106 protein-coding genes, 1 tRNA gene and 1 pseudogene (1 of these 108 cut by a window edge) are annotated in these 115,343 nt (G+C 55.4%); 49 read left to right on the forward strand and 59 right to left on the reverse strand.

The window, feature by feature from the left end:
• Nucleotides 1-148, reverse strand: partial view of an aminotransferase class V-fold PLP-dependent enzyme gene (locus AC2FFH_RS02540; RefSeq protein WP_496769128.1) — the start only. Its footprint begins 1,268 nt before the window's first position; only the first 148 of its 1,416 coding nucleotides appear in the window; it begins with the start codon at nucleotides 146-148; the stop codon falls past the left edge of the window.
• A gap of 103 nt (nucleotides 149-251) precedes the next feature.
• Here AC2FFH_RS02540 and AC2FFH_RS02545 point away from each other — a divergent pair, with 103 nt between their 5' ends.
• Nucleotides 252-713, forward strand: a complete 462-nt coding sequence (locus tag AC2FFH_RS02545; RefSeq protein ID WP_108859492.1) for an Lrp/AsnC family transcriptional regulator — start codon at nucleotides 252-254, stop codon at nucleotides 711-713.
• 394 nt (nucleotides 714-1,107) lie between these two features.
• On the opposite strand, the gene AC2FFH_RS02550 is transcribed toward AC2FFH_RS02545, so the two are convergent.
• Nucleotides 1,108-1,668, reverse strand: coding sequence for a hypothetical protein (locus AC2FFH_RS02550; RefSeq protein ID WP_496843658.1), 561 nt, complete (start codon nucleotides 1,666-1,668; stop codon nucleotides 1,108-1,110).
• Nucleotides 1,669-1,672: 4 nt separating this feature from the next.
• Complete coding sequence (locus tag AC2FFH_RS02555) at nucleotides 1,673-2,776, reverse strand: tyrosine-type recombinase/integrase (RefSeq protein WP_496843660.1); 1,104 nt, start codon at nucleotides 2,774-2,776, stop codon at nucleotides 1,673-1,675.
• Between the two features lie 211 nt (nucleotides 2,777-2,987).
• On the opposite strand from AC2FFH_RS02555, the gene AC2FFH_RS02560 reads away from it, so the two are divergent.
• The 7 genes from AC2FFH_RS02560 (at nucleotide 2,988) to AC2FFH_RS02590 (ending at nucleotide 11,732) form a co-directional block, all read left to right on the forward strand.
• Entirely contained in the window at nucleotides 2,988-3,239 is a 252-nt protein-coding gene (locus AC2FFH_RS02560; protein ID WP_496689516.1) for a helix-turn-helix domain-containing protein, read from the forward strand.
• Between the two features lie 198 nt (nucleotides 3,240-3,437).
• A complete protein-coding gene (locus AC2FFH_RS02565) occupies nucleotides 3,438-5,831 on the forward strand; it encodes a VapE domain-containing protein (RefSeq protein WP_496843662.1) in 2,394 nt (797 codons plus the stop codon).
• A 1,218-nt stretch (nucleotides 5,832-7,049) separates the two neighbouring features.
• Nucleotides 7,050-7,487, forward strand: coding sequence for a P27 family phage terminase small subunit (locus AC2FFH_RS02570; RefSeq protein WP_496843664.1), 438 nt, complete (start codon nucleotides 7,050-7,052; stop codon nucleotides 7,485-7,487).
• A gap of 211 nt (nucleotides 7,488-7,698) precedes the next feature.
• A complete protein-coding gene (locus AC2FFH_RS02575) occupies nucleotides 7,699-8,076 on the forward strand; it encodes a hypothetical protein (protein WP_496843666.1) in 378 nt (125 codons plus the stop codon).
• Between the two features lie 27 nt (nucleotides 8,077-8,103).
• The gene (locus AC2FFH_RS02580) at nucleotides 8,104-8,616 is read left to right on the forward strand and encodes a hypothetical protein (protein ID WP_496843668.1); all 513 of its coding nucleotides are present in this window, start codon (nucleotides 8,104-8,106) and stop codon (nucleotides 8,614-8,616) included.
• 8 nt (nucleotides 8,617-8,624) lie between these two features.
• The gene (locus AC2FFH_RS02585; protein ID WP_496843670.1) at nucleotides 8,625-8,840 is read left to right on the forward strand and encodes a hypothetical protein; all 216 of its coding nucleotides are present in this window, start codon (nucleotides 8,625-8,627) and stop codon (nucleotides 8,838-8,840) included.
• A gap of 1,026 nt (nucleotides 8,841-9,866) precedes the next feature.
• Nucleotides 9,867-11,732 carry an AMP-binding protein gene (locus AC2FFH_RS02590; protein ID WP_496843671.1) on the forward strand — a complete coding sequence of 622 codons (1,866 nt, stop codon included), beginning with the start codon at nucleotides 9,867-9,869 and terminating at the stop codon, nucleotides 11,730-11,732.
• Nucleotides 11,733-12,137: 405 nt separating this feature from the next.
• Here AC2FFH_RS02590 and AC2FFH_RS02595 read toward each other — a convergent pair whose 3' ends face one another.
• Nucleotides 12,138-12,773, reverse strand: a complete 636-nt coding sequence (locus tag AC2FFH_RS02595; protein ID WP_496765320.1) for a DUF2306 domain-containing protein — start codon at nucleotides 12,771-12,773, stop codon at nucleotides 12,138-12,140.
• Between the two features lie 269 nt (nucleotides 12,774-13,042).
• The gene (locus AC2FFH_RS02600; RefSeq protein ID WP_496765323.1) at nucleotides 13,043-13,969 is read right to left on the reverse strand and encodes a hypothetical protein; all 927 of its coding nucleotides are present in this window, start codon (nucleotides 13,967-13,969) and stop codon (nucleotides 13,043-13,045) included.
• A gap of 937 nt (nucleotides 13,970-14,906) precedes the next feature.
• Here AC2FFH_RS02600 and AC2FFH_RS02605 point away from each other — a divergent pair.
• Nucleotides 14,907-16,028, forward strand: a complete 1,122-nt coding sequence (locus AC2FFH_RS02605; RefSeq protein WP_496843674.1) for a restriction endonuclease — start codon at nucleotides 14,907-14,909, stop codon at nucleotides 16,026-16,028.
• Between the two features lie 256 nt (nucleotides 16,029-16,284).
• Nucleotides 16,285-18,216 carry an ATP-dependent helicase gene (locus AC2FFH_RS02610; RefSeq protein WP_496843676.1) on the forward strand — a complete coding sequence of 644 codons (1,932 nt, stop codon included), beginning with the start codon at nucleotides 16,285-16,287 and terminating at the stop codon, nucleotides 18,214-18,216.
• A gap of 214 nt (nucleotides 18,217-18,430) precedes the next feature.
• On the opposite strand, the gene AC2FFH_RS02615 is transcribed toward AC2FFH_RS02610, so the two are convergent.
• The 11 genes from AC2FFH_RS02615 to AC2FFH_RS02665 all read right to left on the reverse strand — a co-directional run bounded on the left by AC2FFH_RS02615 (nucleotide 18,431) and on the right by AC2FFH_RS02665 (nucleotide 28,621).
• Nucleotides 18,431-18,616 carry a hypothetical protein gene (locus AC2FFH_RS02615; protein WP_496843678.1) on the reverse strand — a complete coding sequence of 62 codons (186 nt, stop codon included), beginning with the start codon at nucleotides 18,614-18,616 and terminating at the stop codon, nucleotides 18,431-18,433.
• A 278-nt stretch (nucleotides 18,617-18,894) separates the two neighbouring features.
• The gene (rpsD, locus tag AC2FFH_RS02620; protein WP_058275494.1) at nucleotides 18,895-19,515 is read right to left on the reverse strand and encodes a 30S ribosomal protein S4; all 621 of its coding nucleotides are present in this window, start codon (nucleotides 19,513-19,515) and stop codon (nucleotides 18,895-18,897) included.
• Between the two features lie 200 nt (nucleotides 19,516-19,715).
• A complete protein-coding gene (locus AC2FFH_RS02625; protein ID WP_496769130.1) occupies nucleotides 19,716-20,216 on the reverse strand; it encodes a hypothetical protein in 501 nt (166 codons plus the stop codon).
• Nucleotides 20,217-20,629: 413 nt separating this feature from the next.
• Nucleotides 20,630-21,373 carry a hypothetical protein gene (locus AC2FFH_RS02630; RefSeq protein WP_496843680.1) on the reverse strand — a complete coding sequence of 248 codons (744 nt, stop codon included), beginning with the start codon at nucleotides 21,371-21,373 and terminating at the stop codon, nucleotides 20,630-20,632.
• 370 nt (nucleotides 21,374-21,743) lie between these two features.
• The gene (locus AC2FFH_RS02635) at nucleotides 21,744-22,361 is read right to left on the reverse strand and encodes a 3'-5' exonuclease (RefSeq protein ID WP_496769156.1); all 618 of its coding nucleotides are present in this window, start codon (nucleotides 22,359-22,361) and stop codon (nucleotides 21,744-21,746) included.
• A gap of 508 nt (nucleotides 22,362-22,869) precedes the next feature.
• Complete coding sequence (locus AC2FFH_RS02640) at nucleotides 22,870-23,523, reverse strand: DUF3299 domain-containing protein (RefSeq protein ID WP_496843682.1); 654 nt, start codon at nucleotides 23,521-23,523, stop codon at nucleotides 22,870-22,872.
• An 18-nt stretch (nucleotides 23,524-23,541) separates the two neighbouring features.
• Complete coding sequence (locus AC2FFH_RS02645; protein WP_496739440.1) at nucleotides 23,542-24,867, reverse strand: ABC transporter permease; 1,326 nt, start codon at nucleotides 24,865-24,867, stop codon at nucleotides 23,542-23,544.
• 77 nt (nucleotides 24,868-24,944) lie between these two features.
• Nucleotides 24,945-25,631 carry an ABC transporter ATP-binding protein gene (locus AC2FFH_RS02650; protein ID WP_496736462.1) on the reverse strand — a complete coding sequence of 229 codons (687 nt, stop codon included), beginning with the start codon at nucleotides 25,629-25,631 and terminating at the stop codon, nucleotides 24,945-24,947.
• Between the two features lie 29 nt (nucleotides 25,632-25,660).
• Nucleotides 25,661-26,770 (reverse strand): HlyD family secretion protein, encoded by a 1,110-nt coding sequence (locus tag AC2FFH_RS02655; RefSeq protein ID WP_496843684.1) that lies wholly within the window; start codon nucleotides 26,768-26,770, stop codon nucleotides 25,661-25,663.
• An 83-nt stretch (nucleotides 26,771-26,853) separates the two neighbouring features.
• On the reverse strand, nucleotides 26,854-28,308 hold the full coding sequence (gene gntH, locus AC2FFH_RS02660) for a guanitoxin biosynthesis MBL fold metallo-hydrolase GntH (protein ID WP_496724566.1): 1,455 nt from the start codon (nucleotides 28,306-28,308) through the stop codon (nucleotides 26,854-26,856).
• Between the two features lie 4 nt (nucleotides 28,309-28,312).
• Nucleotides 28,313-28,621, reverse strand: coding sequence for a hypothetical protein (locus AC2FFH_RS02665; RefSeq protein ID WP_496769140.1), 309 nt, complete (start codon nucleotides 28,619-28,621; stop codon nucleotides 28,313-28,315).
• A 108-nt stretch (nucleotides 28,622-28,729) separates the two neighbouring features.
• On the opposite strand from AC2FFH_RS02665, the gene AC2FFH_RS02670 reads away from it, so the two are divergent.
• From AC2FFH_RS02670 to AC2FFH_RS02695, 6 genes are all read left to right on the forward strand, one after another.
• Nucleotides 28,730-30,091 carry a tetratricopeptide repeat protein gene (locus AC2FFH_RS02670; RefSeq protein ID WP_496843687.1) on the forward strand — a complete coding sequence of 454 codons (1,362 nt, stop codon included), beginning with the start codon at nucleotides 28,730-28,732 and terminating at the stop codon, nucleotides 30,089-30,091.
• Nucleotides 30,092-30,511: 420 nt separating this feature from the next.
• Complete coding sequence (locus tag AC2FFH_RS02675) at nucleotides 30,512-30,769, forward strand: YjhX family toxin (RefSeq protein ID WP_496769145.1); 258 nt, start codon at nucleotides 30,512-30,514, stop codon at nucleotides 30,767-30,769.
• A 10-nt stretch (nucleotides 30,770-30,779) separates the two neighbouring features.
• Nucleotides 30,780-31,301, forward strand: a complete 522-nt coding sequence (locus tag AC2FFH_RS02680) for a GNAT family N-acetyltransferase (RefSeq protein ID WP_496769147.1) — start codon at nucleotides 30,780-30,782, stop codon at nucleotides 31,299-31,301.
• Nucleotides 31,302-31,564: 263 nt separating this feature from the next.
• A complete protein-coding gene (locus AC2FFH_RS02685) occupies nucleotides 31,565-32,455 on the forward strand; it encodes a DMT family transporter (protein ID WP_496843689.1) in 891 nt (296 codons plus the stop codon).
• Nucleotides 32,456-32,498: 43 nt separating this feature from the next.
• Nucleotides 32,499-32,831 (forward strand): protein tyrosine phosphatase family protein, encoded by a 333-nt coding sequence (locus tag AC2FFH_RS02690; protein WP_496723918.1) that lies wholly within the window; start codon nucleotides 32,499-32,501, stop codon nucleotides 32,829-32,831.
• Between the two features lie 44 nt (nucleotides 32,832-32,875).
• Nucleotides 32,876-33,526 carry a glutathione S-transferase family protein gene (locus tag AC2FFH_RS02695; RefSeq protein ID WP_496778698.1) on the forward strand — a complete coding sequence of 217 codons (651 nt, stop codon included), beginning with the start codon at nucleotides 32,876-32,878 and terminating at the stop codon, nucleotides 33,524-33,526.
• Nucleotides 33,527-33,557: 31 nt separating this feature from the next.
• Here AC2FFH_RS02695 and AC2FFH_RS02700 read toward each other — a convergent pair whose 3' ends face one another.
• A complete protein-coding gene (locus AC2FFH_RS02700) occupies nucleotides 33,558-34,148 on the reverse strand; it encodes a TetR/AcrR family transcriptional regulator (protein ID WP_496723914.1) in 591 nt (196 codons plus the stop codon).
• 138 nt (nucleotides 34,149-34,286) lie between these two features.
• On the opposite strand from AC2FFH_RS02700, the gene AC2FFH_RS02705 reads away from it, so the two are divergent.
• Nucleotides 34,287-34,622 carry a TrmO family methyltransferase domain-containing protein gene (locus AC2FFH_RS02705; RefSeq protein WP_496843780.1) on the forward strand — a complete coding sequence of 112 codons (336 nt, stop codon included), beginning with the start codon at nucleotides 34,287-34,289 and terminating at the stop codon, nucleotides 34,620-34,622.
• A gap of 11 nt (nucleotides 34,623-34,633) precedes the next feature.
• On the opposite strand, the gene AC2FFH_RS02710 is transcribed toward AC2FFH_RS02705, so the two are convergent.
• The gene (locus AC2FFH_RS02710) at nucleotides 34,634-36,916 is read right to left on the reverse strand and encodes an adenosylcobalamin-dependent ribonucleoside-diphosphate reductase (RefSeq protein WP_496843691.1); all 2,283 of its coding nucleotides are present in this window, start codon (nucleotides 36,914-36,916) and stop codon (nucleotides 34,634-34,636) included.
• A gap of 128 nt (nucleotides 36,917-37,044) precedes the next feature.
• Here AC2FFH_RS02710 and AC2FFH_RS02715 point away from each other — a divergent pair, with 128 nt between their 5' ends.
• Entirely contained in the window at nucleotides 37,045-37,476 is a 432-nt protein-coding gene (locus AC2FFH_RS02715; protein WP_282118950.1) for a DUF1489 family protein, read from the forward strand.
• On the opposite strand, the gene hisG is transcribed toward AC2FFH_RS02715, so the two are convergent.
• The 3 genes from hisG to hisS are packed head-to-tail and all read right to left on the reverse strand — an operon-like array spanning nucleotide 37,477 to nucleotide 40,742.
• Nucleotides 37,477-38,166: an ATP phosphoribosyltransferase gene (gene hisG / locus AC2FFH_RS02720; protein ID WP_058275488.1), complete on the reverse strand. Its 690-nt coding sequence runs from the start codon at nucleotides 38,164-38,166 to the stop codon at nucleotides 37,477-37,479.
• Nucleotides 38,163-39,251, reverse strand: a complete 1,089-nt coding sequence (locus AC2FFH_RS02725; RefSeq protein WP_496770418.1) for an ATP phosphoribosyltransferase regulatory subunit — start codon at nucleotides 39,249-39,251, stop codon at nucleotides 38,163-38,165. Before AC2FFH_RS02725 ends, hisG begins: the two co-directional genes overlap by 4 nt.
• Nucleotides 39,252-39,254: 3 nt before the next feature.
• A complete protein-coding gene (gene hisS, locus AC2FFH_RS02730; protein WP_496843693.1) occupies nucleotides 39,255-40,742 on the reverse strand; it encodes a histidine--tRNA ligase in 1,488 nt (495 codons plus the stop codon).
• A 131-nt stretch (nucleotides 40,743-40,873) separates the two neighbouring features.
• Between hisS and AC2FFH_RS02735 the strand changes: the two genes are divergently transcribed.
• Entirely contained in the window at nucleotides 40,874-41,068 is a 195-nt protein-coding gene (locus AC2FFH_RS02735; RefSeq protein ID WP_058275721.1) for a SlyX family protein, read from the forward strand.
• A gap of 4 nt (nucleotides 41,069-41,072) precedes the next feature.
• On the opposite strand, the gene AC2FFH_RS02740 is transcribed toward AC2FFH_RS02735, so the two are convergent.
• The 3 genes from AC2FFH_RS02740 to dnaE all read right to left on the reverse strand — a co-directional run bounded on the left by AC2FFH_RS02740 (nucleotide 41,073) and on the right by dnaE (nucleotide 45,251).
• Nucleotides 41,073-41,447 carry a hypothetical protein gene (locus AC2FFH_RS02740; protein WP_496770424.1) on the reverse strand — a complete coding sequence of 125 codons (375 nt, stop codon included), beginning with the start codon at nucleotides 41,445-41,447 and terminating at the stop codon, nucleotides 41,073-41,075.
• On the reverse strand, nucleotides 41,447-41,665 hold the full coding sequence (locus AC2FFH_RS02745) for a YMGG-like glycine zipper-containing protein (protein ID WP_496770417.1): 219 nt from the start codon (nucleotides 41,663-41,665) through the stop codon (nucleotides 41,447-41,449). Before AC2FFH_RS02745 ends, AC2FFH_RS02740 begins: the two co-directional genes overlap by 1 nt.
• An 85-nt stretch (nucleotides 41,666-41,750) precedes the next feature.
• Nucleotides 41,751-45,251, reverse strand: coding sequence for a DNA polymerase III subunit alpha (gene dnaE, locus AC2FFH_RS02750; protein ID WP_496843694.1), 3,501 nt, complete (start codon nucleotides 45,249-45,251; stop codon nucleotides 41,751-41,753).
• Here dnaE and AC2FFH_RS02755 point away from each other — a divergent pair.
• The 10 genes from AC2FFH_RS02755 to AC2FFH_RS02800 all read left to right on the forward strand — a co-directional run bounded on the left by AC2FFH_RS02755 (nucleotide 45,250) and on the right by AC2FFH_RS02800 (nucleotide 56,494).
• Nucleotides 45,250-45,393, forward strand: coding sequence for a hypothetical protein (locus AC2FFH_RS02755; RefSeq protein ID WP_496843695.1), 144 nt, complete (start codon nucleotides 45,250-45,252; stop codon nucleotides 45,391-45,393). The genes dnaE and AC2FFH_RS02755 overlap by 2 nt on opposite strands.
• A 202-nt stretch (nucleotides 45,394-45,595) precedes the next feature.
• Nucleotides 45,596-46,957 (forward strand): xanthine dehydrogenase small subunit, encoded by a 1,362-nt coding sequence (xdhA, locus tag AC2FFH_RS02760; RefSeq protein WP_496843696.1) that lies wholly within the window; start codon nucleotides 45,596-45,598, stop codon nucleotides 46,955-46,957.
• Nucleotides 46,954-49,356 carry a xanthine dehydrogenase molybdopterin binding subunit gene (xdhB, locus tag AC2FFH_RS02765; RefSeq protein WP_496843697.1) on the forward strand — a complete coding sequence of 801 codons (2,403 nt, stop codon included), beginning with the start codon at nucleotides 46,954-46,956 and terminating at the stop codon, nucleotides 49,354-49,356. The genes xdhA and xdhB overlap by 4 nt, the downstream gene beginning before the upstream one ends.
• Entirely contained in the window at nucleotides 49,356-50,291 is a 936-nt protein-coding gene (xdhC, locus tag AC2FFH_RS02770) for a xanthine dehydrogenase accessory protein XdhC (protein ID WP_496770370.1), read from the forward strand. Before xdhB ends, xdhC begins: the two co-directional genes overlap by 1 nt.
• Nucleotides 50,288-51,805 (forward strand): ABC transporter ATP-binding protein, encoded by a 1,518-nt coding sequence (locus AC2FFH_RS02775; RefSeq protein ID WP_496770368.1) that lies wholly within the window; start codon nucleotides 50,288-50,290, stop codon nucleotides 51,803-51,805. The genes xdhC and AC2FFH_RS02775 overlap by 4 nt, the downstream gene beginning before the upstream one ends.
• A gap of 39 nt (nucleotides 51,806-51,844) precedes the next feature.
• Nucleotides 51,845-52,927, forward strand: a complete 1,083-nt coding sequence (locus AC2FFH_RS02780; protein WP_496725549.1) for an ABC transporter permease — start codon at nucleotides 51,845-51,847, stop codon at nucleotides 52,925-52,927.
• A 3-nt stretch (nucleotides 52,928-52,930) separates the two neighbouring features.
• On the forward strand, nucleotides 52,931-53,851 hold the full coding sequence (locus AC2FFH_RS02785; protein ID WP_496725548.1) for an ABC transporter permease: 921 nt from the start codon (nucleotides 52,931-52,933) through the stop codon (nucleotides 53,849-53,851).
• Between the two features lie 35 nt (nucleotides 53,852-53,886).
• Complete coding sequence (locus AC2FFH_RS02790; protein WP_496725547.1) at nucleotides 53,887-54,960, forward strand: BMP family ABC transporter substrate-binding protein; 1,074 nt, start codon at nucleotides 53,887-53,889, stop codon at nucleotides 54,958-54,960.
• A 166-nt stretch (nucleotides 54,961-55,126) separates the two neighbouring features.
• A complete protein-coding gene (locus AC2FFH_RS02795; RefSeq protein WP_496843698.1) occupies nucleotides 55,127-55,312 on the forward strand; it encodes a hypothetical protein in 186 nt (61 codons plus the stop codon).
• 21 nt (nucleotides 55,313-55,333) lie between these two features.
• Nucleotides 55,334-56,494, forward strand: coding sequence for an MFS transporter (locus AC2FFH_RS02800; protein ID WP_496843699.1), 1,161 nt, complete (start codon nucleotides 55,334-55,336; stop codon nucleotides 56,492-56,494).
• Between the two features lie 42 nt (nucleotides 56,495-56,536).
• Here AC2FFH_RS02800 and AC2FFH_RS02805 read toward each other — a convergent pair whose 3' ends face one another.
• Nucleotides 56,537-57,769, reverse strand: a complete 1,233-nt coding sequence (locus AC2FFH_RS02805; protein ID WP_496843700.1) for an HlyD family secretion protein — start codon at nucleotides 57,767-57,769, stop codon at nucleotides 56,537-56,539.
• A 3-nt stretch (nucleotides 57,770-57,772) separates the two neighbouring features.
• Nucleotides 57,773-58,177 carry a hypothetical protein gene (locus tag AC2FFH_RS02810; protein WP_496720942.1) on the reverse strand — a complete coding sequence of 135 codons (405 nt, stop codon included), beginning with the start codon at nucleotides 58,175-58,177 and terminating at the stop codon, nucleotides 57,773-57,775.
• Between the two features lie 180 nt (nucleotides 58,178-58,357).
• On the opposite strand from AC2FFH_RS02810, the gene AC2FFH_RS02815 reads away from it, so the two are divergent.
• The 3 genes from AC2FFH_RS02815 to AC2FFH_RS02825 all read left to right on the forward strand — a co-directional run bounded on the left by AC2FFH_RS02815 (nucleotide 58,358) and on the right by AC2FFH_RS02825 (nucleotide 60,479).
• Nucleotides 58,358-59,425, forward strand: a complete 1,068-nt coding sequence (locus tag AC2FFH_RS02815; protein WP_496843701.1) for an NAD(P)/FAD-dependent oxidoreductase — start codon at nucleotides 58,358-58,360, stop codon at nucleotides 59,423-59,425.
• A complete protein-coding gene (locus AC2FFH_RS02820) occupies nucleotides 59,422-60,075 on the forward strand; it encodes a DUF938 domain-containing protein (protein WP_496770360.1) in 654 nt (217 codons plus the stop codon). The genes AC2FFH_RS02815 and AC2FFH_RS02820 overlap by 4 nt, the downstream gene beginning before the upstream one ends.
• Before the next feature lie 68 nt (nucleotides 60,076-60,143).
• Nucleotides 60,144-60,479, forward strand: coding sequence for a carboxymuconolactone decarboxylase family protein (locus tag AC2FFH_RS02825; RefSeq protein ID WP_496770358.1), 336 nt, complete (start codon nucleotides 60,144-60,146; stop codon nucleotides 60,477-60,479).
• A gap of 39 nt (nucleotides 60,480-60,518) precedes the next feature.
• On the opposite strand, the gene AC2FFH_RS02830 is transcribed toward AC2FFH_RS02825, so the two are convergent.
• From AC2FFH_RS02830 to AC2FFH_RS02850, 5 genes are all read right to left on the reverse strand, one after another.
• Nucleotides 60,519-63,026: a GcvT family protein gene (locus AC2FFH_RS02830; RefSeq protein WP_496770356.1), complete on the reverse strand. Its 2,508-nt coding sequence runs from the start codon at nucleotides 63,024-63,026 to the stop codon at nucleotides 60,519-60,521.
• 137 nt (nucleotides 63,027-63,163) lie between these two features.
• On the reverse strand, nucleotides 63,164-64,411 hold the full coding sequence (locus tag AC2FFH_RS02835; protein WP_496843702.1) for a hypothetical protein: 1,248 nt from the start codon (nucleotides 64,409-64,411) through the stop codon (nucleotides 63,164-63,166).
• 100 nt (nucleotides 64,412-64,511) lie between these two features.
• Nucleotides 64,512-65,918 (reverse strand): FAD-binding oxidoreductase, encoded by a 1,407-nt coding sequence (locus tag AC2FFH_RS02840; protein WP_496843703.1) that lies wholly within the window; start codon nucleotides 65,916-65,918, stop codon nucleotides 64,512-64,514.
• Nucleotides 65,919-65,942: 24 nt separating this feature from the next.
• Nucleotides 65,943-67,736 carry a gamma-glutamyltransferase gene (gene ggt / locus AC2FFH_RS02845; protein ID WP_496843704.1) on the reverse strand — a complete coding sequence of 598 codons (1,794 nt, stop codon included), beginning with the start codon at nucleotides 67,734-67,736 and terminating at the stop codon, nucleotides 65,943-65,945.
• Nucleotides 67,737-67,803: 67 nt separating this feature from the next.
• Entirely contained in the window at nucleotides 67,804-68,790 is a 987-nt protein-coding gene (locus AC2FFH_RS02850) for a 2-hydroxyacid dehydrogenase (protein WP_496725538.1), read from the reverse strand.
• 138 nt (nucleotides 68,791-68,928) lie between these two features.
• Between AC2FFH_RS02850 and AC2FFH_RS02855 the strand changes: the two genes are divergently transcribed.
• Entirely contained in the window at nucleotides 68,929-69,450 is a 522-nt protein-coding gene (locus AC2FFH_RS02855; protein WP_496725537.1) for an SH3 domain-containing protein, read from the forward strand.
• Between the two features lies 1 nt (nucleotide 69,451).
• Here the strand turns inward: AC2FFH_RS02855 and AC2FFH_RS02860 are convergent, their stop codons facing one another.
• On the reverse strand, nucleotides 69,452-70,369 hold the full coding sequence (locus tag AC2FFH_RS02860) for a haloalkane dehalogenase (protein ID WP_496843705.1): 918 nt from the start codon (nucleotides 70,367-70,369) through the stop codon (nucleotides 69,452-69,454).
• Between the two features lie 303 nt (nucleotides 70,370-70,672).
• On the opposite strand from AC2FFH_RS02860, the gene AC2FFH_RS02865 reads away from it, so the two are divergent.
• Both AC2FFH_RS02865 and AC2FFH_RS02870 read left to right on the forward strand, forming a co-directional pair.
• A tRNA-Gln gene (locus AC2FFH_RS02865) sits at nucleotides 70,673-70,747 on the forward strand.
• 212 nt (nucleotides 70,748-70,959) lie between these two features.
• On the forward strand, nucleotides 70,960-71,313 hold the full coding sequence (locus AC2FFH_RS02870) for a hypothetical protein (RefSeq protein ID WP_496768710.1): 354 nt from the start codon (nucleotides 70,960-70,962) through the stop codon (nucleotides 71,311-71,313).
• Between the two features lie 16 nt (nucleotides 71,314-71,329).
• Here AC2FFH_RS02870 and AC2FFH_RS02875 read toward each other — a convergent pair whose 3' ends face one another.
• From AC2FFH_RS02875 to AC2FFH_RS02905, 7 genes are all read right to left on the reverse strand, one after another.
• Nucleotides 71,330-72,841: a mannitol dehydrogenase family protein gene (locus AC2FFH_RS02875; RefSeq protein ID WP_496843706.1), complete on the reverse strand. Its 1,512-nt coding sequence runs from the start codon at nucleotides 72,839-72,841 to the stop codon at nucleotides 71,330-71,332.
• Nucleotides 72,841-73,614 carry an L-iditol 2-dehydrogenase gene (locus tag AC2FFH_RS02880; protein WP_496843707.1) on the reverse strand — a complete coding sequence of 258 codons (774 nt, stop codon included), beginning with the start codon at nucleotides 73,612-73,614 and terminating at the stop codon, nucleotides 72,841-72,843. The genes AC2FFH_RS02875 and AC2FFH_RS02880 overlap by 1 nt, the downstream gene beginning before the upstream one ends.
• Entirely contained in the window at nucleotides 73,611-74,615 is a 1,005-nt protein-coding gene (locus tag AC2FFH_RS02885; protein ID WP_496738273.1) for an ABC transporter ATP-binding protein, read from the reverse strand. Before AC2FFH_RS02885 ends, AC2FFH_RS02880 begins: the two co-directional genes overlap by 4 nt.
• A gap of 12 nt (nucleotides 74,616-74,627) precedes the next feature.
• The gene (locus tag AC2FFH_RS02890; RefSeq protein WP_109310934.1) at nucleotides 74,628-75,458 is read right to left on the reverse strand and encodes a carbohydrate ABC transporter permease; all 831 of its coding nucleotides are present in this window, start codon (nucleotides 75,456-75,458) and stop codon (nucleotides 74,628-74,630) included.
• 11 nt (nucleotides 75,459-75,469) lie between these two features.
• Nucleotides 75,470-76,336, reverse strand: coding sequence for a carbohydrate ABC transporter permease (locus tag AC2FFH_RS02895; protein WP_108859810.1), 867 nt, complete (start codon nucleotides 76,334-76,336; stop codon nucleotides 75,470-75,472).
• Between the two features lie 107 nt (nucleotides 76,337-76,443).
• Entirely contained in the window at nucleotides 76,444-77,745 is a 1,302-nt protein-coding gene (locus AC2FFH_RS02900; RefSeq protein WP_058284088.1) for an ABC transporter substrate-binding protein, read from the reverse strand.
• A gap of 94 nt (nucleotides 77,746-77,839) precedes the next feature.
• The gene (locus AC2FFH_RS02905) at nucleotides 77,840-78,865 is read right to left on the reverse strand and encodes a LacI family DNA-binding transcriptional regulator (protein ID WP_496768716.1); all 1,026 of its coding nucleotides are present in this window, start codon (nucleotides 78,863-78,865) and stop codon (nucleotides 77,840-77,842) included.
• 120 nt (nucleotides 78,866-78,985) lie between these two features.
• On the opposite strand from AC2FFH_RS02905, the gene xylB reads away from it, so the two are divergent.
• The 11 genes and pseudogenes from xylB (at nucleotide 78,986) to AC2FFH_RS02960 (ending at nucleotide 90,810) form a co-directional block, all read left to right on the forward strand.
• Nucleotides 78,986-80,422: a xylulokinase gene (gene xylB / locus AC2FFH_RS02910; RefSeq protein WP_496843708.1), complete on the forward strand. Its 1,437-nt coding sequence runs from the start codon at nucleotides 78,986-78,988 to the stop codon at nucleotides 80,420-80,422.
• Nucleotides 80,423-80,485: 63 nt separating this feature from the next.
• A pseudogene (locus AC2FFH_RS02915) lies at nucleotides 80,486-80,614 on the forward strand (IS5/IS1182 family transposase); the annotation flags it as partial.
• A gap of 704 nt (nucleotides 80,615-81,318) precedes the next feature.
• Nucleotides 81,319-81,885 (forward strand): hemerythrin domain-containing protein, encoded by a 567-nt coding sequence (locus tag AC2FFH_RS02920; protein ID WP_496768719.1) that lies wholly within the window; start codon nucleotides 81,319-81,321, stop codon nucleotides 81,883-81,885.
• Nucleotides 81,886-81,893: 8 nt separating this feature from the next.
• Nucleotides 81,894-82,955: a glutathione S-transferase C-terminal domain-containing protein gene (locus AC2FFH_RS02925; protein ID WP_496768721.1), complete on the forward strand. Its 1,062-nt coding sequence runs from the start codon at nucleotides 81,894-81,896 to the stop codon at nucleotides 82,953-82,955.
• Between the two features lie 66 nt (nucleotides 82,956-83,021).
• On the forward strand, nucleotides 83,022-84,098 hold the full coding sequence (locus AC2FFH_RS02930; RefSeq protein ID WP_496768723.1) for a PLP-dependent cysteine synthase family protein: 1,077 nt from the start codon (nucleotides 83,022-83,024) through the stop codon (nucleotides 84,096-84,098).
• Nucleotides 84,099-84,126: 28 nt separating this feature from the next.
• Entirely contained in the window at nucleotides 84,127-84,261 is a 135-nt protein-coding gene (locus tag AC2FFH_RS02935; protein WP_496843709.1) for a hypothetical protein, read from the forward strand.
• 141 nt (nucleotides 84,262-84,402) lie between these two features.
• Complete coding sequence (locus AC2FFH_RS02940; RefSeq protein ID WP_496843710.1) at nucleotides 84,403-85,842, forward strand: alanine/glycine:cation symporter family protein; 1,440 nt, start codon at nucleotides 84,403-84,405, stop codon at nucleotides 85,840-85,842.
• Entirely contained in the window at nucleotides 85,820-86,779 is a 960-nt protein-coding gene (locus AC2FFH_RS02945) for a glutaminase (RefSeq protein WP_496843711.1), read from the forward strand. The genes AC2FFH_RS02940 and AC2FFH_RS02945 overlap by 23 nt, the downstream gene beginning before the upstream one ends.
• Nucleotides 86,780-87,034: 255 nt before the next feature.
• A complete protein-coding gene (locus AC2FFH_RS02950; RefSeq protein ID WP_496843712.1) occupies nucleotides 87,035-88,702 on the forward strand; it encodes a sulfatase-like hydrolase/transferase in 1,668 nt (555 codons plus the stop codon).
• Between the two features lie 62 nt (nucleotides 88,703-88,764).
• Nucleotides 88,765-90,009, forward strand: coding sequence for a DUF3179 domain-containing (seleno)protein (locus AC2FFH_RS02955; protein ID WP_496843713.1), 1,245 nt, complete (start codon nucleotides 88,765-88,767; stop codon nucleotides 90,007-90,009).
• A 105-nt stretch (nucleotides 90,010-90,114) separates the two neighbouring features.
• The gene (locus AC2FFH_RS02960) at nucleotides 90,115-90,810 is read left to right on the forward strand and encodes an outer membrane protein (protein WP_496843714.1); all 696 of its coding nucleotides are present in this window, start codon (nucleotides 90,115-90,117) and stop codon (nucleotides 90,808-90,810) included.
• Between the two features lie 42 nt (nucleotides 90,811-90,852).
• Here AC2FFH_RS02960 and AC2FFH_RS02965 read toward each other — a convergent pair whose 3' ends face one another.
• From AC2FFH_RS02965 to AC2FFH_RS03025, 13 genes are all read right to left on the reverse strand, one after another.
• Nucleotides 90,853-91,575: an MbnP family protein gene (locus tag AC2FFH_RS02965; protein ID WP_496843715.1), complete on the reverse strand. Its 723-nt coding sequence runs from the start codon at nucleotides 91,573-91,575 to the stop codon at nucleotides 90,853-90,855.
• Nucleotides 91,575-92,696 (reverse strand): cytochrome-c peroxidase, encoded by a 1,122-nt coding sequence (locus tag AC2FFH_RS02970; RefSeq protein ID WP_496843716.1) that lies wholly within the window; start codon nucleotides 92,694-92,696, stop codon nucleotides 91,575-91,577. The genes AC2FFH_RS02965 and AC2FFH_RS02970 overlap by 1 nt, the downstream gene beginning before the upstream one ends.
• Before the next feature lie 15 nt (nucleotides 92,697-92,711).
• Nucleotides 92,712-94,010 carry a hypothetical protein gene (locus AC2FFH_RS02975; protein ID WP_496725521.1) on the reverse strand — a complete coding sequence of 433 codons (1,299 nt, stop codon included), beginning with the start codon at nucleotides 94,008-94,010 and terminating at the stop codon, nucleotides 92,712-92,714.
• A gap of 162 nt (nucleotides 94,011-94,172) precedes the next feature.
• Nucleotides 94,173-94,730 carry a sulfopyruvate decarboxylase subunit beta gene (gene comE, locus AC2FFH_RS02980; protein ID WP_496735313.1) on the reverse strand — a complete coding sequence of 186 codons (558 nt, stop codon included), beginning with the start codon at nucleotides 94,728-94,730 and terminating at the stop codon, nucleotides 94,173-94,175.
• Nucleotides 94,727-95,233 (reverse strand): sulfopyruvate decarboxylase subunit alpha, encoded by a 507-nt coding sequence (locus AC2FFH_RS02985; protein WP_496768738.1) that lies wholly within the window; start codon nucleotides 95,231-95,233, stop codon nucleotides 94,727-94,729. The genes comE and AC2FFH_RS02985 overlap by 4 nt, the downstream gene beginning before the upstream one ends.
• 48 nt (nucleotides 95,234-95,281) lie before the next feature.
• Entirely contained in the window at nucleotides 95,282-95,692 is a 411-nt protein-coding gene (locus tag AC2FFH_RS02990; protein ID WP_496725519.1) for a universal stress protein, read from the reverse strand.
• A 23-nt stretch (nucleotides 95,693-95,715) separates the two neighbouring features.
• Nucleotides 95,716-96,696: an alcohol dehydrogenase catalytic domain-containing protein gene (locus AC2FFH_RS02995; protein ID WP_496768740.1), complete on the reverse strand. Its 981-nt coding sequence runs from the start codon at nucleotides 96,694-96,696 to the stop codon at nucleotides 95,716-95,718.
• Nucleotides 96,693-97,454, reverse strand: coding sequence for an SDR family NAD(P)-dependent oxidoreductase (locus AC2FFH_RS03000; protein ID WP_496735308.1), 762 nt, complete (start codon nucleotides 97,452-97,454; stop codon nucleotides 96,693-96,695). Before AC2FFH_RS03000 ends, AC2FFH_RS02995 begins: the two co-directional genes overlap by 4 nt.
• Entirely contained in the window at nucleotides 97,447-98,754 is a 1,308-nt protein-coding gene (gene hisD / locus AC2FFH_RS03005; protein WP_496768742.1) for a histidinol dehydrogenase, read from the reverse strand. Before hisD ends, AC2FFH_RS03000 begins: the two co-directional genes overlap by 8 nt.
• A 12-nt stretch (nucleotides 98,755-98,766) precedes the next feature.
• Complete coding sequence (locus tag AC2FFH_RS03010) at nucleotides 98,767-100,095, reverse strand: TRAP transporter large permease (RefSeq protein ID WP_496725515.1); 1,329 nt, start codon at nucleotides 100,093-100,095, stop codon at nucleotides 98,767-98,769.
• 11 nt (nucleotides 100,096-100,106) lie between these two features.
• Nucleotides 100,107-100,619: a TRAP transporter small permease gene (locus AC2FFH_RS03015; protein ID WP_496725514.1), complete on the reverse strand. Its 513-nt coding sequence runs from the start codon at nucleotides 100,617-100,619 to the stop codon at nucleotides 100,107-100,109.
• 110 nt (nucleotides 100,620-100,729) lie between these two features.
• Nucleotides 100,730-101,875: a TRAP transporter substrate-binding protein gene (locus AC2FFH_RS03020; RefSeq protein ID WP_496768743.1), complete on the reverse strand. Its 1,146-nt coding sequence runs from the start codon at nucleotides 101,873-101,875 to the stop codon at nucleotides 100,730-100,732.
• A gap of 24 nt (nucleotides 101,876-101,899) precedes the next feature.
• The gene (locus AC2FFH_RS03025; protein ID WP_113789729.1) at nucleotides 101,900-102,085 is read right to left on the reverse strand and encodes a hypothetical protein; all 186 of its coding nucleotides are present in this window, start codon (nucleotides 102,083-102,085) and stop codon (nucleotides 101,900-101,902) included.
• A gap of 139 nt (nucleotides 102,086-102,224) precedes the next feature.
• Between AC2FFH_RS03025 and AC2FFH_RS03030 the strand changes: the two genes are divergently transcribed.
• A complete protein-coding gene (locus AC2FFH_RS03030; protein ID WP_496843717.1) occupies nucleotides 102,225-103,250 on the forward strand; it encodes a LacI family DNA-binding transcriptional regulator in 1,026 nt (341 codons plus the stop codon).
• Here the strand turns inward: AC2FFH_RS03030 and AC2FFH_RS03035 are convergent.
• Both AC2FFH_RS03035 and AC2FFH_RS03040 read right to left on the reverse strand, forming a co-directional pair.
• Nucleotides 103,247-104,218 (reverse strand): LysR family transcriptional regulator, encoded by a 972-nt coding sequence (locus tag AC2FFH_RS03035; RefSeq protein WP_496707022.1) that lies wholly within the window; start codon nucleotides 104,216-104,218, stop codon nucleotides 103,247-103,249. The genes AC2FFH_RS03030 and AC2FFH_RS03035 overlap by 4 nt on opposite strands.
• 77 nt (nucleotides 104,219-104,295) lie before the next feature.
• On the reverse strand, nucleotides 104,296-106,731 hold the full coding sequence (locus AC2FFH_RS03040; protein ID WP_496843718.1) for a GcvT family protein: 2,436 nt from the start codon (nucleotides 106,729-106,731) through the stop codon (nucleotides 104,296-104,298).
• 185 nt (nucleotides 106,732-106,916) lie between these two features.
• Here AC2FFH_RS03040 and AC2FFH_RS03045 point away from each other — a divergent pair, with 185 nt between their 5' ends.
• Together AC2FFH_RS03045 and AC2FFH_RS03050 are read left to right on the forward strand one after the other, a co-directional pair.
• Nucleotides 106,917-108,437, forward strand: a complete 1,521-nt coding sequence (locus AC2FFH_RS03045; RefSeq protein ID WP_496843719.1) for a trimethylamine methyltransferase family protein — start codon at nucleotides 106,917-106,919, stop codon at nucleotides 108,435-108,437.
• Nucleotides 108,438-108,508: 71 nt separating this feature from the next.
• Entirely contained in the window at nucleotides 108,509-109,477 is a 969-nt protein-coding gene (locus AC2FFH_RS03050) for an agmatinase (RefSeq protein WP_496768752.1), read from the forward strand.
• Here AC2FFH_RS03050 and AC2FFH_RS03055 read toward each other — a convergent pair.
• The 5 genes from AC2FFH_RS03055 to AC2FFH_RS03075 form a co-directional block, all read right to left on the reverse strand.
• Nucleotides 109,474-110,448 carry an arginase family protein gene (locus tag AC2FFH_RS03055; protein ID WP_496768754.1) on the reverse strand — a complete coding sequence of 325 codons (975 nt, stop codon included), beginning with the start codon at nucleotides 110,446-110,448 and terminating at the stop codon, nucleotides 109,474-109,476. The two genes, AC2FFH_RS03050 and AC2FFH_RS03055, sit on opposite strands and share 4 nt — an antisense overlap.
• 54 nt (nucleotides 110,449-110,502) lie before the next feature.
• A complete protein-coding gene (locus AC2FFH_RS03060; protein ID WP_058275411.1) occupies nucleotides 110,503-112,092 on the reverse strand; it encodes an ABC transporter permease in 1,590 nt (529 codons plus the stop codon).
• Entirely contained in the window at nucleotides 112,085-113,122 is a 1,038-nt protein-coding gene (locus tag AC2FFH_RS03065) for a quaternary amine ABC transporter ATP-binding protein (RefSeq protein ID WP_058275713.1), read from the reverse strand. Before AC2FFH_RS03065 ends, AC2FFH_RS03060 begins: the two co-directional genes overlap by 8 nt.
• A gap of 78 nt (nucleotides 113,123-113,200) precedes the next feature.
• Nucleotides 113,201-114,151, reverse strand: coding sequence for an ABC transporter substrate-binding protein (locus AC2FFH_RS03070; protein ID WP_058279528.1), 951 nt, complete (start codon nucleotides 114,149-114,151; stop codon nucleotides 113,201-113,203).
• Nucleotides 114,152-114,407: 256 nt separating this feature from the next.
• The gene (locus AC2FFH_RS03075; RefSeq protein WP_496768756.1) at nucleotides 114,408-115,280 is read right to left on the reverse strand and encodes a LysR family transcriptional regulator; all 873 of its coding nucleotides are present in this window, start codon (nucleotides 115,278-115,280) and stop codon (nucleotides 114,408-114,410) included.
• Nucleotides 115,281-115,343: the final 63 nt, after the last annotated feature.

Consider the following 115,343-nt stretch of genomic DNA (forward strand, 5'->3'; position numbering starts at 1 on the left):
CACGACCGGAAGCGACGTAGTCCGCGTAAACCAGCGGAACGTCCCCATTCAGACCGGGGATCAGAACATTCTCTCCGATCAGCCCTTCGCGCAGGGTTGAATTGCGAGTGGTGGATTGGAGGTCTGCGCGAAATTTGGACAAGGTCATGATTGGTTCTCCGTATTGCACTACCAAATATGATTGAATGAGGATACAGAAACTTCACCTTTCTTTTGGTAGATTTCTAAAATTTCGTGTCATATGCTTCGATATGGCCGAAAAACTAGATCAAATTGACAAGCGTATCCTTCGCGAACTTCAAACAGACGCAACACTGTCGCAGCGTGAGTTGGCAGACCGAGTCGGGTTGTCGCAAAATGCCTGTTGGCGGCGGCTGAAGGCGTTGAACGAAAATGGCGTCATTACCGGTTCGACCGCTCGGATCGCCCGCGAGAAATTGGGACTGAGCCTTGTGGTCTTTGTTATGCTGCGCACCCGGCACCATTCGGCGGAATGGCTGCAAGCCTTTCGAAGCCATGTCCTGACCATCCCCGAGGTGGTGGATTTTCACCGCATTGGTGGCGACTATGACTATCAGTTGAAAGTCGTCACACAAGATATGACGTCATATGACAAGGTGTATCAGCGATTGATCGACAAGGTCGAACTGGACAGTGTGACCTCGTACTTTGCGATGGAGGCCATCGCCGAAAGCAGGCCGCTGCCAATTTGACTCAGCGCCTTCGGCGGGCTTGATCAGTGATTTGGCTGCAAGGCTGTTCGTAGGTTGTTACGCGTTCAATTCGAAATGCAGCTTGTGCAAGCCGAGCGTGAATTCCAGCATCCCACCCAATGCGGGCGTTCTGCTGAGGCACTTCGGTTGATACTTTTTGAAAACCCGAGACGCAAATTTTGGACATGCCGTCAAACCCAATACGCGTCGTCACATGACCAAACAAAAAAGGGCCGCGCAAACTGCGCGGCCCTGGAATTCTGGGTGTCGGCGAAAATTAGTTCTTCGCGAAAGGCCCTGCCTTCAAATGCCATTGATTTCATTAGATAAAGTGTAACGACATAGCCTATAAATCCCTAAAATACCGCAAACCCGCTTACAGCCGCTTACTGTTTTATCTGCGCCCTCTGCGCTCTGCCAGTTTTTTTGCAGCTTGAGCTTCCGCCTCTTTTTTCAAGAACTCATCCTTGCGTTTTTCAATCTCGGCCCAAGCGAAATCCTTAAACGTGTACGGCCAATTGTCTTCCAGGAATTGCCCGCCGTGCTTGATCAGCAACCCCTTGGACACAAGTTGAGTGCCAGCCGGGATATAAACCCAACACTGGATTGATGGAGAGCCAGCTCTGATTGCTTCGCAGACCATATACAATTCTTGATCGGAAAGCTGGTCCAAGTGTTCCAGCGCCTTTGCTTCCCATTCTGCCCTGTCTTTGTTCTTTTTCCGCTGTTGCCTTGCTTCAGAGATATGTTTCCAACCTGCATCAATCAGAGAAGCCAAGAAGAGAAACCCTGTTACTACCCCGAAGATGAAAACCAGCGGCCTGACCCACGCACCAATGTCACTAAGCTTAAGGACACCAACCTTGTCAGCAGCATAGATAGCAACGCAGGCCGCGAATAACCCGCCTGTGATCCGGGCGGGCATTTCTAATGCTTTTAACCAACCTGAATCCATCAAATTACTCTTCCATAATAATGCGCATCGCGTCGATTGCGGCGTTGTCGTCTGCCCAAGCAAGATACACTTTTGCGGTAATGTCGCTGCTCTCGTGCCCGGCCAGTTTTGATACTTGGTTCAAAGGCATACCGCGCTCCAGCATGAATGTTATAGCGCCGTGACGCAACCCGTGAGCTGTTCCCCGAATGCCCAAATCTCGGAATGTCCTACTGATTGGTTTCGTCGCTGTGCTCGAATACATTGGGCGTCCTTTGGGGTCCGGAAACACAAGGTAGTGGTTCGAAGCTGCGCGGCGGCGTTCTAACATTTCCAATACCACTTTGGGCAATGGCAGAGTTCGGTTGCCGGCTGACGTCTTGGGCGTCTCCACGACCTGTATCCGGTTCTCCTTGCTGTCGGTTCGGGCAGTGATTCGCCAAATCCGAATGGTTCCCCGGTCCCAGTCGATGTCCTCCCAGTGCAGCCCCAAAGCCTCGGATAGACGCATCCCCGAGTAGGTCAGGATCAGGACAAGATCAGCACTGTATTCGTCGCCACCCTCGCGCAGAAGTTTTTCGGCGTTCAGGGCTTGTTCGCGGGTCACTACTCTTGGGGGTGATTTCCGCTGCTTTATAGGCTTCACTCCCTCCCACGGTCGGTTGTCGATTAGGTTCCACGAATATGCATCCCGCATCGCCCGTTTCAGAACCTTCATCGCGTTGCCAATCGTGGAAGTCGCCAGCCCCCGTTCGGACAGCTTTATTTGAACGTCGCTGAAATCGAACGCGGTGATCTCGCCCAAAGGTTTGTCTCCGATGATCTCGGACAGGTCTAGGCTGATCCGTTCTTTGCTGTACTTGGTCGAATAGGCTTGTCCCAGCGTATTGCGCGGGAGCCAGGTGTTCAGGATGTAGTCGGAAAAGGTCAGATTGCGGTTGGCCGCCACCGTCTGATTCGATGCCTCAGCTTCGCGCAACGTCGCCAGTTTTTGGGCTCCACGCTTTCCGTCCGGTCCAGTGTACCGCTCATATTGGACCTTCGATTGTCCGGTGACGTCCTTCGCCCGCCAAGCGGCCAAGTAATAGACCCCATCCCGCCGCGTCTCTTTCCGTATCGTGTAAGCCATTAATTCTGCGTCCGTTTCTCTACTGTTACATTGTAGATAATAAGAACTAATCTGCGCAAGGTTCTACACGAAAATAATACCTACTGTTAGGTTGTATTTAATGTACTTATTTTACAGTGTGTTACGTCTATTTTTCATTCGACTTAGGCGACTGTAGCCACTAGGCTTTATAAGCGACTATCAATAATCGTAAGCAAAATGTGAGGTAATAATGGGAAATCACAACCACACCGAAGGGATCGAAACCCTGTGCGTTTCGTTGGTCCAATTCGGCAAAGCCTTGGGCATATCGAAAGATGGTGCGAAGGCGATGTTCGATCAGGGGTTTGTACGCGGAATGCGCATTGGGCGGCGCGTCATTATCCCCAAAACTGAGATCACGCGGTTGCTGAAGGAGATCAATGAAAGGGAAGTGCGCGACGTTGCCGAATTTGGAGGGCAACAGATGACGAAGGCCGGGTGACGGTTGATTTTCGACAGTGTGAAACTGGAAGGATAGCACTGCCGAAAGCCAATCCCCGACAAAAAACGACCCGCCAGCCGGAAGAAGCCAACGGGTCGAGAACACTGAAACCCCACCGTCGCGTGGGCCGCTAAACCAGCGGACGGGAAGGATTGGGTAAGAATACCTGTCCTTTCTGGAAAAAGGAAGGGAACAGGTATGGCTGACAAAAAACAATCGCCCAAAGTGACGCCGATTTCAGGAAACAACGAATACAAGCCGCAAGAGTTGCAAACCTTTCTGGAAACCTTTTCGCCTGAGTTCCCGGTTTACACTGCGCGGATAAGGGATGCGGGTGGGCCTCCGTTATGCCAATGGCACAATACCGCGACAACTCTACACCGTAACTTGCGGCCTGTTAACGAAGCCGGGGCCAATGACGCCACGAAGCAATGGAACATCTACCTGTCGGCTGCCCGGTTAAGAAGCAGCGTCACATCGAAAGCCAAGAAAGAAGATGTTGAGGCTGTTACCCACCTCTGGGTCGATCTGGACCCGGAAAAGACCGACGATTGGGGAAAGGCGCGGCACGAGTTGTTGTTGTCGCTTACGGAAAACCTGCCGGACGGGGTGCCGAAGCCCACTCATATCGTTGACAGCGGGAACGGGTTTTGGGCGTTCTGGCGGTTGGCGGAGGAAATTGAAATTCCACCGTATGGTGAGGAAGGACACGAAGAAACGATTGCCGACATTGAGGCGGCGAACAATTGGCTGGCTAAACGCGACTGGGCCGGGAAAGCAGGGGATAGCTGCTTTAACATTGAGCGGATTTTCCGTGCGCCGGGAACTGTAAACTGGCCCACAAAGACAAAGCTGAAGGCGGGGTATAAGCCGCGACAGGCAATGTACCTCGAAAAGCGGTCTGACCCGTCTTTGGATTACTCTATGGAGGATTTTGGGCGGCTGACGGTTGAACGATCTAGGCCCAAAAAATCCAATATCAGTTATGATGACGCGGACACGGACCCTGTTACGCTGGATGAGATCGAAGAACGGACCAATGCGGATGTTCGGGGATTGGTTCAGGGTGGTCCGAATGAGAATAGTGCGGATCGGTCGAAATACGTGTGGGCTGTCGCTTGCCGGTTGGCGGATAACGGATTCACCGAAGCCCAAATGCGGTATGTCTTACTGAATGAGGATTGGTGGCCTTCGAACCACATCTACGAACAGAACTACCCGCTCAATTATGTGAACCGGAACATCGACCGCGCCAAAACGCAGGTTTACGCCGACAACCAGAAATGGAAGAAAGACAAAATTGGGGCGAAAGACCCGAAATCGACCCACAATGTTGCTAAGGCTTTGGGTTTGGAGGGTCTTATTCCGCGTTTCGACACTTTTACGCGAAACCTGACACTTGCGGGTTTGGATCGGATTTGCGGCACTGAGAATTTCGACACCGAACAAGAACAGGTCTTAGTTGGGCTATTGGGCGCGAAATACCAGTTGGAAATCTCCCAAACGAAGCTGCGGACCACAATCTCATACCTGGCCAATAAAAACCGATACGACAGCCTGAAAGAGTTAATCGAAGGGTTGCCGGAATGGGATAGGGTCGAACGGGCTGACCGGATATTTATCGACTATGCCCACGCGGAAGACATCCCGTTAAACGCTGCGATTGGTCGAAACTTCCTGTTCGCTGCGATGGACCGCGTTTACAATCCGGGGGGAGAAGTCCAGTTCATTACGATACTGGAAGGCCCCCAAGACAGCGGGAAATCAACCTTACTTCGGACAATCGCGCTGCGGCCTGAGTTCTTCACCGACAATCTGGACTTTAAGGCCGAAACCAAGGTGGTGATGGAGCAGACCGAAGGCAAATGGATCATTGAGATTGCGGAAATGGCTGCGAAAGGTCGAAGGGATGACGATGCAAAGAAGGCCTTCATTACCCGACAGATTGAGCGCAGCCGAATGTCCTACGGGCGACGGGCGCAGGATGTGGAACGGCGGTTTATGTTGGCGGGTTCGATCAATGAGGGCCAATACCTGACTGACCCAACGGGAAATCGGCGCTATTGGATGATCCGGGTTGGGGACAATGGGATGCTTGATTGTGATCGGCTGGCGATTGATATGCCTCAGATTTGGGCTGAGGTTCGTGAACGATACCGGAGTGGTGAACGCCACGACCGACGATTGCCCAATGAGTTGAAAACCGAATTGTCCGAGCGACAGGAAAAGCGGATGATGCCGAATGAGGATGCGCAGCGGCTGTACGAGCTGTTTGGTGGACCTGACGACGATTGGGCTATTCACGGTCGGTTGACGGTTGGCGAATTGCACCAGATCATTTTGGGCCGCCCAACTCCGAACCCTCCAGAGAATTACCGTGCTCGGGATTACAAGCGTGAGTTCCAAAAGTTGGGCTATGTCGAAACGAAAATTCCGACTGACGGTGAACGGACATCCAGAGGGTTCTACCGAAGCCCTAAAGGTGAAGCTGTAAAAGATTTGCCGCGTGTAATTCTGGAAAAAGATGGTCGGGGGCAGGTCATTGGTATCAAGACTTCAGAAAAGAAAGCCCAAAATTCCGAACCGTATTGATTTCTCTTTACGCGCCAATATGAGACGCGGTAGTATTGAGGAAAGGCGGCCATATGGTCGCTTTTCTCAGTTCTAAGCCGGAAATTTCCCGTGTTTCCCCGCCAGCTTCCCGGGTTTTTTCCCGAGTTAGCGTCATATTTTCTTGAGTTTCCCCAGTTTTCGCACGTTCCCCCAAATATAGTATAGAGAGAGTATATACAATGCATATATATCTATTCACACACCCCTATATATAAATCTAAATCTAAAATAACTCGGGAAACTCGGGAAACTCGGGAACTGATATTACTAACGCATTGGTTTCGTTGGACTTTGGATTTCCCCAGTTACTTTCTTGGTCCGGGAAACACGGGAAATGCGATATTGGGCAGGAAATAAAAAACCCGCCACTGGGGTTTGGAGACGACCAGCGACGGGTTCAATGGCGGCTGTTATGGTTGCCGCCTCTACCGTATTGCTCTTATCGCTTTTGGGTAAACAGGTTTCTCAGGGGGGCACCCATCACCTATAGCGTATAGGTTGCCCCGATAATTTCCCCCGGCAACGGCCACCCGTCGCAGTACCCGTGACGGAAATATTTTCCGTCACCCCTGCCTAGCCTTCGATCACCCAGAAGCCCCCAAACCTCGCCACGCCGTTTAGACGGTACAGCCTTCTCGCAGACCGACCTACTGACGAGCGCATAACGCCCCTCCTACGGCGTTATATCGGCTCATCAGTTCTCAGGGTGAACGGGCGGCATCCACCGGAACAAAAGCTCAACGGACCTATCCGGAAATGCCCCGGCAAACCTCCCCAACGTATATACGTACACGCACGCACGCATACGCGAGACCACATCCTGCGCTCCTGCGCCCCCGCCAGTTCGCAATGTTTGTAGATCGGCAACCCCATCAAGCGGTCGGTCATATCCAGTCGCCACGAACGATCATTACATAAATGTTATCCGCTACAGAATAATCGAACACCCTTCGGTTCATATCCTATTGGGCGATATGTTTTGGGGCGGGGGCAGTCAAAAATAATGGCACACAGAAGCCCGGCGAACCCCCCAATGCGCTTACCCCCCTTGGCCTCGCCTAATCACTGTCAAACATTAAAATAGATAGGCAATAAATTAATTAATTTTCTGATTCTGGTAGTTTAATTTTTCTGTAACTGATTAGCACTAATTCCCTATATATATTCTAAAACTAACGGAAATTGGAGAGCAGAAAAATGCCAGCGAAACACAAGCCCACAACTTTACATAAATCAATGAATGCAAAAGCACCAGAACCACCATCCGATTACGCAAAACGGTTTAAAGAAAGCACCTATTTCACCTATTACGAATATCTGAAAGCACGACCCTACGACAAATGGTCGAATCCTGACGTGCGCGTTCTCTGTCAAATATGCCTGTTGGAAGATGCGATTATGGAGGCGCAAGAGGCAGTCGCGGTGGAAGGAACCACTGGTATTGGCTCCCAAGGTCAGAAGGTCGCCAATCCTGCCCTTTCAGCCCTGATTAAGCTGCAACAGCAACAAGGTTCGATGATGCGCCGAATGGGTATCGCAACGCGCGGCATCGACAGCGCGAAATCCACCGAACGGGACGCAGAGTTTCATCGGAAGATGGCTGCTGTGGAGGATGACAAAGGGCTGCTCGCCTAATGCCATTCGAAGCCAGAGAAATCGAACAAAAAAATGAATGCTGCAGGCGTTTAACGGGTTAAAGGCTGCCTTTCCAACACCAAAACCAAATTCGCCTCCTATTTCCTAATATTTAGAGCAGAAAATATCCGAAGAATTAATTCTGTAACGCTTAATTCAACTTTCGGGGTAGAATTAGGAGAAATCGACTCCGAACAACCGAAAAGAAAATATGTCCATTCGCAAAGCCCTCCGCACATCACCCACTGCATCGCCGTCCGGTACAGATGGAGAATTAGTGGTCTCAGACACATCCCGGCAACAGCCCGGTCTTTCGGCTTACCAATACAGCTTGAAGATTAACGGCCAGGTGAAAAATATCACCCAGAGTCAAATAAGACTGGAGAAGCTTTTGGCGAAAGATGGGGCGGTCTTTGAAACACTTTTTAATCATAAGGAGTGTTTGGACATATCCGAACAGAAAATCGCTTCTGCTGCCAAAACCATCAATTCCTGCCAGGACAAAATCGCTGAACTAGAGGGCGCAAATCAAAACCTTGTAGGGCGGATCAATGCGCTAGAGGAAGCGGTTCTGGATCTTATCAAGTGAAGCACTAGCGAAAAGGCAACGGATCCAATGAGCATTCCAGATAACGCCACAAGAAAGATCAACTCCGGATTTTTCAATGACAACGAAGCATTGCCCGCCACCTTACAACGCACAAACCCCACCTCGAACAACACTGTCGACAAAATCCAGGCAATCGACGATCGACTGAAGCGTGTCGAATTGCAGTTGGGCGTAAGGCAGCCTGATCTAGAACCTGAGCGAACACATGCACGGTGCAGCTTTTCCGGCCTAACTCTCCCAGCCCAGTTTTTTCCTTCGCCGCTCAGGTCCGGCACCGCGCAATCGCAATTCTATAATGCCTATCGAAGCGCAACGGACGCGGAACGGGACATGATGGCGGTTCCTACAACAATATCCCAGGCTGATTTCGATAAACACAGCCCCATCTTTTTCGCGGATAAAGCAGTGGGCACTCGTGTGGTGGGAGAATTTTTGATCTACGCAGCCCGCATGAAACTGGGACGTGCAAGGATCGCGTCGTACAGCACCCAATACGGGCGCGCGTTCAAAAATAGTTAGTTTGCGCAATGGCTGTGCAATTACCAGACATCGACCTAAAAACCATCAACGACGCAATTTTGGGCCTTGTTTCTCAGGCAGTTTTGGATGGGTATCAATTGGCCCAAAAGGGTCAGCAGATAGACAACGGCCCATTGAATGAGCGACGACTAGAATTGCTATCACTTATCGTGAGTGAGGTCATGCTGTTGAATGCTGGTTCTAGCCAGAACGTCGAAGGTTAGTCTGACTAATTATACGAACAGCCTCGGCAAGTTATACTGCGGCGCAGTAACGCCGGGTCCTGGACTTAGTCGGCAATCCCGTCTTTTCCTTCCATGTATACATTAGGCTGAATCCAGCGATCTAACGCTGCAACGGAACCCTTGCTAAATGATACAACAAAGCTTTTGTTTGCGCCGTAAGGCGTGTTTGCCTCTATTCTTGACGTTCGGTGGTTTGTCGTGAACGTCTGCTTTGCGGACTTAGTTGCCGTTCGCATTTTGCCTCTGCGAGACCCAGATACATAGCCCTCCAACTATCAAAGTGAATGTCATTAACACCCACATCGCAGAGAAGAACACCTCATTCCCGCTTTCCGGGAATGGCATTCCTTCCAAAAAAGTACAGGCCGTCTGACCATTCACCAGTAGGGAAATACTGAGTTGATACGTGAAAACGGTTTGCCAAACCCATATCGGCCAGAGTGGTAGAGTTCCTAGCAACACAACGCGCCTTTGAGTGGTGAAATATAAGCTAATCAACGCGATACAGTACAGCCCGGCTGAGACAGCCGCACCAGCCAATCGGTCCGCATCACCCTGAGTACACGTACCCGCAAATCTCGCAAGAACAGCGTTCAATCCGCCAAGGTAGAAGGCAAATATCGAAGACAGTTTCCAGAAATGTGTTATGCTTCACCTGCCAATGGTAGATATTGAATTGCCGCATTGGAGCCTGCGCTGTTCGTTCGATCTTAGACGGTTAGAGGGGTTTATGTCACGCCCGCTTCGGGCTCAAAGTAGACATTCAGAGGAGTCCGCCCAATGTCTGCTGTGCGGACTTTGCCGCCATTGGCCCGCTTTCACCGGAGGACCGCAGACAGCCCAAAGCAGACCTTCAAAACCAAACTTTGCAATTCCAACTTTGCGGACAAAGCGGCCTTTCGTAGATTGGCTTGTTTTTGTGCTTTATCTTGTATGTTGGTGTTGCAAAGTTCGGCTGCTCGACCAAAGCTCAGGTGACACTTTCCTGAAGTTGAAGGAGATCCCATGGTCAATCTGGGCACACAGCCGATCAGGACTCAAAGTGATATTTCTGAGTTCGAAGAAGAAATGACGCTTGAAGAGCGGTTACCTGAGCAAAGCATCTTGGATGTCTTTGTCAACAGCGCTGATCGCGATCCTGATGCGACTGCGCTGACAATGCTAATGACCGGAACTGATGACGAAGAGCCGCGTCGTGTGACCTATAAACAGTTGCTGGGACAGATAATGCGCGCTGCAAATCTATTTGCAGCGATTGGAGGTGAAGCACCGGGCGTTGCGTTCATGCTGCCCGCTTTGATTGAAACCCACGTCACATTGTGGGGAGCAGAAACGGCTGGGTACGCTGTTCCGATCAATTTTCTTTTGCAGCCTGAGAGCATAGCAGAACTTCTCAAAGCCTCCGAGGCAAAGATCCTTGTTGCTCTTGGCCCTCATCCACAGCTGGACATTTGGGAGAAAGCTCTAGCAATGCGGGAGCAGGTTCCGGGCCTCGTACTTGTGCGCGTTTCTCCGCCGGTTACACCGCCCGAAGAAGGAGTTATTGATCTTGCCAGTGCTTTGATGGCCCAACCTGATGATCATCTGACTTTTGGGGAGGCGCGCAGGGGTTCAGATCTGGCGGCCTATTTTCACACCGGGGGCACAACCGGTGTGCCAAAGCTCGTTGCGCACACCCACCGCAGCCAGCTGGTCGCAGCATTCGGGGGAGCTGTAATGTGCGGCTTTCGCGCCGATGACGTATTTACCGCTACTTTTCCTCTTTTTCACGTCGCCGGAACGATTGTCGGCGGCCTCAGTTGCTTTATGGCAGGCGTTGAACTGCTCGTAATGACTCCTGCCGGTCTGCGAAACCCAGCAGTTGTCGCAAGCTTTTGGCGTCTTGTTGCAGAATATAAGGTTACAATTGTTGGCGGCGTACCAACTGCTATTGGGGCGATTTTGCAAACGCCAATCGGCGATCATGACATCTCGCACGTGCGGGCGGGCGCGACTGGTGCTTCATTGCTACCGCCTGCGGTCGGGCAGAAGTTCAAGGAAGTGACCGGCTGCACTCTTTTTGAAATTCTGGGCATGACGGAAGCTTCCGGATTGATCAGTATCGATCCACTCTGCGGTACGGGTACTGCAGGTTCAGTTGGCTGGGCATTACCTTACACAAATGTCGACGTTCTAAAGCTGGAAAGCGATGGTGGTCTTGGAGCGGTGTGTGAGATTGGCGAAATCGGTGTTGTAGCCATCAAAGGTCCTCACGTGTCGCCCGGTTACAGCGTTACAGAATTCAACAGTGAGGTGTTCGTAGACGGTGTCCTGAATTCGGGCGACTTGGGGTACAAAGATGCGAATGGGTGCCTTTATGTTGCCGGACGCTCGAAAGATCTGATTATCCGAAGCGGCCACAATATCGATCCGGTCATGATTGAAAATGCGATGAGTACCCACCCTGCTGTCGCGTTAGCAGCAGCGGTCGGCATGCCCGATCCTTATGCCGGAGAACTGCCGATATGTTTCATTCAGGTCCACACATCCGATGAGGTTACCGTTGAAGACCTAATGGCACATGCTCAGAACACTATCGATGAAAGACCAGCTTGGCCGAAGATCATTAAGATTGTTGATGAGATACCCCTGACGTCAGTCGGCAAAATCTTCAAGCCCAGTCTGCGGTGCGATGCTGCAAGGCTGGTAGTATCAAATCTGCTTCGTGAACAACTGAAGTTGCCCGACGCTCACGTGCAAGTGGAGGCCGGTGGGCCACGCGGACTTTGCGTCACAGTGAGCCTTTCTGAGACAGACGCGTCGTCTAGGCCCAGCGTTGAAGAGAAGCTTCAAGACTTCCTTTTCGAGACGCGCGTTGAAGTCGGATCGTAGGGGACAATTCTCAAAATGGCTCAAATTGCCAATCGCAAAAAATATTGTGTTGCCGGTGGCCATTGTGCGAGCCTTTTGATTGTTCAGCTGCTAAATGCAATCACAGAATCCAGTTCCCATGACAACGGCTGCAATGGGCTCGAAGCGGTCATTCAGTGAAATCTGCTCTACGTCTGCCTTGCGGACTAAGCCGCCTTTTGCTCATGCGGCGAATTTGGCGGTCGCAAGCCCACCAAAAGTTGGAACGCGTCGCGGTGCCGCAGCGCGATTTCCCGAAAGCGGACGTTCAAATCTGCCAAATCGGCCGAAATCCAATCCGGACACTCGCTGCGCGAGTGTCGAGCGTCTGAGTTGCGGACAAAGCAGACTTTTAGCTGTTGGCGGTACGAAAGCCTTGCGATCTAATTACTGCTTGATGCGCAGGTAAACTTCGACGCCAACGAGATAGGGAAGAAAGAACGCCACGCTTTGTACCAGATCAAAGCCTCCCGTGAATTGCGGGTTGGACCATAGGCCGTCAGTGGCCAGATACCAAAGGCCATAATGGACGCGATAGAACCAAGAGCCCAAAGCCAGCCAGAAGAAACGCAAGGCCCAAGCATTATGTTCTACAATGCGCCTTGCCCTTGCGTAGCGTATCGTTTGAAGGGCGGCTAGGAGCACCAATACCCCGTAAAGGGAGAAACCGATATTCATGGGCGTCCCACCGATTGTGCCTCGCAGTGGAATGTAGATGAGGCCACCTACTGCGGTCGCAACTGCAGCGATGATGATCAGCCGCCCTAACCAGCGGTGCAGCGCGGGTAGACGCAGCCGGATTAAAGGGATCAATTGGAGCGGCACCAATGCGGTTATTGCCGCTCCAGTGGCCATATGGCTAAAAATAGACAGATTGGCTACAGGGTAATCGGACCGTATGTAGTGCGGCGCGGGCAGAGCATCCCGCAGGCCACCTTGAGCAAAGTTTATAGCATAGACCGCAAAGGGAAGTGTTAGCAGTGCCAGAAGGATGAGAGAAGCTGTTTGGACCGAGGCTTTCATAGGTTACATTAGATAAGGTCTTTCAGGCCTTCGCAACTTTGTGACAGAGGAACGAAAATAGGTTTGGTTATGCTGCATGAGCAAAGGACGCGATTTCAATCCGACCGCTCTGGGCTCAAAGCAGACTGTAATCGTAAATCGCCGAATGTAGACTTTCATGCATGCTGCAATGAAGGACTGCCTAGTCGTTTTGCTCCGTGTCAGTGGACGGTATCAGAAAATTCGGCTGACCGCTCTTCGAAGTCAGCCGGGCTTACGCGGTCAAGGAATTAGGCCATAAAGGCGAAATCATCTATCGTGTAGCCGCTGAAATCCAGATCAATGGCTGAAGCCAGTTCCGCTGCAACCGAGTCGTCGACCGAGTAACCTAGGTCTTTCAAAGCATCCGCTGTCATCTGAGACATAAAGTTGCCATTCACATTAAAGACTGTCGTCATCAGTTCATCTCCAAAGGCCGCTTCTTCCCAATGGCCCAATGTGCCTTCTGTTTCGACCAGTGGCAGATTGCCGTCGGTGTCCAATGCTCCGCCGGTATATTCGATGACGTTAAATCCATCTCTGGGGTTTTTTGTGGTCAGATCCGGGACGAACTCCGGATCGCTTAGAAAGTCGCGCACGCCAGAAACTTCCCAAAGCGTACCAAGACCCAATACATGCATCATTTCGTGCAGAGCCAAATCATCCAAAGTTCCGAGATCCAGCAGAGCCGACAGGTCGTTGGTATCGAAGATGATCTCGCCTGTTACTGGCAGCCCGTCGGGCGTCCCGTTATCGGAAGACCGAACTGAAGTCGGACGACCCTGCGCGACTGTGCCACCTAGAATGTCGATGTCGGCAAGTGACAGATCAATCTGCACATCGTCGATGCCTTCGTCTTCGGTCAGACCGGCTGTGATGAGGCGCGACAAGTAATCTGCGGCGGAAGCTATTGCGCTCATTGCATCAAGCGTCCAACCTTCTCCCATGAACCTCAGATCGATGTTGAAATTATCAATAGCCTCGATGCCAAGAGCAGCGTCGGCTTCGACATCCGCAAGACCACTGGAGAATGTATAGCTCACCGTTGTGGAGTCGCCGCCGTCTCCTCCGCCGCCACCGCTTGGCGGGCCGCCGCGACCTCCGCCGTTACCGCCTTTGGCCGCAGCCCATTCGAATTCAACGCCGTCGTCTTCAAAACCCAGATCAACAAATCTCATAATGCACCTCTCCCTTTATAATAGAGGCGCTGGACCACCCACTCCCGCGCGATTAGATAACAGATGATATTTGGCACATATCCGTCAAAATCCAAAAAATCCTCGTTTGGCCCGCCTGATTGTCGTTGCGTGTCAGACAATGCACAAGAGCCGACGCAACTGTTTTGGATGTCGTGCCGATTTGACACAATTCGAAATGAATCCGCCAGGAGAGTTACCAGCGCGCGAATCATCCATATGATCTCGGTAAAGTTCAGCCTTTTTTCTGAACCTCACGGTCCAGAAAGTCCGCGATCCGAACTGTGTTTTTCGCGGCCACCTTGAGCAAGTTGTCGTTGATACACCAAAATTTTGGCCCATGGTCGGCGGGCTGCGAACTCTAGCTAAAGCGCGGTGGACCGATTTTCAGGGTGCGCTGGGATGATCTGGCTCGTCCAGCGAATGCTCACTGCGTCCGCAAATGAGATATCCGCGTCGAAAACTTCGCTGCGCCTAGAACGAACAGCCGCTTTTCTTTCTGCAACGCAGCTGATGGTTTGGTCAATTAGATTGCTGCATCTGCGAGTATCGGTGCCGGACCATGTCTACTTTGGGCTCGAAGCTGTCGTTCGCCGCACAGTGCGTCAGTGACAGCTATCCGGACAAACCGGACAATCATCTTTAATCCGCGTCCGATGAAACTTCGTACATCTGGTATGCAGACGCGGACTAAATTTAAAGAGGCCATATAGTTAGCAATCGACCATCGTCTCATAAATGATGTCATCATTGGGCTGGTGCCACTGCCGGTCCTCGATGGCCACAAAATCAGCAAAGGCAAGCTGGCCGACAACGAAGCTTTTGAAATACAGCGGGAATAACTATTGGCCCTGATCCGCTCTGAGGTCGAACCTGAGAACCAATTGTGAATAGAACGTGCCTGCTGCGCACGTTTTGGTTGACCAAGCAGCTACAAAAACGTGTATTGGGGCAGATAGAACGGAATTGCTCTGAGCAAAAAAACAATAGAAAAGAATATTTTATGTCCAACTCAACTGTTTGGGGAGTCCACATGGGCTCGCATGTCGGGGACCGACCAATCGAAGGAGGCTACGTGGCAATCGGTTGGTCCGCTATTGGCGATTTAACCAAAATTGCGCCTGATCGTGACGCGTTCAAGGCTGCATTAGTTAAAGCCTATCCAGACAAAAAAGCCGGGGCAGTTCCAGTTGATGCTGGTTCAATGTTCAAGTTTCTGCATGAAATTCAACCTGGAGACATAGTAGTATACCCCTCGAAATCCGACCGCATGGTGAATATCGGGCGTTTCACAGGGCAAGTTGTATATGTCGAAAATGACCCTGACGAATACCCTACGCGTCGGAAGGTCGAATGGCTAAAACATATTCCGCGTGACGAATGCAGCCAAGCAGCTCTTAATGAAATAGGTTCGTTCCTGACCCTGTTTCGGGTGCGTCGTTACGCCAATGAGTTTTTGGCAAAGTCCAATCTCATCACAACCGAAAACGCCAACGTGGCTACAAACGCATCGGCAGAACAACAAGACGAAATAGCAGATGACGACACCGCAACTGTGTCTGCGGCTATTCAAGCCGAAGCGAGCACTAGTGATTTCATAATTAAGCGCCTAATGACAGAACTCACTGGGCACCAGTTCGAAGAACTTATTGCGCATTTGTTGGAATGTATGGGCTACACCGCTCGCGTAACCCCAAAATCAGGTGACGGCGGCGTCGATGTCATTGCCCACATGGACCCATTGGGTTTTCAGCCGCCCATTGTGAAGGTGCAGTGCAAGCGGACTACTGGTCAAACGCCGCGACCAGACGTAGACCAGTTGCTTGGGACTTTAGGTGACGGGGAGTACGGCCTGTTCGTAAACCTCGGCTCATTTGCCCGTGGTGCGGTTGAGCTGGAACGAAATCGGGCAAAGCTGCGGCTGATAAACGGTGAACAGTTTGTGGAATTGATCTTTGAACACTATTCGCAATTGTCACCGCGCTATCGGGCTTTGATTCCGCTAAAGCAAATTTTCGTTCCGGACCTTCAGCAAGACTGATCTAGGCGCTTCATTCACTATTTTTGAAACATAGGGAATGCGCACAAAATGCAGGCCTCGGAACTTCTCGTGTGTGCCGAATAGAGCCACAACTGAAAGTATGAATTCGCTGCAATCACAACAATGTCGCTAATCACTGACCAAATCAGTCCTTTGAATGATTAACCCTGCGAACAACGCATTGACAACACGAATTTTTTCTACAATTTACTCCACTTAAAGGTGAGCATTTCTTAAATAACATTCGGAGAAAGTTATGGCTTGGTTTGATGGATTAACACCAGGTACACAGGCACACAGTATCGCATCGACTACGAACGCACGCGTTCGCGTCGTTGCTGGTCCAGGCACTGGAAAGTCATTTGCGATGAAGCGCCGGGTGGCTCGTCTACTGGAAGCTGGTGTAGCACCTGATCTCATTCTTCCGGTCACGTTCACGCGAGTTGCGGCGCAGGACCTTCACCGCGAACTGGTCAATATGGGCGTTCCCGGATGCAATGCACTTCAAGCACATACCCTTCACAGCCTTGCTCTTAGAATGCTCACTCGAAACCACGTTCTAGCTGCAACTGGGCGCGTACCCCGCCCCCTGAACGAATTCGAGACGGATGCAATGGTTTGTGACCTCATGACTGCTCACGGTGGGAAAAAGGCTGTAGAGAGTTTGAAACAAGCCTACGAGGCGGCGTGGGCGCGCCTCAATCACCAAACGCCAGGATATGCACCCTCCGCCGAGGAAGCTGCGTTCCAACACGACCTACTGGAATGGCTTCGCTTTCATGAGGCGATGTTGATAGGGGAGGTGATTCCAGAAACCTACCGCTACCTTTCTGCCAATCCAGCCGCGCCAGAACGCGCAGAATTCAACCACATCTTGGTCGATGAATATCAGGATTTGAACAAGGCGGAGCAAGCAATCATCGAATTACTATCTGGCGCAGCGGACGTCTGCATAGTCGGTGACGACGATCAATCGATCTACGGTTTCAAACACGCCCACCCGGATGGCATTCGTGATTGGCTAGTAGCCAACGTAGGAGCCGACGATCTGAGCCTTGTCGATTGCCACCGCTGCCCGACTAGTGTTGTTGACATGGCAAATGCTCTCATCGCCCGCAACGTACACCGTCCGGTGCCGCGTTCGCTGCTCTCTATCGCTGCGAAGGGGCCGGGCTCGGTTAGTATTCTCCAGTACCCGAACCTGAACCGAGAGGTCGCAGGCGTCGTGGCCACAATCCAACAAATGATCGCCGCCGGCACTCCAGCAGGAGACATTTTGGTATTAGCCCAGAGCCGCGCCGTCGGGACGCCGATCTACGAAGCGCTTCTTGCTGGTGGAGTTGCTGCCCGATCCGAATACACAGAATCCGAGCTCGAGCGGGAGGCGGCTCAACGTTCGTTTGCCTTACTGAAGTTGTTCGCCAATCAGGACGACCGGGTCGCGCTGCGCTGGCTGGTGGGGCAGAACGGACACAATTTCCATGCTGCGGGTTACAAACGTGTTCGCGACCATTGTGAAGCGACCGGGTTGTCGCCGTGGCAGGCTCTCAGTCAGTTGAGTGCGGGCACATTGCGCATTCCATACACAGGGCCCATCGTGAATGATTTCAATGCGCTCGTGGCGACACTGAATGGGCTTGCTGCGCTCCCAGATCTCGCTGCCGTGGTCGATGCGTTGTTCCCAGCAGGTAAGGTCGACACCCGAGAACTACGCGAGATCGCCATCGGATTGATTACCGCCGATCCGTCCATGGACGCCCAGGCTTTGGTCAGCGAATTGGTTTCTGCCATAGCTCAGCCGGAAATCCCGACAGAAATCCAAGAAGTCCGGATAATGAGCTTGCATAAGAGCAAAGGGCTGAGTTCACCCGTGACGATTATCGCTGGGTGCGTGAACGGCCTGCTGCCCAGAGCACCGAAGAACTCACTGACCCCGATCGAAAAGCAGCACTACAACGAAGAGCAGCGCAGGCTGTTCTTTGTAGGCATAACGCGAGTGAAAGCCGACCCAGCCAACGGAAAACCCGGTACACTCATACTGACATACTCTCAAGAAATGCCGTTGGCAGAAGCGATGAAGGCAGGGATAGCACCGGCTTCCGTCAACTATGGAACAGCCATTTTGCAAGCGAGCCCGTTTATTGCGGATATGGCACCGGCGGCCCCTCCAGCTGTTGCCGCGCCGTAGAAAGGAGAGGCGCGACAAGGTAGGTCTTTCCGTAGGCTGTTTGGATCGGTTCGACGTTTCAGAGGTTGGACGGGTGGCGAAAACTCACCACCCTAGCAGGCTAAGACGGGTTCGCCGCCGTTCCTGCCCCCGCGCTTGATCCGGACCACCGTCCAGCGTCTCCCACGGTCCCCACGCTTATCGGGTCTGGGTCCCCATTGTTTTTGGGGTTAGGTCAGAACTTGTGCATCGACATTGGCAACAAATCTTCCAAGTCCATTGCTGCCCGATCAATCTCTGTTCCGTCTTGGTAAGTGATCACGTGCTTATAATCATCCCGCAGCCCCCGTGCCTCATCAATTATGTCTTCCAGCTTCAGGTGGAACTCTTTCAGTTGTTTCTTTCTGGTTGTCTTTGTCATTTTGGGCTCCTGCTTTCCTTGAGGTGTCCTTTCCCTATCCATTGTTGTCGATTGGCCGGGGGTAGAACACCCCCGGTGATTCTGAATTTCTCGGAGCGGTTGTGAGAGGTCGAAAATTTTTATCGACTTGACCCATTGGTAGGTCGGAAAAATTTTCGTAACAGGCAGGATTTATAGGCGGGAAATGACGAAACGCTTACAATTCGCTTACAAAAAGTAAAAAGCCCCCGAATATCGGAGGCTTTTCAATGTCTTAACGGACTGATCCGTCAGGCAAATTAGTTCTTCGCGTAGAATTCGACGACCAGGTTCGGCTCCATGACGACCGGGTACGGCACATCGCCCAGGCCCGGCGCGCGAACGAAGGTCGCTGTCATTTTCGAGTGGTCGGCGTCGATGTAGTCAGGCACGTCACGCTCGGCCAGAGCGGCAGCTTCCAGAACAACGGCCAGTTGCTTGGATTTGTCGCGTACTTCGATTACGTCGCCTTCTTTGACACGGTAGCTAGGGATGTTGACCCGCTTGCCGTTCACTTTGACGTGGCCGTGGTTCACGAACTGACGTGCAGCAAAGACAGTTGCAACAAATTTGGCGCGGTAAACAACAGCGTCCAGACGACGCTCCAGCAGGCCGATCAGGTTTTCACCGGTGTCGCCGTTCACACGTACGGCTTCGGCATAGATGCGGCGGAATTGCTTCTCGGTCAGGTCGCCATAGTAGCCTTTCAGCTTCTGCTTGGCGCGCAGCTGCAGACCGAAGTCCGACAGCTTGCCCTTGCGGCGCTGGCCGTGCTGGCCGGGGCCGTACTCACGACGGTTGACTGGGGATTTCGGACGACCCCAGATGTTTTCCCCCATCCGGCGGTCAATTTTGTACTTGGCAGACGTGCGTTTGGTCACGGCTGATCTCCTTCTTTAGGTCGAGGCCCACACAGGCCACTATGAAGGGCGTTGTCCTCTTGAGGTTTCCCCCATGACAGGAATCCCCTTACGGGGCCCACCAACACCAATGAAGCCGCGCTTATATCCGCAGAACTGGCGGAGTCAACACGACTATGGTTTTTTTGCTATGTGCGAATGCAGGCAGCCTGATTGGAACCTTAGTCTGCTACGCGTCGGACGCCCGCAACTGCGTTTTCCCACCCATTATCCATCGGCGACCGCGTCGGGAAAGCGACAACGGTTTGGTCCGGGAGGCTGGAATTGCTTTCGCTTTCAAACTCGGTATACGCGCTGACCCAGAATTCCTGATCGCGCGCAGGATACCCGTTTTCGAAAACCAGCGTCGGGTGTGTGTCTCCGGCAACCGAAAACAATAGCGCCGTGTACTTTTGTGCGCCATTGGTCAAAACGATACGACCCAGTGCTCCGTCTGCCAGATTCGGCGGCGGCGCTATGCTGCTTAGCACTTTTGATGCGTATGCTTCGGCCTGACCCGACAACACAAGGCCCTGTTCGGCCGGACTGGCCAATGAAAGAGCCTGCCCACGCCACGACCATGCGGCTCCTACTTTCAAAAAAGACTGAGGCGCCGCCTCAAGTCCGTTTAACTCTGTCTGCGTCCACGAAATGGATATGCGACCGCTGTCCCCGGCTGTCATTGTATCCGCCTGTACCTTTCAACAAATCACTGCTTACTGCACCTTCTTATCAGGACAGAATCTGGCGGAAAAGAGACCGAAGTGCAGCAATCACGTAAATGTTTCCGGTGTGTCAAGTCAAACTGATACTAAAAGCGAAATTAATTCAACCTTAGATTGTTTCTGACAAATAACGACGCACTAGCCTCAAGAAATCTCAAAGCGATTCTCTACTCAAATATTTGTTTTTAAATTGCAAAATAAGCCTAGGGTATTCGCTCTTCGTGTACCACCAATTCCAAGCGGTATTTTGGAAACCATGATATTCCGGTTCATCCAATCCTATCTGGGCCTCCGATTTGAGACGTCCGATCGTTGCATTGCAGCAACTAAATTGGGCAGCGGTACCAATCTGGGCCTGCCCTTGCTTCAACTCAACAATGGGTGCCATCCGACCGCTTCAGCTTTTCCAAGTACGCGCGTTTCGCGGCCGCCACCTCTTCATCGCTCAAATTCGACCGGTTCAGGTCCACAAAGTAGTCTGCGCCTCCGGCTGGCTGGACGTTCCGATTTTCACTTGTGATGAGCCTGTCGGATCTCACGTTCAGAATGGAAAGTGCCTTGATCAACGGGAAATCGTGATCGCCCAGACCAGAAACGTTGACAGATTCGACCTCGGCACGCGGTGAAACCACTTCATTCACCCGGCGCACCACCGCCTCAAGATCTGCACCCTGTTGCAACGCCCTCCCGTATTGTGACAGATCCTCGCGGATTCTGTGGCTGCGAAGGTTTTGCCAATACGTACTTCTGATCCAATCGGCCGCGTTTCTGGTCGTAAATAGAAAGATAATGCGATCCCCGGCATCAGTCAGGCGCAAGACCTCATCCAACAGAGTTTTGGCAAGAACGTGCGTTTGCTCATATGACCAAACCCCTTTGCGAGCGGGGATCAAACCAGCGAATTCTTCATTGCTGATCAGCAGGGGTTTGCCACCATGGTCCGCAAAAGGCTTCAGCGCCTCGCGAACGATTGCTCCGAAATTGCGAAGGGTGCGATCCTTGGGGGCGACCGCATACCGCCGCGCGGCCAGGCTGGCTTCTTGCAAGTCATCAGGCAAAAGAACATTCACGCGATCTTTCAGGTATCCCCGATTTTTCGAGAGCGTCTTTTGCAAGGTCGTTGTGCCCGTTTTATGAAAACCTTGATGAATTACGACCTTCAAAACATAACGTCCCGTTCGTCCTTGGCCTGCGTGGTGTTGGGCTTTCAAAAAAAGCCAAACTTGCTCAACACAGGTTTGGCGCTTCTTTGGTCAGACCAATTTGAATGTAAAATGACCCATAGTTTGCCCATTTGGCAAACACTTTTGGCATGCAAATCATAGCCTTAATCGAGACCCATCTTTGAATGTTACTCTTTGGCGCCCATAAAATACACATAGCATGCACATTAAATCTAAATACTATTTCTCATGAAATTTGAGCCCTCAGTTTGAGCTGATGGTTGTTTTAATGCCTTACGGCCCACGAAGTCGCCCTCTCGCACTACTGAAAATCAAAGACCAACTGCTGTGAGGCATTCAGCAGCCCGATTTTTCGCCCCATTGAAGCTTCTGCTTTCAAAGTAACTTCGGCAGCAGCACGTGCATCTTCTCCGGCATCATGGTGTTTGAATTGAAGCCCTAACACCTTCTTGAGATTGGCCAGACCATGCCCACCATTGCCCCGCAACTCCGGCCAGGCTTGGCGAGCGATGGTAACGCTGTCTGACCATACCGACTTCAACACTTGAAGTCCTGCAAGTCGGCACGCTGCATCAAAGGCTTTCTCATCGTAACGGCTATGTTGAATAAGCGGATTTGCTTCAAGAACCGGACGCAGGTCTGGCAGTACTTCTGCAAATTTGGGGGCGTTTTTGACAGTCGCAGCATCAATGCCATGCAATCGGGTGTTGCCTGCAGCGAATGGCGTGCAGGGATCGATGTATGCACTATAAGTTACAATTGAGCTGTCAAACCCAACAAAAGCGAGGCCAATTTGACAGATGCTCGCGATATCGTACCCGGCAGTCTCGACGTCCACAGCTATGAACCTAAGGTTGTCGCTCAGCGGTTCGACCTGATTGAAACAGGTTGGTAAAGACAAAGATGCAGCAATGGCCATGATAACGACTTTCACACGCTCACTGACTGATGCAAAGCCCGACCAGTAGCTGAGCAAAGCAGCCAGGCTTCTTTTCCTGACCACGCAGCACATGATAGCAGTCATTGGTACAGATTGTAGCGAACAGCGTAAGAGAGCCCAAACTAACGGATGCTGCGACACGCACGAAAGGCGGCTTACAGGGCGGTATGCGATTCGATCAAGAAATCAGATCAATAAGGCAAAGAGACAACATGATCGATCAAGAGCAGTGAAAGAGAGTTCTCGCTACTTACGGTAAGCAGGTCAACCAGCGTGGGTTGCCGGATGTACTTGTGAAACCCGTACGCGCGGAATGGTGTGGTCACGAAATGGCGGATCGTGACAAAAAAATCGCCCTATTGATCATCAAGGAGCTTCAGAAGAGATTTGCAGCGTCACATCTGCACGAACCAAAGATCCTGATACAGGGGTGCGGTGCAAAGATTTATCCCGGTGAAGCCATAGAACGGACCTCTAGTCTGACTGATCAGTCATAGATTTCTACCGACAGCGCATCCATCGCATATGAGGTTTCGATATTTGCCTGGCCGTCCACGTAATTGAGTGACTGGGACCTGCTCAGTGCCCGCATTTCCCCGCTTATCCAGACAGGCTTATATAACTCGTCGATTTCGAAGCCTTGTTCGTATCGCACATAAACCATCTGATTGGCTGGAGGTGGTGGTGTGTGAATGCAGGCTCCAACTGTCGGAACCAGAAGGAATTCGACCGCCTTCTGGTCGACAATATCCAGGGGAAGGAGATAGCCGGGAAGACGCACGTTCTCCCCCAAAAGGTCAAGGTTCGGTTCGCGCGCGGCAATCAACCGTTGGTTCATCACAATTTCGCGTTGTTCAAACAACCAATCTGGGTCAAGGCCTTGAGATACGAGGTCTTCGCGGATCTGAAACGCTTCGGCGCGCTTCTCGTCATCCGCAGTGTCCGCATGCAGAATCTCAATCCGATAAAGCATGGCCAACGCATTGACCTGAGAATACTCTAGGGTGGCAAAAGGATCGTGGTAAGGCCGCTCTTCAGGAAGGAGATCCCGCCAACTTATGTTGCGCGGATCCGCTGCTAGAAGAGGCCCCGCAATCGCAAAGGCGAATAAGATATTCAGAAAATGCGCAATGGTCTTCATTTCAGCGGATCCTTTTATTCAAAGCCGCACCGACAGTCCGTCTGATAGCGTCATACGGTACACCCTTAACGCAGGTATAATACTGGCAAGAAGACCAGAGCAGAAAACTAGGGCTATGAGAAGAACCTCGCGAAAACTCGGCAGGCCAACACCGATGCGAAGCCCAAAATTTGCGGCAAGAATCGGATCTATCACGAGCGTGAGAGCGCTGAGCGCGATTACTCCAAGCACGATGCCGGCCGACAACAATAAAACGGCTTCAAGCAAGATCAGGGAAAAGACGCCGGCTGGTGTTGCGCCCACGGATCGAAGGATCGCAAATTCACGCCGCCGGTTGTCGAGTGAAGCAGACAACATGACCACCATGCCGATCATTCCAGCCACTGCCACAGCGCCTGCCATCAGACGCAGCGCTGTCTCGGCCGTACTGGTAATCGACCAAAGCTGCAACAGCGCAACATTAGGAAGAACAGCGGTCAGTGCCTCGTCGCGATGGTCTGCCAGTTGCCGTTGAACTGAAAGCACCGCCGTTTTCTCCTCCAGCCCGGCAAAAATCGCGTTGATGGTCCCCGGTTCATGATCATGGCCATCGTGATCGTGCCCGTCAGAGGTCGTGACAGTTTGCCCCTCGTCTTCATGGCCGCTTCCGTGAGCATGACGGTCGTCATGTTCCTGATGCCCTTCTTCGTGCTCGTCGGGCTCGTCTAACTCCACATGGTCATGGTCTTCGTGTTCTCTGGCGACTTCTGGTACTTCGATCAAAACGAATGGGTCCGCAACCTCTGACGCAGGTTCTTCGTGCAAGGCGTCAAAACCCTCGAGTGAGACAAAAACCATTCTGTCGACGGCCGTCCCGGTATGCCCCAGCACGCCGGTCACTGTGAATGGCGCTTCGTCGTGCACATCAAAGGCGACTTCCCCTGAGCCATGGGCATTCACGATTTCAGTGCCTGACGTGTACCCGAAAGCCTGAGCAACTTCTGCTCCAATCACTGCACCATCTGGAGATTTAAACGGAACACCTTCAGCAAATATCAGTTGCCGGCCGCCACTATGACGAAAGTGGTCAAAATATTGCTCGGACGTTCCGATCACGGGATATCCACGGTGGTTGTCACCCATCATGATTGGCACTGCCCAGCTTATCTGGGGCAGATCTTCGATCATCTCGTAGCTATCCCAGCTGATACCAGCGCCAGTTGTGCCGACACCAAAAACCGTTGCCATCAGGATCTGCACATCGTTTCCGCGTGCCGCAATGATCAGATCGATCCCTGATGCAGAATTGGCAAAACCCGCTCGTGCCTCTGTTCGCAGTCGTTCAACCCCAACAATCAAAGCCACGCTCAAGGCAATGCTAAGAACAGTTAACGCAGCGATAAAACGGCGATTGAGAAGGCTTTTATAACAAAGATTGAACATCACGTTTTGCCTGCGTTCAGCATCGGCAAGTCAACGCTCCGATCGAATTGTTTTTCTAGGCTGCGATCATGGCTGACAAATAACAAACTCGCCCCTGATGCTTTGCATTCCTTCAACAACAACTGGACAAACGTGTCTTTCGCTTCCTCATCCAAAGCCGAGGTGGGTTCATCCGCCAAAACTACTTCAGGCGCCCCTATCAGAGCACGCGCCGCCGCAACGCGTTGTTGCTGCCCAACACTCAGTGCGCTGGCAGGTCGATCGATCAGCTCAGCATCCTCGAGACCCAGCTCACTTAGCAACCGTGTTGCGGTAGCTTTGGGGTCTGGCCCCGACCGATTGCGCCGTTGCACTGAAAACCGGCAGGGCAGCAACGTGTTTTCAAGCGCACTGAGCCAAGGCAAGAGATTAAAGACCTGGAAAACAATCCCCAAATGATCCACGCGAAAACGGTCACGATCACCTCCGGCCAAAGCCCCGACATCCGTGCCTGCAACGCGAACCGCGCTTTGCGGTACATCGATCACGCCAGCAATTGCCGAGAGCAACGTGGTCTTTCCGCTGCCACTGGGGCCTCTCATAAACACGCTTTGCCCGGCCTCAAGATCGAAGCTATCGACTGAGAGAACCGGGTCAGATTGACCGGGCCACCGAAACACCAAGGATTTGAGCTCTACAGTTTTCATTGATGACACAGATGCTTTGGCTTGGTTTTTCAAAGATAATTGAGCTTTTTAGTGATCCAGAAAAGGATCTCTGCCAAAACACCAATGGCTCCGGCTTTGTCTGTCTTGACCAAAGCTGTTCCTGACGTTCCAAATTGCAAGGAATTACTGTCTGCATCTGCAGGTAGTTCAACCAATACGATGTAGCTGGATATCCCGGCTAGTTCGCGCAATGAGGGAAGACCTGATCTTAGATCAACAGTACCTTCGACAGTTCCGACCGGAAAATCGGAAATACGGCCGGTAATTTCTCCACCGGGTTCCGTTCTAAATGCAAGCCGGATTTCGTCACCGACCGAGACATTAGCGCGACTAGATTGGGGCAGAGTAGCAATTACTGCATAGTCCCCAGGTTTGACAAAAGTTATTGCCCCTTGTAGCGGAGTGGCGCGGTTGCCTGGTCGGAGTGATACAGCCGTGACAACACCGTTTCCCGGCGCTTTTACAACTGTTTGCTCTAAATCCCAAAGAGCTTGCGCAAGTGTCTGCTCGGCCTCCACAACACCTGCGTCACGCCCGTCGATCTTCGCGGCGATACGTCGCTCAAGGCTTGTCTTCCGGGCTTCTGCTGCGCGGATATTCGCGGTCAACTGGTCGATGGTTGAGACGGCCTCTTGCAGTTGGAACGTGGTTGATGCCCCGCGTTCTTCCAAACGGATGATGTCATCGCGACGCTGAATTCCGAAAGTCAGCTGAGCAGTCAGGGATTCAATCTCGGCCTCGGCAGCTGATAAATCTGATAACAGTTGATCGGCAGATGACTTTGCAGTTTCCAAAACAGCTTCGAGCCGGGAAACCTCGGCTTTGAAAACCTCATTATCTATCCGGAATAGGGTCTCGCCCTTTGCGACTTCCTGGTTTGGCGCCACAACGACTTCTGTAACCGTGCCCGCCACGTTCGGAGCAATATTCGTTGAAACACCCTGAATGGATACCGGGCCAGTCGGAGTTGTGTGGTTCAGCGCACCGATGACCACCAGAGCGATAACAGCGGCTACACCGTAAACCAGAGTTTTCCAGAATCCATTCCAAGGGAGAAGGTGAAACTTGGAAAAGACCAGCCAGACTATTCCAAAGTAGAGGCCAAGTACGATTAACAAGACTTCATTCCTTCGTGATGTTTCCAGAAAAGCTCGAACGACCACCCGAACTTACGAGTGATCGCCCTGTTTGTCATGATGACTTAGTTGTCACCTTGCTCTTCCAACACTTTGCGGTTGGCTTCACGATGGCGCCACGCCGCGCCCATACTCTCTTTCAGATTTTCGGGAAGCGCTTCCAGAGGAACAACCAGATCGTCATCAACTGGCCACTCGGTCAGCAGCTCAGGATGATATCCCTCGGGATAGTACAGCTTAGGATCGATCTCCATATCGCGCACGTAGGGTTCTTGAATGTCTTCGCGCCGATGGGGTGGCTTCGGCACGATCAATTGACCATTGCTAAAGTCAAACTGCGGCGCACGTGAGTTTGGAAACTCGGGCAATATGCCTTCGCGAACCCATATCTGATCTTTGGTGACGTTCACAACGATCCCGTCAGGCGCTCCAAAGTGATAGGGGCCTTTCCAATGCTCTCGGATTTCCGCTACGGTTTCCTCGATCTGATAGGGGTCATAGCTCATGTGAGTGTTCATCAAAAGCCTGGGTTGCACCAGGTTGGCAATGTAGCCGGCCGCATAGCTGGGCGTGTGATGGGTATCGACGGTATACCGCCCGAGGAATGGCGGCACGCCTTGAACTCCGGATGAGATTTCGATGATTTCCTGCTGCTGTTCCGTGACGAAGACATCACAGCCTTTGGCAAAAGGAACATCGATCATGTTGGGTCGACCGTCACCCGTCCAGATGAAGCACATGCCATTCCAATCCATCCGGTATCCGGACGCACCGTCCTTGGCATGGCTTCTTTGCCAGTGTGTGACTTTGACCCCGTCTTCATCATAGATCACGCCACCATTGTCACGGAAATCAAATTCGTTGACTTCGATGTCCCAACCTTTGCCAACGGGAAAGACGCTGAACGCATCCCGGTGCCAGCCGGTCATCATTTTCATGCCTTCTACCATCGTTGCGGTGCCGTACTCCTTGGTGCGGCCGGATGGGCCGTGGACCGTCAACTGCTCGTGCCATCCACCTGCCCAGGTTCCGAACATCCACAGGTACGGCAGCCCACCAAAGTGGTCCACGTGCAGGTGCGTGATGAATACATCGGTAATTTCATTCAGTGCATATCCACTGGCAATGATGTTCGCTGGTGAGCCCTCACCAATGTCAAACATGAAAATCTTACCGTTACCCAGCTCAACAAGAATGGCTGTGTTCATTTGCCCAGGGCGAATGAACGGGGCAGATCCCATGAAGATAATTCTCATCTCGTTGGGCTGTACATCTTCTGTGCGTGGGAACCAGTTTGCCGCACTTTTCAACCACGGTTGAGGAGAGATGCCCTCAAAGGTCAGACCCTCTTTCCAACGTCCCATTGGGACGCCGCCAGTCAGTGCAGCCTCAATATCTTCTTGGGATGAGGGCTCCTGTACCGGAGGAGCCTGACCAAACGCATTTGTGGCGAACAATGTCGCTGCGACGGCGAGTGCGCTGAGTGACTTAATTGACTTCCTCTGTCTGTCTTGCAGCATATTTTCAGTCCTTTGTTCGAGCCTGGGTGAATATGGGAACCACTTCTGAAATGGCTTTCGGGACAATCTCTGAATTGGTGAATCGAGAGAGATGCTCGGCGATTTCCTCGGCTAGCCCGTCTAGGCTTTCGGTGACAGGATCGATCAGACATGGTGACGTCCGCTCATTGACCTTCCGGGCCCTCTCCAACTCGGTTGAGAGCAACTCGAAGTCACCGCAAAGTGCCTCGAATCCACGATGGTTCTTTCGCATAACGCGGATGCGGCTGATTTGGTCCGGAAAAGCGAGCTCTAGTAAGTTGATGTCCGTCATTGCCCTGGCGCCTAGTCCATCTCTGGGCACTAGGCTGAGGGCACATCGCGCAACGCGGAAGGGTTACACCGTGAATTTAGGGTGACATTCAAATATTCATTTGACAGTATGAGGTTGAAAATACAGAGAAACTTGAAGTTTCAGATGCCCGACAGAGAATTGACCCTTGATCCGGAACGTCACGCGACCCGTGTGAAGTACGCGCTGGACCAGGTATTGGCGAGTGACATATTTGGCAAGGCGGAACGCCTTCGGAATTTTCTGAGCTACGTTGTCGAAGAAGCCATTGCGGGTAGATCCGAGGCTATTCTTGGCAAAACAATCGCTCAGGATGTTTACTTCAAGAGTTTTGCCAGTGATGACGGCCACATCAACGTTGTTCGTGTGGATGCGGGACGGTTACGGCGGAAACTTCAGCAGTACTATGAAACGGCAGGTGCTGGAGACGATCTGCGCATTCACATTGATAGCGGCGGCTACGCGCCTTGGTTCGAGGACCGCTCTGGTACAATTCAGAGCAATGTCGATCACACGCCATTCAGGCCAGGATTACCTTGGCGGATTGGTATCCCTGCTGTCACCATAGCGATCATTGCTCTTGCTTACGTCTTGGGCGGGCGCATGGAACAGGTTGTCGACCTCAACCCAAAGACATCCGCGCGCTCACTTGAGCGACAGGCTCTATCCGCTAAATCACCCGCTGCAGTACAGGCGTCAAATTACTGCGATCAAGCTCGGGGCCTGCTGTTTCCAATCGCAACTATCGATAACCAGATCCTGGCCAGCGACGTATTTAGAATGGCAATAAATGAGGCTCCCGATTTTTACTGTGGATATGCCGGATTGGCCCATAGTCTGGGAACCCAGGCTCTACTAACGCGAGGCGAGGAAGAGCGTGACGCGCTGATACTGTATTCAGGACAAATGGCACAGAAAGCTGTGGATATTGCGCCCTCAAACGGCTGGAGCCAATCGGCAATGGCATGGGTGTCTTACGTTTCTGGCGACTATGACAGCGCATTGGAATATTCAGCACTCGCCCAGTCGCTTCGACCCAATGACGGAAACGTTCTGGACTTTCGCGGCGTGATACTACTGGTTATGGGTCGCTTTGAAGAAGCGTATGACGTCAGCGACCCAAGCCACCCCAGAGAGATAGGAAGTCATCGGTTTGCCCACAGGAACATTCACGCGGTTGCCAGTTTTCACATCGGTGAGTTTAGGGAAGCAATCGCATCTTTGAAATTTGCGAGTGACAATGGGGACCCGGTCAGCGCGCTCTCTTTGGTTTATTTGGCGGCTGCCCATCAGAGTTTGGGTGAATTCGAAGAAGCAAAGGCAACACTAAAACAACTTAAACAGTCCTGGCCAGAGTTCAGGCCAGATCTTGTACTAGCTGTGTTTTATTCCAGTCCAGATTTATCAGAAGAGGTGATTTCAGCCTTAACGGATGCGGGATGGCGGTTTTAAGATATACCCTTTCGAGCCATGGTTGGAGACAGGCCCACGCACGTAAAGTGTGTTTTACCGCCAACACAAGCGAACATACCTTGGTAGTTTTATTGAACGCCGAAAGCGGTCATTGGAATTTGTTGTAGCTAACGGCGGAATTGTCCCGCATCTTACCAGTTTAAGCGTCGTGTAGCGAACGCCTGCTTCTCGGCAATAGATGCATTCCGCATGGTCTGTATTTACCTGAACCGATTCAGAGCCTAAGTGCTGACAGTGACTGGGGCAGCGGCCTCTCACAATGGAGATTTTGTGAAAGAGTCCCGGGCCTAACGCCCGTTCCTGCCGACGCAAATTCAGGAACACCCACACTGATAGGCACACTCATGCGCGACGCTGAGTGGCCCGTTTGTTGTACTTTCGTAAAATCGAGACATCCCAATGAACATCTCAAAGCACGAGCAACGTGTTTTGCATGAACTCGCTTTAGGCGGCGAGATAAAATTCGTGCGCGCTGACAACGGCAAGGTCAAATCCGTACAGTGCTTCACACGTTACGGCTTCGTATTCTCAGCTTGCACCTTGGACGTATTCACGCGGCTCAAGGAAAAGCGCTTCATCAAATCCATCAAAGGCGGCCAATACCGCATCACCAAACTGGGCAACACATCCGTGCGCGCCCAAATGAACCAGACTTGAGGAAACACACATGAAAAACGATGACATTGACGCCATTCTAGACGTCCACCGATTGGCATTTGGCGAGGCCGAAGGCGAAGATATAGCTCAGCTCGCCAAGAGCTTCCTTGACCATCCGGAGACGATTTCGATCAGTGCTGCACGGGACAGGAAACTCGCGGGTAATGTGCTGTTCACGCCATTTGTCTTTGCGGATCATCCCGATGCGACATGCTACCTGCTCGCACCGTGCGGCGTTGTTCCAGAATACCAAGGCCATGGCGTTGGAAAAGAAAACATGGAGACTGGCATCGAGCACCTCAGGTCCATCGGAACGGACGCAGTGTTCGTGTTGGGTGTCCCGACATTCTACCCGAGATACGGCTTTGTGCCGACCCAAAAGCAAGCACCTTATCCTGAATTGATGAGAGCGGCTGATGCTTGGATGGCTCTGGAGTTGACCTCAGGTATAGTCGAAAGACTGAGCGGCCCGACAAAGGCTATCCCACAATTCATGCATCCGCATTGGTGGGATACGTCACAACACGGTTGATGTCTGCATCGCCAGCAGAACCAGGCACTCGGTTTCAATGAACGAGTGCCTGGTTCGTCCCGCGATTGAAATCAACTCCACCAAATGCCGCAATTTCCCAATTTGAATGCTATCGCCATCCAATAATACGGTTAGATCAATAATCATACCAATTAGTATGATTATTGTTGACTTGGTGCTCACGCCAACATAATCACACTTGAAAGTATGATTATGAGTGGCCGAACTTCATTTGCTGCTCCTACAACGCAAAGGATACGGCAATGTCTGAAACAACAACCGCTCAACTAGGCAAGAACCTTCGATTCAAAGGAATGTTAATCGCGCTTGTCGGTGCAGCTCTGATGAGCCTCGACCCGGTGTTCATCCGGCTTTCTGGAGTCGATGAACTTGAAACCACATTCCTTTTTGGTTTGTTTACCGCAATTTCCATGGCTGTCGTCATTCAGGTAACTGACAAACGGGGTTTGTTCAAAGTCCTGATCGAAAGCGGGTGGCCTGTGATTGTCGCTGGCATTTTGATGTTGGGCAGCAGCACTGGCCTGGTCTTCGCCATTAAGAACACCTCTGTCGTCAATACCTTCGTAATTCTCAGTGCAATACCCGCCGTTGCAGCTCTGTTTGGTTGGATTTTCTTGCGCGAACGTGTCTCCAAGCAAACGATGTTTGCGATCATCGGGGTTATTGTCGGCATTGTCGTGGTTGTTTCCGGTTCTACCGGTGGCGGTGCCAGCAGTTTATACGGCGACTTGCTTGCCCTGTTTGCCGTTGCCGTTCTGGCACTGATGCTGACATTGCTGCGCAAATTTCCGGACGTTAGCCGCATGGGCGCGGTAGGCTTCGGTGGCTTCCTCGTCGCAGTGGTCATGTTCTTCTTCACCGAACCATCCTCCTTCAGCACCAACACATGGCTGATCATGGGCGTGATGGGTCTTCTTACGGCCCCGTTTGGCCGTGTACTGTCGATGGTTGCGACTCGCTACGCCACAGCGACTGAAGTTTCGATGACCCTGATGCTGGAAACCGTTCTGGCACCAGTTTGGGCATACATTTTCTTCACTGAAGTGCCGGGTGCCAACAGTCTCGCCGGTGGCGCCATCATCTTGATCACCATCACTGCTTACACGCTGTATCTGGCGAAACAGAAGGACTGAAACCGCAAGGTTTCAGTCCTCTTTATGATGACAGGAGTTCAAAATGGACATCAAACAGATCTCAGCCGACTTCAGCGTAAGCTCGCAAATTTTTGAGAATGACCCGACAGCCGTGAAAGACGCTGGATTCAAGGGGATCATTTGCAATCGGCCCGACGATGAGATTGCGGGGCAGCCCAGGTTTGCCGAGATAGACAAGGCAGCGAACAAACTTGGATTGGCTGCCCGCTATGTGCCCGTTCAGCCCAGCGCGGTAACGAGCGAAGATGTGGCTGCATTTATCAAAGCGCTCGGAGATCTCGAAAGCCCAGTTTTGGCGTTCTGTGGGTCGGGTATGCGCTCTGCCTCACTGTGGTCCCTGCTGCACGCAAAGTAACCACTGACTGAACTTCCTGACCAATTTCAAAGCAAGAGGTGACCATGACTAAATTTGAGATTGTAGGTTATGATTTTTGCCCATTCTGCCAACCCACCTTAATCACGCTCAAGGAAAAGGGCGCTGAGTTCAAGGTTACTTACATAGAGCCCGACAAAAAGCCGAAGTGGGTGTACCAGTTATCGCCGCAGGGCGCGACGCCGTTTCTATTGGTGAACGGTAAGCCGCTATTCGAGTCTGCTGCCATGAACGAGTTCGCCAACGACGCAACCAGTGGCGACCTGCATCCCGAGGATGCGTTCCAGAGAGCGCAGAATCGCATGTGGATTGGTCGCAGCTATGATCTGCTGGATCACATCTATGAATTGAAAACCGCCAACGAACAGGTTGTGTTTGAAGTTGAAAAAGAGAAGCTGAGAGCCAAACTCTGCACGATTGACGAGGCTTTGGGCGATAACACGTATTTTAACGGGGGCGATTTCAGCCTGGTAGATACAGCGTTTGCACCTTCACTCCGAGCCATCGTGATACTGGATGAACATTTCTCGACGGGCATACTATCTGAATTACAAAACATCGCTCGGTGGTCCAACAACGTCCTAAAAAGGCCATCGGTTCGGACGTCAGTTGTTGAACACTTTGAAGCCAATTCAGTGGCAAAAATCGCTGCTAGCGAAGCGTTCGTGGTTCGCTAGCGCACGGTTAAGGCGGTGTGCGCACTGAACCCTAAGACTGATTAGAGTTAGCCAATACCATAGTGGTTGCGGCCTCCGCGAGCCGGACGATCTGCTGGTCGTTCGGCTGCCTTCTTCCAAGCAGAGCTTCATCCCGGTAGGCTGAAAGCATCGATGTATAAAGAAGTATCTCCTCGTGGGGATCGGAAATGGACAGCCGTTTTTTGAAGAAATTATATAGTGCGGCATTTGTTTCATCAGGGGCCGCTGTAAAGAAAGTCTCTATGATCTCTGGCGATTTGACACTTTCTGCGGTCAGCAACCTAAAGACACGCATTGGTTCTTCTTGGATGTGCCAGCGGATAAATCCCTCTGCGAAGCCGACTAGCGCTTGTCGCGTATCAGAATGCTCAAGATGGCGAGTGAAGTCCGCATTGCTTGATTGTCCAAGGAACTTGATAGTTGTTCCAAACAATTCGATCTTGGATGGGAAGTAGCGATAGACGGTCTGCTTCGTCACGCCTGCTAGCGAAGCTATCCTGTCCATATTGGCGGCTTCATAGCCCGCCGAAAGAAATTCTTCCCTAGCAGCGTTCAGGATGGAGACGCGCTTCGCTTCTCTCTTTTCTTCCATCTTGCCCATACTGCGGTAACCACTCCCAATATTATCATCCCCATAAGTATGATAATATTGACTCCGGAGCAAGCGCAAGTTAATCACACCGCTCCGTATGATTATTGGAAAGTTCTCTAGATGCTTACCCTCAACCCAATTGGGTGAATCAAAACGCCCGACGAACGACTTGAAGATTGCCCGAACAATGTCGAGGCCGAAGGACCTGAATGTGAAGTCATCTTGTATCAAGAGTTTGCGCCGGGCTTGAAAGGTCTACGTGTCGGCCAATCGGTATTATTGTCATACTGGTTTGAAGGTGTTGAAAGGCCTCTTGTTACACAAACCCGTGGACCAAAGGCCAACGGTAAGGAAGTTGGCACCTTTTCCCTACGTTCTCCGCATCGACTAAACCCAATTGCTGCCTCAACTGTTCCAATTCAGTGGATATCCGACGACAAACTTGGTGTGAGAGGGCTAGACTGCCTCAGCGGAACACGCTGAAATTCACGACATCAGCCACATTTTGAATGACCGCAGCTGCGGCAGGTCATGCAGCCCTCGATCATCACCATGTCGTACTGGCCGCAGGATGGGCAGGCTTTGCCGCGTGGCGCGTCCATGTTGACGACCTGAGCCTGGGGGTCGGATTTGAGCGCCATGCCCTCGCCCTCAAGAAAGCCGATATTGATCATGTGCTGTTCGATCACGCCACCAATTGCGGCCAGGATCGACGGGATATACTTGCCCTGAACCCATGCGCCACCGCGCGGGTCAAACACGGCCTTCAGTTCTTCCACAACAAAAGACACATCCCCACCCCGGCGGAACACGGCCGAGATCATGCGGGTCAGCGCCAGCGTCCAGGCGTAATGCTCCATGTTCTTCGAGTTGATGAACACTTCGAACGGACGACGACGGCCACCAATGACAATATCATTGATCGTCAAGTAGATCGCGTGTTCGCTGTCGGGCCACTTCAACTTATAGGTCGACCCTTCCAGAGATTGTGGGCGATCCAGCGGCTCCGACATGTAGATCACGTCGCCACCGTCAATTTCATGCGGTGCGCTTGCACTTTCACCCGGCGCTTTGTCTTCGCTTTCCGACACGGTCAGGACGGACCCCGTCACATCGTTCGGACGATAGGTCGTGCACCCTTTGCACCCCTGATCCCAGGCCTGCATGTACACATCTTTGAAAGCGTCAAAGCTGATGTCCTCGGGGCAGTTGATCGTCTTCGAGATCGAGCTGTCGATCCATTTCTGCGCCGCGGCCTGCATCTTGACGTGATCGGAGGGGGACAGCGTCTGTGCGTTGACGAAATAGTCTGGCAGCTCTTTGTCGCCAAATTTGTCGCGCCACATCTGCACGGCGTAGTCCACGACCTCTTCTTCAGTGCGCGAGCCATCCTTTTGCAGGACCTTCCGCGTATAGGCATAGGCAAAGACCGGCTCGATCCCTGACGACACATTCCCCGCATAGAGAGAAATTGTCCCCGTCGGCGCGATCGAAGTCAGCAAAGCGTTGCGGATACCGTGTTCGCGGATTGCATCGCGCACGTCATCATCCATCTGCTGCATCGTGCCGCTTTCCAAGTATTTCTCGGCGTCGAACAGAGGGAACGCCCCTTTTTCCTTCGCCAAGTCGACCGACGCCAGATACGCGGCGCGCGCAATCGCTTTCAACCAGAGCTCGGTCTGACGCGCGCCCTCGTCCGATCCATAGCGCAGACCCAGCATCAGCAAGGCATCTGCCAGCCCGGTCACGCCCAGCCCGATACGGCGCTTGGCCTGCGCCTCGGCGGCCTGTTCGGGCAGCGGGAACTTCGACGCGTCGACAACGTTGTCCATCATGCGGACGGCTGTCGCGACCAGCTCTTGCAGGGCAGCCTCATTCAGATGGGCCGCATCTTCGAACGGCTCTGCCACAAGACGGGCAAGGTTGATCGACCCCAACAGACATGCACCATATGGCGGCAACGGCTGCTCGCCACACGGGTTCGTCGCCGCGATGGTTTCGGCATAGCTGAGGTTGTTGGCATTGTTGATCCGGTCGATGAAAATCACACCCGGTTCGGCATAGTCATAGGTGGCCTGCATGATCTTGTTCCACAGATCACGCGCTTGAACGGTGTGGTAAACCTTGTCTTCGAACACCAGCTCCCACGGGCCATCGGCTTTGACAGCTTCCATGAAAGGATCGGTGACCAGCACAGACATGTTGAACATGCGCAGGCGTGCAGGGTCGGACTTAGCCGTGATGAACTGTTCGATATCCGGGTGGTCACAGCGCATGGTCGCCATCATCGCACCCCGGCGCGAACCTGCGGACATGATGGTGCGGCACATCGCGTCCCATACATCCATAAAGCTCAGAGGCCCGGATGCATCCGCCGCGACCCCATGCACATCCGCTCCGCGCGGGCGAATGGTCGAGAAATCATAGCCGATCCCCCCACCCTGCTGCATGGTCAGCGCGGCCTCTTTCAGCATATCGAAGATACCGCCCATGCTGTCCGGCACCGTGCCCATGACAAAGCAGTTAAACAGCGTCACACGTCGCGCAGTGCCTGCGCCAGCGGTGATACGGCCAGCAGGCAGGTATTTGAAATCTTCCAGCGCTTCGAAGAACTTCTGCTCCCAATGCGCCGGGTCTTTTTCGACCTGCGCAAGATCGCGAGCGATACGCCGCCAGCTGTCCTCAACCGTTTGGTCAATGGGCGTGCCATCGGCCTGTTTGAAACGATATTTCATGTCCCAGATCTGCTCGGCGATGGGGGCGGCAAAGCGGCTCATTGGTGATTCCCTGTTCTGAAAGAGGTATCCAGATTATCCCAGATCACACCTTAACCACAACACCTTGATGACAGGCTTTCTTGAGCTACAATGTATAGACGGTCTTGGGACGACTCTGTGGGAAAGCTGTGGATAAGTACATAAACCTCATAAAACTCTCCGTCGGATCGGAAAGCGTCGACACGCTGATGGAATGGCAGGATAGCCGCAAACCGCTTTATGAAGACGGCTTGCCGCGCCACGTCACCCGCATGTGGCCCAAGCGCGAGGCCGAGATTCTGAACGGCGGATCAATCTATTGGGTGATCAAGGGTGTCGTACAGTGCCGCCAGAAGATCCTGCGGCTGGACGAAGTGCGCGGCGAGGACGGTATACGCCGCTGCGCCATCGTGCTGGACCCTGAGGTGCACCGCACACAGAATGCCTTGAAACGCCCGTTCCAAGGGTGGCGATACCTCAAACCGGAAGATACGCCTGCCGATCTTCCCAAAGGACGGGCCGAGGATGATTCTCTGCCCGACGATCTGAATCGCGCGTTGGCGGACATCGGCGTGCTGTAATCAGCTCAGCCGGTCAAGCAATTCGGAAAGAACCTCTTTTTCACCCACACCATAGCTGGCAACCCGACTACGCCACAGCGTGGCCTGTGATTGCAGGATCAGGCCGTCCGACAGGATTTTTAGGTGGTTTGCGCGCAATGTCTCACCTGTCGAGGTGATATCGGCAATCGCCTCGGCGGTTTCGTTCATCACAGTGCCTTCGGTTGCGCCCTGGCTGTCGACCAGAGTGTAATCTGCAACCCCAGCGTCCGTCAGAAACTCGCGCACCAATCGGTGGTATTTGGTCGCAATCCGCAACCGGTGCCCGTGGGTTTTGCGAAACGCTGCCGCCGCAGCATCGAGATCGTCCAGGGTTTCGACATCGACCCAACAGGCAGGGGTCGCAATGATCAGATCCGCTTTGCCGAAGCCCAACTCGGAGACTTCTTCAATCTGCTGTTCCCACCGTGGCAATTTTTCGTGCACCAGATCTGTTCCGGTGACACCCATATGAATGCGGCCAGCTGCCAGTTCGCGGGGGATTTCCCCGGCAGACAGCAGGATCAGCGAGACTCCGTCGATCCCTTCAACCTTACCGGCATATTCGCGGTCTGATCCGCTGCGCGACAATGTGATGCCGCGCTTTTCGAACCACGAAAAGGTCTTATCCATCAATCGGCCCTTCGAGGGCACGCCCAGTTTCAAGCTCATTGCGCGGCCTCCTCGATTTCCAGCATCAGGTCCGGGCGCAGTACGCCGCCAACAGCTGGAATTTCTGCCCCGTTGCCCAGTTGTCGCGTCAGCGCATCGTAACGCCCGCCGGTGGCAATCGGAGGCAAATCGGGGCGACCTTCGGCATAAAACCCAAAGACAAACCCGTCGTAATACTCCATCGACGTACGCCCATAGGCAGCCTCGAAATCCAACCGGCTCACGTCAACACCACGCGCCTGCAGGGCAGCAATTCTTGCCTCGAGCCTGTCCAGCGCCGGGGTGATCTGAGGCAGGTCAACGGCCACATCCCGCAACTGCTCCAAAGCAAAGGGCATGGTTTCCCGAACGGTCAGCAGAGATTCCAGGCCTGCAAGCTCGTTGTCCGAAATTGGCGGCGTCTCACGATCTTCGCGCAACGCGTCGATGCGGGCCTCAATCTCGGCAGCGCGGCGTTTTCCGATCATAGGAACGTCAAACCCCATCGGGTCTGCAGCCTCCAAAAGCATTGTGCGGTGATCCGGCTCGGGCTTTCGTCCGGCGAACCGGTCCAGCAAGACGCGGAACCGACGTGGACGCCACAGGTGGCGCATCAGCGCGGCCTTGCGCCGATCCGTAGTGCGCAGCCCCTGAACAGCCGCCGTCAGGATGCCGATGTCACCGGTTGCCGCGCGCAGGGGCAGCCCCCGCAATTGCAGGGCAAACAGGGAAAACACCTCTGCATCGGCCCCGGCGGGATCATTGCGATCGAAAACTTCATATCCGACCTGAATGTATTCGTTGGATCGATCCGGGTCATGCTCTTGCCGACGAAACACTTCACCTGAATAGGTATAGCGCGCGGGTTCAGCCCCTTCGGTCATGTGCATCTGCACCACCGGAAGGGTGAAATCCGGGCGCAGCATCTGTTCGCCACGCAACGCATCCGAAGTCACGTAAGCACGCGCGCGGATGTCTTCGCCATAAAGGTCCAGCAACGTTTCAGCCGGTTGCAGCAGGGGCGTATCCACAACCTGCGCCCCGGCGGCTTCGAACCGGACACGCATCATCGCGGCGCGGGCCTGTATCTGGGAACGATTGGGCATCGGTCAGTCCTGACTGTCCAGAATCTCGCGCACTTTGGCGACCAGATTACCACGTGACACTTCGAACTGGCTGGGGCGTTCTTTCCATTCCTCGAGCGTGGCGCTTTCGGCAATCTTCGCGCCCAGGATCAGATCCTTGATCTGCACGATCCCATTGGCTTTCTCGTCACCGCCCTCGATCACTGCAATCGGAGAGTTCCGTTTATCCGCATATTTCAGCTGATTACCGAAGTTCTTGGGGTTGCCCAAATAGACCTCGGCCCGAATACCGGCATTGCGCAGTTCCGCCACCATCGCCTGATAGTCGGCCATCCGGTCGCGATCCATAACGGTCACGACTACAGGACCCGTGGCTTGCGCGGCTATCCTGCCTTTTTCGCGCAGGGCAGCCAGCAGACGGTCGACACCGATGGAGACGCCGGTCGCCGGAACTTCCTGCCCGGTGAAGCGTTTGACCAGATCGTCATAGCGACCACCACCCGAGACCGATCCGAATTGCCGCTTGCGGCCTTTCTCATCGAAAATCTCAAAGGTCAGCTCGGCCTCATATACCGGCCCGGTATAATAACCCAGGCCGCGCACGACCGAAGGGTCAATCTCGATCCGGTCCGCGCCGTACCCGCCCGCATCCAACAGGGTTCCGATCTGTTCCAACTCGGCGATCCCATCCGCACCGATCTTGCTGTCGCCTACGGCGGCGCGCAGGTTGGCCAATGTTCCGGCGGTTTCGGCGGCCTTGGAGGTCAGAAACGCGATCACCGGCTCAGCCTGATCCTCGCTGAGGCCAACGCCGTCGATAAACGCGCCAGAGGCGTCCAGACGGCCTTTGGTCAGCAGCTCTCGCACGCCCTGCTCGCCAACTTTGTCGAACTTGTCGATGGTGCGCAGAACGTTGTCGCGGGCAGCGACGTCTTCGCCAAGCCCCATGGCCTCAAGCACGCCATTCAGAACCTTGCGGTTGTTGACCCGCACCAGATAGTCGCCGCGCGGAATGCCCACGGTCTCCAACGTATCAGACAGCATCGCGCAAATCTCGGCGTCTGCGGCCATCGAGGCCGTACCCACCGTATCCGCATCGCATTGATAAAACTGACGATACCGCCCCGGCCCCGGCTTTTCGTTCCGCCAGACCGGCCCCATCGCATAGCGGCGATAAGGCGTTGGCAGATCGTTGCGGTGCTGCGCATAGACGCGGGCCAACGGCGCGGTCAGATCATAACGCAAGGCCATCCAGTCGCCCTTGTCATTCTCGTCGACTTCCTGCCACGCAAAGACGCCTTCATTCGGGCGATCTACGTCGGGCAGGAATTTGCCCAGCGCCTCGACGGTTTCAACCGCGCTGCTTTCCAGGGCGTCAAAACCGTACTGATGATAGACGTCCGCAATAGCCCGCAGCATCTCGGTGCGCTGCGTGACTTCCTGGCCGAAATAGTCGCGGAACCCTTTTGGCGTTACGGCCTTGGGGCGGGGCTGTTTCTTGGGCTTGGCCATGTGGGACGTCCTTGGGAGTTGCCTTGTTCCGCGCGCGGTCTATCCCATGGCCTGCATCGGGGCAAGGCGCGCTTTCGCTGGCCATGCGCTATCCGGGTCGCTATGACCGGCCTAAGACACAGGAGTCCCCCATGCAGCATCTGGAAGAGCAGATCGCCCATCTTGCCCGTACGGTCGAAGACCTCAACTCGGTCGTCACTCGACAACAGGACGAGATTGATCGTTTGACACGCCGTGTCGAAATGCTGATGCGCCGCGAAGGCGAACGGGCGCAGGAAGGCTCGGGCGGGATCGTTTTGGGCGACGAACGCCCGCCACATTATTGATGACTTAGAGCCCCAGCGACTTTTTCACCGCGTTGTCGACCACGCCGCCCAAAAGGGCATCCTTATCCGCGGCGCATCCTTCCGACAGCGCCGCTATGAAGGCTTCGCGCAACTGGGCCTTTTCCTCATCTGTGGCCGCATGTTCTTCGATATTGATCTGACGATTATGAAGAGATAGCGCCGTCATTTTTGCGACTACAGTCACAACAAATTCTTCGTCACCATCCGCCTCTTCAGCTATTGAGGCGCAGGTATAGTGCATCACAGGCAATGCGTCCTGCACCATCTGCTCAGCAGCTTCATCGGCAGATACCACGCACGGAGCCGCTAGAATTGCGGCGCAAGCTGACATTCCAAGTTTTTTAAACTGCATCACCATCACTTCCAGTTATGTCCAATAATGGCTCCGGCCACGCCACCAATTGCGGCGCCTTTTCCATCACCGACAATCGCACCAACACCTGCGCCGATCAGCGCGCCTTCGATGGTCTTCTTTTTCTTCTTGTCGTCCGCCGACGCGACCGAGGCTGCAACCAAAGCCAGCGATGCCGTCGCTCCAAACAAAACTCTTCTGAAATTGAGACCTGCAATTGTCATATCAACACCCTCCTGCGGCATGACCCAAAGACATCTCTGTCGGGTCAGCCTAGCGGGGTGCTAACTGTCTGGCAACAAAGAGAGGTCAGATCTCTTCGACGGACAGAATACCTTCCAGCGATTTTATCGCGCCTTTGATCTGCGGGTTGATCGGAAACTCAGCGCCCAGGTCCATTTCGACATCACCTGGCAGGCTTGGGTCCAGTAACAACAATTGGATCGGTCCGCGCGCCGCGCCTTTGGCGGCAGTTGCGGCATCCTCAAGAACTTTTGCCACGGTTGGCACCGCTTGCGCTGCGTCAACAAAGATACGCAGGCCCGTCGCCCCGGCTTCTGCCACAACGGAATCCGCCGGGCCTACCGAGCGCCCCAGCAGCTTGAGTTGGTCAGCTTCCATCGTCGCCTCGACGGTCAGCACCACCTGTGCTCCGGTTTCCAGATACTCGCGTGACTTTTCGAGCGTTTCTGAAAACAGCGTTACTTCATATGCACCTGTCGGGTCGGACAACTGGGCAAAGGCGAACCGGTTGCCGCGTGCGGACTTTCGCTCTTGCCGTCCGGCAACAACTCCGGCCATTTTAGCGATCAAAGGGCCCGAACGCGCCTTTTCGGTCACTTCGTCCAACGTCAGAACCTGCTTACGCCTTAACGCGGGCATGTAGTCATCCAACGGGTGGCCTGACAAATAGAAACCAATAGCCTTAAATTCTTCGCTCAAACGTTCCGCCGGCAGCCAGTCTGGCGAAGGCGACAGGCGCGGTTCGGGCAGATCGTCTCCGGCTTCACCAAACAACGACACCTGGTTCGAGTTCTTCTGGTCATGGATTGCCGCCGAATATTGCACCAACGGATCGAGACTTTCGAACACGCGACGGCGGTTTTTGTCGAGCTGATCGAAGGCCCCTGCCCGCGCCATCATCTCCAGCGGGCGCTTGCCGACCCTCTTCAGATCAACCTTGCGGGCAAAGTCGAACAGGTTCACGAACGGCTTGCTTTCGCGCCCCGCGACCACAAGGTTCATCGCCTCGACGCCCACGTTCTTTAGTGCCCCCAATGCATAGACAAGATGGCCGTCGACCACATCGAAAGTCGACAGCGAGCGGTTTACGCAAGGCGGCACATAAGGCAATTCCAGCCCTTTGCGCACCTCCTCGAAGTATACAGCCAGCTTGTCGGTCAGGTGGATATCGCAATTCATGACACCGGCCATAAACTCGACCGGGTGGTTCGCCTTAAGCCAGCCTGTCTGGTAACTGACCACGGCATAGGCGGCTGCGTGGGATTTGTTGAAGCCGTAGTTGGCGAATTTTTCCAGCAAGTCGAAGACTTCGCTGGCCTTCTTGGCATCGACTCCATTCTCGCCCGCACCCTTTTCGAATTTCGGGCGCTCGGCATCCATCGCTTCTTTAATTTTCTTACCCATCGCGCGGCGCAGCAGGTCGGCACCACCAAGGCTGTACCCAGCCATAACCTGCGCGATCTGCATCACCTGTTCCTGATAGACGATGATGCCCTGGGTTTCCTCAAGGATATGGTCGATCAAGGGGTGTACGGATTCAATCTTGCGAAGCCCGTTCTTCACCTCGCAATAGGTCGGGATGTTCTCCATCGGACCGGGACGATAGAGCGCCACTAGGGCAACAATATCTTCGATACAGGTCGGCTTCATGCGCTTGAGCGCATCCATCATGCCCGAGGATTCCACCTGAAACACCGCTACCGTCTTGGCCGCGGAATAGAGTTTGTACGTTGCCTCATCATCCAGAGGGATGGCGTTGATCTGGTTCTCGGCCCCGTCGGCAGGCTCATAAAGCTCGGTTCCGTCGGCGGCGACGTGCAATGGACGGTTGGATTTGAAGATCAGATCCATCGCATTCTGGATCACAGTTAGCGTCTTCAGACCAAGAAAGTCGAACTTTACCAGCCCGGCCTGTTCCACCCATTTCATGTTGAACTGAGTGGCCGGCATGTCGGATCGCGGGTCCTGATACAGCGGCACCAGCGCATCCAGCGGGCGGTCTCCGATAACCACTCCCGCCGCGTGGGTCGACGCGTTTCGCAGCAACCCCTCGACCTGCTGGCCATAAGTCAGAAGGCGGTCCACAACCTCTTCGTTGCGCGCCTCTTCGCGCAGACGAGGTTCGTCTTTCAGCGCCTTCTCGATGGAGACGGGTTTGACGCCTTCCACCGGGATCATCTTGGACAGGCGATCCACCTGCCCGTATGGCATCTGCAGAACGCGCCCAATGTCGCGCACGGCAGCTTTCGACAGCAACGCACCAAAGGTGATGATCTGCCCCACCTTGTCGCGGCCATATTTCTGCTGCACGTAACGGATCACCTCTTCGCGGCGATCCATGCAGAAGTCGATATCGAAGTCCGGCATCGAAACCCGTTCCGGGTTCAGGAACCGTTCGAAAAGCAGCGAATAGCGCAGCGGATCAAGGTCAGTAATCGTTAGCGCATAGGCCACCAAAGATCCCGCACCCGAGCCCCGACCCGGCCCGACCGGGATATCGTGATCCTTGGACCACTGAATAAAATCGGCAACAATCAGGAAGTAGCCGGGGAACCCCATGCCTTCGATGATGTCGAGCTCGAAATCCAAGCGTTCCTGATATTCCTCTGGCGTTACTGCGTGCGGGATCACTGCCAGGCGTTTTTGCAAACCATCATTCGCAATACGGCGCAGTTCGGCAACCTCGTCATCAGCGAATTTCGGCAGGATCGGATCGCGGCGATAGGCCATGAACGCGCAGCGCTTGGCAATCTCAACGGTGTTCTCAATTGCCTCAGGCAAGTCGGCGAACAAAGTCGCCATCTCCTGCTGCGACTTGAAATAGTGCTGCGCGGTCAGGCGACGGCGACCTTCTTGCTGATCGACATAGGCCCCCTCCGAGATACAAATCAGCGCATCGTGCGCTTCGTACATATCTGTGGTCGGGAAATAGACGTCATTGGTGGCGACCAGAGGAAGGTTCTTGGCATAGGCCATTTCCACATGGCCACGCTCGGTCAGACGTTCGGCCTCGGGTTGACCGCCCTCACCCGGATGACGCTGGAGTTCGATATAGAGGCGATCGGCGAACATCGCTGACAATCGGTCCACCAAGGCTTCAGCCGCGGGGCGTTGACCCTGTTGCAACAACATCCCAACCGGTCCATCCGGCCCACCGGACAAGCAGATCAACCCTTCAGATCGTTCCGCAAGTTCTTCCAGAGTCACCTGCGGCAACTGCCCACCCTTGTCGACGTAAAGACACGAACTGAGCTTCATCAGGTTCTCATACCCGGCCTCGGACTGGGCAAGCAAAACCACCGGTGCGGGTGTTTTGGGCTTTTCGCCCGGTTGCGCCTGCACATAGGTCAGGTCAACCTGACAACCCATAATCGGCTGCACTCCGGCCCCGCTGGCGGTGACCGAAAACTCCAAAGCCGAGAACATGCTGTTAGTATCCGTCACAGCGACGGCGGGCATATCCATCTTATCACACAAACCGGGCAGCTTTTTCAGCCGCACGGCGCCTTCCAGCAGGGAATATTCGGTGTGAACACGGAGGTGAATGAATCGAGGAGTACTGCTCATGACTGCCACGCTATCCCAGCCGCGCGCCCGGCAAAAGCAGGAACCTTGGCTTTGGATTGCCAAAAAGATGGGCTTTGATTATTCGGCTTTTCCAGAAGGTGCTTCGGAGCCCGACAGTAGCCAAAGACAAAAAATGCTTTAGTTTCAATCAGGTGATCGCTAAACGAAGATAACAATCACGCAGCGTCAGTGCTCAATGGTGTATCACATAGGTAGTTTTTCTTGCCAGACAACCTGCGCTGTTTCTAACATCAGTTGGCAAGCTATCCGCCCGCTACTCTTTCTACGTCGCATCGAAGGGGGGCACGCAAGGGCGCAACCGGGTAAGGCGACGGGTTTCTCGAATGAATATCACGTTTCTTCTGAACGGAGAGACAGTGGAACTGGCGGATGTCGATCCGACAGCGACCCTGCTGGATTGGCTGCGTGAGGATCGCGGCCTGACCGGCACCAAAGAAGGCTGCAACGAAGGCGATTGCGGGGCATGCACTGTCATGGTGACGGATGAAGGTGGCCACAAGGCGCTGAATTCCTGCATCCTGTTTCTGCCTCAACTGCATGGTAAGGCGGTTCGCACGGTCGAAGGCGCCAGTGGCCCCAACGGCGAGGCGCACCCAGCCCAGCAGGCGATGGTGGATCTGCACGGCTCGCAATGTGGCTTCTGTACCCCCGGTTTCGTTATGTCGATGGTGGCCAGTCATGCAAATGGCGCGACGGATCACGACACCCAGCTTGCTGGCAACCTGTGCCGATGCACCGGCTACGCGCCGATCATTCGCGCCGCCAAGGCTGCCGAAGAAGTTCCCGTGCCAGTTTGGGTGAAAGACAAGCCAGTCGCCACGCGGGTCACATCGCAGATGTTGCCGGAGTCTTCGGATGAATTGGCCAAAATCTACGCGGAACACCCGGACGCCACTCTGGTCGCCGGCGCGACGGACGTTGGGCTTTGGGTGACCAAGCAACTGCGTGACCTCGACCCAGTGATTTTTCTGAACCGCTGTGATGATCTGAAAGAGATCACCATCACGGATGACGAGGTTCTGTTCGGCGCGATGGTCGATATGAACCGGATGGGCGAAGCACTGGCGGACCTGCACCCGTCTTACGCCGAAATGATCCGGCGCTACGCCAGCGTTCAGGTGCGGCACGCGGCCACCGTGGGCGGAAATATCGCCAACGGCTCGCCCATCGGAGACAACCCGCCCGCACTGATCGCCCTGGGCGCAACGCTACATCTGCGCAAGGGCGACGAACGTCGCTCGGTCGCATTGGAGGACTTCTTTATCGACTACGGCAAACAAGACCGGACACCTGGCGAGTTTGTCGAATCCGTGAGCTTTCCGCGTCAGGCGGATCGTTTGAAGGCCTACAAACTCAGCAAACGGTTCGATCAGGATATCTCGGCCGTGTGTGGGTGTTTCAACATCTCTGTTTCGGACGGTATGGTTGCTGATGCCCGTATTGCCTTTGGTGGTATGGCTGGCACTCCAAAACGGGCTTCAAATGTCGAAGCCGCGCTGGTTGGCAAGCCATGGACGCATGAGACCGTTCAGTCCGCCATTCCGGCCTTCGACAGTGATTTCACGCCAATGACGGACATGCGCGCATCGGCCAACTATCGGCTGCAGACCGCCAAAGCGCTGCTCGAACGATATTTCCTTGAGGATCAAGGCGAAGTGACAAATGTATTGGAGGTGTCCGCATGAGCGTGACCAAACCCCTCCCCCACGACGCGGCGCCACTGCATGTCGCGGGAACCGCACGCTATGTAGATGACATTCCGACACCCAAAGGATCGTTGCATCTAGCCTTTGGAATTAGCCCGATTGCCAAGGGTAAGATCACCACGATGGACCTGTCGGCGGTGAAGGCAGCTGAAGGTGTCGTCATGGTGATGACAGCCGACGATCTGCCATTTGCCAATGACGTCTCACCGTCGATCCATGATGAACCTCTGCTGTCTGATGGCACGGTGCACTATATCGGGCAGCCCGTTTTCCTCGTCATTGCGACCAGCCACCTTGCCGCGCGGAAAGCGGCGCGTTTGGGCCAGATCGATTATGCCGAAGAGACCCCAATCCTGACGGTTGAAGAGGCGCTTGCCGCAGACAGTCGGTTCGAGGACGGTCCGCGCATCTACGCCAAGGGCGATGCGGATGCGGCCATTGCGGGTTCGGCGCATGTGATCGAAGGTGGATTCGAGCTTGGCGGTCAGGAGCATTTCTATCTGGAAGGTCAGGCTGCACTGGCCGTGCCCAATGAGGGCGCGGATATGTTGGTGCATTCTTCGACCCAGCACCCGACCGAGATTCAGCACAAAGTAGCGGACGCTCTGGGTGTTCCGATGCACGCGGTTCGCGTTGAAACGCGCCGTATGGGCGGCGGCTTTGGCGGCAAGGAAAGTCAGGGCAACGCTTTGGCTGTTTCCTGCGCTATCGCGGCACGTGCAACCGGCAAAGCCTGCAAGATGCGCTATGACCGCGATGATGACATGATCATAACCGGCAAGCGCCACGCGTTCCGGATTGCATATAAGGCCGGATTTGATGAGAACGGCCACATCCAAGGCGTTTCCTTCCTGCATCATGCGATTTGTGGTTGGGCACAGGATCTGTCCCTGCCGGTCGCGGACCGTGCGATGCTGCATTCGGACAATGCCTATCTGTTGCCGAATGCCCGGATCGAAAGCCACCGGCTGAAGACTAACACTCAATCCGCTACCGCCTATCGCGGGTTCGGCGGACCTCAGGGTATGGTCGGGATCGAACGCGTGATGGATCACGCCGCGTATGAACTGGGCATGGACCCGGTCGAATTGCGTCGCCGGAACTACTATGAGCCGGCGCATGTTGTTGCGGATCCCGTGATCGCTGAAAAGCCGCTGGGCCATCCTGACCCGCACGAGGACCTGACCAGCCGAGGCGCGGTTGAGATGGGCAACGCCCCGGTGCGTCCCTTGCCCGCAGGTGGCAATACCACGCCGTACGGGATGGAGGTCAGTGACTTCGAACTGCACGGCATGACTGCCAAGTTGCTGCAATCCAGCGACTACAACACGCGCAAGGCAGCCATCCAGAAGTGGAACGCCGAGAACAGCGTGATCAAGAAAGGCATCGGCTTTTCTCCGGTTAAGTTCGGCATTTCGTTTACGTTGACCCATCTGAACCAGGCGGGCGCGTTGGTGCATGTGTATCAGGACGGCTCGGTCCACCTGAACCACGGCGGCACCGAGATGGGGCAAGGTCTTTTCCAAAAGGTCGCGCAAGTGGCCGCGTCCCGCTTTGGTATTCCGTTGGAGATGGTGAAAATCACCGCGACCGACACCGCCAAGGTGCCGAATACCTCGGCTACGGCCGCGTCCTCGGGCAGTGACCTGAACGGTATGGCGGTCAAAGCGGCCTGCGACACGATCCGCGACCGGATGGCTGACTATCTGGCGCATCGACATCAGGCCGATCCCTCAACGGTGACGTTCTCTGATGGCCACGTCTCGGTCGGCGTAGAGCGCTACACATTCTCAGAAGCAGCTGCGCTGGTTTATCAGGGCCGGGTCAGCCTGTCTGCGACCGGGTTTTATAAGACACCCAAGATCGAGTGGGACCGGATCAAAGGCCGGGGGCGTCCGTTCTTTTATTTCGCCTACGGCGCGTCGATTACCGAAGTCGTGATCGATACACTGACAGGCGAGAACCGCATTTTGCGGACGGATATCCTGCATGATGCAGGCGCGTCGCTGAACCCGGCGCTGGATATTGGGCAGGTCGAAGGCGCATACGTACAGGGTGCGGGATGGCTGACCACGGAAGAACTTGTCTGGGACGGCAAGGGCAATCTGCGCACGCATGCGCCGTCGACCTACAAGATTCCCGCTTGCTCGGATCGGCCTGACGTTTTCAATGTCGCGCTCTGGAGCGGTGAAAACCGCGAGGACACGATCTATCGCTCAAAAGCGGTCGGAGAGCCGCCCTTCATGCTGGGTATTTCCGCGTGGCTTGCCCTGTCGAATGCGGTGGCGGCGTGCGGTGACAGCTACCCGGCACTTGATGCACCCGCCACGGCTGAAGAAGTCTGGAAGGGTGTCCAGCGGGTAAAGGGAGAGACCTGATGGGATTTGATCGAGAGGCTTTGAGGGAGGCGGTCAAAACCCACGGCAAGGTGACCCGGGTGGTTATCGCCGGGATCAAGGGGTCATCCCCCCGTGAAGTTGGCGCTGCAATGCTGGTTTGGGAGGACGGGCAGTCGGGCACAATCGGCGGCGGCACGTTGGAGTATCAGGCGTCTGAAGCAGCCCGATCCCAAGCAGCGCCCATGCGCCAAACGCACCACGCGCTCGGCCCGGATATGGGCCAGTGTTGTGGCGGTGCAGTAACTCTGCTGAGTGAAATCTACGATCTTGCGGCCGTCGACCGGCTGGATGATGCAGTCATTGCGCGCTCGGCTTCGGGCGGTGAGATGCCGCTTTCGGTCAAGCGACTGTTGTCGCAGGCCCGCGGTCAAGGTGTTGCGCCCGAACCGCAGCTGATTGACGGCTGGATGGTCGAACCCGTTCACGAACCGGCGCGCAATCTGTGGATATGGGGTGCCGGTCACGTTGGCCGGGCTCTGGTAGACGTTCTATCCCCATTGCCTGATCTGTCGATCACCTGGGTCGATACCGGGCCTGAGCGTTTTCCCGAAACGGTGCCCGCAGGCGTAACCGTCGTTCCGGCAAGCAAACCGGCCGAGCTGGTTCGCCATGCGCCGCGTGATGCCGAGCACCTTGTGCTTACTTATTCACACAATCTGGACCTGGAACTGTGCAACAGGTTGCTTTTGCATGATTTCCGCTTTGCGGGCCTGATTGGCTCGGCTACGAAATGGGCGCGGTTCCGATCCCGGCTGGCCGCTTTGGGACATGCGCCCGAGCGGATTGGCCGGATTACCTGCCCAATCGGAGATCCAGCCTTGGGCAAACACCCGCAGATGATCGCAGTTGGTGTCGCGGCGCAGATCCTGCGCCCTGCCCGGCAAAACGAAATAAAGAAGGACCTGAGCGCGTGACCACTCCACTTCTAAGCTTACAAGGGCTGACTAAAGCCTATCCCGGCGTCGTGGCCAATGATCAGGTGTCCTTTGACATCGGTGAGGGTGAGGTACACGCCTTGCTTGGCGAAAACGGCGCCGGCAAATCCACGTTGGTCAAAATGATCTACGGTTTGGTAAAGCCCGACAGCGGCACCATGCTGCTGCGCGGACAAGCCTTCGCGCCACCCGAACCCCGTGCCGCACGGGCGGACGGGATCGCGATGGTGTTCCAGCACTTCTCGTTGTTCGACGCATTGAACGTGGCCGAAAACATCGCCTTGGGGATGGAAAACCCGCCTGCCATGGGCGATCTGGCTGCGCGTATTCGCGAAGTTTCGGAAACTTACGGTCTGCCACTGGATCCTTATCGCACTGTCGGTGATCTGTCCGCGGGTGAGCGTCAGCGGGTCGAAATCATCCGCTGTCTGCTGCAGGACCCCAAGCTTCTGATCATGGACGAGCCGACATCGGTTCTGACACCCCAGGAAGTCGATATTCTGTTTGAAACGCTGAACAAATTACGGTCCGAGGGTACCTCGATCCTGTATATCTCGCACAAGTTGGAAGAAATCCGCACGCTGTGCGACCACGCCACGATCCTGCGTTTGGGTAAAAATGTCGGCGAATGCATTCCCGCTGAGACCTCAGCGCGCGACATGGCCGAGATGATGGTGGGTTCGACCCTGCAAACGCCCGAGCGTTCGGGGCGTGAGTTCGGTGAGGTCGCCCTGGATGTCAGCGGTTTGTCAGTTTCATCACCATCTGAATTCGGTACTGCGTTGAAGAATGTCCACATGACCGTCCGCAAGGGCGAGGTTCTGGGCGTTGGCGGTGTCGCTGGCAACGGACAGGACGAATTGCTGGGCGTTCTGTCAGGTGAAATCATCACAGCGCCCGACGCGATTAAGTTCAACGGCCAGCCAATCGGCAAGCTGGGACCGACCGCACGTCGCAAGCTGGGTGTTCTGACCGCTCCGGAAGAGCGGTTGGGACATGCGGCCGCCCCTGACATGAGCCTGACCGAAAACGCGTTGCTGACTGGTTCGGTCCGGGAAGGACTTGAGAACAACGGGTTTCTCAAATGGGCAGAAACCAAGAGCTTCGCGGAAAAGATCATTAGTGCTTTTGACGTCCGAACGCCCGGACCTGAAAACGCTGCGCGATCCTTGTCAGGCGGTAACCTGCAGAAATTCGTCATAGGACGCGAGGTCCTGCAAAACCCTGACGTGCTTGTTGTGAACCAACCAACATGGGGCGTGGATGCAGCCGCCGCGGCGTCCATTCGCCAAGCCATTCTGGATTTGGCGGCAAAAGGCACAGCGGTCATCTGCATATCTCAGGATCTGGATGAGCTGATGGAAATCTCGGACAGCTTTGCGGCGCTCAATGAAGGTCGGCTTAGCGCTCCGCGCACGACCACAGGTCTGACGGTCGACGAAATTGGCCTGATGATGGGCGGCGCGCATGGCATGGAGGTGGCCCATGTCTAAGACATATCAAAAAAGAAGTGAAAACAGGGGGATGAGCGGATGATTGTGTTGGAGAAACGGCCGCAGCCGTCCAAAGCGTGGTCTTACGCGACCCCTTTGGTGGCCGTGTTGGCAACCATGGTTTTCGGCGGCATCCTGTTCGCCATTCTGGGCAAGAACCCGATCCAAGCCATTGGCACCATCTTTTGGGAGCCTTTGTTCGGTGAATTCTCGTTCTACTATCGCCCGCAATTGCTGGTGAAAGGTGCTCCGCTAGTTCTGATCGCAATTGGTCTGTCTTTGGGTTTCCGTGCCGGCATTTGGAATATCGGAGCCGAAGGCCAATACATCATGGGCGCTATCTTTGGCGCAGGTACAGGTCTGGCCTTTTATCCGCTGGATGCCTGGTATGTCTTCCCGATCATGGTGATCGCCGGTGCATTTGGCGGTTGGATATGGGCAATGATTCCGGCCTTCCTGAAGGTGCGCTTTGGTACCAATGAAATCCTTGTCTCACTGATGCTGGTCTATGTGGCCGAGCAGTTTCTGGCCTCTGTTTCGCTGGGGTTGCTGAAAAACCCGGAGGGCCACGGTTTTCCCGGTTCACGCAATTTACAAGCTTACGACAGCGCACATAACGCCGAGCTGATCGCGGGATCGGGTATGCACTTGGGTGTTGTTGCGGCCTTTATTGCGGTAATCTTCGCCTATGTTCTGCTGAACCGACACATGCTGGGTTTTCACATTCGACTGACCGGAGAAGCACCCCGCGCGGCAAAGTTCGCCGGTGTGAACCCCGCACGGTTGATCCTGTTTTGCCTCGGTATGGCTGGTGCTTTGGCCGGATTGGCGGGCATGTTCGAAGTGTCCGGTCCCGCCGGCGTGGTCAGCATCGATTTCAATGTAGGATATGGTTTTACCGCGATCATCGTGGCCTTCTTGGGACGCTTGCATCCGCTGGGCATCTTGCTGGCCGGTGGCCTGATGGCACTGACCTATATCGGCGGCGAGATCGCTCAGTCTCAACTGGGCCTGCCTGCGGCCGCTATTCAGGTGTTTCAGGGAATGTTGCTGTTCTTCCTGCTCGCCTTCGACCTTTTGACCAACTACCGCATCCGTGCGGCCCGTAGCGAGGTAGCCTGAATCATGGACCTTTCAGCAATCAACCCAGTCCTTCTGGTGGCATCATTAATGGTCGCTGCAACCCCCTTGCTACTGGCCGCGATCGGAGAGCTGGTCGTCGAGAAAGCCGGTGTTCTTAACCTTGGCGTCGAAGGCATGATGATCGTCGGCGCAATCAGCGGATTTGCGATCTCGGTCGAGACAGGCTCACCCTGGCTGGGCTTCATTGCGGCTGCCATTGGTGGCGCGGTGCTGTCGCTGCTGTTTGTCCTCCTGACACAGGTCGCGCTTGCCAATCAGGTCGCCAGTGGCCTTGCCCTGACGCTGTTCGGCCTCGGTTTCAGCGCTCTGCTTGGGCAAAGTTATGTGGGTATCAAGCCGCCCAGCATGGGGGACATTCACATCCCTCTGATCAGCGACATACCGGTGATCGGCCCAATCCTGTTCCAGCATGACCCGATCCTGTATGTCGGTATTGCTCTGACCGCAGCCGTCTGGGCCACGTTGAAATACACTCGTGTCGGTCTGATCCTGCGCGCAGTGGGTGAAAACCACGACGCCGCACACGCCCTGGGCTACAAGGTTATCAAGATCCGTATCCTGGCGATCTTGTTCGGTGGCGCCTGCGCTGGCCTCGGTGGAGCCTATATCAGCCTGATCCGCGTTCCGCAGTGGACCGAGGGCATGACCGCCGGTGTTGGATGGATCGCTCTTGCGCTGGTGGTCTTTGCCAGCTGGAAACCATGGCGTGCATTGCTGGGTGCTTATTTGTTTGGCGGAATCACGGTGTTGCAGCTTAATCTGCAGGCAGCGGGCGTTGCCATCCCAGTCGAGTATCTGGCAATGTCGCCCTACATCATCACGATCCTTGTGCTTGTGATCCTTTCGGCCGACAAGAGCAGCGCACCTGCCTCACTGGGCCGGACCTTCCACGCCTCGCACTAGACGGGGCCAATTGAACCAACTTGGGGAGTAACCACATGAAATTCACTTCACTTCTTGCCAGTGCCGCGATGGTGCTGGGTCTGGCGACCGGCGCGGTCGCACAGGACAAAACAAAAGTAGGCTTTGTCTATGTCGGCCCGGTGGGCGACGGCGGCTGGACCTATGAACACGACAAAGGCCGTCTGGCGGTTGAGAAAGAATTCGGCGACAAAGTCGAGACCGTGTTTGTTGAATCCGTTCCCGAAGGCCCGGACGCGGAACGTGTGATGACCCAGATGGCGTTGGAAGGCGCTGACCTGATCTTTACCACCTCGTTCGGGTATATGGACCCGACCATCAACGTGGCCAAGAAATTCCCGAATGTGAAGTTCGAGCACGCGACCGGCTACAAAACCGCCCCGAACGTGTCCGTCTATTCGGCCCGCTTCTACGAAGGCCGCGCCGTTCAGGGCCACATCGCTGGTAAAATGACCGAGTCGAACATCATCGGGTACATCGGGTCCTACCCGATCCCCGAAGTGATCCGCGGCATCAACTCGGCCTATATCCACGCCAAAAAGGTGAACCCGGATGTGGAGTTCAAGATCATCTGGGCCTACACTTGGTTCGACCCGGCGAAAGAGGCTGACGCTGCTTCCGTTCTGATCGAACAGGGCGCGGACGTGATCCTGCAGCACACCGACTCGACCGCGCCGCAGGCGGCCGCACAAGAGGCGGGCAACGTGATCACCTTCGGTCAGGCCTCGGACATGAGCGAATATGCCCCCAAGCCGCGCGTATCGTCGATCATCGACAACTGGGCGCCCTACTACATCGCACGCACCCAAGCGGTCATGGATGGGTCGTGGGAAACCGTTAACACTTGGGATGGCATCAAGGAAGGCATGGTTGAGATCGGTGAGATCTCGGACGCCGTTCCAGCCGACATCAAAGAAGAAGCACTGGCGATGAAAGCGGCCATGGCCGCGGGTGAATACCACCCCTTCACCGGTCCGCTGAAAAAGCAGGACGGTAGCGACTGGCTGGCTGAAGGCGAAACCGCCGATGACGGTACACTGGCAGGTATGAACTTCTACGTTGAAGGTTTGGAAGGCGAAATTCCGCAGTAAACCTATACACGAACACGTTGAGGGGCTGGCCATTTGGCTGGCCCTTTTTCGTGTCTATGCGAGCACCTCGCCTAGCCTTAACTAAATACTGTCTTGACGATTGCAGACACGACGGACCTGATGGGGTTAATGTTTTACCTCTCTCAACACGAAACGTAAAAACCCCATGGAGATCAAAGCGCAAGACCACAGCCGCTGGTGGATACTCGGCGCGATGGGTGCCATCTTGGGTGTTATTCTGCTGGACGAAACGGTCGTCAGCGTCGCGCTTCCAACCATCCGCAATGAGCTTGGCCTGTCTCTGCTTGAAGCGCATTGGGTGGTGAATATCTATCTGCTGGTGCTGGCTTGATTTGCGGGCGCAGCAGGACGATTGGGCGATGTTCTGGGCATTCGGGTTTTGCTCAGTGCAGGTTTATTGATTTTCGGTTTGTCCTCCGCACTGGGAGCGTTTGCCGAAAGTGTATTTGCTCTGTTAACAGCGCGCGCCGCACAGGGCATCGGTGCAGCACTGATTTTCCCGCTGTCGCTAGTGGTTCTGATCCAGTCTTTTGACGAAAAGGAACGCGGGCTGGCACTGGGTTTATACGGCGGGATCGGGACAGTATTCCTGTCAATGGGTCCGCTGGTTGGAGGCGTTCTGACCGAATATCTGTCTTGGCGCTGGATCTTCTGGGTCAACCCCCCAATCGTGCTTGTGGTCGCTCTGGTCGCATGGGTTTTCTGGCGGGACCCGCCACACCAACGGGAGCGCGAGTTCGACCTGAAAGGGCTAATTCTACTGGTGACGGGGTTGGCGGCTATTGTGTTCGGTGTCATGGAGGGCCCGGACAGAGGCTGGGTACAGCCCGAAGTTCTTATGGCCCTGTCAGCGGGTCTTATTTTTTTGGTGTTATTTGTCCGCGTCGAACAGAGGGCAACATCGCCTCTGATTGCCATCTCCCTTTTTGCCGGCCCCGGGTTTGCTGCTTCAAACATGATCCTGTTCACCGCACAATTCGGCAAGATTACTCTGTTCGTGTTCGGCGCATCCTACTTTCAATCAAAGCTCGGGTTTTCACCGCTGACTGCTGGTGTCGCCCTGTTGCCGATTGCTTTTCCGCAGATTTTCATTGCCCCGATGGCGGGGAAAATTGCTGATAAATTTGGCTCTCGCGGCCCTTCTCTGACAGGTACAGCGCTGGGTGCGATTGCCATACTTATTGTCGCACTGGGAATGCATTTAGACGTCGCCGCGCTGATCTATGCTGGCTACTTCCTTTGGGGTTGTTGCGTGCCGTTTCTGTTTGTCCCCCCAAGGCGGGCCATCATGTCAACGGTACCACAAGCTCTGCACGGACAGGCAAGTGGCATCTCGATGACATTTCAGCTGCTGGGCGGTACGGTCGGGATGGCCCTGGGCAGTTCGGTTTTTGCCATAACCGGCTCGTTCACTCTGGTTTTCTGTTTTGTTGCGGCGTTCGCTGTCTGCGTTCTCGCGTTTGCTTACGCGTCCCTCGCCTTAGATAACAAACCCGGCCGCCCAGCGGTTTAAACCTCACACAGGCCGGATCTGAAATCAAAACGCGTGAATGGCTCAATGCCCGGTCAGCACCAACGTATTCACCGGCATCAGGATCAGACGCAGGCGCAAGCCCGCCGCGTGGACAACACCGATCGTGTCTATCACATGCAAGGCGGCGGCGTGCCAGAATCCCAGGTCTTCATGTTCCAGCCGTTCGTGGTTGTCGGTGTAGACATTCGCCAGACAATTGCTACCGGGCGGTATGTCATCGGCCATGTTTTTGTACAACGGCTCCATATAAACCAGAATCGAACCGGGTACCTTGTTGGCCTGCACATCGCGCAACTCATCCGAAGGGCGTATCTGACCTGACGGGATGACATCCTGCACCTCAACCACAACCATCGGGATCACGGTGAAGGGCTTGGTCATGCAGCCTAGCTCTCCGATCATGCCCGGCTTGATGACCTGAGCGGCCATCTGGTTGAATGCAGCCTGAAACCGGTTATGGCCCGAGCTTGACGGAACCAGAATGCCCGCAGGCCGCAGCAAAGGACTGACATAGTCGCCCACCTGAAGGCCAAATTGTTCAACCCGACCGGTCACACCTGCGCTAACGACTGTTTTATCCAGCTCGGTCAGCGCGGCGTCCAACTGGGCGTTGGCGCTGGCCAGTTGGGCCGGGATCAGTTCTTCGATCTGCTGCACCACGGCGGCACGGCGGGATCGCGATGCGGTAAGCTGCGCTTCACGCTCGGCAACAAGGTTTTCCAACCGGTCGATTTCGGCCAATCGCACGGCGCTGGAGCCTTCGTCCCGCAGGGTGGTGTTACGCTCCAAATCCTCAAGCGATTGATCCAATGCAGCGCGCGCGCCTGCGATGCCTGCGTCGGCCTCGGCCAGATCGGTTTCCGCCACTTTCAGCGAGGCCTGAACTTGCGCGATCTGCGCATGCGCGGCCTCGACCTGTGCGGTTTGGGTGAAATCCTCGATCCGGAAAATCGGCTGGCCGGCAGTGACCTGCTGATTGTTGGTGACGTAAATTTCGGACACGCGACCACCGAGTTGAGGCAGAATTGTCACCGTTCGGAAATAGGACGCCGCCGTTTTACTGGCAGGGTGGAAGTAAAACAGCGTGGTGATCACGGTCAGCGCAAGAATGGCGCAGGTGGTCAGGCCCCAACGCAGTTCATACCACATGGTGAACAGTGTGATTTCATGGCCTATACGTTTGCCCTGTACGTAACGGCGAAATAAGTAATCCGGCAACACGGTGACCAGCGCGCACATCAGTGTTTCAAGCATCTCTTACTGCTCCTGCTGCGCGGTCGGTTGCGATGGGGCCGCTGGGGCAGGAACATCGTTGCCTTGATTGCCCAAGGACCGGATCGCGTCAGCAATGGCGCGCAAGGGGGCGGCGACATCCGGGAACTGGAACCCGGCTACAAGAATGGCCGCCACCCAGAACAGACCATTGTGGGTAAACAGAGCCAACAGTGCCAATATCCCCACAAGCTGAAACTGAGGGTGGTTGGATTCATGCGCGATTTTTTCCGGGATGGAGTGCAGCGTAAAGTAGCCAACTCCGATCAGAACGATCACCAAAACGGTAAAAACAAACATGAAGGTCAGCAAAAAGTCGCTGCCATCTGCCTGCGTGACGTATGAGGGGATATGCCCCGTGGCCATTGGATGTAATTCTGCCGGTGTCACGTCTTTCTCCGATTCCGATGATAGCTGCACTAAAAACAGGCCGGTCTCTTTGGTTCAAGTTTACATTGCGGAAATTACGCCTCTTTTCCAATAGTGTTACGCATGCGAAGCTTTGCGCATGAATAAAAGCAGATCTCAAATCCACCCGTTTTGGGGTGATCCCAGGGCGGAGTTACTGACATGATCGATTTCCTGGTCATCGGCGGCGGCATCGCCGGGTTAAGCGCAGGTGCGCGTTTGTCTGAACATGGACATGTCGTCGTGCTCGAAGGCGAAGACGCGCTGGGATATCACACCTCTGGCCGGTCGGCGGCGTTGTTCGAAAAGGGGTATGGACCACCTTCCGTGAAGACCCTGAATGCAGCGAGCGAAGCTTATCTGAGGTCGAATGGCTATCTGTCGCCGCGCGGGTTGATGCTGATCGCCGGGCATGATCAACGAGACGCGTTTCTTCAGGATCAAGCTGACCTTCGTCTGTCAGAAATCTCGGTTGAAGAGGCCATTTCGCGAATTCCGATACTGAACCCTCAGACTGTTGGATTTGCCGCCGCCAGCAGTTTTGCTTTTGACATTGATACCGACCGGATGATGCAGGATTTCGCTCGTGTGATTAGGGCCAACGGCGGTCTGGTGCTGACCCGCCAAAAGGTAAAACGTATCACCAAAGTTGGTCATTGGGTTGTCGAGGCGGCAGACGCTTTCGAGGCTAAGGCCCTTGTAAATGCCGCAGGCGCATGGGTGGATGAGATTGCGACGTTGGCAAGCGTCGCGCCGATCGGCATAGAACCGCGTCGGCGCTCAGTGGCTCGTATCCCCGCCCCTGCCGGACATGACGTGACGGGTTGGCCTTTGATGTTGGGCGCTAGCGAAGGCTGGTATGCGAAACCGGATGCCGGAAAGCTGATCGTTTCCCCTTGCGAGGCTGATCCGACCTTTCCCCATGATGCCTATGCGGACGACATGGTGTTAGCCGAAGGACTGGCGAGGTACGAAGCGATGGTGACCGAACCGGTCACAAGGGTCGAGGCGAACTGGGCCGGGCTTCGCAGCTTTGCGCCGGATGGTACTCTGGTTCTGGGCCCCGACCCTGCTGAGCCTACGTTTATTTGGTCGGCCGCCCAAGGCGGATACGGCTTTCAAACAGCACCGGCGGCCTCGCAACTGGTGGCGGATTTGACGACTGGTGTTCGTTCAGAACTGGAGGCTGCCAGCGTTTCGGCCCTCAGACCGGGAAGACTACGTGGATGACAAAACGCAAACTCCCTGCAAATGCCAGCGTGGCGACGGTATCCGATGGGCAAAAATTGGTCGCTCCGGCGGCCAGCAGGAATGCCGATGCGCTTTGTGATCTGCTGGCGCGGTTTGGCCCATCGTCAGGTCGCGCGTTGGAATTGGCGAGCGGTACGGGGCAACACGTCGCGGTCTTTGCCAATCGACTGACCGGTCTGGATTGGCAACCCAGTGAGGTTGAACCTGAACGACGCGCTTCAATCGACGCATATGCCGAAGGCGTAGAAAACATAGTCCCTGCGATAGAACTCGATGCGGTCCAACCCGGTTGGCATACTGTTCACGGGGCAAATGACCTGATCCTCTTGATCAACTTGCTGCATCTGATCAGTTGGTCGGAGGTGGAAACCTTGGTGACCGAGGCCGCGCTGGCGCTGAACCCGGGCGGTCGGCTAATCCTCTATGGGCCATTCATGCGCGCAGGCCGATTGACCAGTACCGGAGACCAGAACTTTCATGCTGCGTTGAGCCAACAAGACCCGGACATTGGATACAAGGATGACGCCGATATTTTGGACCTGCTGCGTCGAGTTCAATTGAGTTTAACCGATGCTGTTGAAATGCCAGCAAACAACCTGGCATTTATCGCTGAAAGACCTTCAGTCTGATCAAGATCAAAGTCAGGCAGTTTCCATGAACATATTCACAAGGTGATATGTTTAAAGGAAGCCCACAAATGAACTGGCAAGACAAGCTCTCGGATACCCGCAACAACTTGCGCATCCTAAACGCTGCGATACCTGATACCGCCCGTGCATTCGGTGCGCTTGGAAAATCCGTCAAAGAGGGCGGCTCGCTGGATTACAGAACCAAAGAACTGATCGCTTTGGGTATGTCCATCGCTGCCCGCTGCGAACCATGCATAACGCTACACACCGAAGCTCTGATCAATACCGGAGCAAGCCGCGAAGAAGTGTCAGAGGTGCTCGCCATCGCCATCCAGATGGGCGGTGGGCCATCGATGATGTATGCGGCCAAGGCGCTGGAATGCTTTGACGAGCTTTCCGCGTGACAAAAAAGGGCCCCGGAGATCTCCGGGGCCCTTTTTTGATCAACCGTCCTTGCGGATGGTTTCGTTTTTCGGATCGTAGGGACTGTCGCAGGTCACGACCGCATCCCACAGTTTATCCTGAATCTTGACCTTTAGCTTAGTGCCTTCGACCGCCAGATCGGGCTTTACGTAGCCCATGCCGATGGATTTCTCGAACGCGACCGAGTATCCGCCCGAGGTCAAACGACCCACGCGTTCACCTTCCGGTGTGTACAGCGCCTCGCGGCCCCATGGGTCGGCATCGTCCGGTCCGTCGATCAGAAGGGTGCAGCACTTCACGCGCACACCGGTCTCTTCCAGCTTGTCCTTGCCGTAGAAATCTTTCGACAGATCAACAAAACGCGGCAGGTCGGCTTCCAGCGGGGTCGCGTCGCGGCCCAGTTCAGTGCCAAAGGCGCGATAGGATTTCTCCTGACGCAGCCAGTTCTGAGCGCGCGCACCGACCAGCTTCATACCGTGCTTTTCACCGGTTTTTTCCAGCAGGTCGAACAGGTAGTTCTGCATCTCGATCGGGTGGTGCAGTTCCCAACCCAGCTCGCCGGTATAGGCCACGCGGATCGCGTTGACCGGGCACATGCCCAGTTCGATCTGACGGGCCGACAACCACGGGAAGCGCTTGTTGGACAATGCGGTTTCCGGATCGGCGTCCTTGATGACCTCTTTCAAAACGTCACGCGATTTGGGTCCGGCGATAGCGAAAACGCCCCACTGGGTGGTCACGTCCTGGATCTCGATGTAGCCGAACTCCTCCATCTTGTCCTCAGCCGCCTTGCGCAGATAGTCCGCGTCGTACTCGGTCCAGGCACCTGCAGAGACGATGTAGTAGTTGTTCTCGCCATTGCGGACGATGGTGTACTCGGTGCGGGTGGTGCCGTGCGAGGTCAGCGCGTAGGTCAGGTTGATACGACCGACCTTGGGCAGCTTGTTGCAGGTGAACCAATCCAAGAATTGCGTCGCACCGGGTCCTTTGACGACATGCTTGGTGAAGGCCGATGCGTCGATCAGGCCAACGCCTTCGCGGATCGCTTTGGCTTCTTCGACTGCGTACTGCCACCAGCCACCGCGACGGAATGAGCGGGCGTCATGGTCGAAGTTTTCGGGTGCATCCAGTGGACCGAAATAGTTCGGGCGCTCCCATCCATTGACCCAGCCAAACTGTGCGCCACGCGCTTTCTGACGGTCATAGGCCGGAACAGTCCGCAGCGGACGGCAGGCAGCACGTTCTTCATCGGGGTGGTGCAGGATGTAGACGTGCTCATAGCACTCTTCATTCTTGCGCGCTGCAAACTCGGTGGTCATCCAGTTCGACGAGTAACGTTTGGGGTCCAGCGACGCCATGTCGATCTCGGCTTCGCCATCCACCATCATCTGCGCCAGGTAATAGCCGGTGCCGCCTGCCGCGGTGATGCCAAACGAGAAACCTTCAGCCAGCCACATGTTACGCAGACCCGGTGCCGGACCAACCAGTGGGTTGCCATCCGGGGTGTAGCAGATCGGGCCGTTGAAGTCGTCCTTCAGGCCGGATTCGGCGCAGGACGGCACACGTTCGGCCATCGCCATGTACTGATCGGCAATCCGGTCCAGATCCAGCGGGAACAGGTCAGCGCGGAAACTGTCCGGCACGCCATGTTCGAACTGCGCTGGTGCGCCGTGTTCATAAATACCCAGAATCCAGCCGCCACGTTCCTCACGCGCGTAAGATTCGTTGTCGGCATCACGGACAACTGGGTGTTCGGGGTTGCCCGCTTCACGCCATTTGACCAGCTCGGGGTCCTTGTCCATGACGATAAAGGTATGCTCGACCGGGATCGCGGGCATCTTGATGCCCAGCATCTTGGCGGTGCGCTGCGCGTGGTTGCCTGATGCAGTCACGACGTGCTCGGCGGTAATCACAACTTGCTCGTCAGACGGGATGAGGTTGCCGCCCTTCTCGACCATCTTGGTGCAGGTCACTTCCCAGTGAGTGCCGTTCCAGTGGAAGGCATCGGCCTGCATCTTGCGAACAATATCAACGCCACGCTGACGGGCACCCTTAGCCATCGCCTGCGTCACATCTGCAGGGTTAATGTAGCCGTCTTCGGTGTGATAGATCGCACCCTTCAGGTCCGATGTCTCAATCAGCGGCCAGCGTTCCTTGATCTGCTCGGGCGTCAGCCATTCGTAGGCGACATCACAAGTTTCAGCGGTGGACGCATAGAGCATGTATTCATCCATGCGCTCTTGCGTTTGTGCCATGCGCAGGTTGCCAACGACGGCAAAGCCTGCGTTCAGGCCGGTCTCTTCCTCAAGCTGCTTGTAGAAGTCGACCGAGTACTTGTGGATGTGTGTCGTTGCATAGGACATGTTGAACAGCGGCAACAGCCCTGCTGCGTGCCATGTCGAGCCGGAAGTCAGCTCGTCCCGCTCAATCAACATCACATCGTCCCAGCCTGCCTTGGCCAAGTGATATGCAATCGAAGTGCCGACGGCACCACCGCCAACGACCAGTGCTTTGACTTGGGTTTTCATTACCGGGCGTCTCCCCTTGAATTCAGTTGACACCATATGGCGCATTTGAATGCCCCGGCGCGACATTCATCCGACCAGTGATATAAAGAAAACGACCCGTGCATGGCGCAGAGCGTCGATTTTTCAGGTGAACGGTTTCAGTTGCCCCCGGCAGAGCACCGTTTGCTACTGCCCAACGTTGCACAGGATGATTTGCCCAAACCACCCTTCCTGACTTTAACCTCACCCGATGGAGCAACCTGAGGCTGGGGTTCATCCGCTTTTGCATCGGCGTGGGCCACTTTGCCCATCAATCCCTTAATGAACCCGCCGATACCACCTGTGCTGGCCACTTCGGTTTCCGCCTCGCTCAGCGCAGATTCAAGCAGCAAGTTCTGGGTGCGAATGTAAGATAATTGCGACAGCTCCTGATTTTCGAAGACTTCGCCGTTGGTGATGTCCATGACGCCTTCAGAGTTGAAGCCCGAACTGCTTAGCGTGTTCGCCACCAAAGCGGCCGCATCCAGATTTTCCAGCTTTTCCTGACCCAACCTTAGCTGCGCGATTTGCATCGTTTCATAAAGATCGTGCATTTCATCTGCAATTTCGGGCTGCCGGGTCAGAGGGACCTCGATTCCCTTTCCCACAACCAGAGCTGGATGCGGCAACATTGCGTTCAAGCCTGCGTAATCGACGCGGTCAAGAAACTCTCGGATCGTCGCATCGCTGGCATCTGCATGAAGGCGGATTACAACCTCTTGATCAAAGCCGATACGGCCTGTGAACGCGCGATGGTTGGTCTTTTTGGTATCATCCAGCAGATTTCCGGTTGTTTCGATGAAAGCGACGCCGTCGATCATCGCATACCCTTGTTCGGCCTTCATCCCATCCAGAAACGCATCCTGCGCACTCAGCGCTAATCCGGCCAAAGTGTTTCGTGCCGCTTGTGGTTTGAGGGTGATATCAAGCCAGATCAGTTCACCTTCTTTCGCGTAAACGGTGCCTGTCTCATCCAGCTTTCGAAGCGCGCCGTCTTTGCCGGCACCGTTGAGCTGTAGCAATTCGGCTGGCCCGCTGATCGAACTGATAAGGGGCACCGGCCCCAACTCTGAAAGAACTCTGGAGACTGCCTTGGTGTCGGGCTCGGTTAAGGCATATTGCGCCCAACCCTCGGGGGGGCTCGGTAGAAAGGATTTTGCGCCGGCATTCCATAGCTTTTGACGTTCTCGCGCCGCTTGCTTCACTTCCCGCTCTTTTTGGCTTTGATCGAACCGCACCGAGATGGTTTCAACATATCCGCTAAGCGAAAGCGTACCGTCCGATTTTTTGTCCTGCTGAAAATAATCTAGGCCCGCAACGACCAGACCAACTATCAACGCAAACCCAATGAACCTTAGCGCGCCCATTATGACCTCAAATTCAATTACTGCTTGTTTTCGCAATGGATAGCGGCAGAATCGGGCACCCTTGTGGCTTTGGAGCGAAATTCCCAAGGATCGGTCGATTTTATTCGTTCGGCACAATCTTTCCGGGGTTCATGATGTTGTCGGGGTCCAGCGCCTTTTTGATAGCAGTCATATACGTGACGGCTGGCCCAAGCTCTTTGACCAGATAGGGCTGTTTGCCCTGTCCGATCCCATGTTCGCCCGTGCACGTACCTTCCATCGAAATAGCCAGATCATTTAGCCACCCGACGAATTCGTCAGCTTTGCTGACTTCGTCCGCGTTTTCCATGTCGATCAGCAGCAAGGAATGAAAGTTGCCATCGCCGACATGCCCCACCACCGGGGCCATCAGCCCTAGCTCACGCGCTTTGTCCTGAGTCGCTGTGACGCACTCTGCCAAACGCGAGATCGGAACGCAGACGTCAGTGGAGATTCCTCGCGCGCCCGGACGCAGTTGCAGGGAAGCCCAGTACATATCATGCCGGGCCTGCCAGAGTTTATTGCGTTCCTCAGTCGTTGAGGTCGCCGCGAAATCGGTGCCACCGAACTCTTCCGCGATCTGGTTGAAGGTTTCGGACTGTTCGACCGCACCGCTTTCCGATCCGTGGAACTCGAGCAAGAGCAATGGCGTTTCCGGCAGGCTCAGCCCGGAATAGGCATTAGCGGCCTTGACCGACATTTCATCCAGCAGCTCAATCCGCGCCACCGGAACACCGTACTGGATCGTCATCATGACAGCCTGACAGGCCGCATCCACCGACGGAAATGAACAACGGGCCGAGGTGATCGCCTCGGGGATGCCCTGCAGGCGCAAGGTAAGTTCGGTGATGATGCCCAACGTCCCTTCGGCCCCGATCAGCAGTCGGGTCAGGTCGTAACCCGCCGAGGATTTCTTGGCCCGGTGCCCGGTTCGGATGATCTGCCCATCCGGCATGACCACCTCAAGACTAAGGACATTGTCCTTCATCGTGCCATAGCGCACCGCGTTGGTCCCGGACGCCCGCGTCGCCGCCATTCCGCCCAACGAAGCATTCGCGCCGGGGTCAATCGGAAAGAACAAACCCTGATCCCGCAAATGGGTATTCAGGTCTTCGCGCGTCACACCCGGCTGTACGACGCAATCCAGATCACCCGGGTTCACAGCCAGCACCTTGTTCATCTGGGTCAGGTCAACCGAGATACCACCAGCAGGGGCGTTCACGTGACCCTCCAACGATGTACCCGTACCAAATGCAATCACCGGTACCTTGTGCGTGGCGCAGGTTTTGACGATCTCGGAGACCTCTTCCGTGGAATGCGGAAAAACCACGGCATCCGGGGATTGGTTTTCGATCCAGGTGGTCGTGTGACCATGTTGTTCGCGGATTGCCTGACCGGTTTGCAACCGGTCACCAAACTTTTGTTTCAGGATGCCGACAGCTGCCTCGATCCCCACTTCATTTCGCGGCAAAGCGACTGCCTGCACCATGGTCTTCCCCTTTGAAACGCCGGGCTATTCGCCCAGCGCAATTCCTTCACGACGTGGATCGGCACCGCCGACCAGCACATCCCCGATCTCAATCGCATGCAGGCCCGATGTCAGGTCGCGCGGGTTCACTTCAAAACCCAGCTCGATCAGCGGGTCCGAGAACCCTTCGGCGGCGGTTCCCACTTCGACATCATAAGTGCCAAAACGATTGACGAGATGCGGCAGTGAAAGAGCTTGCTGCACATCCATGTCCCAATCTGCCCAGGCGATGATCGACTTGGCAACATAGCCGATGATACGGCTACCCCCCGGCGATCCGATGGCCAGAACAGGCGCGCCGTCCTGCATCACAATTGTCGGGCTCATCGACGAACGTGGGCGTTTGCCAGGCTCCAACCGGTTGGCAATTGGAACACCGTCACTGTGCGTTTTAAACGAGAAGTCCGTCAATTCGTTGTTTAGCAGAAACCCGTTTGTCATCAGTCGTGAACCGAACCCGTTCTCAATCGTCGTCGTCATCGACAGGACGTTTCCGTACTGATCAACGATCGAGATATGCGAGGTTGAGGGTAACTCGATCGAGACATCGTCGGCCCAATTCGACGCATGATCAAACTCGGGGTTACCCGGTGCGACCTCTGTCAGGGCGGCTTCTCCGCCTAACAGAGAGCCACGGTCGGACAGATAAGATGGATCAACCAAGCCCTGCGTTGGCATGGGAACAAAATCATGATCGGCCATGTAGCGACCACGGTCGGCAAAAGCCAGACGAGAAGCATCACCGATCAGGCGCCATGCATTGGTGTCTTCGGGGCCCATTGCAGCCAGATCATAGCCGTCCAGCATGCCCAGAATCTGACCGACGGTCAGCGCGCCTGACGATGGCGGGCCCATGCCGCAGACCTCATAGGCGCGATAGGTTGCGCACACTGGTTCACGCTCGATCACCTGATACAGCGCCAGATCAATTCCCGACAAAACGCCCGGGTTGCCTTCGGCGTTGCGTACGGTGCTAACGATGCCAGCGGCAATCTCACCGCCGTAGAAACCGGCCGAGCCTTCCTCGGCCAAAATACGCAGAGTTTCGGCATATTCCGGGTTGGTCAGGCGTTGCCCCTGCTCAAGTGGCTTACCGTCGGGCAAGAAATATTCTGCGGTTGCAGGAAAGCGCGACAGGCGTTCGGCATCCTTTTCGACCAGGCCAGCAAGGCGCGGAGATACCAGAAAACCGTCGTCCGCCAGAGCGATGCCATCGGTAAACAGGCTTGGCCACGGACTGCGCCCCCATCGCCGATGCGCCTCTTCCAGCAGGGCCGGTGTCCCGGGTGTGCCCACCGACAACCCGCCGACAACCGCATCAAAGAACTTCAGCGGTTCGCCGTTTTCGTCATGGAACAGCCTGTGGTTCGCCTCAAGCGGGGCCGTTTCACGCCCATCCAATGTCGTCAGCTTGCCCGATGCAGCGTCATACCGAACCAAAAATGCACCGCCACCAAGGCCCGACGATTGCGGTTCGACCAGCCCCAGCACAACCTGAACTGCGACCATTGCATCAGCCGCCGACCCACCAGCGCGCAAAACCTTTGCGCCTGCTTCTACAGCCAATGGATTCGCGGCAGCAACCATCCAGTTTTCAGATGTGACCGGCTGACCTGCCATCTTGGCCTCAAGCGCAGCGATCACCTCTTCAGTCAGGCCTTGCACCTGCCCCTCGGACGCGCCTTCGGGCGCAACGGCATCTGCCGTTTCCTGAGCAGTCAATGGTCCTGCCAGCACAACCGCCGACAGCAACACTCCCGAAATCAGACTTCGTTTCATCGTATCCTCCTGAAAATATGCGTGTGTAAATTGGCACCGCCCGCATCAAAACACGGGAAACACCGGATCAAAGCATTGCGGGGACCACCTGATCCGGTGGGCGGTGACCGTCTTCGAACGTCTTAATATTTATAATAACTTTCTCGCCCATTTCGATCCGGCCCTCTAACGTGGCCGACCCCATGTGGGGCAGCAGAACAACGTTCGGCAACTGTCGCAATCTTGGATTCACATCCGTCCCGTGCTCATAAACATCCAGGCCCGCGCCGGCGATTTCGCCCGAGCGTATCCGGCGTGTCAGAGCGTTTTCGTCGATCACCTCACCCCTTGATGTATTCACGATAACGGCTGTCGGCTTCATCAATTTCAGCCGCCGAGCATTCATCAAATGGAAGGTAGACGGTGTCGACGGGCAATGGACCGAAATCACATCCATCCGCGCCACCATCTGATCGAGGCTTTCCCAATAGGTCGCCTCCATCTCTTGCTCGGTTTCGGGGCGAAGTCTGCGGCGGTTATGGTAGTGCACCTGCATCCCAAAAGCACAGGCACGGCGGGCCACGGCCTGACCGATACGTCCCATGCCCAAAATGCCCAAACGCCGCCCTCCGATACGCCCGCCCAACAAGGCATTCGGCGCCCACCCGGTCCAATCGCCTTTTTGCATAACAGACAGACCCTCGGGAATTCGGCGGGTCACAGCGAGAATCAGTGCCATGGTCATATCAGCGGTATCGTCGGTCAGAACCCCCGGGGTGTTCGACACCAGAATGCCCCTCTGACGCGCGGTCGAGACATCGATATTGTCGACCCCCGCCCCGTAATTCGCGATCAAGCGCAGGTTTTCACCCGCCTGCCCCAAAAGGCCACCGTCGATCGTATCGGTTACGGTTGGCACCAGAACATCGGCGGTTTTCACGGCCTCCACCAGTTCTTCACGGGTCATCGGGTTGTCATCGTCGCGCAATTGCACATCGAACAATTCGCTCAACCGGGTTTCAACCGCCTCGGGCAACCGTCGCGTAACGACAACACTCAGACGTTCTCTTGACACCTCTGCACTCCCACTGCTTTGCAAACCTTCGCGCGCCATGTCATCGTGGCGCAGGATAAGGCGGGGCACAAGAACCCCATAGGCATTGAGTCGACCTTTTTTTGAAGCAAGATCAACAGGCACAAGAGCAGACAGTAAGTGAGTGGTTTTCTACCCGTAAAACGCCTTGTTTCGGCGGCATTCGCTGTTTTCCTGACGGTGTTTGGTGGCTTGGCTGCCAGCGCGCAGGACAAGCGTGGCCAAGTCACCAACCTGCCCCTTCCACGGTTTGTCTCGATGAAAGCTGCTGAGGGCAATGTGCGCCGCGGCCCATCCCTGACTCACCGAATCGATTGGGTTTTCAAACGGCGCGGCATGCCACTGCAGATAACGGCAGAATACGGAAACTGGCGCAGAGTTCAGGACCGCGACGGAGCAGGAGGATGGGTGCACTATGCCCTGTTGTCCGGTGTTCGAACTGTGTTGGTCGACGCCGAATTGCTGACCGTTTACACAAGCCCCGATGCAAATGCGCCGATCAGCGCACAGTTTGAAACGGGCGTTGTGGCGCGCCTGGGAAGTTGTTCGCTGGACTGGTGCCAGATTTCTGCGGGCGGGTATCGCGGCTGGGCACAGAAAACGAACCTCTGGGGCGTCGACCCAGCCGAAATCCGAGAATAACCTAGTCGGATCGGGGTGCGCGCGCGATGAAATCGCAGGTCAACTTGACCAGTTCCGGACCAACGTCTTCTTGCAAAAAATGTCCCGCATTCGGCAAGATGACATGAGGCTGCCCCACAGCCCCCGGGCACATTTTCTGGAACACAGAATCAATCCCCGCCATGACCTGATCATCGGCCCCGAAAGCTGTGAGGACAGGCGTCTTTAGCCCTCGGATCACCTCCCACGCCTGCCGGTTCGGACCCGAGGACGGATCATCAGGCGTCGCTGGCACCAGCATGGGAAACTGCCGCGCCCCGGCTTTGTAGCTTTCATCTGGAAAAGGTGCATCATAGGCCGCGATAACGTCTTCTGACAGGGGCGAAACAGTTCCGCCTTTCAGAATTCCACCGGCCGGAAATACCGGGACCTCTTGGCTAAACCTGCGCCAGTTCTCGAACGCCTCGCCCATTGGCTGATCGCCGGTCGGCAGCGCCGTGTTGGCAATGACGATACGCGCGAACCTGTCGGGCAGCTCTGCCCATAACCGCAGCCCGATCAACCCGCCCCAGTCCTGGCAAACCAGAGTGATGTTGCGCAGGTCCACCTTGCGCAGCCAATCACCCATCCAAGCCACGTGGCGTTCATAAGTGTAGTCACTTCGTTCAGTTGGTTTGTCGGATCGTCCGAACCCAATCAGGTCTGGCGCAACCGCGCGATGTCCCTGCGCGACGAATCCCGCAATCATGTGGCGGTAAAGGTAGGACCAGCTTGGCTCGCCATGCATCATCAATACGGGATCAGCCTCGGCTGGCCCTTCATCCACATGATGCATCCGCAACTGGCCGCCTTCGGTGTCATCCACCTGCGCGTAATTCGGTGCAAACGGGTATTCTGAGAGCCCGTCAAACCGGGTGTCTGGAGTACGTAGAAACTTCATTCTCTTCCCTTTCAGAGTTTCCAATCTTAGCGCCCTGCCATCAATGCGCGCATCCAGCTCTTCGCAAAACACTGGATTTCAAAACCCCGCCGTAAGATCAGGCCAATGGGCTACTCATTCCGCATACATTCTGCAGTGCTTTCCGACGACCCGATCTCAGCAAGATTGAACACCTTACCTATGAAAACAAGCCACTCTCAGATCTTCGATTAGCGCCTTCAGATTTTTTTTAATCCGCACTCATTTTTTTACCCGAAAGGTCTTGAACCCACCGATCAACAATCGTAGACAGCGCCTCACCGTTGGGGTGTAGCCAAGTGGTAAGGCAACTGTTTTTGGTACAGTGTACCGTAGGTTCGAATCCTACCACCCCAGCCACTTTCCATGAAAAATTCAATAAAATCAGTGAATCGGTTTAAAATCGATGCTGGCACGATTGCCCGGCTGTCGCGTGATTGCCAAACAGCTAACGTGAACCAAAGCCCCTTTGGGCAAACGAAAAAACAATCAAACCGGCTCTCGATCTCGTTTCTGTCCGAGCGAAGCAAGACTCACGTCCCTCCACACTTGCATTGGGGATCCCTGCTCCAGTGCCCGGGGAAGGAGAAAAGAAAATTTTCATCGAGCCTACAACGCCCTCAACGCTGGGAGCCATCCACGCCATTTCACGAGAGATTGTTCGAAGCCAATTCGAATTGTTACTCAGCAACTTCTCTGATCCAGCCTTCGTTGCTGAAGCACAAATCTCGCACCTGCGCGCCGAGCTCGAACACTTTCAAATCGAGGTACGGGGCAGAGACTTATCGCGCCCTGTTCGGATCGCAAGGGAAGTTGCAGCAAAGATTGGAGGGCAGGCTGTGCATCCTATGGATGCCGGGGCAGCAAGGCAATTTGCGACAACCCTTAGCCGGCGAAAAAAGAAAGATGTGTCCGCAATTGAATAATCTGAGTGACGCTAATTTAGTGTGGCATTGAGCCGTTAGAGACATATTCAGTTAAAACTGCTCGACTGCCACTCTGCCAGATCCCGGTTAGCCACCAGGCAAAGGCTTCAGAAAACTTTGTGCCGCGGCCAAATTCACCGCCATATTGGCTTTGTTCGAGCCAAAGCTGTGGGTCGGCTTTGGACGCCTGTGCGGTTTTATGTAGTTTCTCCCATTGGGGGTCATTCGGGGCGATTTCGGAGCCATCTTCACGAACACCTACGCACATCCGGCACCAGAATGCTTCGGCCAACGCGAGCCCATTTACCGAAGAGCCAGACGCAGTTGCTGCGCGCAGCGACGGTAGTAGGAACCCGGGATGTCGCGCCGACCCGTCAAATGCGACCCGACGTGTTGTATCGTGAATAGCAGTGTTGGCAAATCGCCTCTTAACCAACCCGAGGTACTCTTTTGCTGTCGTCCCGGGAACAGCTTCGACATGAGGCAAAATCTCTTCTGTCTGAACTTTTCCGAAAAACGCTACGATGTCCGGGTCCTGCATGCAGTCTGAAATCGTGGGCACATTCAGAATCTCCCCGACATTTGCGAGCAGTTGGTGACCTCCATTCAATATGCGCAGTTTCATCGCTTCGTAGCTGTGGACGTCCTGCGTCAGTGTTACTCCGACCTCTTCGAGGGGCGGTCGCCCGGCGCAGAAATCGTCCTCAATCACCCATTGGCGAAAGTTCTCATGCGTGACTGGTACGCGGTCGTCGACGCCCAGTGTGCGGCATTGCAATACGACCTGCTCGGTCGTTGCGGGCACGATGCAGTCAACCATCGAGTTTGGGAACGCGCCATTCTGATCGATCCAATCGGCCAGATCCGGGTCGGATAGACGCGCCAAACCAACAACACAGTTTCGCAAAATCCCACCGTTGCCTTGAAGGTTATCGCAGCTGAGTGCGGTAAAGGGCTTCAAGCCATTTGTGCGCCGTTGCCTGAGCGCCGCGACTATAGCGCCGAAAGCCGTACGCGGCTGGTTTGGGTTCTCGGCATCGTGCAGAATATCTGCGTGATCCGTATCGAACGCGTCAGTGTTGGCGTCCGGAAAGTACCCGCCTTCGGTTACAGTCAGCGACACAATCCGAATGGCAGGGTCGGCCATCGTCCGGATAAGCGCGGCATTGTCGTCTTCGATCGGCAAGTAGTCGATCATCGGACCAATCACTTCGGCGGACATTCCTTTTGGGTCCAGTTCGATCAGCGTTGTCAGGCAGTCCTGCGCCAGCAGTCGTTCTCGCATGTCGGCGTCATAGCTTCGGACACCGGCCCCGATGATTGCCCAGTCATGGGCCTGGCCCAACTGCATCAACTGGTGAACATACCAAGCCTGATGCGCGCGATGAAAATTGCCAAGTCCGATATGGACAATGCCGGGCGTCAGATCCGAACGCTCATACACCGGGGTTCTGACCGTCGCAGGCAGGTCTGAAAGGGTATTTCGCCGTAACCATATCGGAGGGTTTGCATTCGCCACAGGATCCATCAGCTCATCCAGTTTCCGCCGTCGACATTGTAGGTTTGTGCGACGATGTACTTGGCATCGTCAGAAGCCAGAAACACGGCCATCCCGGTCAGATCTTCGGCGCGGCCCATTCGGCCATAAGGAACTGCTGCAGCCACTTCGCGTTTCTTCTGACCCAGTGGTTTGCCTTCGTGCTTTGCGAAAAACGCATCAACACCATCCCAGTGCTCGCCATCGACAACACCAGGTGCAATGGCGTTTACGTTGATCCCGTGAGAGATCAGGTTCAGCCCGGCCGATTGGGTCAAGGATATGATCGCGGCTTTGCTGGCACAGTACACGGCGACCAACGGCTCGCCCCTGCGCCCGGCCTGCGACGCCATGTTGATGATCCGACCATTGGTTCCGTGATCAATCATGTGGCGCGCAACAGCCTGCATCGTAAACAGCGCGCCGGCAACGTTGATGTCAAAAACGCGATTGTAGTCAGCGCGCTCAATTTCAACGATTGGAGCGGCGGAGAAGATGGCCGCATTGTTGATCAGAACGTCAATTGGGCCAAAATGTGCCGCCGTTCGAGCAACGGCGTCTTCAATGCTTTGTTGGCTGGTCACGTCCATCTCGACGGCCAACGCGGCTGCGCCGATCTCAGTTGCAGCGCTCTGTGCGCGCTGCATGTCTATATCGGCGATGGCGACGCGTGCGCCCTCAGCCACATAAGCCTTGGCAAACGCCAGTCCAATGCCTCTCGCTGCCCCGGTGATCAGGGCGGTTTTGCCTGCCAGGCGCGTCATTCGATCCGCAAGCCTTTCGCGTCAAACCGGTGGATGACATCCGGTCGTGGTGTCAGATGGATTCGGTCACCGTGGCGAAAGTTAACCTCGCCATCTGCACGGACGGTGATGGTCTCGGCCAACCCTGTTTCGTGGACGTGGAAGAAAGTGTCCGAACCAAGGTGCTCAGAAACGCTTACGACGCCGGACCAGTCTCCTTCAGATTCAGACACCGCAATGTGTTCAGGGCGAATTCCGATGGTTTGGGCACCGAGCTTTTCCGCCTCTGGGCCTTCGATGAAGTTCATCTTGGGCGAACCGATGAAGCCTGCAACAAACAGGTTGCGCGGCGTACGGTACAGCTCCAACGGGCTGCCAACCTGTTCGATCACACCTGCCTGAAGCACAACGATCTTGTCGGCCATAGTCATGGCCTCGACCTGGTCGTGGGTGACGTAGATCATCGTAGTCGCCAGACGCTCGTGCAGTTCGCTGATTTCCAGCCGCATGCCAACGCGCAAGGCGGCGTCCAGGTTCGACAGCGGTTCATCAAATAGGAACGCAGCCGGTTCGCGTACAATGGCCCGACCGATGGCCACCCTTTGACGTTGCCCGCCAGACAATTGGCCGGGACGACGATCCAGGTAGTCGGTCAGGTTCAGAACGCTCGCCGCACCTTCAACCCGCTTGTCGATCTCAGCCTGATCCAGTTTCGCCATGCGCAGCGGAAATGCGATGTTCTTGCGAACGGTCATGTGCGGATACAAGGCGTAGGATTGGAACACCATCGCCAGCCCGCGTTTGGCAGGCGGCACGTCTGTTGCGTCGGCGCCGTCAATGTCGATGGAGCCAGAAGTCATGTCTTCCAGTCCCGCAATCAGGCGCAGCAAAGTGGACTTGCCGCAACCCGAGGGGCCGACAAATACGGTGAACTCGCCATCTTCGATGGTCAGATCCAGCGGGGGAATGACCTCTACGTCGCCGAAGCTTTTGGTCACGGACTTGAGTTGTATACGTCCCATACGAAGTCTTCCTTATTTCACAGCGCCGAAAGTCAGGCCGCGGACAAGTTGTTTCTGGCTGAACCAGCCAAGGATCAGGATGGGTGCAATCGCCATGGTCGAGGCCGCGCTAAGCTTGGCAAAGAACAGGCCTTCGGGGCTGGAATAGCTGGCGATGAATGCAGTGAGTGGGGCCGCGTCGACGGCCGTCAGGTTTAGGGTCCAGAACGCCTCGTTCCAGGCTAAGATAAAGTTCAACAGAACGGTCGATGCGATGCCGGGGATGGCCATGGGTGTCAGGATATAAAGGATTTCCTCTTTCAGCGTCGCACCGTCCATCCTTGCCGCTTCAAGGATTTCCCCCGGAATTTCGCGGAAGTAGGTGTAGAGCATCCAGACGATGATCGGCAGGTTGATCAGCATCAGCACCACGACCAGCCCGCCGCGACTGTCCAGCAAACCCAGCTGAATGAACAGCAAGTAAATCGGGTACAGAACACCAACTGCGGGCAACATCTTTGTGGACAGCATCCACAACAGAATGTCCTTGGTGCGTCTGGACGGAACAAACGCCATCGCCCAGGCTGCGGGTATCGCGACGATTACACCCAAAAGTGTTGATCCGCCTGCGATGATGACTGAATTCCACAGGAATCGCATATAGTCAGAGCGTTCCTGCACGATGGCGTAATTTTCGAGCGTCCAGTCGAAGTTGAGGAAGATCGGTGGGCTTGCAATCGCCTGTGCCTCGGTCTTGAAGCTGGTCAGGATCGTCCAGAGGATCGGGAAAAAGATCAGCAGACCTACGGCCCAGGCAAGGGCGGTGTTTAGTGTTTTGCGTTGTGTCGTGACGGTGCGGGCCATGGTTTGTCTCCTCACGCGTCCAGGTTTTTGCCAACGATGCGCATCAGGAAGATGGCAACGATATTGGCAAGGATGATTGCATAGACACCACCGGCTGATCCGAGGCCAACGTTCTGGCTTTCCAACACGCGCTGGAAGATCATGTAGGTCAGTGTACGGGTGCCGAAGGCGCCGCCGGTGGTCACGAAAATCTCGGCGAAGATCGACAGTAGAAAAATCGTCTGAATCAGGATCACAATCGTAATGGCGCGACCAAGATGCGGCAGAATGATGTGATAGAAGCGTTTTAGCACCGGCGCGCCGTCCATCTCGGCCGCTTCCAGCTGTTCACTGTCCAGAGACTGGATAGCCGTCAGCAGGATCAGCGTCGCAAAGGGAAGCCACTGCCAGGAAACGATCATAACGATCGAGGTCATCGAAGCCTCGGACAGCCACGAAATCGGCTCGGCCCCGAAAAAGCGCCATAGATGGGCCAGCAAACCGTTCACCGGGTCCATGAACATGTTCTTCCAGACCAGCGCTGATACGGTCGGCATGACAAAGAATGGCGCGATCACAAGGATGCGGACAACGCCCTGCCCCCACATGGGCTGATCCAGCAGCATGGCCAGCAGAATGCCCAGAATGACCGTAATCACCAGCACGCCGCCAACGATTACTAATGTTGCTTGGACCGCGGGCCAGAAGGAACTGGAGGATACGAAACGAACGTAGTTGTCGAACCCGACCCAACCCAGATCGCCTCCACGCAGCGGAAGGTACTTCTTGAAAGAAAAATACAGCGTCATCGTCAGAGGCACGAGCATCCAGCCAAGCAGCAGGACCACTGCGGGTGCCATCATCAGGCGGGCAACTGATCGAGAATGTTGAGTAGCCATAACGCAAACCCTCTCTGTTCAGGCGTAACTCAGCCTGCGAGAAAAACGCGAATTGTGGAAGGGTTGAACGGGGGGGCAGACCTCTGCCCACCCGTTGGGAGGATGCCTCAGTAACCGGCGGCTTCCATTTCTTCAGCTGTGAAAGCCTGCGCTTTGGCAAGTGCCTCCTCAACCGTTTGCTGTCCGGCATATACCGCCGAGAACTCCTGGCTCACCTGTGTGGCGATGCCTGCGAATTCCGGGATTGCGGCGAACTGGATGCCAACGTACGGGACGGGTTTCACCGTCGGGCTGTTCGGATCAGCTGACAGGATTGAGTCCAGTGTCATCTTGGCGAACGGAACCTTTTGGTATTCCGGATTCTCGTACAGAGACGTACGTGCACCCGGGGGAACGTTTGCCCATCCTTCGCTTTCGGCCACTAGCTCAATGTAGTCCTTTGAGGTCGCCCATTCGATGAATTGCTTGGCAGCATCTTCTTGCTGTGTGCCAGCAGGAATAGCCAGTGCCCACGCCCAAAGCCAGTTGGACCGCTTGCCCAATCCTGTGTCAGGTGCCAGCGCAAATCCTACGTGATCCGCGACCGTAGAGTCGTCAGGGTTGGTTACGAAAGACGCCGCAACTGTCGCGTCGATCCACATGCCGCATTTGCCCTGCTGGAACAGCGACAGGTTTTCGTTAAACCCATTGGTGGCATAGCCGGCAGGACCGGATTCGTTCATCATTTCAACGTAGAAATTCAGTGTATCTGCCCACTCGGGCTGATCGAACTGAGGCTTCCATTCTTCGTCGAACCAGCGGGCACCGAATGAATTGGACATCGCAGTGATAAAGGCTCCACCTTCACCCCAACCGGCTTTGCCGCGAAGGCAGATGCCGTTGATCTCGGCGTCGCGGTCGGTCATCGCGGCGGCGGCCTCTTTGATGAACTGCCAGGACGGCGCCTCAGGCATTTCCATGCCCGCCTTTTCCATGAGGTCAGTGCGGTACATGATCATCGAGCTTTCACCATAGAACGGCGCCGCGAAAAGCGTTCCGTCATGGCTCAAGCCACCTGCCATCGCGGGCAGAATGTCACCAACGTCATATTCTTCGGACAGGCCATCCAGCGGTACCAGCCAGCCATTCGCGCCCCAGATCGGCGTCTCATACATGCCGATTGTCATGATGTCGAACGTACCGCCCTTGGTCGTGATGTCGGTAGTTACGCGCTGACGCAGCACGTTTTCTTCCAACGTCACCCATTCGACGTCAATGCCGGTCGCCTCGGTGAATTTATCGGTATAGCCCTGCATCCGGATCATGTCGCCGTTGTTCACGGTCGCTATTGTTAAGGTGTCCGCATGAGCTGCTGCCGTCGCGACGAGTGTCATTGCAGTCGCCGCACGAAGTGCGTTTCTCAAATACATCCCTGTCCTCCCTGAGCTTGGATGTCGTACAGAGAACGTAATGCAAAAATTGTCGCGGCGTCAATGAAAACTTTACGCGCGTTAAATTTTAGGATTACGCGGAATCCCTCAAAACCAGCCTTGCAGGGAACAATGTTTCTGACCGCGTTTCAAATTTCCCTCCACTTTCAATGAGTTCGAACAGAGTTTCAACGCTACGCCCGGCAACGTTGTCATAGTCATGCGCAGCCGTGGTCAGAGAGGGGCACGTAAATTTTGCGAAGGGATGATCGTCATTTGAAGCCAGACGCAGCGCGCAATCGTCCCGTCGACCGACCCGAATCCCTTGTTCGTAACAGGCCGCCAGAAAGCCGATTGCCAGCCGGTCATTGCTGCACAGGACCGAGTTTGTTCGCAGCTCATTTTCCGCCAGAACTTTCAGCGCACCCTTGTGACCGATCTCTTCAAACGCCCAGCCCTTACCGTCGACTTTGATGATATGCGGCTCGAACCCGAGACGCTCCATGACTTCAATATAGGCTTTTCGGCGTTTATTGGCGTTCGGGTTTGCAGGTGTTCGCATTTCGAAGAATGACGGGGGCTCGCCCGTCCGGATCATGTATTCCACGGTTTGCGACACAAAGCTGAAATTGTCCGACCCGATAAACGCGGCACCCAGACCTTCTAGGTTACTGTCGAACAATACAGTCGGCACATTCGCGCAGAACCTTTCGATCACTGATTGATCTGAGGTCCGTCCCAATGGCGCCAACAAAACCCCGGCAGGCTTCATGGATTGCAGCCCGTCCAGAATGTCGTTTTCCAGTTTTTGCTCACCATGAGAGCTGAAAAGGGACGGACGATACCCCGCCGCGATACAGCTTTGTTCCAAATAGCGCGCGATTTCGGCAAAGAACGGATCAGCCAGATAGGGCACGACGATGCCGATATTCTTGGTCAGCTTCCGGTTCTGGTTCACCGCATAAATATTGGGGCGATAGTCGAACCGCTCCAACGCCTCTTCGATACGGGCCCGTGTTGTCGGGCGAACGCTGTCGGGATCGTGAAAGTACTTGGATACCGTAGGCCGCGAGATGCCACTGAGGGCTGCGAACTCTTCCATATTTTTTATTTTGGTCATGTCAGTCTGCCTGCGGATCTGAGCCGCCTTGATCTTATCATATTTTTACATATTCTTTGCGCGCGCTAAAAAATCAATAGCCATGCAAGGTCCCGGCGTTTCTGCGGGCAAGGGGATTTAATGTTTCTCGGGATTGATATCGGAACGTCTGCGGTCAAACTTGTCTGTGCAGATACCGATCGAATTCTTGCAACGTCTTCAGTAGACATAAAGACTTCCTCGCCGCAGCCTGGTTGGTCAGAGCAGCACCCGGATATTTGGTGGCAGGCGACGCGCGATGCATTGAGCCAACTTGCAAAACAAGTCCCGCTGTCGGATGTGCAAGGCATCGGGTTGTCCGGTCAGATGCATGGGGCCGTTTTGCTGGATCGCAATCTGCGCCCGATCCGCCCGGCGATCCTGTGGAATGACAGTAGAGCGATACGTGAATGCGATGAACTGCGCGCAGCCCAGCCGCAGATTGGTCACATCGCTGGCGTCCTCCCTTTGCCGGGTTTCACGGCACCCAAGATCACCTGGTTGAAACAACATGAGCCGGCACACTATGCCCAGCTTGCTCATATCCTGCTGCCCAAGGATTACATCGGGTTATGCCTGCATGGTGAGTTGGCAACCGACACCTCCGATGCAGCCGGTACAATGTGGCTCGATCAGGCATCGCGAAAATGGCACGTCGGAATTGCCGAAGCCACTGATGTAGCGCCCGATTGGCTGCCGCAGGTTTTCGACGGCCACGTCGTCGTCGGAACCGTGACGGCGCACGCCGCAGCTGAAACCGGGTTGAAACCCGGCGTGCCCGTCGTTGCGGGAGGCGGAGACGCGGCAACCGGGGCGATATCTCTGGGCGCGACCGAACCGGGACGTGGCTTTATTTCCCTCGGGACGTCCGGCCAGCTGTTCGTGGCGGACCGTCGGTACAAGCCTAATCCTGAACGCTATGTGCATGCGTTCGCACACACTTTGCCCGACCGTTGGTATCAAATGGCGGCGATGTTGAACGGCGCAAGGCCAATTTCTTGGATTGGCGGCCAACTGGGGCTGTCCGCTGCCGAAGTTGTTGCGCTTGCTGAAACGGTCAGCGGTGATCGCGGGCCGATTTTCCTGCCGTATTTGACAGGTGAACGCAGTCCCCTCGGGGATCCGCATATTCGCGCCTGTTTCTTTGGTCTTGAGGATTCGACAACGCGCGCGGACCTCTGTCGTTCCGTGGTCGAGGCAATTGCCTTTTGCTTTGCTGACGCCGCCCAGAGCTTCGGAGACACGATAGACAATCTCCCGGAACTGGCAGCAATTGGAGGAGGCAGTCAATCGGATCTCCTGCTGGGCCTGATCGCTACAGTGACGGGCAAGCCCATTTTGCGTTCGGAAGGCGCGAGTTCCGGTCCGGCCTATGGCGCTGCCCGTCTGGCAGCCTGTGGCAATGGTGCTTTGGGCAAAGCCGATCTAGCGCTTCAGCCACCAACAACGGATCGGTTCGAGCCCGCTGACATGGCCGCGCTCTTCCAGCGGTTGAGGCGATTTCGCAGGCTCTATTCTGCAGTGAACACTATCTATTAGTCGCAGGACCCATTGATTTCCATTGGGCTTCGTGTGTCCCGGTTCGAACACCGAGCGGTGAACATGTCTGATCTTTTCTCTCTAACGGATGCGCAGATGGTGCGTCTTGTGCCCCTCTTCCCTAAGTCCCAAGGTACGTCGCACGTCGATAACCCGCCTGTGCTGATTGGATTCCCGGACCGGACAGGCGTGACACTGGAACGGGCGATGCTGCTACTCGGAGGGATGCCTTGCGCTATTCGGACGCTGCTAGCCGCTGTGCATCTCTAGCGAGCAAAGGTGGAATTGAGCATTTTGCCGTCGGGTCTAAGCCGGGGACACGCGTAGCCGCAGGTTGCTGGCGTCTGAAGAGACCAACGTTGACCCCGTAGAGTTCGGCAACCTGTCTCATACTGTTGTTATGCCAAAGTTGAAAATACCAAGAAATGTTCTGTGGTTGATGAGTACCCTCTCGATTACTTTCACGCCTATCATATCTGATTTTTTTCGCGACTTCATAAACCTCTGAACACTCAGGGTTTGCGGTCGCATTCATTGTTTGTCGATCCATGCGATCTCGTTGATTTACTGAGAGATTTTCAAACCATTCGAACAGCCGCATCACGGCTCAACATCAGCGAGAACGCCGTACCGACCATAATTTCAAAAAGGGAGAAATGCGCCTGCCACCGAGGGTGGCGAAATGCCGCTTTACCGCAGGGTCCAAACTCTCGCTATGCAGCGCAATTTCCTCGCCTGAACTTCTGGTTTATTCCGCCAGAGCTTGGCATGCGCACCAAACTGGCGAATTTGAGCGACACAAAACTAACGATGTGCAGTGATAGACACCAACTGTGCACCTTTGAGCCTAACGGTACGAGTTTTCCACACACATGTTTGCGGAAAGGAGTAAGCGCATGCTTGATACATACAACATTCGCACCGCTGATATGCCAGGCGAGATGCAGATCTTGCTCGATCAATATCCACGCGACAGCTGGGAAGCACACCCTGGCTTCACCGAGAAAACCCGCCACTGGCTGGGTGCCCATCTGATGTTTCGGCGCCTTGCCCGGCTGGTTCGCTCCGATGCAGAAAGCTATCTTGAAAAGGACCTTTCCCCCGAAGAGTATGCCGCGCGCCTGTCCTATTACGGAGACGCGCTTGTTGGAAACTTGCACGGCCATCACGGTTGGGAAGATCATAGCTACTTCCCCGAGCTTTCTGCTGCGGATGCCCGTTTTGACGCCGGGCTAGAGGTTTTGGAAAAAGACCATGCCGATCTCGATCTGGTTCTTGACCAATACACAAGGACGGCCAATCGTGTGATCAAGCTCATTCAATTGGATGAGGCTCAGGCCCGATCCGAAGTCGGATCTCTGCGCGACACCTCAGAGGCCATCGAGGCCTTTCTGAAACGGCACCTGAGCGATGAGGAAGACCTTGCCGTCCCAATCATCCTTCACCACCGGCTAAGAGGTTAAAGCCAAGCATGACCGATCAATCCAAACAGGAAGATCAGGCCAATGCCGCAGAGCGCCGCGCACAAGGAGAGTTCGTGCGCGGCGTCAGTGGCTTCCGACATGCTATCGGCGATCCAGAGTTCCCGGCTGAACCAGGGCGCTATCACCTGTTTGTTGCGCTGAATTGCCCATGGTGTCATCGGGTGACGCTGGCGCGCAATGTGTTGGGTTTGCAGGACAGCATTTCGATGGATGTGGCCTTTCCCAATCGCACCACAGAAGACGACCCAGAGGGTCCGAACAACTGGCAGTTCGCCCCCGAGCTTGTTGCTTCAGCAACTGGGGCAACGTTGCCTGAATGCACCTTGGAAACCGCAACGGGACAAGGTTTCAGGTTGGTTCGCGAAATTTACCGGGCTGAAGGCTCAGAAGAACGTTCAGTCCCAATCCTGTATGACAAAATAGCCGGCCGTATCGTGAACAATGAAAGCGCCGAGATCATTCGAATGCTGAATGGCAATGCAGCGCTGCTGGGCAGCTACTGCAATGAAGCCAACCGGCCCAACCTCTACCCGGATGATCCTGCGATCCGGGCTGAAATTGACGAACTGAACGTGCAAATCTACGTCGCCATCAACAACGGGGCATACAAGGCCGGGTTCTCGTCTGATCAAAACGTCTATGCCGCCAGATTCGTGACTTACTTCAAAACATTGGCGCAGTTGGAAGACCGCTTGGCCAGCGATGGCAGACCTTTTCTGACCGGGGACCGATTTACAGAAGCCGATCTGCGTCTTTTCCCGACGCTCTACCGCCACGACCCGGTTTACTACCTGCGCATGAAGCTGAATGGTGCCAAGATCCTTGACTACCCGTATCTCTGGCGCTGGCTTTGTCGCGTCCATGACCTGCCCGGGGTGGCGAACAGCAGTTCATTGGATCACTGTCGGCAAGGGTATTTCGGCCGAAGCTGGAACGGTGTCATTCCCGCAGGCCCATTCGTGCCGATGACGTACCCAAAAGCTTATGGGCATCCTGAACTGGCGGTTCAGCACGGGACTTCGTCGGTCATTCCCAAGACAAATGTTTAAAGCGCCGAAGCAGCGAACTTGGTATAAACTGGCACGAATTTTTCCAACCAAGAGAGGGATATTGCCATGGGAATTCGGCAGACTGAGGGACGCAAACGGCTTTATGACAGTGTTCTCGACACCGTAGGTGACACGCCTTGCATACGCATCAACAAGATCGCGCCGTCACATGTCACGGTCTACGTGAAATTCGAGGCTTTCAATCCTGCCTCTTCGGTCAAAGATCGTTTGGCGTTGAACATTATCGAGGCGGCGGAACGTGACGGGCGGCTGAAACCCGGCCAGACCGTGGTCGAGGCAACATCAGGCAACACTGGGATCGGCCTTGCGATGGTGTGTGCTGCCAAAGGGTATCCTCTGGTCCTGACCATGGCCGACAGCTTCTCGGTCGAGCGTCGCAAACTGATGCGCTTTCTGGGGGCAAAGGTCGTGCTGACGCCGCGCGCGCAAAAGGGCTTTGGCATGTATGTCAAAGCCAAGGAACTGGCCGAACAGAATGGATGGTTTCTGGCCAGCCAGTTCGAGACGTCGGCAAATGCCGACATCCACGAGAACACCACTGCCCGAGAAATCATGGCAGATTTCGAAGGTGAGCGGCTGGATTACTGGGTCACCGGCTATGGCACCGGCGGGACCGTTTCCGGTGTCGCACGCGTTCTTCGGGCAGAGCGCCCCGGCACGAAAATCATCCTGACAGAACCCGCCAACGCGGCGATTGTGTCATCGGGTTATACAAACACCCGCAACGAAGGTCACCAACCCACGGAAAGCCATCCGAATTTTGAGCCACATCCGATTCAAGGCTGGACCCCAGACTTTATCCCATGGGTTCTGCAAGAGGCGATCGACAAGGATTACTATGATGAATTGATCCCTGTCCCTGGTGCCGAGGGGATTGAATGGTCCAGGAGGCTGGCGTCGGAAGAAGGGATTTTCACGGGAATATCTGGTGGCTCGACGTTTGCTGTTGCTATGAAGGTGGCCGAGCAAGCGCCACAGGGATCCGTTCTGCTGGTGATGTTGCCAGACACGGGCGAGCGCTATCTTTCCACACCACTTTTCGACGGGATCGAAGAAGACATGACCGAAGACGAGCGCGTGATTTCGATGTCGACACCTTCGGCACAGATGGCCGCTGAATAGGCAAAGCACACTTCATCTGGACGCTTTTATGACTATGGCATTCGGGACGGTCTGCGCCCCGAATGCGTTTTTCGCAGCGCGCTCGCAACCTTCGGAACATGCAGGTCAGTCTGTTGTCGAATTCGCGCAAGACGTCGTCACCCGAATGAATTCTTATCGCTAAATCAATTGTATATGCCCGGGCGTTTCGCCGATTTTCGGGTTTGAAGCTTGACTCGGCGACCCTCCCTTCGTGCATGATGGAAGAATAAGCATCGTATTTTAGCTGCTTTTTCGAACGGTCTGAATTCTCAGGAGGCGGACGGTGGAAGCAATTGTTAACGGCATTAACTCTATTCTTTGGAACTACGTCCTGATCTACGGGTTGCTCGGCGTCGGCATATTTTTTACCATTCGTCTGGGCGCGCTGCAGTTTCTACATTTCGGCGAGATGATCCGTGTTCTGACCTCGTCCAAATCTACTGACAAACGCGGAATTACACCGTTTCAGGCACTGACCGTTAGTCTGGCGTCACGCGTTGGCACTGGGAATCTGGCCGGTGTCGCGGTGGCTTTAACCCTGGGTGGCCCTGGCGCAATCTTCTGGATGTGGATCGTGGCCCTGGTCGGTATGGCCACGGCTTATTCCGAAAGCACACTGGCGCAGCTTTACAAGGTCACGTCTTCAAACGGACGGTTCCGTGGCGGTCCTGCTTTTTATATGGCCAATGCCCTGAACGCGCCCTGGGCAGGAGTAATCTTTTCGATCTGCCTGATCGTCAGTTTCGGTTTGGTTTTTGTCGCCGTCCAATCCAACTCAATCGCCGAGGCGTTCCAAGGCGCGTTTGGGCTGAACAAATTGATTGCCGGTCTGGCGCTGGCGGCAGCGGCTGCTGTGGTCATCTTTGGCGGCATCCGAACCATTGCGCGATTTGCCGAAATCGTCGTCCCACTTATGGCCGGGCTGTACCTGTTGCTGGCCTGTGTCGTCGTTATCCTGAACCTTCCACAGGTGCCTGCAATGCTGTGGTCCATCGTTGCAGGGGCCTTTGGCCTTCAGGAGGCCGCAGGCGGCGTCACGGGCGGCGTAATGGCCGCAGCGCTCAATGGCATCAAGCGCGGATTGTTTTCAAACGAGGCCGGCATGGGTTCGGCCCCCAACATCGCAGCCGTTGCTACACCGGAACCGCACCACCCTTCGAGCCAGGGTTTGGTTCAGGCGTTTGGCTGTTTCGTGGATACGATACTGGTCGCCACCGCGACCGCATTGCTGATCCTGCTGTCTGGCGCTATCGAACCGGACGGGGCCACCGGCATGCGGCTAACTCAGGATGCGGCAGCGGTCCATCTGGGTGAGATCGGTCGCCATTTTATCGCAATCGCAATCGTGTTTTTTGGCTTTACGTCGATATTGGGCAATTACTCATACGCAGAGAACGCCATGACGTTTCTGAAGCTGGAAGGCAAAGTGCCCATCTACATTTTGCGCCTGGGTTGTCTTGCCATGGTCGTCTGGGGCGCTGTGCAAGCGGTCAGCACAGTGTTCAATTTTGCAGACGCAGCCATGGGTGTAATGGCAACCATCAACCTGGTCGCCATCGTGCTGCTGTCGGGCACGGTGTACAAACTGACCGTGGACTATTTCGCACAGCGCAGACAGAATCTTGAGCCCCGCTTTGTGGCAAGCAAATTCCCTGAATTTGACAAGGGCGTTGATCACTCGGTCTGGACGGAGGAGGCATATGCCGAGACCCAGCGTGATTGAAACCGGTGAGTTGCAGGTCATTCTGGATGACATTGCCGACCGCGTCGCAGGTATGTCTGACCGCGGGAAGGTTGCCCAGTACATTCCTGAGCTTGCCATGGTTGACCTGAACCAGTTCGGCATCGCTGTCGCGCCCATTGACGGCGCGCCTGTTTCGGCCGGAAATGCGGACACGCTGTTTTCCATTCAAAGCATTTCCAAGGTTTTTTCGCTGACAGAAGCCCTGCAACATGTGGGCGCGACCCTTTGGCAACGTGTGGGGCGCGAACCTTCGGGCGATCCGTTTAACTCGATCGTCCAGCTCGAACATGAACGTGGAATTCCCAGAAACCCTTTCATAAACCCCGGCGCCATCGTCGTGGCCGACGTTCTGCTTGAAGACCGAAGCTCGGATGAGGCGGTCAACGATGTACTGAATCTTTGCCGGACGCTCGCAGAGGATCAGTCCATTCAAGTTGACAAGGCTGTTGCAGACTCTGAGATGCGGACAGGGTCCAGAAACCGGGCACTTGCACATTTCATGAAAGCCGAGGGAAACCTAAAAGCGCCGGTCGAAGATGTTCTGTCGCTATATTTCCGCCAATGCAGCATCGCCATGTCGTGTCGTCAGTTGTCGGTTGCGGGCCGCTATTTGGCCGCCGCAGGCCAGAACCCTGCAGACGGTTCAACCGTTCTGTCCGCGCAGCGCGCCCGCAGAGTGACTGCGCTGATGATGATGTGTGGATCTTATGACGCCTCGGGCGAGTTTGCATTCCGCGTCGGACTTCCTGCCAAAAGCGGTGTCGGCGGCGGCATCCTGTGTATTGTTCCAGGCGTCGCAGCCGTCACAGCCTGGAGCCCGGGACTGGACGCAAAAGGCAACTCTCATTTGGCAAGCATTGCATTTCAGGAACTGGTCCGCGCAACCGGTTGGTCAGTGTTCGGACCAAGTGTTTGACGAACAGAAACACGCCGTTCACCCACGCCGCTGCGCTCGTACATTCCGCGTGGTTTTGCGCAACCTTCCGGGGTTCCGCCCGTCAACCGCTAAGACACGTGGCATACGGCCGGCGTGTGACGGACTTTCCCAAAAGATCGAGAGGTAGCCTCCACCCGGCTTTTGCAGCGTAGCGTTTCAACAGCAAATATAATAATGTTTCAATATGACAAACAGCCTGCGCTGTGGAGTCGGCATTCTGAAGGGGAGATTGGAATGAAATTGCAGTGTGTTTTTGTGTTGTCGATGGGCTTTGCAGCCTTATCAGCTGAAGCGCAGGAAAACCCAATTCAACACGATGCGGAATTCTATATCCTTCAAGCACAGCTTGGATCGCAATGGGCGCAGGATGACGCGGCCGTTGACCAAGCACTGGCTGCGTTTCGGGAAAGCAACGGGGGAACTCCTCCGAATATCATCAGTGTCTTGATCGATGATATGGGCTTTGGCGACATGGGAATTCCCGAGCTTAACGCCGTTCGGGGATATGAGACTCCGAACATCAACGATTTCTCAGATCAGGCACTGCGGATGGTGCGGATGTACACTGAGCCTTCGTGTACGCCGACCCGCGTGGCGCAAATGACCGGGCGTTTGCCTGTGCGAATGGGCATGGGCGATACGACCGTTGATATCGCTGGCTTTGGTTTGCCCGGCGATGAGGTGACGCTGGCTGAGGTGTTGAAACAGGCGGGCTATGCTACCAGTCATGTTGGCAAATGGCACATGGGTGATATCGCTGAAAGCTGGGCGATGAATCAGGGTTTTGATTATGCCCAACACGCCATCCATCAGCAGGGTCAGTTGACCATCTTCAACGACGACGCGATCAAAGAGCAGGTCTCGGTCGCGATCCAGGACTATGACGACAAGTACACGCTGGACGGTTGGTTCAGACCGGACTCTGCCGCGATGATGACAGTTATCGAGGGGGAAACCGGCGGTCCGATCCGCGAAATCCGTATGGAAACCGGTGAGCGCTGGAACGCAGCCAAGTACGACGAGATGAACCAGGCGTTTCAGGACAAGACGCTGGAAGAACTGGACCGTCTTGCAGGCGGTGAAGACCCGTTTTTCCTGCAATACTGGCCGATGATCCCGCTGGATAACACCCGCGCCGGACGGTCGGGACCAGAGAGCGTGAATGGTGGTCTGTATGTGGACAAGATGCAGTTGCTCGATCAGTGGCTGGGTGACTTGTTCGCACGGCTGGAAGAGCTGGGCCTGACGGAAAACACTGTGGTTGTGGTCATGGGCGACAATGGCCATTTCACCAAGTATGCGCCGCAATCCGGGTTCACCCCGCTGATCTATGCTGGCGGCAAGGGTGACACGACCGAGGGCGGAATCCGTGTCGATGCTTTCATCCGCTGGCCGGGCATGATTGAGGCGGACGGATTGCTCAACAGCATCATCCATGTCTCGGATCTCTATACGACATTGTCGCGCTTTGCCGGGGCAGATCAATACATTCCGCGGGATAGGCTGGTGGATGGAGTGGACCAGTCTGCCGCCCTACTGTTTGCCGACGAAACTAAGGCTCGTCGTGATCACGTGATCGTCTATTCGGTGAACAAGCCCGAGGCGGTCGTGAAAGATCAGTTAAAGCTGAAACTGCCGGGACCGGGGGAAAGCGCTATTCTGGCAAAATTCTTTGATCTCTACCGGGACACACGTGAAGAATACTCTGTCTCGACAGAGGTTGGCGCCTGGGGCGGGCAGGAATTCGCACGCATCCTTGGCCGCCACATGGCCCGCAAAGAGAAATTCCCCGACACGGCACCCGCCTATGGCGTGCCATACGAAGGGATCGAAAACATCCGCCCCGAAACTCAACTCGCAGTCGACGCGTTTCTCATAAAACGCGCGTCACCGCAGCAATAATTCCTGACCGCCCGCGGTTTTCCTGCAGGCGGTCTATTGGAACCCGAAATCAGGATAAACATATGGCAGGAAACTTCATTTTCGCTCTGGGTTTAGTCGTTTCACTGGGTATCGGGTTCGTCTATTTCCGCGATCTTGGCGACATTTCGCAAATGGTGCTTAAGGTTAAACGCAAGAACATGATCCGGTTTATCCGGCACGAGTACCGCCTGATTGCTGTAGGTTTGGGCGGGTTCGCCGTCGCAACACTTGCGCATTTCATTCTGGGCGGCGGCCCATTCTGGCTGTGGCTGATTGCGGCGCTTCTGGTTTTGGTTTTGTATGGCTTTCCCTATGTGTGGGTCCATCTGGGGCTGAGGAATCAACTCAACACTGCGGCCTTCTTTCCCATTTCCGAGGCGCTAAAATTCATCGGCCCGACCGCGCCGGTCATCGTTATTGAAAACAACGGCCATGCCCGGGCGCATCCCGATGCGCAAATCATGCGGCCCCATTTGGCCGGCAATGCCGACGGGCTGGGTGGCGAAGATATCGTCATGACCTTTTGCGCGATGGCCAACCTTGGGCAAGGGTATGCCCCACGCATCGAGGGTAACCGCCTGGATCTTGAGGTTCTGGCCCAACATGGCAACAACCTGATCCTGCGGGACAACGAAACCGGGGAACCCATCCAGCAGATCTATGGGTTTCGCGAGGCGGATCGCGATACTGGCGCGGACGGACCTGCCTGCCCTGTGCGCCCTGACGCAAAGATGCAGCCCTGGCCCACGTATCGGATGACGTTCCGCGGATTTCAAAAAGCGTTTCCCGATGGCGAGGTGTATCTGAACAAGCCCTCGCCGAACCCGTTTTTGCGGCTGCTGGATATGGTGACGGAGATAACATTTGGCTGGGGGATCGCGCGCCAGCATCAGGAAGATGCGCCCGTCATGGACAACATGGACAGTTCGGACAATCGGCTTCCGAACAAGACCTATGTCTGGGGCATCACGATCGGCAACGACGCTGCCTGCTGGACCGATGATTTCGTGGTCGAGAATGACTGGATCGTAAACGCAAATGTCGGTGGGCGTGACGTGGTTGTCAGTCTGGACCCAAAGTACGAAAGCCTCGGCTTTTGGTACAATGACAGAGGTCAGCCCATCACCCGCTGCGATTTCTGGGGAATGTCGGATCAGGGAAAATTGCAACGCGTCGAGACCCTGCGTGCCGGTGTTTTCTGGCATGTCTGGTCCGAGTTCTTTCCGGAAACCGATATCAACCGTGTCGGACCGCGCGTTCAACAGTCTGGCGAAGCCGCTGAATGAGTGAGCAATCAGATCAGATTGCCAAATTGGAACAAACGGAGGATCAAAATGGTCTTTAAGAGGGAAATAACAACCGCTGCGTGGGCCGTGGCGGTCTGGATACCAATGACAACTGCCGCTGTGGCGCAGCAGTCCGATTGGTCCTATGAGGCAACAATATACCTGTTCATGCCTGAAACGGAGGTTACGCAGGAAACAGCCCGCGGCACCGTTGATGGAACGCTCAGCTTCTCTGACGCGCTAGAAAATCTCGATCTGGCCTTCATGGGCGTCTTTGGTGCATCGAACGGGCGATGGTCACTATTGGCCGACTACAACTATGTGGACGTCTCTTTCAGCAATGGTACGCCTGGTCCGGCAAGTTCTGGTCTTGAAACCTCTCTCACAACGCAATTTTTCAGCGGCTATGTCGGGTACCGGGCTTATACTACAGATACGTCCTATGTGGACTTGGTCGGCGGTTTCCGCTGGTTTCGCACACAGACGGATTTCACCGTCCTTCCCGGAGCAGCCCCGGGCCGGTCTGTCAGTGTCGATGAAAGCTGGACAGACCCGGTCATCGGTGTCCGAGCCCGCGTCGCTTTCAACGACAGGTGGTCTGGCACTGGCTTTTTTGATTACGGCGGCTTCAGCAGCGACAGCGAAACATGGCAGGTCTTGCTGACTGCGGATTATGAAATCAACGACAGGTGGGTGATCCGCGGCGGTTACCGCTATATCTCTTTCGATCACGAGATTGACGGCAACGATTTCACGTTCGAACAGTCCGGCCCCATGATTGGTGCGACTTATCGGTTCTGAGGGGCTCTTTTAGCCCTTCAAACCTTACCCTATCCAAAGTCACTAAAACGACGGGGTGATCATGACCGCGTAGTTGTCGGCCAGCATGGCGGCGTCTTCGCGGTTGAATTTGACCGATGAGAGCTTTTGCAGATCAATTTGCGTTGGCCCGTCAAATAGCTTTGCAACATCGACGTTCATGTGCAGGTCCACATCGCCCTCAACAGCGATATCCGGTGGCAACTGGATATCGACCTCGCGCGCGTTTTCCGAAAACCCAACGTGATAGACCAACGGCGAGACCTCTGCGCCAATGCGCAGCGTTCCTTCCATCACGACGAATTTATAGCCGACCTCCCAATTCCATGCCATTTGACTGTTGGGATCAAGATCCCCCCGCGCTTGGATCGAGCCATTGGCTTCTGGGTCTACGCCGATCATGAAACGGATGTGCTCAATGCTGCTCAAGGGAATGTCGTTCAGCCTGATCGAATGAGTTGTTTCCGGATTGTCGAACCGGAGCAGATGATAGCTGTCAGGCTCAGTAAACAGCGCCCCATCTTGCGAGAGGGTCAGGTTGCTGAGGTAGAGCCGGAAGTCACGAACCCTGAACGTGCCGGGCCCGCTGGGGTTTTCGTACACGAACTCATCAAATACCAACGGATCGTCACCCATCTTCGCGTGAAAGGTCAAGGTGATCGATGTGGTGCGCTGAGGACCAAGAGCAAAGAACAGCGCTCCGCCAACGACCAACAGTATCGCAAGTCCCGTCACCCAAATACGCATCAGCTGTCTCCTTCGAACGGATTGGAAAACTGTGTGTTTGTCAGAAAGTCCTCATCCGTCAGCGTGTGCAGGAACGCGATGATGGACTGCACCTCGTCGGGTGTCATACGCAGGCCCACAGTGCCCTGCCCGGCCTCTGGTGCATTGTCGGCTTCAAGGATCAAAGGGCTGAGCGTATCGCTAACGACAATCCCGTCATTGTAGTGATCCATGACCTCTTCCAATGTCTCGAACCGACCATCATGCATGTAAGGCGCGGTTACGGCGATGTTGCGCAGTGTCGGCACTTTGAAGAAGCCTTTGTGCGCCGGATTGCCGGTCACGGCCATCAGGCCATCCGGCAGGTCGCCATCGGAATCCAGCCCATTGTTTGAAAACCCATCCAATGCATCCCGAAACCCGGAAGTCAAAAACTGGCTGTGGCAGTCGATGCAGTTCCCACCACGTAATGAAACCTTGATGTCCGGATGCGCCATGAATAGTTTGCGGCCATGTTCTTCCTGCGCGGTCAAACGCACTTCGCCACGCAGAAACCTGTCGTATTTTGAATCCGTCGAAATCAGCATTCGCATGAAGGTCGACAACGCCCGGGCCACGTTTTCGGCGCTGACTTCCCCGTATGCCTTGCGGAACATCCGTCGATAGTCGCGGGATGCCTGCAGTTCCGTGATCAGCGCATCCAAGTCCTGATCCATCTCGTCCGGGTGTTGAATCGGCATCAGCGCCTGCGCTTCCAACGACGTTGCGCGACCGTCCCAGAAGAACCGCTCTTGGCCCCAAAGAAGGTTGGTCAAACTCATGGAGCTGAACTCCAGCTCTCCGCCCGTCAGTGCGGGTGATTTTGCCAATCCATCGGTAAACGCAAGGGCCTGCACGTGGCATGTCGCGCAGGACACCTGATTGTTGCCGGACAGGATGGGGTCATAAAACAGGTGCCGCCCAAGAGCAAAGGCCTCTTCCGTCAGCGGGTTGTCCGCGGGCACAGCAAAGCGTCCAAATACGAAGGGCGCCGAGAAGCCAGCAATCGGCGTTGCCGTCGGCCCGCGTGCACGGTCCCAGAAGACCCACGCCGTCGCCGCGATCACCACAGCGACGGCCGCTGTCAAAAACACCCGAAGCATAGCGCCCCCAGAGCATTAGTGGTGGTGCACAAAACCCGAACCGAACAGCCCTTCAACGTTGTCCACGCCTTTGTTGTAGCGCTCCTTGAAATTGACCTCGGCGATACGTTCGCCGGTCTCAAGATCATGGATCGTGATCGTGTGTGCGTTCAGGTCGGCAATAAAATCCACATCCGTTGGGTCGTCATCAGCGGCGTTGCCCAGATTGAGCAGGTTATTTTGAACGGCGATCAGGTCTCGGCCCGAAGCGGACGTGAAAAAGATCATGTGATGTGCACCCGGATCAGCAACTATGTCCGGCCCGCTGGACACAAGCTCGGGCAGTGCGGCCATTTCATAGCGCTTCACAACACCCGGTAATCCATGAGAGATGAACAGTTCATCTTCAGTGCCATAGAACTCGAGCGGAACAGCGGTTTCATTGGCCACGCCACTATATATGACTTCGGCTTCTCCAAAGGTTTTGGAACCGGCGTCATAGGGGATTTTCCAGGTCTCGAATCCGAACATCGTATTGGCCAGAATGGCTGGTTCAATGTCAGCATGCATGTCAGGTCGTGCGAACAGCACCTCGACAGGTGAAGACGGAAAATCCAACGGCTTTTCGTTTTCCACCACGATGTTTTGGATGGGTTCAAGCGTGTTGAGGTCTATGATCGTCAACACATTTCCAACGCCAGTCGTCATATCGGGATGTATCGTCGAGGTGACCACCATGCGGTCGTCGAACGCAGATATCCCGTGTGGGTACATGATATATGGCTCACCCTCGCCGACTTGGCTTTTGCGTGCTTCGATAATTTTGACCACCTCGTTGGTCTGAGTGTCGAAAACACCGACCGAGCCGCCATCATCGCCTCCAGTGCCACCCATGAAGGTCACGAACATATACTCCTGCCCCTTCGACGTGGCCCACATGATGTCCTCGCCAACGATCTGCCCTTGGGTATCCAGACAGGTAAAGCCTTCGATCACAGGCGTTCCGCTGGAATCGCGGGACAGTCCAATTTCAGCCAGACTGCAGGACGGGTCCAACCCGGTCGAATAGAGACGCCCATTCGGGCTGTAGTAGAGGTGATGCAATGGATGCTGAATATCCGGCTGTTCAACTTCGCTCAGTAGCTCTCCGAACTGGTCGGATTCCGGATCCAGCTCGACAATCGCGATGCTGTGATTTGTATCCAACGTCGGCAAACCGCGCAGCAGAACCATGCCCTGACTTTCCTCGCGGGTCTGAGACTGCGCCGGCGTTAGGCCAACCATCAACAGCCCCGCACCGAAAAGTACGCTTTGCGCAAGCAATTTGAATTTCATAATTTCCCCCCTTGCGATGAAACTTCTAAAAATGTTTTTGAAATTCACTTTACGTAGCGTCATATCACATTCAGGAAACTGCATCAAATTGGGGTGCAATCGACCAAAGAAACGCCGCCCCGAACGGGACGGCGTAAGCTGAATACCTGCAGGTCGACTTCTTTATGACGCTTGGACGGCCTTCATAAAGCGGTCGCGGATCACAACTGGGTCCATCGTGATTACCGGCATCTTGGCATTGCCGCTTTCGCACTTGCTGACGATGATTGTCATTTGGCCGCTGTCGAGCGCTGCCTGCAATGCGGCTCCAGTGTCTTCAGCCTGGCACTCGACCACATTCTCGCAGCCACATGCCTGCGCCACGGCTGCCAGCGACGTCTTCTTACCTGCATAAGTCGGCTGATCCCCGGTCGACCCATAAGATCCGTTATCGACGATCAGCAGAATGTAGTTGTCAGCCACGTTATTGGCGATGGTCGGCAAGGTTCCGAGGTTGGTCAGGATAGACCCGTCGCCATCGATTACGATGACCGGCTTTGGTTGCGACAAGGCCAGACCCAGACCAATACTTGAGGCCAGACCCATAGTGCCCAGCATGTAGAAATTGGTAGGTTGGTCGTCGATTGCATGCATCTCCTGACTGGGGATGCCGATGTTGCAGACAACCAATTGATCCCGCAGGATTGGTGCAATTTCTTTCAGGATTTCAGAACGGATCATTGGTCGCCATAGCCTCCCCAGAAATTGGCGTCGGTCAGGATCGCAACCGGCTTGTTGCACATAAAGGTGTATTTCAGGATCGCATCCAGCTCCTCGACATCCGATTGATGATGGAAGTGGTAGGTCGGGATGTTCATCTGTGCCAGAAGCGCCTTGGTATGCACTGCCATTTCGACTTGGCAGGCGACGGGTTCGCGCAGCTCTCCACGATATGAGATCAGCATGGGCAAAGGCATCCGGTAATACTGGATCAGCGTCGCCAACGTGTTGATGGTTACGCCGATGGCAGTGTTCTGCATGATTATCGCGGGGCGTTTGCCACCCATCCAGGCACCGGCACACAGGCCCATGCCTTCATCCTCTTTGTTCGATGGGATATGATAGATGCCGTCACGCGCGTCGATTTCGTCGATGACTCCGGCCAATTGCTTGCATGGAACCGTGGTGACGAATGAGATGTCGTTGGCCACCAAATCGTCGGTGATCTTTTTGTCTATGTTCATGTCCGATATGTTAGTCCTGTATGGGGCGCAGTTAGCGCGATTGACGGGTTACAGCCCGCGGTGCACGTGCACGGCGCAAGGCGCATGACGGACGACGCGTGAGGCGGTCGATCCCAGAAAATAATCGCTGACACCCGGTTCATGCGAACCGATGACGATGCAGTCAAATTTGTTTTGTGTCGCAAAGTCGATCACCGTGCGGGCCGTGTGACCTTTGACAATCTCGGCCTGAACGCCCTCAAGCCCCGAAACTTTTTCCCGCAACAAGGTGCGTGCCGCGCGAAAGCCTTCGGCGACGACATCCTTGTCGAGATAGGCACTGACAGAACCCTGAGGCATCTCGTAGACATGCAGGGCCACAATCTCGGCCCTTTCAGCCGATAAGGCCTTGGCGATTTCCAAAGTGTGCGGTGAAATCCCATGATCCAACGCCATTGGGACGAGAATTTTTTTGTACATGAATACCTCCGTTTCTGCCTGGACTAGATCCAGGGTGCGAGGATGATTTTGGGTGCGGCCACGGCACCTTTCCGCAAATCGCGAAAGGCGTCGGCAGCTTCAGACAAGGTCCGTTCCTCTATCCAGTCCAACGAACCCAAACGGCCATTGAATATCGCCTGCGCGGTCTTTCGGAAATCATCGGCAGTATAAGTATAGGTGCCGATAAACGTGATCTCCTGCAACGTCATACGACGTATATCCAAACCGCCCGTATCCTCACCCAACCCAACATGCACGATAACGCCGCCCGGTTGAACCTTTTCGGAAGCGGCCGCGCGGGTTGCAGAATACCCCACTGCGTCAACAACCAATGAGAACGTATCATCCGTGGCTTCGACCACATTAAAAGAGTTCAAACTTTGCAGATAGGCGCGCCGCACGTCATTCGGCTCAACGATGACAACATCATCGAAGTCAGCTGCCGCCAGTGCCAAAGCTGCGGCCACACCAATCGCGCCGCCGCCTATCACCAACGCATCACGCGCCATTCCCTGATGCAGCGCCTCAAGCCCCAACCGAACCGCGTGCCAGCTAACGGCCAATGGCTCTGCCAGGGCGGCCTGCTGAAAGGATACGTGGTCCGGCACCTCAACCAGATTTGCATCCGGCATTGCAATATATTGAGCAAAAGCCCCTTCACGCGGTGGCATCGAGATGATCTGCCGGCTGGGACACAGGTTTTCCCGCCCTGCCTCACACGCCGGGCAGACACCGCAGTTGACCAAAGGATTGATCGTGACGCGCGTACCGTCGCGTGGACCTCCAACAATCGTCCCTGCGGCCTCGTGGCCCAGAATAAGTGGTGCAGGTCGGCGCGCGTCGTGACCCAAATAGGCGTGCATATCCGAGCCGCAAATCCCGACAGCCTCGACCCGGATCAATTGCTCACCTATGTCGGGCGCAGCATCTGGTACGTCCTCATAGGTCAAATGCTCAACACCCTGATAAACAAGCGCTTTCATTTCGCTGTAAACCCTCCGTCGACCATCAAAACTTGCCCTGTGACGTAGTTGGACGCCGGTGAGCACAAGAACAGGATCGGCCCATCGATATCCTCCATCTGCCCGTTTCGGTTCATGCAGGTTTGCGCCGCGTTACGGGTTGCCCGGTCGAGGTCATTGAACACAGCCTGCGTCAGTTCGGTCGGGAAAAACCCCGGCCCGATGGCATTTGCAGTGATGCCGTCAGCGGACCAAGCCTCGGCCATGGCCCGCGTCAGTTGCCCGACCCCGGCCTTGCTGGCCCCATAAGCAATACCGCCCGGAAAAGCACGCGTGGTCTGAAGCGAGGCGAAATTCACGATCCGCCCCCACCCCCGAGCTTTCATCGCAGGAACCATTGCCTGGCTTAGGAAGAACGGCGCGCTCAGGTTCAGCTCAAGCGTCTTGTCCCAGCCTTCGGTGGTCACGTCATCTGCCACTTCGCGCGTGTTGATACCCGCCGCATGCACGATGATGTCCGGCGCGCCAAAACTGGCTGCGACTTCCTCGGCGAGCGATGCCACGCGCGACCGATCGGCCACGTCGGCAACAACTGTGGCCACGTTGTCGCCCCCTTCAGCTTGCAATTCTGCCAATGCTTCCGGTCGACGGGCGACGCCGACGACGCACGCACCCGCTGAGGCCAACACAAGCGCTGCACGACGCCCAAGGCCCGAGCTTGCGCCGGTCACGCAAGCGACACGCCCGGTCAGATCGAACAACGCGCGCGGATCATTCATCGGCGGTCAGGTTGAACTGTTCGTCAGGGAAGTATTTGGCAAGGCGCACGTCCGCAGCCCGCGCATGCCCTTCCATACCCTCCAACCTGGAAATGCGAGCGGTCGCCTCGGCAATGGATTTCGAGCCTTCGCGTGTAGCGCGCTGCCATGTGACGATCTTCATGTACTTATGGACGCTCAAGCCGCCAGTATAGCTGGCCGCGCCGGATGTCGGCAGAACGTGGTTCGTACCGGTCGCCTTGTCACCGTAGGACACTGTGGTTTCTTCACCCAGAAACAGCGATCCATAGCAGGTCAACCGACCCAGCCACCAATCCAGGTCCTCGGCCTGAACGGTCAGGTGTTCGGGCGCGTAATCGTCCGAACAGGCCGCCATTTCTTCACGATCTGAACAGAAGATGACCTCGGCATAGTCGCGCCACGCAGCAAAGGCGTTTTCCCGGTTGAGTTCGGGCAGATCCTCGATCAGCGCTGGCACCAGCTCCATGACTTTTTGCGCAAGGTCCCGGTCATCCGTCACCAGCCAAACCGGAGAGTTATAGCCGTGTTCCGCTTGGCTCACCAAGTCGGTGGCCACCACATGCGCATCTGCGGAACCGTCCGCAAGGATCAGGCTGTCCGTTGGCCCGGCAATCATGTCGATGCCAACTTTGCCATAAAGAATGCGCTTTGCCTCGGCCACAAACTGATTGCCTGGACCCACAAGAATATTGGCGCGCGGCAGGCCAAACAAACCATAGGTCATCGCGGCCACACCCTGAACGCCACCCATGGCCAGAATGCTGTCTGCACCGCAGATATGCGCCGCATAGACAATCGCAGGCGCCACGCCTTCACCCGGGCGCGGCGGCGAACAGGCTGTAATGTGGCGGCACCCAGCAACCTTGGCGGTGGTGACCGTCATGATCGCGCTGGCAATATGGCTATAGCGCCCGCCGGGCACATAGCAGCCAGCCGCGTCCACAGGGATGGCCTTTTGGCCGGCGATAAAGCCCGGGACAATTTCCATCTCAACGTCAGACACCGTGGATTTCTGCGTTTCGGCAAACCGGCGAACGTTGTCGTGTGCAAACCGAATATCGGCCTTCAACCTTTCGGGAACAAGCGCGCAGGCGGCCTCGATCTCATCGGCGGTCATCAACACGTTGCCGTCAAACTTGTCGAACTTGACCGCATATTCCAGCGCTTTGGCATCCCCGCCAGCCTCAATGTCGGCAAGAATTGTCTTCACGGTGTCATGCACTTCCGTGGCATGAGATTGAGCCGTCAGGGTCGCCTTTTTCAGATAGTCGCGAGGCATATTCAACAGGTCCTATTGGTAGATTTCAGGAAGCAAAGTGGTCGAAACCGCCGGAACGTAAGCAATCAGAAGAACTACGATCAGCATTGTTAATACAAATGGTATAGCACGGGCCGCAATCTTCAGAATGGACTCACCCGTAATGCCAGATACGACGAACAGGTTCAGGCCAAGCGGCGGTGTGATAAAACCGACTCCCAGTGCGGTGATCATCATGATGCAGAACTGGATTTCGTTCATGCCGATATTGTCGGCCAGCGGTTTCAGGATAGGAGCAAGGATTACGATATTGGGCGTCGTTTCCATAACGCAGCCCGCAGCAATCAGGATACCGATCATCAGCAGGATCAGCAGGTACGGATCGTCGGTCAGCGAAGTGATCGAGGCGACGAACCCTTGCGGCACGCCCATGATCGCCAGCGCCTCGGCCAAGGGGGCCGAAAAGGCAATGATCGGCAGGATCACCCCGTTCACCTTGGCTGAGCTGACCAGCATTGACGGAAAGTCGGCCAGTGTCAGCGTGCGCAGGATGAAACCCATGATGATGGTGACAACCACGGCGGTGGCACCCGCCTCGGTCGGGGTCAGGCGACCCGAGAAGATGCCATAGAAGATAATCCCGGGCACAATAAAGGCGTACCAGCCGGATTTCAGGGCTTTGCCCAAATTGGCCAGCCACTCGCCCATCGTCATCATGCCGCCACCCTCATAGGCGTAAAGACGGTTCATGATGATGTTGGTGATCAGGATCGAAACCAGAATGGCCAGACCGGGAATCAGGGCAGCCAGGAATAGGGTCGACGCGGAAATCCCCAGCACCAGACCGATGATGATGTAGGCAATCGACGGTGGGATCAGGATGCCGGTACAGGCCCCGGCCGCGACCAAGGCGCAGGCGTAGGGGCGCGGATATCCACTTTCGACCAGCCGGTTGATGGTCATGCGACCGACAGCGGCCGCGCCAGCGGCATCCGAACCCGAAATGGCGGCGAACATGCCGCAAACCAGAACGGTGGCCGAGCCAAACCCGCCTTTGGCGAAGCAAGTCAGCGCCTCAGCCACATCCAGAAATTTACGTGACAAACCTGTACGGACCAGCACGTCACCTGTCAGGATAAACAGCGGCACGGCGGTCAGGGCAAAGGCGTCGATCCCGGTAAACAGGCTCTCGCCCACCAGACTCAGCGGTAGATCGCCCGACATGACTAACATTACGATCGCGGCAGAACCAATCGCTGCCCAAACCGGAACAGCCATGGCGATCAGAACAACGAACAGAATGACGGGCAGGTAGAAATCCCAGCCCAGTTCTACGGTTTGATTGAGAGTATTCCAGAGCATCTCAAATCCCCTCAGTCAAACAGCTTGTCACCTTCGAAGACGGGCGTGCCGTCGCGAAGGGATTTGAAGTCACGCATAAACGATTGGATCAGGCGCCAGATCATCAGCGCGAATCCGGTCGGCACTGCCATCAGGAACCAGACCTTCGACACCCGGAGGCCGTCAGTCACTGATCCAAACTTGGCCGAGACGTGAACCGCCTCGTACGACCAGTAAAGCGCGATCACAGCGACTGCGAACATCACCAGATCGCCGAAGATGTACAGTAGGGCCTTGGGACGCGGCCCGAGGTAGTGCATGACGACATCAATCCGGATATGCGCCCGCTCTTTGACCGCCGCCGCAGCGCCGATCCAGGCCAAATAGATGAAGGAATACCGGACGATTTCTTCCCCCCAGATCGAGGAATAGGCGAATATCTCGCGTCGCAGAACCTCGATGGCCATGGTGATGACCAGCATCACGTAGAACACCAGCAGCAGCCAGCGCTCGGCGTTGCGATCTATGTTTTGGAGTAAGGTCATCGGTTCCCTCGGCGACAGAACAGTCAGGCGCGGCCTTCTGTTTTGGGCCCTTTCAGGCCTGACTGCTGTTGAGTGATTGCGGACGCCAAAAAGACGTCCGCCGGTTTAGGTCATGCGTCGTGGACGTAGTATTTTCCTTGTGTCCCGGCCGCCTCGACCAGTTTCTCAAAGGCGTCCATCGACCCGGCCAGCTCTGTCTTGAACGGATCCCAATCGGCGTTTTGGTAGCCCCCAACGCTTTCCCACTCGGCCAGTTGATCCACGTTAAGCGAATGGAACTCCACTCCGGCCTTGTTCAGTTCGGCCATGGCAAAGGCACGGGCCGAGGGAACTTTGGAAAGGTTCTGATGACTGGTCATTTCCGAACCCCACATGATGCCTTCCTGAACGTCCGGCGGCATCGAATTGAACCATTCGAGGTTACACGAATAAACTTGGCTGTCCGGAACGGCCTGCGTAAAGGTCACGTGGCTGAGGATGTCCTTGAAGCCAAACACATACAGCGCTCCGACCGATGGATCGAGCGCATCCGCGACACCCTGTTTGATCGCCGAGGGGGTTTCACCCCAAGCAACAGGTGTCGGGTTTGCACCGACCATGCGGTAGTACTGCTGCAGCATTTTCGAGCCGGGTACGCGGAACTTCACGCCGCTCATGTCACCCGGCGTGATGATTGCATTACCGCCCTGACGCACGGCAACAACGCGCGGGTCGATCACCACATAGAACAGGGCCTTGAAGCCAGCGGCCTCGACTTTCGGGTGAACTTCGTTCTGCCATGTGTCGGAATGCACAAGGTTGGTGAACCGTTGGTTCGAACCGCACAGATACGGCATGTTGATAAGATCAACGGTCGATGCGAAAGGTGCGAAGTTGGACAGCGAATGCTGCGCCGCCTGAATGGTTCCGCCCTGCACTTTCTGCACCAATGCACCACCGGCACCCAGCTGACCACCAGGCGCAAGCTTGACGTACACCTTGCCGTTCGTCGCGTTCTGGATGTTTTCTTTCAGATCAAGCTGCATGATAGGATAGCTGCGTGACGCGCCCAGTACATATGCGGTCGCGACCGTCATGACATGGTCTGCTGCCTTTTCACGCTCACTTTCTTCTTTGGCTGTCTGCGCCACAGCCTCGGACGACCAAAGGACGCCGCCTGCACCTGCGACCAGCGCTGCAGTGAATGACCCACTGGCGCTCAGCTTTAGGAAATTACGGCGTTCGACGGACGCCAGTTCATTTCTGTCGTTTTTCATTTAGTGCCCTCCCAAGCAAAAAATTCAGCCACCCTTTTTTGCATCGCGGACAGCTTCCCTTTTTAGAATTGCGACAACGAACAGGATCGATGCCGCGAACAGAACCAACATCTCTCCGACGTCACCAAGAAAGGCGCTGTTTGCAAAAGCCCCCAGCGCCACGTTCGCAAAATAGATGGCAAACACGAGTGCGGACGCAGCAAGAAACATCTCTTGGACTCCCTTTTCAGATTCGGCCCAATGCCCTTTGTAAGCGCTTACATGCAAAATGCAAGCGCTTACATATCCACTTCCCTCTGGCGTCAGTTGAGTTTAGAGTTATTGGCAAAAGCAAATTGTGAGTTTGGAAATGGAGAAACCTCGGTCGGCGCCGACACTGGATGATGTGGCAAAAATGGCTGACGTTTCGACGGCTACAGTGTCGCGTTGCCTCAACAGCCCGAACCGAGTTGTCGAAGCGACCCGTAAACGCGTCCTGTCTGCAGTTGAAACGTTAGGGTACACTCCAAACTTTGCGGCGCGCGTCATGGCCGCCAAGCGGTCGTTCACCATCGGGGCGATCATACCGACCATGGAAAACGCGATCTTCGCGCGTGGCCTTCAGGCCTTTCAGGAAGAGCTGCACCAGCGCGGGTATACGCTGCTGGTCTCAAGTTCAGCTTACAAACCTGAAATCGAAGAAGAGCAAATCAGGACGCTGATTGCACGTGGGGCCGACGGGCTGCTGCTGATCGGACATGACCGCGATCCCAAGATCTACGACTTTCTGAGCCAGCGGAAAATTCCGGCATTGGTCGCATGGTCCTATTTGCCGGACTCCAAGTTGCCTTCCGTCGGATTTGACAATCGCGCGGCAATGTTCAACCTCGCCAGCCATGTTATTGAATTGGGGCATACACAGATCGGCGTGATCTCGGGTCTCGTAGACGGGAATGATCGCGCCCGGCTCAGGGTTCAGGGCATCCGGGATGCGATATCTGATAGCGGGCTCGCGGCCAACAATCTGACTCTTGTCGAAACATCCTATGAGATCGAAAACGGTGCCAAAGCCTTCCGCGACCTGATGAACGCTGACCCGCCGCCGACTGCAATCTTGTGTGGAAACGATGTGTTGGCCGCAGGTGCCTTGCGACAGGCCCAAGAGATGGGGTTGGACGTACCTGGCGATGTATCGATCACGGGTTTTGACGATATCGAACTGGCCAGAATTGTTTCCCCGGCCCTGACGACCGTGCATGTGCCACATCGTGAAATGGGGCGCAAAGCGGCCCTGCAACTGGTGGAGATGGTCGAGAACCAAACCGCCGGGACTGGCGAACAACTGGCGACGAGAATTGTAAATCGACCGTCGCTTGGTAAGCCTGCGCCGGGCTAAGCCGCCTCCCCCTCCATCGTGCGGAAGTCGTTTTTTAGCCAAGGATGCTTGGCGCACATTGGGCGAGTGAAATGTTGCCGGATCAGTTTCACCATAACTTTCTGGATCAGTTCCGAGGTCGTCACGGGATACACTTCGGTCGTGAACAGCGACACGGTTCGCACGAAGTTTCTACCGGGAAACGGCATGGCTTTGACACTGTTATGGAACCGCTGGGTCCGATGAAAACAGGCGGCCGTCGTGATCGCCCAACCGCTACCCTGGGCCACCAAACCGATGATCGACTGGTTGCATTCCAGTTCGAACCTGTTCGGTAGGCTAAACTTGCTGCGTGCCAATTGAATCTCGATCTGCTTCCCGATCACATAGTCCCGCGAATACCGTAATAGGGGTAAGTCCGCGTCCGGGTGAAACAGCTCTTCTGGCGACCCTTCAAAACTGTTGGGCAGCACGACAAGAAACGGGTCCCGCATCAACGGGTACTCAATCAATCCTTCGGTTCGCCCAGGCGGTCGAGTGGCAACGCCCACATCCAGTTTGTGTTCCTGTAGCTTGGAGAGGATTTCGTGGCTGGGACGCGTATAGTGACGAAAATTGCAACGCGGCAATGCCTGCGCCAGAAACCGGACCATATCAGGCGCGATCTGGTTGTCGAAATCGTCAATAAGCGCCAATCGCAGGTCGGTCGCATGTTGCCAATTGCCCGTTCGGATTTCGGCCTCGCCGCGTTTCAGAACAGTCAAACCGTCGCGGACATATCGCGCAAAGACTTCGCCCGCGGGCGTCAGGCCCATGGGTCTGCGCCCATGATCGACCAGCTCGATACCAAGCGTGTTTTCCAAGCTGCGCAGGTGGTTCGAGACCGTGCTGATCGACAAACCCGTTTCGGACGCGACCTGTTGGATCGATCCGGATTTGGCGATCAATTGGAAGATTTCCAACCATCTCAGGCTCAGCGATTTGGACATGGGTGCCAATCATTGTTTCGATTTGCTCGAAACTAGCCAAGCAAAGATTTACTCTTGCGGCAATGCCAAAGTTCCAGTTACGCCTTCATCCGGTCAAAGCCCGGGTCATATGGGCACGACGGAATGACCGTTGCGCGCGCACCCTGACCGCAACTGTCCAGATCCATTTCACATCCGATATCCGCGTAGGCGGGATCGACAAATGCATGCGCTAGATTCAACCCGGTGCGATGTCCCCAATCACCCGATGTGACGGTTCCAACCACCTTATCCCCCTGCATCATTGACGCTCCAGGATGTGCAGGACCGAAGGTCGAGGAAACCTGGAGCACGACAAGCTTCTTACGAAGCCCCTCTGATTGTCGATTTAACAAAGCGTTCCGCCCGACAAAATCTCCCTTATTCAATCGGACGAACCTGTCCAATCCTGTTTCATAGGGATCGAACTCGGTGATCAGGTCTGCTTTCCAATGAAGAAAGCTCTTCTCCATCCGCATCGATTCAACAGCCCGTGCCCCGAACACCTTCAACCCGTGTGCCTCACCTGCTTGCCGTAACGCCAAATAGGCCGCGTAAAGCGAGGCGTTGGGTACGTGGATTTCATAGGCCAATTCACCCGAAAAGCTGAGGTTCATGACCGTAGCCGGAGCGATGCCAACGAAGCACTCGCGCACATTGAGCCACGGGAAAGCCTCAGCTGACCAATCCCCTCGGGCGCAGACCGACAAGACGTCTCGCGCCTTTGGGCCAGCGAGCACCAATATGGTTTGGTCATTTGTCAAACTGCGCAGATGAACGTCTTCATCGCGTCGCATGTGCTGGCGTAGCCAATCCATGTCATGAAATTCGCTTGCTGCGGCTGAGCCATACCAGACGCGCGCCTCCCCCCTATCGCTGGCCGGTAGATTGGCGATCGTAGCCTCGGCTTTGATCATACCATGATGGTTCAGCAGGTACCCTAGCCCAACACGCCCCTCGCGCCGGGTCACAAGCCCGCAGAACATCCGGTCCAGAAAAGCATGCCGGTCATTTCCAGTGATTTCGATCCGATTGAACCCGTTCACCTCGGCCAGTCCAACACCCGATTGCACATTCCGAACCTCAGTGGCGATCACGTCAAATGTTTCGTCAAAACCGAAACTATGCGTCGGCGTGAATTCCGGCGAAGGTTTGATGTAATCCACCCTCTCCCACCCGTTGACCACTGTGAACTCGGCCCCCTCCGCCGCCAGCACCGGCGTCAGAGGTGTGGTTTTGGCCGGACGCCCTGCAGGGCGATGTTCATGCGGAAAGTGGAACCGAAATTCGTTCTGATAGTCCTCGATAGCCTTAAGCGCGGTCAATTCGACGTTTGCATGACCCGTGAACCGCCGGGGATCGAGGCACCACGTATCGTAACACGCCTCGCCGTGCACAATCTGTTGGGCCAGCAGCCACCCATGCCCACCCCCTTCGCCCAGCCCAGCGCGCAGACCGATGATACAAAACGCGTTGCGTTTGCCAGGGATCGGTCCCACCAGCGGAGCCCCGTCGATCGTGTAAGTAATCGGCCCATTGACCACCGTGTGAATACCAACCTCCATCAGCGCGGGCATCCGCGCGAATGCACCTTCCAACACGTCCGTCACGCGGTCCAAATCATCGGGGCAAAGGGCATTCACAAAGTTCGGATCAATCCCGTCCATACCCCAGGTCTTGCAGTCCTGTTCGTAAAACCCGAGCAACAGGCCGTTCTTTTCTTGCCGGCAATAATAGTCACTGATCGGACAACGCAGCAGAGGCATCCGATGCCCCGCGTCGCGGATCGCCTGTATCTCTTCGGTCAGGAAGTACTGGTGCTCCATCGACGAAACAGGATGATGAACGCCCATCATGGCACCGACTTCGTTGACGCGATATCCGCAGGCGTTGACCACGATGTCGCAATCGATGTCGCCATGCTCTGTCTGCACAGTCCAGGTGTCGTCGGCGTGCTGCACCAGACCCGTCACCGGCGTATTTCGATAAACTTCTGCGCCTGCCTTGCGTGCCCGGCGCGCCAAGGCCTGACACAACTGAGCAGGATCAATATCCCCGTCCAGCGGGTCCCACAGCCCACCAATCAGGTTGTCGGTCGAAATCAAAGGGTGGCGGCGGGCACATTCGTCCGCGTCAATCACCTCGAAATGCACATCCATACCCCGTGCCATGGATGCAAAGTGGCGATAGCCCTGCAACTGGCCCTCGGTATTGGCCAGGCGTATTCCGCCATCCCCGTAGTGGTAGTTGATCGGATAATCCGGATCGTCGGCTAACTCCTTGTACAATTGGATCGAGTGCGTTTTCAGGCCCACCATCGTCTGGTTCATGCCAAAGTTCGTCACTTGCGCGGCCGAATGCCACGTCGTGCCCGAGGTCAATTCGTTCCGTTCGACCAGCACCACATCGGTCCACCCCTCTTGCGTCAAATGATAAAGGGTCGAACATCCGGCGATGCCGCCGCCGATCACAACGACTTTGGTACGCGACTTCATTGGCTTTGCTCCGTAAGATTTCGTCCAAGTCTTGCGGAAGAAAAGGCTGGGGCGACAACTGCGCAAATGCGGGTGCAGGAAAATCGAAACTGCGATTTCGGATTCTGAAAAAGGCAATTCGCCTTTGATGCCGGGATGTTCCGCCCATTACGGTGCAGGAAAGTGAAAAAAAGGAATTGGACCGGATGTCATCAGAGGGTTCTAAACGCAGCGGCCGAAAAGCGCGGCATGCCCAGCGAGCAGCCAAACCGGTCGTAGACCCCTGCCCACCCGGCCAGAAGGGCGGCGCTTATAAACCTCTGAGCCAACGCGAGATCGAACAGATATTCGATACAGCACTGCAGCTGTTGGAACGTTTGGGCATGGGAAACGTGCCAGACAGATTAGCGGCAGACCTCAAAGCCGCAGGTGCGCAGGCGGGTCAGCAAGACCGGGTGCTGTTCCCGCGTGAAATGGTTCAGCGCGCAATCGATACAGCCCCCAAGAGTTTCGTGTTTCATGGCCGGGACGAAAACCGCTCGATCGAGGTTGGCGGCGACCGCGTGTATTTCGGCACGGGTGGCGCCGCCGTTCAAACGCTGGACATCGATAGCGGCCTTTATCGCCCCTCTACCTTGGCGGATTTGCACGACTTCACCCGATTGCAGGACACGCTGGCCAATGTCAGCTGGTTCACCCGATGCTGCGTGGCCACAGATGTACCTGATGTATTCGATCTGGACGTCAACACCGCCTATGCGCTGGTGCGCAATACGACCAAACCAGTGGCAACATCGTTTACTCTGGCCGAACATGTCGGCCCCATTGTCGAGTTGCTGGATATCGTCGCCGGAGGGCCGGGTGAATTCGCCAAACGCCCCTTTCTGAAAGCTCATATCAGCCCAGTGATTTCGCCACTGCGGTATGGGGAGGATGCGGTTGATGTCGTCTATGAATGCGTCGCCCACAGCATTCCCATGTCGTGCATCACGGCCGCGCAGGCCGGTGCCACGGCCCCGGCGACTTTGGCCGGGTTTTTGGCGCAATCGCTGGCCGAGACATTGGCCAGCCTTGTCATGGTCTACGCTATCAGACCCGGATTTCCGATGGTATTTTCCAACTGGCCCTTCATCGTGGACCTGAGAACCGGTTCCTTCGCCGGCGGCAGCGGAGAGACGGCCGTTTTGAACGCGGCCTCGGCGCAGCTCACGAACTGGTTAGGTCTGCCCTCGGGCATAGCCGCATCGATGACTGACGCAAAGGCCATCGACGCGCAATACGGCGTTGAAAAAGGCATGACGTCGCTTGCTGCGGCCTTGGCCGGGGGCAACTTGATCTATGAGAGCTCGGGCATGACCGCATCCTTATTAGGCGCAAGCTTCGAGGGGTTTGTGTTGGACAACGAAATGCACTCACACACTTATCGGGCGCTGCGCGGGATTGAGGTGAGCGAGGAAAACCTGGGTTTTGACGCCATCTGCCATTCTATTCTGGGTGACGGGCATTTTTTGGGAAGTGAACAGACCTACGCAGCCATGGAGCGGGATTACTTTTACCCTGAACTCGCCGATCGACAGGAGCCCCGCACGTGGCAAAACGATGGTGCGAAAGACGCATGGTCATCTGCCCGACATCACGCCAAAGAAGTTCTGGCCAGCCACCACCCAGAATATTTGAGCGCCGAACAGGATGCCGAAATCCGGAAACGTTTCCGCATTCTGATATAAAAACCACAGAGCATTCCCAACACTTCATTGGGCCGCTAGGGTCCAATGGGAATTGCGTGAAGGATAAGGCCATGACCGATTCATTTTTTCAGCCGGTATCGGCGATGGAGCTGGCCCGGTTTGCCGGCATCCCCTCGTTCATGCGTTTGCCCAGCCTGGACCTGGATCACGAACGGATTTTGGATGTTCAGGTCGGCCTCATCGGCATCCCATGGGACGGCGGCACCACCAATCGCCCCGGCGCGCGGCATGGTCCGCGACAATTGCGGGACTATTCCACGATGATCCGCGCGATGAACCCAGTCACAGGCGTCGCGCCGTTCTCAATGGTCAATTGCGCCGATCTTGGCGACGTTGCGCCCAATCCGGTTGATATCGAAGATACTCTGAACCGGGTTACGGATTTCTACTCAAACCTACAGGCAAAAGGCATTGTTCCGCTCACCGCTGGCGGGGACCACCTGACCACCCTGCCCGTTTTGCGTGCGCTTGCCGCCGCAGGCCCCGTCGGCCTGATCCAGTTCGATAGTCACACAGACCTGTTCGACAGCTATTTTGGGGGCCATAAGTTCACCCACGGCACTCCGTTTCGCCGCGCGGTAGAAGAAGGACTGGTCGACCCCAAACGCTTTGTTCAGGTTGGCATCCGGGGCACTGCGTACAACACCGAGGACATCGAGTGGGGTGAGGCCCAGGGTATCCGCATCATCCGTATCGAGGAACTGTTCGATCGGGGCATCGACGACGTGATGGCCGAGGTGCGCGGTATCGTTGGGCAAGCACCAACCTATTGCACCTATGACATTGATTTTGTTGACCCAACCTACGCCCCTGGCACCGGAACGCCCGAGATCGGGGGACCAAACAGTTTTCAGGCGCAGCAGGTCATCCGCCGGATGTCTGGTGTGAACCTGATTGGCGCTGATCTGGTCGAAGTATCGCCCCCATTCGATCCGAATGGAGGCACCGCGTGGCTGGGCATTTCGCTGATGTTCGAACTGCTCTGCGTTTTGGCGCAGGCTGTGGACGCACGGCGCTAGCTGGCGTTTTCGGCGATCATCGAGATCATTTCGAACATCACCGCAGCTGCCGTTAGCGCGGTGATGTTGTTCGGGCTGTCCTTGGTTGGCATCATGCAAACGACGTCCCCGCCCACAATGTTCAACCCGCGCGCGGCACGCAGAATGCCGACAGCCTCGTCAATATCGAAACCCTTCTCGCCCGGTTCCAGATTGGACACGGCAGGCGCGACAGTGGGATCAAGGCAATCCAGATCGAACGTGATATAGACCGGGCGGTCGCCCAGAATTTCTTTGGTCTGAGCCACGACATCCGCCAGCCCGCGCTGGCGAAATTCACGCATGGTGACGATGTTGTAGCCATAGTCGTAGGACGGCTGCAGCCAGTCCAAGCTTCGTGGATGGCCCCTAAGTCCGATTTGCATGGATCGCGTGGGGTCGACCTGCCCCTGATCCGCCAGATACGCGCCCCAATGGGCCGCTGATTTCTTCGCCCCCAGGAAATGATCGACCTTGGTGAAGACGTCAGTATGCGCGTCCAAATGCAGAAAGCTGACAGGCTCTCCACCAGCCAGTTTACCGCGACCCAGCGCTTGCACGATCCCGCCAGTGATGGAGTGGTCGCCGCCAATCGACACCGGGCGCGCACCGGCTGCATCGATGTCTTTGTAAAAAGCCGTAATCCGTTCGATGCAGTCTTCGTTATCATTTGCCCGCGGAAATGGAACGTCGCCCACATCTGCAATCTTCGCACAGTTCCACGGATCAATTTCAAACACCGAATGTACCCGCCGCTGTACCGCCGAGACATGCCGCAAAGCACGCGGGCCCAGATGCTGATCCCGCTCGGTTGTGCCGTTGCCTGCCGAATGCGGCACTCCGACCAAAGCGATGTCCTGCCCTTCGGGACCTTGATTGGGGCACCGAAATAGGGTCGGTATCCCCCACCAATATAGATTGTCCATCATAGACTGTTCGTAACGGTCGGTCATCTGCGTCTCCGGTGAAAGAAAAACACCCCCGATGTGAACCGGGGGCGTTTGCGTTCAGAGTTTCTCGTCTTCTCGGCGGAAGGCGCCTTGCACGATACGGTCCATGACCATGGCTAGAAACAGGATGGCGAACCCACCCAGCAGACCCGGACCTTTGGCAGCGTATTGCAGCGCCTCAAGGATTTCCTTGCCCAGACCTCCACCGCCGATCAGCGAGATAATCACCACCATCGACAAGCACATCAGAATGGTCTGGTTCACGCCGGTCATGATCGACGGCAGGGCAAGCGGGATCTCAACATCCTTGAGCAACTGCCATTTCGATGCGCCAAAGGCCACCGCAGCCTCCTTGATGCTTTCCGGAACCCCGCGCATCCCCAGCGCGGTCAAGCGAATGACCGGCGGCATGCCAAAGATGATCGTCGCCAGAATGCCCGGCGGGTTGCCTGTGCCAAAGAAAGCGATGATTGGGATCAAGTAGACAAACGCCGGCAATGTCTGCATCAGATCCAACACCGGCTCGGCCGCCCGGTAGGCGCGCTTGGATTTGCCGAACCAGATGCCCAGCGGAATGCCAAAAACCACGCATAACAGCACCGCCGCGCCCACCAATGCCACGGTTTCCATCGCCACATCCCAATACCCCAGAAGCGCGATATAGGCCAACGAAGACGCGGTGAAGATTGCCACCCTTGGCCCTGCCGCGCGCCACGCGGTCACACAGATCACCAACATCACAACCGGCCACGGGGAACCGATCAATGCCACCGTCAACGCATCCAGAACAGATCGCACACCCGCAACGATACCATCGAATACATCCCCGCCGGCTGCGGCGGCTGCATCTATTTGCGCCTCCATCCAGCTTGCCAGGTTTGAGAACAACGTTCCGTTGCCTTCGCCCAATATCATCGCGGAGACTTCCTGCTCGGGGAATGCATCCAACAATGGGAGTGAGGCGTTGACGGTGAATTTGTACACGATCAGTGGGCCAATTGCGGCCACCAAAACAGCACCCAGAACAGTGTTGCGGGTCGAGCGGCCGCTTTCGGTGCTGGCAGGATCTGTCCGCCAATTCGAGTACTGCTTTTCGTACACGCGGTCCGCATAAAAACCTTGCGCAAGCTTGAAAACCAACAACATCAACAGGCCTGTAACCATGATGCCAAACGCCTCAGACTGGGCGGACGCCGCTTTCTCAAAACTGGCATCTGCGGCCTTCTGGATATTCGCTGCCAACTTGTTGAACCGGTCAATGTCGGCCTTTTCGGTGGCCGCAGTCGCACGTTCCAACAGCTCGTTCGCGCGGGTCTGCTGACGTTCAGCCCGTTCGGCCAGATCAGCGCCGGGGTTGCCCCAGGCACCGCGGCCGATCTGAACCCAGGCGATGATTTCCAGGATCAGGAAAGTCCAGAACATCCCCCAGATCGCGCGGGACGCAGACCAGAATGGTCCCAAAACAGCCGCCCAGATGTTGAAGGTATTGGGAATACCGCTGGTCGCGTCATGGATTTTGTGAAACGCGTTGACGTAGTAGTCGCCGTTTGGCCCGGTAAATTCGTGGATCGAGCGGTCCAGCGCCTCGCGGTCGACTTCGATATCCGAGGCGGCCGTGACTTTTACTTCCGTGGTTGCATCAGTCATTTTTACCCCCCTGAATTCCGCGCAGCAAACGCGGTTTAGTGACCACGCCTACATCAGCGCCAGCATCGGTAATGATGACCGGAAGGTCCGTATTGACGGCAAGGTCGATCAACTGGTCCAAATCCGCCCCTTCATCCGCGCGTGGTGCGCCATCGGTTGGGCCAGAGTAACTTTCGATCGGCTCCATGATCGAATGCGCCTTGACCAGTTTCAGCTTGGAAATGCCCTGCACGAACTCTCGCACGTAATCGTCTGCCGGGTTCATGACGATGTCTTCCGGCGTACCTATCTGCACAATGACACCGTCTTTCATGATGGCGATGCGATGGCCTATGCGAATGGCCTCGTCCAGATCGTGCGTGATGAACAGCGTCGTCTTTTTCAATTGCGCCACCAGTGCTTTGAACTGGTCCTGCAATTGCAGGCGGATCAGCGGATCAAGGGCTGAAAACGGCTCATCCATCAGCAGGATCTCGGGGTCCGAGGCCAGCGCGCGGGCAATCCCAACACGTTGCTGCATGCCGCCCGACAATTCTTTGGGCAGGCGGTCTTCGTAGCCTGTCAGGTCTACCAAGCCTAATGCGTGATCCGAAACCGCCCAGCGTTTCGATTTCGAGACTTTGCGGATTTCCAGCGGGTAGGCGACGTTATCGCGAACCGATCGGTGTGGCATCAGTGCCATGTGTTGAAACACCATCCCAATTTGCATGGCCCGAATGCGACGCAGCTCGGCCTCGGAAATCTTGGAGACATCCTGCCCCAGAATTTCGATCTTCCCGGCGGTCGGTTCGATCAGGCGGTTAACGTGTCGTACCAGCGTAGATTTGCCAGAGCCTGACAAGCCCATGATGCAGAAAATCTCGCCCCTGGGTACTTCGAAAGACGCGCCCTGCACGCCAACGACACAATTGAATCTTTCCAGAACTTCAGGCTTTCCGATGCCTTCATTCCGAACGGCTTCCATGGCTTCTTCGGCTTTTGCGCCAAAGATTTTCCAGACATCCGTCAGTTTAACGACTGTTTCGGTCATTTTTGTCCCTTTGGTGCAAAACAGGCCGCCGGGTCTATCCCGACGGCCTGCCAGAGTTTCAATTCCGGTGGGCGTCAATCAATTTGACATCCAACCCAGAACGGCATCTTCGTTCGCACCGACCCACTCCTCGGCATAAGCCAAAGGCTCTTGGCCTTCGATCACCAACGCAAAGGTCATCGCCGAAACCGTGTCCGTATCCAGTTTCATGTTGGACAGCATGGTCGCCACTTCCGGGTATTCTTCCTCAAGCGACTTTGCGAAGTGCAAATGCAGGTAGGCAAGATCCCAGGCAACACCGGCCTCGGATTTTTCCAGCCAATCCGGATCATCTGTGGGCTGCAGCACGTTCCACTTGGCCGCGTCGTAAGCCGGTTCTTCCAGAATCTGCATGTCATGCAGGGCGAACACGTAGTGCGGCGTGTAGCAGAACCCAACCCACGGCTCGCCTGCCTTGATAGCATTGTCGAGATTCGCGTAAGCCACTGTCTCGTCAATTTCTGTCAGTTCAAAAACCTGGTCATAACCATAGGATTTGGCCCGAATTTTTTCGACGTTGGTCGACGCCCATCCTGGCGCGCCGATCCAAAGTTCGCCCTGGCCATCACCGTTGCTGTCAAACAGCGCAGCATTGTCGGGGTTTGTCAGGTCTTCAATGGACGTAATGCCATGTGCTTCTGCTGTTGCCTTGTCGACGCACATACCTTGGAAGGCTTCAACTCCGTTTGCGTTGAACGTAACCGTTCCCTTATCTTTTACGTAGGTATCATGCAGGTTTTGCTGGTTGGGCATCCAAACTTCAGGATGTACGTGCATGGCACCGGAGTCCATCGCCTCGAACACAATCGGGTTGGTGCCATTCTGAAGTTCAACCTCAAGACCGAGGTTCTGTTCGATCGCAACTTTCAAAATATGTGCCGTCGCATTTACCGAAGGCCAGTTCGGCACGCCGATCACGATATCAGCAGCAAGGGCGGGTCCAGCGATCACAGCGGATGCGCCTCCCAGTAACGTGGCTAATTTTTTCATTTGTGTCTCCATGTTGGATGTCTGCGGCGCTGTTTTTCTATGCCCGAGGGCCGTGGTGCACCTTGCAAACAATGTCGGAAAGCCGATGCTTTCCCATTTTTGGGTCAGCCGCACGATGCGCCGACCCGGCAAGAAAAACTGAAACATGGTGACGCGTCACCCATCAAGCGTTACGTCCAAGAAGCTCTCAAATTCGATATTATCATAGAAATGTTTCGGCTTTGTCGAAAATTGGCCGTGAACTCGTACTCTGCCATCAGGCAGCGCCCAGTTCCAGAATGTAAGCGACCGCCTCTTCAGTCAGATGTTTGAACCGCGCATGTTCACTGACATAGAGGCAGACCTGGCGCTGATCGGGCAAATCCGCAATTTCGCGAAACGCCGTCGCCTCGGGCATGAAACTGGCGACCGATTGCGGCAACACCGTTACCCAATCCCCGGTCTTGACCATTGTGATAAGGGAATGGGTGTTGTGAACAGTAACATCCGCCTGCGCTTCGGATGCCCGGAACTTGGGCGATTGAATCAGATCGCACAGCGCGTTCCGTATAAACGGAAGTGTCAGGACTTCGTCAATTGTTGGCGTATTTGGCTGTCGTATCAAACGGTGATCAGAGGTGCATACCAGCCCAAACCTGTCTTCGAACAACGGAAGCGACCGAACTCCGTTCAGCGCGTGCTGACCTGAGGCGATGCCAATATCCGCTTTACCCTCAACCAGCGCGTCCAAAACCTGCTGAGTATCTGTGTCGCGCAATTCGACTTTTACGCCGGGAAAGCGCTTTGTGACATAGGCCAGAACCTTAGGGAAAATCAGCGCCGCAACCGATGGAACGGACGCGATGCGCAGCAACCCGTGCTCTGCTTTTGCTGCGGCCATAATATCCAAGACGGCCTGATCGAATTGGCGGACTTGTTTCAATGCCACTTCGAAAACCTGTAACCCCAACGGGGACAACTGGTTTTTGCGCTCTCCTTCAAAGAGCTTTTTACCCAGATGATCCTCAAATTGCTTGAGGGTCATCGAGACCGCCGACTGCGTGCGGCCCAACCGGTCGGCCGCCTCGATCAGGTTGCCTGTTTGGGCAACGGTGCAAAAACACCGTAAGGTCTCGATCTTGATCGCCAAGCTTCACCTTTTTTGAAGTTTGCTCAATTTATTTGAGTTTGACTGATATCTACTCAAAAAGCC

The sequence above is a fragment of the Ruegeria sp. YTSC003 genome, from assembly GCF_059609785.1.

Coding starts and splice junctions, on each gene's coding strand:
- AC2FFH_RS02600 (WP_496765323.1), bottom strand. CDS start 13,969: ATGAGATTTGTTGATCTGGGTTTTGAAGACGACGGCGTTGAATTCGAA.
- hisG (WP_058275488.1), bottom strand. CDS start 38,166: ATGAGCTTGAAACTGGGCGTGCCCTCGAAGGGCCGATTGATGGATAAG.
- AC2FFH_RS02860 (WP_496843705.1), bottom strand. CDS start 70,369: ATGAAGTTTCTACGTACTCCAGACACCCGGTTTGACGGGCTCTCAGAA.
- AC2FFH_RS02555 (WP_496843660.1), bottom strand. CDS start 2,776: ATGGCTTACACGATACGGAAAGAGACGCGGCGGGATGGGGTCTATTAC.
- AC2FFH_RS02950 (WP_496843712.1), top strand. CDS start 87,035: ATGAAATTGCAGTGTGTTTTTGTGTTGTCGATGGGCTTTGCAGCCTTA.
- AC2FFH_RS02650 (WP_496736462.1), bottom strand. CDS start 25,631: ATGAAAACTGTAGAGCTCAAATCCTTGGTGTTTCGGTGGCCCGGTCAA.
- AC2FFH_RS02615 (WP_496843678.1), bottom strand. CDS start 18,616: ATGACAAAGACAACCAGAAAGAAACAACTGAAAGAGTTCCACCTGAAG.
- AC2FFH_RS02625 (WP_496769130.1), bottom strand. CDS start 20,216: ATGACAGCCGGGGACAGCGGTCGCATATCCATTTCGTGGACGCAGACA.
- AC2FFH_RS03045 (WP_496843719.1), top strand. CDS start 106,917: ATGTCATCAGAGGGTTCTAAACGCAGCGGCCGAAAAGCGCGGCATGCC.
- AC2FFH_RS02670 (WP_496843687.1), top strand. CDS start 28,730: ATGAGGTTGAAAATACAGAGAAACTTGAAGTTTCAGATGCCCGACAGA.
- ggt (WP_496843704.1), bottom strand. CDS start 67,736: ATGAAACGAAGTCTGATTTCGGGAGTGTTGCTGTCGGCGGTTGTGCTG.
- AC2FFH_RS02685 (WP_496843689.1), top strand. CDS start 31,565: ATGTCTGAAACAACAACCGCTCAACTAGGCAAGAACCTTCGATTCAAA.
- AC2FFH_RS02550 (WP_496843658.1), bottom strand. CDS start 1,668: ATGGATTCAGGTTGGTTAAAAGCATTAGAAATGCCCGCCCGGATCACA.
- AC2FFH_RS02805 (WP_496843700.1), bottom strand. CDS start 57,769: ATGCTTGAAACACTGATGTGCGCGCTGGTCACCGTGTTGCCGGATTAC.
- AC2FFH_RS03035 (WP_496707022.1), bottom strand. CDS start 104,218: ATGTCCAAATCGCTGAGCCTGAGATGGTTGGAAATCTTCCAATTGATC.
- AC2FFH_RS03010 (WP_496725515.1), bottom strand. CDS start 100,095: ATGCTCTGGAATACTCTCAATCAAACCGTAGAACTGGGCTGGGATTTC.
- AC2FFH_RS02635 (WP_496769156.1), bottom strand. CDS start 22,361: ATGGCCATTGCTGCATCTTTGTCTTTACCAACCTGTTTCAATCAGGTC.
- comE (WP_496735313.1), bottom strand. CDS start 94,730: ATGATCCGTTCTGAAATCCTGAAAGAAATTGCACCAATCCTGCGGGAT.
- AC2FFH_RS02945 (WP_496843711.1), top strand. CDS start 85,820: ATGCCGAGACCCAGCGTGATTGAAACCGGTGAGTTGCAGGTCATTCTG.
- AC2FFH_RS02880 (WP_496843707.1), bottom strand. CDS start 73,614: ATGACGCGCCTGGCAGGCAAAACCGCCCTGATCACCGGGGCAGCGAGA.
- AC2FFH_RS02905 (WP_496768716.1), bottom strand. CDS start 78,865: ATGACCAAAATAAAAAATATGGAAGAGTTCGCAGCCCTCAGTGGCATC.
- AC2FFH_RS02920 (WP_496768719.1), top strand. CDS start 81,319: ATGCTTGATACATACAACATTCGCACCGCTGATATGCCAGGCGAGATG.
- xdhB (WP_496843697.1), top strand. CDS start 46,954: ATGAGCGTGACCAAACCCCTCCCCCACGACGCGGCGCCACTGCATGTC.
- AC2FFH_RS02955 (WP_496843713.1), top strand. CDS start 88,765: ATGGCAGGAAACTTCATTTTCGCTCTGGGTTTAGTCGTTTCACTGGGT.
- AC2FFH_RS03055 (WP_496768754.1), bottom strand. CDS start 110,448: ATGACCGACCGTTACGAACAGTCTATGATGGACAATCTATATTGGTGG.
- AC2FFH_RS02695 (WP_496778698.1), top strand. CDS start 32,876: ATGACTAAATTTGAGATTGTAGGTTATGATTTTTGCCCATTCTGCCAA.
- hisS (WP_496843693.1), bottom strand. CDS start 40,742: ATGGCCAAGCCCAAGAAACAGCCCCGCCCCAAGGCCGTAACGCCAAAA.
- AC2FFH_RS02745 (WP_496770417.1), bottom strand. CDS start 41,665: ATGACAATTGCAGGTCTCAATTTCAGAAGAGTTTTGTTTGGAGCGACG.
- xdhA (WP_496843696.1), top strand. CDS start 45,596: ATGAATATCACGTTTCTTCTGAACGGAGAGACAGTGGAACTGGCGGAT.
- AC2FFH_RS02795 (WP_496843698.1), top strand. CDS start 55,127: ATGGAGATCAAAGCGCAAGACCACAGCCGCTGGTGGATACTCGGCGCG.
- xdhC (WP_496770370.1), top strand. CDS start 49,356: ATGGGATTTGATCGAGAGGCTTTGAGGGAGGCGGTCAAAACCCACGGC.
- AC2FFH_RS02975 (WP_496725521.1), bottom strand. CDS start 94,010: ATGAAATTCAAATTGCTTGCGCAAAGCGTACTTTTCGGTGCGGGGCTG.
- AC2FFH_RS02680 (WP_496769147.1), top strand. CDS start 30,780: ATGAAAAACGATGACATTGACGCCATTCTAGACGTCCACCGATTGGCA.
- AC2FFH_RS02570 (WP_496843664.1), top strand. CDS start 7,050: ATGCCAGCGAAACACAAGCCCACAACTTTACATAAATCAATGAATGCA.
- AC2FFH_RS03070 (WP_058279528.1), bottom strand. CDS start 114,151: ATGAAAAAATTAGCCACGTTACTGGGAGGCGCATCCGCTGTGATCGCT.
- AC2FFH_RS02825 (WP_496770358.1), top strand. CDS start 60,144: ATGAACTGGCAAGACAAGCTCTCGGATACCCGCAACAACTTGCGCATC.
- AC2FFH_RS02780 (WP_496725549.1), top strand. CDS start 51,845: ATGATTGTGTTGGAGAAACGGCCGCAGCCGTCCAAAGCGTGGTCTTAC.
- AC2FFH_RS02840 (WP_496843703.1), bottom strand. CDS start 65,918: ATGGTGCAGGCAGTCGCTTTGCCGCGAAATGAAGTGGGGATCGAGGCA.
- AC2FFH_RS02700 (WP_496723914.1), bottom strand. CDS start 34,148: ATGGGCAAGATGGAAGAAAAGAGAGAAGCGAAGCGCGTCTCCATCCTG.
- AC2FFH_RS02735 (WP_058275721.1), top strand. CDS start 40,874: ATGCAGCATCTGGAAGAGCAGATCGCCCATCTTGCCCGTACGGTCGAA.
- AC2FFH_RS02590 (WP_496843671.1), top strand. CDS start 9,867: ATGGTCAATCTGGGCACACAGCCGATCAGGACTCAAAGTGATATTTCT.
- AC2FFH_RS02900 (WP_058284088.1), bottom strand. CDS start 77,745: ATGTATTTGAGAAACGCACTTCGTGCGGCGACTGCAATGACACTCGTC.
- AC2FFH_RS03065 (WP_058275713.1), bottom strand. CDS start 113,122: ATGACCGAAACAGTCGTTAAACTGACGGATGTCTGGAAAATCTTTGGC.
- AC2FFH_RS03050 (WP_496768752.1), top strand. CDS start 108,509: ATGACCGATTCATTTTTTCAGCCGGTATCGGCGATGGAGCTGGCCCGG.
- AC2FFH_RS02610 (WP_496843676.1), top strand. CDS start 16,285: ATGGCTTGGTTTGATGGATTAACACCAGGTACACAGGCACACAGTATC.
- AC2FFH_RS02560 (WP_496689516.1), top strand. CDS start 2,988: ATGGGAAATCACAACCACACCGAAGGGATCGAAACCCTGTGCGTTTCG.
- AC2FFH_RS02665 (WP_496769140.1), bottom strand. CDS start 28,621: ATGACGGACATCAACTTACTAGAGCTCGCTTTTCCGGACCAAATCAGC.
- AC2FFH_RS02960 (WP_496843714.1), top strand. CDS start 90,115: ATGACAACTGCCGCTGTGGCGCAGCAGTCCGATTGGTCCTATGAGGCA.
- AC2FFH_RS02545 (WP_108859492.1), top strand. CDS start 252: ATGGCCGAAAAACTAGATCAAATTGACAAGCGTATCCTTCGCGAACTT.
- AC2FFH_RS02995 (WP_496768740.1), bottom strand. CDS start 96,696: ATGAAAGCGCTTGTTTATCAGGGTGTTGAGCATTTGACCTATGAGGAC.
- AC2FFH_RS02885 (WP_496738273.1), bottom strand. CDS start 74,615: ATGGGACGTATACAACTCAAGTCCGTGACCAAAAGCTTCGGCGACGTA.
- AC2FFH_RS03025 (WP_113789729.1), bottom strand. CDS start 102,085: ATGTTTCTTGCTGCGTCCGCACTCGTGTTTGCCATCTATTTTGCGAAC.
- AC2FFH_RS02970 (WP_496843716.1), bottom strand. CDS start 92,696: ATGCTTCGGGTGTTTTTGACAGCGGCCGTCGCTGTGGTGATCGCGGCG.
- AC2FFH_RS02585 (WP_496843670.1), top strand. CDS start 8,625: ATGGCTGTGCAATTACCAGACATCGACCTAAAAACCATCAACGACGCA.
- AC2FFH_RS02710 (WP_496843691.1), bottom strand. CDS start 36,916: ATGAGCCGCTTTGCCGCCCCCATCGCCGAGCAGATCTGGGACATGAAA.
- AC2FFH_RS02930 (WP_496768723.1), top strand. CDS start 83,022: ATGGGAATTCGGCAGACTGAGGGACGCAAACGGCTTTATGACAGTGTT.
- AC2FFH_RS02935 (WP_496843709.1), top strand. CDS start 84,127: ATGACTATGGCATTCGGGACGGTCTGCGCCCCGAATGCGTTTTTCGCA.
- AC2FFH_RS02835 (WP_496843702.1), bottom strand. CDS start 64,411: ATGGGCGCGCTAAGGTTCATTGGGTTTGCGTTGATAGTTGGTCTGGTC.
- dnaE (WP_496843694.1), bottom strand. CDS start 45,251: ATGAGCAGTACTCCTCGATTCATTCACCTCCGTGTTCACACCGAATAT.
- hisD (WP_496768742.1), bottom strand. CDS start 98,754: ATGCCTCGCGACTATCTGAAAAAGGCGACCCTGACGGCTCAATCTCAT.
- AC2FFH_RS02740 (WP_496770424.1), bottom strand. CDS start 41,447: ATGGTGATGCAGTTTAAAAAACTTGGAATGTCAGCTTGCGCCGCAATT.
- AC2FFH_RS03030 (WP_496843717.1), top strand. CDS start 102,225: ATGGAGAAACCTCGGTCGGCGCCGACACTGGATGATGTGGCAAAAATG.
- AC2FFH_RS02820 (WP_496770360.1), top strand. CDS start 59,422: ATGACAAAACGCAAACTCCCTGCAAATGCCAGCGTGGCGACGGTATCC.
- AC2FFH_RS03000 (WP_496735308.1), bottom strand. CDS start 97,454: ATGAATGATCCGCGCGCGTTGTTCGATCTGACCGGGCGTGTCGCTTGC.
- AC2FFH_RS02985 (WP_496768738.1), bottom strand. CDS start 95,233: ATGAACATAGACAAAAAGATCACCGACGATTTGGTGGCCAACGACATC.
- gntH (WP_496724566.1), bottom strand. CDS start 28,308: ATGCTGCAAGACAGACAGAGGAAGTCAATTAAGTCACTCAGCGCACTC.
- AC2FFH_RS03060 (WP_058275411.1), bottom strand. CDS start 112,092: ATGACTGATGCAACCACGGAAGTAAAAGTCACGGCCGCCTCGGATATC.
- AC2FFH_RS02725 (WP_496770418.1), bottom strand. CDS start 39,251: ATGCCCAATCGTTCCCAGATACAGGCCCGCGCCGCGATGATGCGTGTC.
- AC2FFH_RS03020 (WP_496768743.1), bottom strand. CDS start 101,875: ATGAAAAACGACAGAAATGAACTGGCGTCCGTCGAACGCCGTAATTTC.
- AC2FFH_RS02895 (WP_108859810.1), bottom strand. CDS start 76,336: ATGGCTACTCAACATTCTCGATCAGTTGCCCGCCTGATGATGGCACCC.
- AC2FFH_RS02890 (WP_109310934.1), bottom strand. CDS start 75,458: ATGGCCCGCACCGTCACGACACAACGCAAAACACTAAACACCGCCCTT.
- AC2FFH_RS02785 (WP_496725548.1), top strand. CDS start 52,931: ATGGACCTTTCAGCAATCAACCCAGTCCTTCTGGTGGCATCATTAATG.
- AC2FFH_RS02755 (WP_496843695.1), top strand. CDS start 45,250: ATGACTGCCACGCTATCCCAGCCGCGCGCCCGGCAAAAGCAGGAACCT.
- AC2FFH_RS02990 (WP_496725519.1), bottom strand. CDS start 95,692: ATGTACAAAAAAATTCTCGTCCCAATGGCGTTGGATCATGGGATTTCA.
- AC2FFH_RS02595 (WP_496765320.1), bottom strand. CDS start 12,773: ATGAAAGCCTCGGTCCAAACAGCTTCTCTCATCCTTCTGGCACTGCTA.
- AC2FFH_RS02925 (WP_496768721.1), top strand. CDS start 81,894: ATGACCGATCAATCCAAACAGGAAGATCAGGCCAATGCCGCAGAGCGC.
- xylB (WP_496843708.1), top strand. CDS start 78,986: ATGTTTCTCGGGATTGATATCGGAACGTCTGCGGTCAAACTTGTCTGT.
- AC2FFH_RS02790 (WP_496725547.1), top strand. CDS start 53,887: ATGAAATTCACTTCACTTCTTGCCAGTGCCGCGATGGTGCTGGGTCTG.
- AC2FFH_RS02580 (WP_496843668.1), top strand. CDS start 8,104: ATGAGCATTCCAGATAACGCCACAAGAAAGATCAACTCCGGATTTTTC.
- AC2FFH_RS03040 (WP_496843718.1), bottom strand. CDS start 106,731: ATGAAGTCGCGTACCAAAGTCGTTGTGATCGGCGGCGGCATCGCCGGA.
- AC2FFH_RS03015 (WP_496725514.1), bottom strand. CDS start 100,619: ATGACCTTACTCCAAAACATAGATCGCAACGCCGAGCGCTGGCTGCTG.
- AC2FFH_RS02875 (WP_496843706.1), bottom strand. CDS start 72,841: ATGGATCCTGTGGCGAATGCAAACCCTCCGATATGGTTACGGCGAAAT.
- AC2FFH_RS02830 (WP_496770356.1), bottom strand. CDS start 63,026: ATGAAAACCCAAGTCAAAGCACTGGTCGTTGGCGGTGGTGCCGTCGGC.
- AC2FFH_RS02815 (WP_496843701.1), top strand. CDS start 58,358: ATGATCGATTTCCTGGTCATCGGCGGCGGCATCGCCGGGTTAAGCGCA.
- AC2FFH_RS02640 (WP_496843682.1), bottom strand. CDS start 23,523: ATGAAGACCATTGCGCATTTTCTGAATATCTTATTCGCCTTTGCGATT.
- AC2FFH_RS02965 (WP_496843715.1), bottom strand. CDS start 91,575: ATGCGTATTTGGGTGACGGGACTTGCGATACTGTTGGTCGTTGGCGGA.
- AC2FFH_RS02565 (WP_496843662.1), top strand. CDS start 3,438: ATGGCTGACAAAAAACAATCGCCCAAAGTGACGCCGATTTCAGGAAAC.
- AC2FFH_RS02690 (WP_496723918.1), top strand. CDS start 32,499: ATGGACATCAAACAGATCTCAGCCGACTTCAGCGTAAGCTCGCAAATT.
- AC2FFH_RS02675 (WP_496769145.1), top strand. CDS start 30,512: ATGAACATCTCAAAGCACGAGCAACGTGTTTTGCATGAACTCGCTTTA.
- AC2FFH_RS02575 (WP_496843666.1), top strand. CDS start 7,699: ATGTCCATTCGCAAAGCCCTCCGCACATCACCCACTGCATCGCCGTCC.